At 68.7% G+C, this 113932-nt stretch carries 113 protein-coding genes (1 of these 113 cut by a window edge); 52 read left to right on the plus strand and 61 right to left on the minus strand.

Going from position 1 to position 113932, the window contains the following annotated elements:
- Window positions 1-80 precede the first annotated feature (80 nt).
- Window positions 81-1481: an acyl-CoA synthetase gene (locus BST17_RS16525; RefSeq protein ID WP_083059905.1), complete on the minus strand. Its 1401-nt coding sequence runs from the start codon at window positions 1479-1481 to the stop codon at window positions 81-83.
- A 23-nt stretch (window positions 1482-1504) separates the two neighbouring features.
- Here BST17_RS16525 and BST17_RS16530 point away from each other — a divergent pair, with 23 nt between their 5' ends.
- The 4 genes from BST17_RS16530 to BST17_RS16545 all read left to right on the plus strand — a co-directional run bounded on the left by BST17_RS16530 (window position 1505) and on the right by BST17_RS16545 (window position 4889).
- Complete coding sequence (locus tag BST17_RS16530; RefSeq protein ID WP_083059906.1) at window positions 1505-2044, plus strand: NUDIX domain-containing protein; 540 nt, start codon at window positions 1505-1507, stop codon at window positions 2042-2044.
- A gap of 122 nt (window positions 2045-2166) precedes the next feature.
- Complete coding sequence (locus BST17_RS16535) at window positions 2167-2658, plus strand: Rv2253 family sensor-like surface protein (protein ID WP_083059908.1); 492 nt, start codon at window positions 2167-2169, stop codon at window positions 2656-2658.
- A gap of 64 nt (window positions 2659-2722) precedes the next feature.
- Window positions 2723-4360 (plus strand): nucleobase:cation symporter-2 family protein, encoded by a 1638-nt coding sequence (locus tag BST17_RS16540; protein WP_083059909.1) that lies wholly within the window; start codon window positions 2723-2725, stop codon window positions 4358-4360.
- A 130-nt stretch (window positions 4361-4490) separates the two neighbouring features.
- On the plus strand, window positions 4491-4889 hold the full coding sequence (locus BST17_RS16545; RefSeq protein ID WP_407937751.1) for a YybH family protein: 399 nt from the start codon (window positions 4491-4493) through the stop codon (window positions 4887-4889).
- Window positions 4890-4899: 10 nt separating this feature from the next.
- Here the strand turns inward: BST17_RS16545 and BST17_RS16550 are convergent, their stop codons facing one another.
- Window positions 4900-5847 (minus strand): proline dehydrogenase family protein, encoded by a 948-nt coding sequence (locus tag BST17_RS16550; protein WP_083059912.1) that lies wholly within the window; start codon window positions 5845-5847, stop codon window positions 4900-4902.
- Complete coding sequence (gene pruA, locus BST17_RS16555) at window positions 5844-7478, minus strand: L-glutamate gamma-semialdehyde dehydrogenase (RefSeq protein WP_083060098.1); 1635 nt, start codon at window positions 7476-7478, stop codon at window positions 5844-5846. The genes BST17_RS16550 and pruA overlap by 4 nt, the downstream gene beginning before the upstream one ends.
- 93 nt (window positions 7479-7571) lie before the next feature.
- Here pruA and BST17_RS16560 point away from each other — a divergent pair, with 93 nt between their 5' ends.
- The 5 genes from BST17_RS16560 to BST17_RS16580 all read left to right on the plus strand — a co-directional run bounded on the left by BST17_RS16560 (window position 7572) and on the right by BST17_RS16580 (window position 13275).
- Window positions 7572-9125, plus strand: coding sequence for a PucR family transcriptional regulator (locus BST17_RS16560; protein WP_083059914.1), 1554 nt, complete (start codon window positions 7572-7574; stop codon window positions 9123-9125).
- Between the two features lie 84 nt (window positions 9126-9209).
- Complete coding sequence (locus tag BST17_RS16565; protein WP_083059916.1) at window positions 9210-10670, plus strand: carotenoid oxygenase family protein; 1461 nt, start codon at window positions 9210-9212, stop codon at window positions 10668-10670.
- Window positions 10671-10679: 9 nt separating this feature from the next.
- On the plus strand, window positions 10680-11846 hold the full coding sequence (locus BST17_RS16570; protein WP_083059918.1) for a sensor histidine kinase: 1167 nt from the start codon (window positions 10680-10682) through the stop codon (window positions 11844-11846).
- A gap of 17 nt (window positions 11847-11863) precedes the next feature.
- A complete protein-coding gene (locus tag BST17_RS16575) occupies window positions 11864-12484 on the plus strand; it encodes a response regulator (RefSeq protein WP_083060100.1) in 621 nt (206 codons plus the stop codon).
- Window positions 12481-13275 (plus strand): endo alpha-1,4 polygalactosaminidase, encoded by a 795-nt coding sequence (locus tag BST17_RS16580; protein WP_083059919.1) that lies wholly within the window; start codon window positions 12481-12483, stop codon window positions 13273-13275. The genes BST17_RS16575 and BST17_RS16580 overlap by 4 nt, the downstream gene beginning before the upstream one ends.
- 29 nt (window positions 13276-13304) lie before the next feature.
- Here BST17_RS16580 and dapC read toward each other — a convergent pair whose 3' ends face one another.
- Both dapC and fdxA read right to left on the minus strand, forming a co-directional pair.
- Window positions 13305-14390: a succinyldiaminopimelate transaminase gene (gene dapC, locus BST17_RS16585; RefSeq protein WP_109750181.1), complete on the minus strand. Its 1086-nt coding sequence runs from the start codon at window positions 14388-14390 to the stop codon at window positions 13305-13307.
- Between the two features lie 17 nt (window positions 14391-14407).
- The gene (gene fdxA / locus BST17_RS16590; protein WP_083059922.1) at window positions 14408-14728 is read right to left on the minus strand and encodes a ferredoxin; all 321 of its coding nucleotides are present in this window, start codon (window positions 14726-14728) and stop codon (window positions 14408-14410) included.
- 266 nt (window positions 14729-14994) lie between these two features.
- On the opposite strand from fdxA, the gene BST17_RS16595 reads away from it, so the two are divergent.
- Window positions 14995-15552, plus strand: a complete 558-nt coding sequence (locus tag BST17_RS16595; protein ID WP_083059923.1) for a PadR family transcriptional regulator — start codon at window positions 14995-14997, stop codon at window positions 15550-15552.
- On the plus strand, window positions 15549-17567 hold the full coding sequence (locus BST17_RS16600; RefSeq protein WP_083059925.1) for an NADPH-dependent 2,4-dienoyl-CoA reductase: 2019 nt from the start codon (window positions 15549-15551) through the stop codon (window positions 17565-17567). Before BST17_RS16595 ends, BST17_RS16600 begins: the two co-directional genes overlap by 4 nt.
- Window positions 17568-17648: 81 nt before the next feature.
- Here the strand turns inward: BST17_RS16600 and BST17_RS16605 are convergent, their stop codons facing one another.
- The 4 genes from BST17_RS16605 to BST17_RS16620 form a co-directional block, all read right to left on the minus strand.
- Window positions 17649-18197 (minus strand): YceI family protein, encoded by a 549-nt coding sequence (locus BST17_RS16605; RefSeq protein WP_083059927.1) that lies wholly within the window; start codon window positions 18195-18197, stop codon window positions 17649-17651.
- A 73-nt stretch (window positions 18198-18270) separates the two neighbouring features.
- Window positions 18271-18741, minus strand: a complete 471-nt coding sequence (locus BST17_RS16610; RefSeq protein WP_083059928.1) for a DUF2231 domain-containing protein — start codon at window positions 18739-18741, stop codon at window positions 18271-18273.
- A 119-nt stretch (window positions 18742-18860) separates the two neighbouring features.
- Window positions 18861-21623 carry an AAA family ATPase gene (locus BST17_RS16615; protein ID WP_083059930.1) on the minus strand — a complete coding sequence of 921 codons (2763 nt, stop codon included), beginning with the start codon at window positions 21621-21623 and terminating at the stop codon, window positions 18861-18863.
- 128 nt (window positions 21624-21751) lie between these two features.
- Window positions 21752-24319, minus strand: a complete 2568-nt coding sequence (locus BST17_RS16620; RefSeq protein WP_083059932.1) for a bifunctional FO biosynthesis protein CofGH — start codon at window positions 24317-24319, stop codon at window positions 21752-21754.
- A gap of 213 nt (window positions 24320-24532) precedes the next feature.
- Between BST17_RS16620 and BST17_RS16625 the strand changes: the two genes are divergently transcribed.
- Entirely contained in the window at window positions 24533-25651 is a 1119-nt protein-coding gene (locus BST17_RS16625; protein ID WP_133053550.1) for an ICP22 family protein, read from the plus strand.
- A 5-nt stretch (window positions 25652-25656) separates the two neighbouring features.
- Here the strand turns inward: BST17_RS16625 and BST17_RS16630 are convergent, their stop codons facing one another.
- Both BST17_RS16630 and mshB read right to left on the minus strand, forming a co-directional pair.
- The gene (locus BST17_RS16630; RefSeq protein WP_083059935.1) at window positions 25657-26082 is read right to left on the minus strand and encodes a hypothetical protein; all 426 of its coding nucleotides are present in this window, start codon (window positions 26080-26082) and stop codon (window positions 25657-25659) included.
- Window positions 26083-26170: 88 nt separating this feature from the next.
- Window positions 26171-27022: an N-acetyl-1-D-myo-inositol-2-amino-2-deoxy-alpha-D-glucopyranoside deacetylase gene (gene mshB / locus BST17_RS16635; RefSeq protein ID WP_083059937.1), complete on the minus strand. Its 852-nt coding sequence runs from the start codon at window positions 27020-27022 to the stop codon at window positions 26171-26173.
- A gap of 17 nt (window positions 27023-27039) precedes the next feature.
- On the opposite strand from mshB, the gene BST17_RS16640 reads away from it, so the two are divergent.
- Together BST17_RS16640 and BST17_RS16645 are read left to right on the plus strand one after the other, a co-directional pair.
- Entirely contained in the window at window positions 27040-28269 is a 1230-nt protein-coding gene (locus BST17_RS16640) for a chloride channel protein (RefSeq protein WP_083059938.1), read from the plus strand.
- 44 nt (window positions 28270-28313) lie between these two features.
- On the plus strand, window positions 28314-30005 hold the full coding sequence (locus BST17_RS16645) for a dihydroxyacetone kinase subunit DhaK (RefSeq protein ID WP_165762291.1): 1692 nt from the start codon (window positions 28314-28316) through the stop codon (window positions 30003-30005).
- Between the two features lie 2 nt (window positions 30006-30007).
- On the opposite strand, the gene BST17_RS16650 is transcribed toward BST17_RS16645, so the two are convergent.
- Window positions 30008-31882 (minus strand): ABC transporter family substrate-binding protein, encoded by a 1875-nt coding sequence (locus BST17_RS16650; protein ID WP_083059941.1) that lies wholly within the window; start codon window positions 31880-31882, stop codon window positions 30008-30010.
- 17 nt (window positions 31883-31899) lie between these two features.
- Window positions 31900-33804, minus strand: coding sequence for a translational GTPase TypA (typA, locus tag BST17_RS16655; protein WP_083059943.1), 1905 nt, complete (start codon window positions 33802-33804; stop codon window positions 31900-31902).
- Between the two features lie 79 nt (window positions 33805-33883).
- Here typA and BST17_RS16660 point away from each other — a divergent pair, with 79 nt between their 5' ends.
- Complete coding sequence (locus BST17_RS16660; RefSeq protein ID WP_165762290.1) at window positions 33884-34030, plus strand: hypothetical protein; 147 nt, start codon at window positions 33884-33886, stop codon at window positions 34028-34030.
- Between the two features lie 82 nt (window positions 34031-34112).
- A complete protein-coding gene (locus BST17_RS16665) occupies window positions 34113-34379 on the plus strand; it encodes a hypothetical protein (protein WP_083060101.1) in 267 nt (88 codons plus the stop codon).
- Between the two features lie 15 nt (window positions 34380-34394).
- On the opposite strand, the gene BST17_RS16670 is transcribed toward BST17_RS16665, so the two are convergent.
- Window positions 34395-35471 (minus strand): hypothetical protein, encoded by a 1077-nt coding sequence (locus tag BST17_RS16670; protein WP_083060102.1) that lies wholly within the window; start codon window positions 35469-35471, stop codon window positions 34395-34397.
- A gap of 308 nt (window positions 35472-35779) precedes the next feature.
- On the opposite strand from BST17_RS16670, the gene BST17_RS16675 reads away from it, so the two are divergent.
- Window positions 35780-36154 (plus strand): hypothetical protein, encoded by a 375-nt coding sequence (locus BST17_RS16675; RefSeq protein ID WP_083059946.1) that lies wholly within the window; start codon window positions 35780-35782, stop codon window positions 36152-36154.
- 21 nt (window positions 36155-36175) lie between these two features.
- On the opposite strand, the gene BST17_RS16680 is transcribed toward BST17_RS16675, so the two are convergent.
- Window positions 36176-36562 (minus strand): (deoxy)nucleoside triphosphate pyrophosphohydrolase, encoded by a 387-nt coding sequence (locus BST17_RS16680; RefSeq protein WP_083059947.1) that lies wholly within the window; start codon window positions 36560-36562, stop codon window positions 36176-36178.
- A gap of 27 nt (window positions 36563-36589) precedes the next feature.
- Here BST17_RS16680 and BST17_RS16685 point away from each other — a divergent pair, with 27 nt between their 5' ends.
- Window positions 36590-36874: a 4a-hydroxytetrahydrobiopterin dehydratase gene (locus BST17_RS16685; protein ID WP_083059949.1), complete on the plus strand. Its 285-nt coding sequence runs from the start codon at window positions 36590-36592 to the stop codon at window positions 36872-36874.
- On the opposite strand, the gene BST17_RS16690 is transcribed toward BST17_RS16685, so the two are convergent.
- The gene (locus BST17_RS16690; protein WP_109750184.1) at window positions 36819-38057 is read right to left on the minus strand and encodes a mannosyltransferase; all 1239 of its coding nucleotides are present in this window, start codon (window positions 38055-38057) and stop codon (window positions 36819-36821) included. The genes BST17_RS16685 and BST17_RS16690 overlap by 56 nt on opposite strands.
- A 279-nt stretch (window positions 38058-38336) precedes the next feature.
- Here BST17_RS16690 and BST17_RS16695 point away from each other — a divergent pair, with 279 nt between their 5' ends.
- The gene (locus BST17_RS16695) at window positions 38337-38840 is read left to right on the plus strand and encodes a hypothetical protein (RefSeq protein WP_234807706.1); all 504 of its coding nucleotides are present in this window, start codon (window positions 38337-38339) and stop codon (window positions 38838-38840) included.
- Window positions 38841-38881: 41 nt separating this feature from the next.
- Entirely contained in the window at window positions 38882-39883 is a 1002-nt protein-coding gene (locus tag BST17_RS16700) for an Rv1157c family protein (protein WP_109750174.1), read from the plus strand.
- A gap of 78 nt (window positions 39884-39961) precedes the next feature.
- Here the strand turns inward: BST17_RS16700 and BST17_RS16705 are convergent, their stop codons facing one another.
- Window positions 39962-40111: a DUF1059 domain-containing protein gene (locus tag BST17_RS16705; RefSeq protein WP_083059953.1), complete on the minus strand. Its 150-nt coding sequence runs from the start codon at window positions 40109-40111 to the stop codon at window positions 39962-39964.
- A 35-nt stretch (window positions 40112-40146) separates the two neighbouring features.
- Between BST17_RS16705 and BST17_RS16710 the strand changes: the two genes are divergently transcribed.
- Complete coding sequence (locus tag BST17_RS16710) at window positions 40147-40809, plus strand: nitroreductase family protein (protein WP_083060106.1); 663 nt, start codon at window positions 40147-40149, stop codon at window positions 40807-40809.
- Between the two features lie 286 nt (window positions 40810-41095).
- On the opposite strand, the gene BST17_RS16715 is transcribed toward BST17_RS16710, so the two are convergent.
- Window positions 41096-41677: an HhH-GPD-type base excision DNA repair protein gene (locus BST17_RS16715; RefSeq protein ID WP_083060107.1), complete on the minus strand. Its 582-nt coding sequence runs from the start codon at window positions 41675-41677 to the stop codon at window positions 41096-41098.
- Between the two features lie 93 nt (window positions 41678-41770).
- Between BST17_RS16715 and BST17_RS16720 the strand changes: the two genes are divergently transcribed.
- The 8 genes from BST17_RS16720 (at window position 41771) to BST17_RS16755 (ending at window position 49618) form a co-directional block, all read left to right on the plus strand.
- Window positions 41771-42076 carry a DUF732 domain-containing protein gene (locus tag BST17_RS16720; RefSeq protein WP_083059955.1) on the plus strand — a complete coding sequence of 102 codons (306 nt, stop codon included), beginning with the start codon at window positions 41771-41773 and terminating at the stop codon, window positions 42074-42076.
- 27 nt (window positions 42077-42103) lie between these two features.
- Entirely contained in the window at window positions 42104-43318 is a 1215-nt protein-coding gene (locus tag BST17_RS16725; RefSeq protein ID WP_083059956.1) for a sensor histidine kinase, read from the plus strand.
- On the plus strand, window positions 43315-44100 hold the full coding sequence (locus BST17_RS16730; RefSeq protein WP_083059958.1) for a LytR/AlgR family response regulator transcription factor: 786 nt from the start codon (window positions 43315-43317) through the stop codon (window positions 44098-44100). Before BST17_RS16725 ends, BST17_RS16730 begins: the two co-directional genes overlap by 4 nt.
- Window positions 44093-44452 carry a hypothetical protein gene (locus BST17_RS16735; protein ID WP_083059959.1) on the plus strand — a complete coding sequence of 120 codons (360 nt, stop codon included), beginning with the start codon at window positions 44093-44095 and terminating at the stop codon, window positions 44450-44452. The genes BST17_RS16730 and BST17_RS16735 overlap by 8 nt, the downstream gene beginning before the upstream one ends.
- Window positions 44449-46179: a sodium/solute symporter gene (locus BST17_RS16740; RefSeq protein ID WP_083059961.1), complete on the plus strand. Its 1731-nt coding sequence runs from the start codon at window positions 44449-44451 to the stop codon at window positions 46177-46179. The genes BST17_RS16735 and BST17_RS16740 overlap by 4 nt, the downstream gene beginning before the upstream one ends.
- Before the next feature lie 281 nt (window positions 46180-46460).
- Window positions 46461-46751, plus strand: coding sequence for a DUF485 domain-containing protein (locus tag BST17_RS16745; protein ID WP_276071023.1), 291 nt, complete (start codon window positions 46461-46463; stop codon window positions 46749-46751).
- Window positions 46748-48379: a monocarboxylic acid transporter gene (locus BST17_RS16750; RefSeq protein WP_083059964.1), complete on the plus strand. Its 1632-nt coding sequence runs from the start codon at window positions 46748-46750 to the stop codon at window positions 48377-48379. Before BST17_RS16745 ends, BST17_RS16750 begins: the two co-directional genes overlap by 4 nt.
- 42 nt (window positions 48380-48421) lie before the next feature.
- The gene (locus BST17_RS16755; protein WP_083060108.1) at window positions 48422-49618 is read left to right on the plus strand and encodes an MFS transporter; all 1197 of its coding nucleotides are present in this window, start codon (window positions 48422-48424) and stop codon (window positions 49616-49618) included.
- Between the two features lie 13 nt (window positions 49619-49631).
- Here BST17_RS16755 and BST17_RS28785 read toward each other — a convergent pair whose 3' ends face one another.
- Window positions 49632-49802, minus strand: coding sequence for a DUF5302 domain-containing protein (locus tag BST17_RS28785; RefSeq protein ID WP_109750175.1), 171 nt, complete (start codon window positions 49800-49802; stop codon window positions 49632-49634).
- A gap of 18 nt (window positions 49803-49820) precedes the next feature.
- The gene (locus BST17_RS16760) at window positions 49821-50264 is read right to left on the minus strand and encodes a PPOX class F420-dependent oxidoreductase (RefSeq protein ID WP_083059966.1); all 444 of its coding nucleotides are present in this window, start codon (window positions 50262-50264) and stop codon (window positions 49821-49823) included.
- 31 nt (window positions 50265-50295) lie between these two features.
- On the opposite strand from BST17_RS16760, the gene BST17_RS16765 reads away from it, so the two are divergent.
- On the plus strand, window positions 50296-51138 hold the full coding sequence (locus BST17_RS16765; protein WP_083059967.1) for a class I SAM-dependent methyltransferase: 843 nt from the start codon (window positions 50296-50298) through the stop codon (window positions 51136-51138).
- Complete coding sequence (locus BST17_RS16770; RefSeq protein ID WP_083059969.1) at window positions 51135-51968, plus strand: class I SAM-dependent methyltransferase; 834 nt, start codon at window positions 51135-51137, stop codon at window positions 51966-51968. Before BST17_RS16765 ends, BST17_RS16770 begins: the two co-directional genes overlap by 4 nt.
- On the opposite strand, the gene BST17_RS16775 is transcribed toward BST17_RS16770, so the two are convergent.
- On the minus strand, window positions 51886-53400 hold the full coding sequence (locus BST17_RS16775; protein WP_083059971.1) for a flavin-containing monooxygenase: 1515 nt from the start codon (window positions 53398-53400) through the stop codon (window positions 51886-51888). The genes BST17_RS16770 and BST17_RS16775 overlap by 83 nt on opposite strands.
- Window positions 53401-53500: 100 nt before the next feature.
- Here BST17_RS16775 and BST17_RS16780 point away from each other — a divergent pair, with 100 nt between their 5' ends.
- Window positions 53501-54712, plus strand: coding sequence for a PucR family transcriptional regulator (locus tag BST17_RS16780; RefSeq protein ID WP_083059972.1), 1212 nt, complete (start codon window positions 53501-53503; stop codon window positions 54710-54712).
- Here BST17_RS16780 and BST17_RS16785 read toward each other — a convergent pair.
- A complete protein-coding gene (locus BST17_RS16785) occupies window positions 54688-55053 on the minus strand; it encodes an Rv1152 family transcriptional regulator (protein WP_083059974.1) in 366 nt (121 codons plus the stop codon). The two genes, BST17_RS16780 and BST17_RS16785, sit on opposite strands and share 25 nt — an antisense overlap.
- Before the next feature lie 36 nt (window positions 55054-55089).
- Here BST17_RS16785 and BST17_RS16790 point away from each other — a divergent pair, with 36 nt between their 5' ends.
- On the plus strand, window positions 55090-55800 hold the full coding sequence (locus BST17_RS16790; protein WP_083059975.1) for an NAD-dependent deacylase: 711 nt from the start codon (window positions 55090-55092) through the stop codon (window positions 55798-55800).
- A gap of 54 nt (window positions 55801-55854) precedes the next feature.
- On the opposite strand, the gene BST17_RS16795 is transcribed toward BST17_RS16790, so the two are convergent.
- From BST17_RS16795 to BST17_RS16805, 3 genes are read right to left on the minus strand one after another with little or no spacing between them, the layout of a single operon-like run.
- The gene (locus tag BST17_RS16795) at window positions 55855-56484 is read right to left on the minus strand and encodes a class I SAM-dependent methyltransferase (protein WP_083059977.1); all 630 of its coding nucleotides are present in this window, start codon (window positions 56482-56484) and stop codon (window positions 55855-55857) included.
- Entirely contained in the window at window positions 56481-57161 is a 681-nt protein-coding gene (locus BST17_RS16800) for a TetR/AcrR family transcriptional regulator (protein ID WP_083059979.1), read from the minus strand. Before BST17_RS16800 ends, BST17_RS16795 begins: the two co-directional genes overlap by 4 nt.
- Before the next feature lies 1 nt (window position 57162).
- Window positions 57163-59412 (minus strand): MMPL family transporter, encoded by a 2250-nt coding sequence (locus BST17_RS16805; RefSeq protein WP_083059980.1) that lies wholly within the window; start codon window positions 59410-59412, stop codon window positions 57163-57165.
- Window positions 59413-59948: 536 nt separating this feature from the next.
- On the opposite strand from BST17_RS16805, the gene BST17_RS29875 reads away from it, so the two are divergent.
- Window positions 59949-60071 carry a hypothetical protein gene (locus BST17_RS29875; protein ID WP_019510862.1) on the plus strand — a complete coding sequence of 41 codons (123 nt, stop codon included), beginning with the start codon at window positions 59949-59951 and terminating at the stop codon, window positions 60069-60071.
- A 208-nt stretch (window positions 60072-60279) separates the two neighbouring features.
- Here BST17_RS29875 and BST17_RS16810 read toward each other — a convergent pair whose 3' ends face one another.
- The 3 genes from BST17_RS16810 to BST17_RS16820 are packed head-to-tail and all read right to left on the minus strand — an operon-like array spanning window position 60280 to window position 63180.
- A complete protein-coding gene (locus BST17_RS16810; protein ID WP_083059982.1) occupies window positions 60280-61281 on the minus strand; it encodes an NAD(P)H-dependent flavin oxidoreductase in 1002 nt (333 codons plus the stop codon).
- A 10-nt stretch (window positions 61282-61291) separates the two neighbouring features.
- Complete coding sequence (locus BST17_RS16815) at window positions 61292-62059, minus strand: 3-hydroxyacyl-CoA dehydrogenase (RefSeq protein ID WP_083059011.1); 768 nt, start codon at window positions 62057-62059, stop codon at window positions 61292-61294.
- Window positions 62060-62097: 38 nt separating this feature from the next.
- Complete coding sequence (locus BST17_RS16820; RefSeq protein WP_083059984.1) at window positions 62098-63180, minus strand: CaiB/BaiF CoA transferase family protein; 1083 nt, start codon at window positions 63178-63180, stop codon at window positions 62098-62100.
- A 114-nt stretch (window positions 63181-63294) separates the two neighbouring features.
- On the opposite strand from BST17_RS16820, the gene BST17_RS16825 reads away from it, so the two are divergent.
- Both BST17_RS16825 and tet(V) read left to right on the plus strand, forming a co-directional pair.
- A complete protein-coding gene (locus tag BST17_RS16825) occupies window positions 63295-64089 on the plus strand; it encodes an enoyl-CoA hydratase (protein WP_083059986.1) in 795 nt (264 codons plus the stop codon).
- Window positions 64090-64130: 41 nt separating this feature from the next.
- The gene (gene tet(V), locus BST17_RS16830; protein WP_165762292.1) at window positions 64131-65393 is read left to right on the plus strand and encodes a tetracycline efflux MFS transporter Tet(V); all 1263 of its coding nucleotides are present in this window, start codon (window positions 64131-64133) and stop codon (window positions 65391-65393) included.
- A 57-nt stretch (window positions 65394-65450) separates the two neighbouring features.
- Here the strand turns inward: tet(V) and BST17_RS16835 are convergent, their stop codons facing one another.
- From BST17_RS16835 to BST17_RS16850, 4 genes are read right to left on the minus strand one after another with little or no spacing between them, the layout of a single operon-like run.
- Window positions 65451-66161 carry a CPBP family intramembrane glutamic endopeptidase gene (locus BST17_RS16835; RefSeq protein WP_083059988.1) on the minus strand — a complete coding sequence of 237 codons (711 nt, stop codon included), beginning with the start codon at window positions 66159-66161 and terminating at the stop codon, window positions 65451-65453.
- Between the two features lie 7 nt (window positions 66162-66168).
- The gene (locus tag BST17_RS16840) at window positions 66169-67296 is read right to left on the minus strand and encodes an NAD(P)H-binding protein (RefSeq protein WP_083059989.1); all 1128 of its coding nucleotides are present in this window, start codon (window positions 67294-67296) and stop codon (window positions 66169-66171) included.
- Window positions 67297-67336: 40 nt separating this feature from the next.
- Window positions 67337-67858 carry a gamma carbonic anhydrase family protein gene (locus BST17_RS16845; protein ID WP_207573659.1) on the minus strand — a complete coding sequence of 174 codons (522 nt, stop codon included), beginning with the start codon at window positions 67856-67858 and terminating at the stop codon, window positions 67337-67339.
- A gap of 14 nt (window positions 67859-67872) precedes the next feature.
- On the minus strand, window positions 67873-68829 hold the full coding sequence (locus BST17_RS16850; protein WP_083059991.1) for a GlxA family transcriptional regulator: 957 nt from the start codon (window positions 68827-68829) through the stop codon (window positions 67873-67875).
- A gap of 82 nt (window positions 68830-68911) precedes the next feature.
- Here BST17_RS16850 and BST17_RS16855 point away from each other — a divergent pair, with 82 nt between their 5' ends.
- Window positions 68912-70159, plus strand: a complete 1248-nt coding sequence (locus tag BST17_RS16855) for an MFS transporter (RefSeq protein WP_083059993.1) — start codon at window positions 68912-68914, stop codon at window positions 70157-70159.
- Window positions 70160-70340: 181 nt separating this feature from the next.
- Complete coding sequence (locus tag BST17_RS16860; RefSeq protein WP_083060111.1) at window positions 70341-71102, plus strand: fasciclin domain-containing protein; 762 nt, start codon at window positions 70341-70343, stop codon at window positions 71100-71102.
- Between the two features lie 64 nt (window positions 71103-71166).
- On the opposite strand, the gene BST17_RS16865 is transcribed toward BST17_RS16860, so the two are convergent.
- The 3 genes from BST17_RS16865 to BST17_RS16875 are packed head-to-tail and all read right to left on the minus strand — an operon-like array spanning window position 71167 to window position 74254.
- Window positions 71167-72309, minus strand: a complete 1143-nt coding sequence (locus tag BST17_RS16865) for an acyl-CoA dehydrogenase family protein (RefSeq protein ID WP_083059994.1) — start codon at window positions 72307-72309, stop codon at window positions 71167-71169.
- Window positions 72310-72311: 2 nt separating this feature from the next.
- Complete coding sequence (locus tag BST17_RS16870; protein ID WP_083059996.1) at window positions 72312-73109, minus strand: crotonase/enoyl-CoA hydratase family protein; 798 nt, start codon at window positions 73107-73109, stop codon at window positions 72312-72314.
- On the minus strand, window positions 73106-74254 hold the full coding sequence (locus tag BST17_RS16875; RefSeq protein WP_083059998.1) for a thiolase family protein: 1149 nt from the start codon (window positions 74252-74254) through the stop codon (window positions 73106-73108). Before BST17_RS16875 ends, BST17_RS16870 begins: the two co-directional genes overlap by 4 nt.
- A gap of 226 nt (window positions 74255-74480) precedes the next feature.
- On the opposite strand from BST17_RS16875, the gene BST17_RS16880 reads away from it, so the two are divergent.
- Window positions 74481-75278 carry a FadR/GntR family transcriptional regulator gene (locus BST17_RS16880; protein WP_083060000.1) on the plus strand — a complete coding sequence of 266 codons (798 nt, stop codon included), beginning with the start codon at window positions 74481-74483 and terminating at the stop codon, window positions 75276-75278.
- Window positions 75279-75371: 93 nt separating this feature from the next.
- Here BST17_RS16880 and BST17_RS16885 read toward each other — a convergent pair whose 3' ends face one another.
- The 5 genes from BST17_RS16885 to BST17_RS16905 all read right to left on the minus strand — a co-directional run bounded on the left by BST17_RS16885 (window position 75372) and on the right by BST17_RS16905 (window position 81404).
- Entirely contained in the window at window positions 75372-77135 is a 1764-nt protein-coding gene (locus tag BST17_RS16885) for a DUF3556 domain-containing protein (RefSeq protein WP_083060001.1), read from the minus strand.
- 45 nt (window positions 77136-77180) lie between these two features.
- Window positions 77181-79010, minus strand: a complete 1830-nt coding sequence (locus BST17_RS16890; protein WP_165762293.1) for a VWD domain-containing protein — start codon at window positions 79008-79010, stop codon at window positions 77181-77183.
- 479 nt (window positions 79011-79489) lie between these two features.
- Complete coding sequence (locus tag BST17_RS16895) at window positions 79490-79999, minus strand: hypothetical protein (protein WP_083060005.1); 510 nt, start codon at window positions 79997-79999, stop codon at window positions 79490-79492.
- Window positions 80000-80125: 126 nt separating this feature from the next.
- A complete protein-coding gene (locus BST17_RS16900; RefSeq protein ID WP_083060007.1) occupies window positions 80126-80632 on the minus strand; it encodes a DoxX family protein in 507 nt (168 codons plus the stop codon).
- Between the two features lie 22 nt (window positions 80633-80654).
- Window positions 80655-81404 carry an SDR family NAD(P)-dependent oxidoreductase gene (locus tag BST17_RS16905; RefSeq protein WP_083060009.1) on the minus strand — a complete coding sequence of 250 codons (750 nt, stop codon included), beginning with the start codon at window positions 81402-81404 and terminating at the stop codon, window positions 80655-80657.
- Window positions 81405-81428: 24 nt separating this feature from the next.
- On the opposite strand from BST17_RS16905, the gene BST17_RS16910 reads away from it, so the two are divergent.
- Entirely contained in the window at window positions 81429-82043 is a 615-nt protein-coding gene (locus BST17_RS16910) for a TetR/AcrR family transcriptional regulator (protein WP_083060010.1), read from the plus strand.
- 19 nt (window positions 82044-82062) lie between these two features.
- Here BST17_RS16910 and BST17_RS16915 read toward each other — a convergent pair whose 3' ends face one another.
- The 13 genes from BST17_RS16915 to BST17_RS16975 form a co-directional block, all read right to left on the minus strand.
- On the minus strand, window positions 82063-83307 hold the full coding sequence (locus tag BST17_RS16915; RefSeq protein ID WP_083060012.1) for a WS/DGAT domain-containing protein: 1245 nt from the start codon (window positions 83305-83307) through the stop codon (window positions 82063-82065).
- Window positions 83308-83311: 4 nt separating this feature from the next.
- Entirely contained in the window at window positions 83312-84226 is a 915-nt protein-coding gene (locus BST17_RS16920; protein ID WP_207573660.1) for an alpha/beta fold hydrolase, read from the minus strand.
- The gene (locus BST17_RS16925) at window positions 84226-84855 is read right to left on the minus strand and encodes a hypothetical protein (protein ID WP_083060014.1); all 630 of its coding nucleotides are present in this window, start codon (window positions 84853-84855) and stop codon (window positions 84226-84228) included. The genes BST17_RS16920 and BST17_RS16925 overlap by 1 nt, the downstream gene beginning before the upstream one ends.
- Entirely contained in the window at window positions 84852-85532 is a 681-nt protein-coding gene (locus tag BST17_RS16930) for an Rv1363c family protein (RefSeq protein ID WP_083060015.1), read from the minus strand. The genes BST17_RS16925 and BST17_RS16930 overlap by 4 nt, the downstream gene beginning before the upstream one ends.
- Window positions 85496-86962, minus strand: coding sequence for an MCE family protein (locus BST17_RS16935; protein WP_083060016.1), 1467 nt, complete (start codon window positions 86960-86962; stop codon window positions 85496-85498). Before BST17_RS16935 ends, BST17_RS16930 begins: the two co-directional genes overlap by 37 nt.
- Before the next feature lies 1 nt (window position 86963).
- Complete coding sequence (locus tag BST17_RS16940; protein ID WP_083060017.1) at window positions 86964-88079, minus strand: MCE family protein; 1116 nt, start codon at window positions 88077-88079, stop codon at window positions 86964-86966.
- A complete protein-coding gene (locus BST17_RS16945) occupies window positions 88076-89419 on the minus strand; it encodes an MCE family protein (protein ID WP_083060018.1) in 1344 nt (447 codons plus the stop codon). The genes BST17_RS16940 and BST17_RS16945 overlap by 4 nt, the downstream gene beginning before the upstream one ends.
- Window positions 89416-90780, minus strand: coding sequence for an MCE family protein (locus BST17_RS16950; RefSeq protein WP_083060112.1), 1365 nt, complete (start codon window positions 90778-90780; stop codon window positions 89416-89418). Before BST17_RS16950 ends, BST17_RS16945 begins: the two co-directional genes overlap by 4 nt.
- A complete protein-coding gene (locus BST17_RS16955; protein ID WP_083060019.1) occupies window positions 90777-91808 on the minus strand; it encodes a virulence factor Mce family protein in 1032 nt (343 codons plus the stop codon). Before BST17_RS16955 ends, BST17_RS16950 begins: the two co-directional genes overlap by 4 nt.
- Before the next feature lie 33 nt (window positions 91809-91841).
- Window positions 91842-93314 carry an MCE family protein gene (locus BST17_RS16960; RefSeq protein WP_083060020.1) on the minus strand — a complete coding sequence of 491 codons (1473 nt, stop codon included), beginning with the start codon at window positions 93312-93314 and terminating at the stop codon, window positions 91842-91844.
- Window positions 93315-93316: 2 nt separating this feature from the next.
- On the minus strand, window positions 93317-94159 hold the full coding sequence (locus tag BST17_RS16965; RefSeq protein ID WP_083060021.1) for an MlaE family ABC transporter permease: 843 nt from the start codon (window positions 94157-94159) through the stop codon (window positions 93317-93319).
- The gene (locus BST17_RS16970; protein ID WP_083060113.1) at window positions 94156-94935 is read right to left on the minus strand and encodes an MlaE family ABC transporter permease; all 780 of its coding nucleotides are present in this window, start codon (window positions 94933-94935) and stop codon (window positions 94156-94158) included. Before BST17_RS16970 ends, BST17_RS16965 begins: the two co-directional genes overlap by 4 nt.
- 193 nt (window positions 94936-95128) lie before the next feature.
- Window positions 95129-95752 (minus strand): TetR/AcrR family transcriptional regulator, encoded by a 624-nt coding sequence (locus BST17_RS16975; protein WP_083060022.1) that lies wholly within the window; start codon window positions 95750-95752, stop codon window positions 95129-95131.
- Window positions 95753-95842: 90 nt separating this feature from the next.
- Between BST17_RS16975 and BST17_RS16980 the strand changes: the two genes are divergently transcribed.
- The gene (locus BST17_RS16980; RefSeq protein WP_083060024.1) at window positions 95843-96709 is read left to right on the plus strand and encodes an alpha/beta fold hydrolase; all 867 of its coding nucleotides are present in this window, start codon (window positions 95843-95845) and stop codon (window positions 96707-96709) included.
- A 5-nt stretch (window positions 96710-96714) separates the two neighbouring features.
- Window positions 96715-99591: an aminotransferase gene (locus tag BST17_RS16985; RefSeq protein ID WP_083060114.1), complete on the plus strand. Its 2877-nt coding sequence runs from the start codon at window positions 96715-96717 to the stop codon at window positions 99589-99591.
- Window positions 99592-99672: 81 nt separating this feature from the next.
- Here BST17_RS16985 and BST17_RS28795 read toward each other — a convergent pair whose 3' ends face one another.
- A complete protein-coding gene (locus BST17_RS28795) occupies window positions 99673-99831 on the minus strand; it encodes a hypothetical protein (protein WP_109750177.1) in 159 nt (52 codons plus the stop codon).
- Window positions 99832-99857: 26 nt separating this feature from the next.
- Here BST17_RS28795 and BST17_RS16990 point away from each other — a divergent pair, with 26 nt between their 5' ends.
- Window positions 99858-100553 carry a guanylate cyclase gene (locus BST17_RS16990; RefSeq protein WP_083060025.1) on the plus strand — a complete coding sequence of 232 codons (696 nt, stop codon included), beginning with the start codon at window positions 99858-99860 and terminating at the stop codon, window positions 100551-100553.
- Here BST17_RS16990 and BST17_RS16995 read toward each other — a convergent pair.
- Entirely contained in the window at window positions 100550-101497 is a 948-nt protein-coding gene (locus BST17_RS16995) for a DUF1214 domain-containing protein (protein WP_083060115.1), read from the minus strand. The genes BST17_RS16990 and BST17_RS16995 overlap by 4 nt on opposite strands.
- Before the next feature lie 68 nt (window positions 101498-101565).
- On the opposite strand from BST17_RS16995, the gene BST17_RS17000 reads away from it, so the two are divergent.
- From BST17_RS17000 to BST17_RS17010, 3 genes are read left to right on the plus strand one after another with little or no spacing between them, the layout of a single operon-like run.
- The gene (locus tag BST17_RS17000) at window positions 101566-102219 is read left to right on the plus strand and encodes a UdgX family uracil-DNA binding protein (RefSeq protein ID WP_083060027.1); all 654 of its coding nucleotides are present in this window, start codon (window positions 101566-101568) and stop codon (window positions 102217-102219) included.
- Entirely contained in the window at window positions 102219-102944 is a 726-nt protein-coding gene (locus BST17_RS17005; RefSeq protein ID WP_083060028.1) for a DUF72 domain-containing protein, read from the plus strand. The genes BST17_RS17000 and BST17_RS17005 overlap by 1 nt, the downstream gene beginning before the upstream one ends.
- Before the next feature lie 28 nt (window positions 102945-102972).
- Window positions 102973-103467: a nitroreductase/quinone reductase family protein gene (locus BST17_RS17010; protein WP_083060116.1), complete on the plus strand. Its 495-nt coding sequence runs from the start codon at window positions 102973-102975 to the stop codon at window positions 103465-103467.
- Here the strand turns inward: BST17_RS17010 and BST17_RS17015 are convergent.
- Both BST17_RS17015 and BST17_RS17020 read right to left on the minus strand, forming a co-directional pair.
- Window positions 103454-103894, minus strand: coding sequence for a nuclear transport factor 2 family protein (locus tag BST17_RS17015; protein WP_234807707.1), 441 nt, complete (start codon window positions 103892-103894; stop codon window positions 103454-103456). The two genes, BST17_RS17010 and BST17_RS17015, sit on opposite strands and share 14 nt — an antisense overlap.
- Window positions 103891-105105: a cytochrome P450 gene (locus tag BST17_RS17020; protein WP_083060030.1), complete on the minus strand. Its 1215-nt coding sequence runs from the start codon at window positions 105103-105105 to the stop codon at window positions 103891-103893. Before BST17_RS17020 ends, BST17_RS17015 begins: the two co-directional genes overlap by 4 nt.
- 163 nt (window positions 105106-105268) lie before the next feature.
- Here BST17_RS17020 and BST17_RS17025 point away from each other — a divergent pair, with 163 nt between their 5' ends.
- Entirely contained in the window at window positions 105269-105850 is a 582-nt protein-coding gene (locus tag BST17_RS17025) for a TetR/AcrR family transcriptional regulator (protein ID WP_083060031.1), read from the plus strand.
- Window positions 105851-105960: 110 nt separating this feature from the next.
- Here BST17_RS17025 and BST17_RS17030 read toward each other — a convergent pair whose 3' ends face one another.
- On the minus strand, window positions 105961-106302 hold the full coding sequence (locus BST17_RS17030; protein ID WP_083060033.1) for a DUF1801 domain-containing protein: 342 nt from the start codon (window positions 106300-106302) through the stop codon (window positions 105961-105963).
- A gap of 99 nt (window positions 106303-106401) precedes the next feature.
- Window positions 106402-107475, minus strand: a complete 1074-nt coding sequence (ychF, locus tag BST17_RS17035; protein ID WP_083060035.1) for a redox-regulated ATPase YchF — start codon at window positions 107473-107475, stop codon at window positions 106402-106404.
- 113 nt (window positions 107476-107588) lie between these two features.
- On the opposite strand from ychF, the gene BST17_RS17040 reads away from it, so the two are divergent.
- The gene (locus tag BST17_RS17040; RefSeq protein WP_234807708.1) at window positions 107589-108704 is read left to right on the plus strand and encodes a DUF6542 domain-containing protein; all 1116 of its coding nucleotides are present in this window, start codon (window positions 107589-107591) and stop codon (window positions 108702-108704) included.
- A gap of 70 nt (window positions 108705-108774) precedes the next feature.
- Here the strand turns inward: BST17_RS17040 and BST17_RS17045 are convergent, their stop codons facing one another.
- Window positions 108775-110535, minus strand: a complete 1761-nt coding sequence (locus BST17_RS17045; protein WP_083060038.1) for a penicillin-binding transpeptidase domain-containing protein — start codon at window positions 110533-110535, stop codon at window positions 108775-108777.
- Between the two features lie 20 nt (window positions 110536-110555).
- Entirely contained in the window at window positions 110556-111557 is a 1002-nt protein-coding gene (locus BST17_RS17050) for a 4-hydroxy-3-methylbut-2-enyl diphosphate reductase (protein ID WP_083060040.1), read from the minus strand.
- A gap of 52 nt (window positions 111558-111609) precedes the next feature.
- Between BST17_RS17050 and BST17_RS17055 the strand changes: the two genes are divergently transcribed.
- From BST17_RS17055 to BST17_RS17070, 4 genes are all read left to right on the plus strand, one after another.
- Window positions 111610-112182 carry a lipid droplet-associated protein gene (locus BST17_RS17055; protein WP_083060042.1) on the plus strand — a complete coding sequence of 191 codons (573 nt, stop codon included), beginning with the start codon at window positions 111610-111612 and terminating at the stop codon, window positions 112180-112182.
- Window positions 112179-113408 carry an exodeoxyribonuclease VII large subunit gene (gene xseA / locus BST17_RS17060; RefSeq protein WP_083060043.1) on the plus strand — a complete coding sequence of 410 codons (1230 nt, stop codon included), beginning with the start codon at window positions 112179-112181 and terminating at the stop codon, window positions 113406-113408. The genes BST17_RS17055 and xseA overlap by 4 nt, the downstream gene beginning before the upstream one ends.
- A complete protein-coding gene (locus tag BST17_RS17065; RefSeq protein WP_083060045.1) occupies window positions 113395-113607 on the plus strand; it encodes an exodeoxyribonuclease VII small subunit in 213 nt (70 codons plus the stop codon). Before xseA ends, BST17_RS17065 begins: the two co-directional genes overlap by 14 nt.
- A 73-nt stretch (window positions 113608-113680) precedes the next feature.
- Window positions 113681-113932 carry the 5' end (the start) of a 3-beta-hydroxysteroid dehydrogenase gene (locus BST17_RS17070; protein ID WP_083060046.1) on the plus strand. 861 nt of this gene lie beyond the right edge of the window, so 252 of the gene's 1113 nt are visible here — the first part of the coding sequence; it begins with the start codon at window positions 113681-113683; its stop codon lies off the right edge, out of view.

A 113932-nucleotide genomic window follows, 5' to 3' on the forward strand; every position in this document is an offset into this window, starting at 1 on the left:
GCTCATCGGTCGACTCCCGCGTTCGCTCCGGTCCTCGCTCGTCCCTCGCTGCGATCCTCACTCACGCCCGTCTCCCCCGGTCACTTCGTCAGCTCCTTCTTGAGCACCTTGCCCATCGCATTACGCGGCAGGCTCGCCACGATGCGCACCTCGCGGGGTCGCTTGTGCACCGAAAGCTGTTCGGCGACAAAGTCGATGACCCGCGCAGGCTCGACATCCCCGACGACGAAGGCGACGATGCGCTGCCCCAGATCGGCGTCTGGCACCCCGACGACCGCCACCTCGTCGACGCCCGGGTACCCGAGTAGGACGGTCTCAATCTCACCGGCGCCGATCCGGTACCCACCCGATTTGATCAGGTCCACCGACTCGCGACCGACGATGCGGTGCATCCCGTCGGCGTCGATGACCGCGACATCGCCGGTGCGGAACCAGCCCTCCGGGTCGAAGGCCTCAGCGGTGGCGTCCGGCCGGTTCAGGTAACCGGTGAACACGGTGGGGCCCTTGATCTGCAGCTGACCGATCGTCTCGCCGTCATGCGGCACGAGCGCGCCGTGCTCGTCCACCAGGCGGGTCTGCACGCCGTCCAGGGGTAACCCCACCCAGCCGGGCCGACGCTCACCGTCGGCCCGGGTGCTCAGGGTGATCAGCGACTCGGTGCTGCCGTACCGCTCCACCGGCGCATGCCCGGTCAGACGGACGAGGGCATCGAACACCGGCACGGGCAGCGCCGCGCTGCCCGACACCAGCAGCCGCGCCCCGGCCAGCGCTCGCGCGGCCTCCTCGTCGGCGGCGATGCGCGACCACACCGTCGGCACCCCGAAATACAGCGAACCGCCGGCCTGCGCATACCCGGCCGGCGACGGTTTTCCTGTGTGCACGAACCGGTTTCCGATCCGCAATGAGCCCAGCAGTCCCAGCACCAGCCCGTGCACGTGAAACAGCGGCAAACCGTGCACCAGGGTGTCCGCGGCCGTCCACTGCCAGGCCTGGGCGAGTGCATCGATGTCCGCGGCGATGGCCCGCCGGGTGATCTTCACCCCCTTGGGCAGCCCGGTGGTCCCGGAGGTGTACATGATGATGGCCGTCGAGTCCGGTGCCGGCTCGGCGTAGCGGTGCCAGGAGCGGGCGTGCATCCGCACCGGGATGTGCGGCAGCCCTTCGGTTTCGGCGGGCAGCTCACCCAGCCACGCCTGCGCACCGGAATCGGAAATCAGGTGCGCGCGTTCGGTCGCACCGACATCGGGCGGCACCGGGACGAACGGGACGCCGGCGATCAGACAACCGGTGACCGCCAGCACGGTGGTGGCGCTCGGAGTCGCCAGGATGGCGACGCGCTGCGCCCGGGCCACCCGCTCGGCCACGGAGGTGCCCGCGCCCACCAGGTCGCTGCGGCTCAGCGTCACCCCGTCGATGCGCACGGCGTCGGACAGGTCGTGCCCGGCGGCGACCGCGGCCGGGTCCAGCGAGGTCAGCAACACTCTCGTGAGGCTACTCTTGGCCCATGGCCCGGATCGAACGGCTGTCCAGCCGTGAGGTATACCGCAACAACTGGATGACGGTGCGCGAGGACGCGATCCGCCGACCCGACGGCAGCGAGGGTATCTACGGGGTCATCGACAAACCCACCTACGCCCTGGTGATCGCCCGCGACGGCGACCGGTTCCACCTCGTCGAGCAGTACCGCTACCCGATCGGCTTGCGGCGCTGGGAGTTCCCGCAGGGCACCGCGCCGGATCTCGCCGATCTGGCACCCGAGGAACTCGCCGCCCGCGAGCTTCGTGAGGAGACCGGGCTGCGGGCCGAGTCGTTGGTGCGGCTCGGCCTGCTGGACGTGGCGCCGGGGATGAGCAGCCAGCGCGGCTGGGTGTTCCTGGCGACCGGCCTGGACGAGGGTGCCCACGAGCGGGAGCACGAAGAGCAGGACATGCACAGCGAGTGGTTCACGGCCGCGCAAATCGAGCAGATGATCCGCTCCGGTGAGATCACCGACGCCCAGACCATCGCGGCGTGGGCCATGGTGCTGCTGTCCGAACGGGAGTGAAACGCGCACGTGCGTCACAATGTGGTCTCTAATTGACGCAGCAGATATGACGATCCGCATTTTTGTCAGAACCCGCAGTTACGGTTGGGTACAGCTGATTCCGCGACTGAATAGGGAAAGGGATGTTGGTCCGTCGACTCTGTGCCGCGCTGGCCGCCCTCCTGGTGGCCGGTCTCGTTCCGGCACCCCCAGCCGGCGCCGCCACCCAGTTGAACGGGCGCTATCAGGTCGTCAGCTATGCGTCGCAGAAGAACGGCACCAGCATCGCCGCGCGCCAACCCGAGGGTGACCTGACGGCGCTGTACACGTTCACCACCGCCTGCGGCACCGCATGTGTGGCCACCGTCGTCGACGGTCCGGCACCATCCAATCCGACCATCCCGCAACCGCAGCGTTACACGTGGAGCGGCGGCAAGTGGACGTTCAGCTACAACTGGCAGTGGGAGTGCTTCCGCGGGGACGGCGTGCCCAGGGTGTACAGCCCTGCGCAGTCCTGGGTCACCTACACACCGCAGCCCGACGGCTCGCTACAGGGCAGCTGGTACACCGACATCCTCAGCGGTCCCTGCCGGGGCAACGTGCTGATCCCGGCTGCGGCGTTCCCCGTGCCCTGAGGATGTAATTCGACGGACATCCGCCCGGAAAGCTGTTGAAACGTCGTTCTCCGAAGATGGGCTGATGGCAGTGCAGGCACCCGCGGAGCGACCCGTCGACGAGATCCCACCACTGAAGCGGTTGCTGCCCTTGGGTTTTCAACACGTTCTGGCGATGTATGCCGGCGCGGTGGCGGTTCCCCTGATCGTCGGCGGTGCCATGGTCGGCGCGGGCCGGTTGCAGCAGTCCGACATCGTGCACCTGATCATGGCCGACCTCTTCGTCGCCGGCATAGCGACGGTGATCCAGGCAGTGGGCTTCTGGCGGTTCGGAGTTCGGCTGCCGCTGATGCAAGGCGTCACCTTCGCCGCGGTGGGGCCGATGATCACCATCGGCCTCAACCACGGGGTCACCACGATCTACGGGTCGGTGATCGCGTGCGGACTGTTCATGATGGCACTGGCACCGGTATTCGGGAAGCTGATCAGATTCTTCCCCCCGCTGGTGACCGGGACCATCATCCTCATCATCGGAGTGTCGTTGATGCGGGTGGCTGCCGGCTGGTTCGGCGGCGGCACCGCCACCGGAGTCGACTTCGGCTCGCCGGCCGCGATCGGCATGGGCTTCTTCACCCTGGTTGTGATCATCGCGATCGAGCGATTCGCTCCCGAAGGCCTGCGCCGGGTGTCGATCCTGCTCGGCCTGCTCGTCGGCACCGTCGTCGCCATCCCATTCGGCATGGCCGACTGGTCGCATATGGGCGACTACGACTGGGTCGGCTTCGTGACCCCCTTCCAGTTCGGCATGCCGGCGTTCGAGGTCAGTTCGATCATCGCCCTGCTGATCGTGGCCATCGTGATTATGACCGAGACCACCGGTGACATCGTGGCGGTCGGTGAGATCGTCGACGAGAAGATCACCCCGCAGCGGCTGGCCGACGGCCTGCGCGCGGACGGCCTGGGCACTGTCATCGGCGGCATCTTCAACACGTTCCCGTACACGGCTTTCGCGCAGAACGTGGGATTGGTGGCCATCACGGGGGTGCGCACCCGCCACGTCGCGACCGTCGCCGGTGTCATCCTGGTGCTGCTCGGCCTGCTGCCGAAGATGGCCGCCGTCGTCGAAGGCATACCACTTCCGGTTCTCGGCGGCGCGGGGGTGGCGCTGTTCGGCATGGTCGCCGCCAGCGGTGTCCGCACCCTGTCGAAGGTGGCCTTCACCAACACCAACATCCTGGTGGTGGCAATCTCGATCGGTGTCGCGATGCTGACCGAGGCCAAGTTGTACTACACCGACCGCACGCTCGGCGACGGGCCGGTCAATGTCTCACTGGATCTGTACCACCAGTTCCCGGATTGGTTCCAGACCATCTTCCACTCCGGCATCTCCGCGGGCGCGATCACCGCCATTCTGCTGAATTTGCTGCTCAACACCCGCCCCACCGACGAGTTGGCGGGCGATCTGGCCGGCCACGACGCGCCGCGTGGGGCTCTGCCGGACCCCTTGGACGCGCTGCGCGCCGCCGACCCCGCCACCCCGCCGCAGCGGCTGCGCCAACTGGCCGAGGACCGGCCGGAACTGCGCACCATCATCGTGACCAATCCGGCCACCGATCGTGAGACCTGCACGTGGATCAGGGAACAGGGTGACGAGCAGGTCGCCGCGGTGTGCCGGAAGTGGGATGAAGTGACCGACGGCAGGTTCTCGACCCGCGGCGGCTGAGCCGCCCATCATCCACGGCGGCTGAGCCGCCAGATCCGGCACGGCGGCTGAGCCGCCCACTCATCCACTGCGGCCGGCGATGACTTTCGGCACCGAATCGGGTCGGTACTGGTGACGAGAGGACCGAATGATGACCGCAGAAGCCGATATCCGGGCCCTGATCACCCGGTGGGTCGATGCCATCCGGGCATGTGACCTCGACGGCGTCACCGCCGCGCATGCCCGCGACATCGTGATGTTCGACGTCCCCCCGCCCTACGCGGGTATCCGGGGTCTGCAGCAGTACCGGGACAGCTGGCCGCCGTTCTTCGAATTCGTCCGCGGCGGCGCCAATTTCGAGCTGCTGGAACTCGATGTCGAAGCCGGCGAGGACGTCGCGTTCGCCTACGCGTTGTTGCGCTGCGGTGGCGAGAAGGAGTTCGCCGAGAACCCGGACAACCGGCTGCGGCTGACCATGGGGTTGCGCAAGGATGCGGATGGCTGGCAGATCGCCCACGAGCACCACTCGTTCCCCGACACCTCGCTGTGATCCCACCCGCTCAGTCGACCAGCGCCCGCAGGAAGAATGTGAGGTTGGCAGGTCGTTCGGCCAGCCGGCGGACGAAGTAGCCGTACCACTGGGTACCGAACGGCACGTAGACACGGACGTGGTTGCCCGCCGCGGCCAGCCGGCGCTGCTCGTCGTCCCGAATGCCGTACAGCATCTGGTACTCGAAATCGTCTGCGGACCTGCCGTGTTCGGTGGCCAGGCCGGGCACCTCGGCGATGATCGCCGGGTCGTGTGAGGCGACCATCGGGTATCCACTGCCGGCCATCAGGATGCGCAGGCACCGCAGATAGGCCTCGGTGACCGCCTCGGCGTCCCGGTGCGCCACCGAGCCAGGCTCGTCATAGGCGCCCTTGCACAACCGGATCCGCGCATCGGCGAAGCAGGCGCAATCCGCGGGGGTTCGCTTCAGGTACGCCTGCAGCACGGTGCCGACCCAGGGGTAGTCGATGCGCAGGTCCCGCACGATGGACAGGGTCGAATCGGTGGTGGTGTGGTCCTCGGCGTCGACGGTCACCCAGACCCCGACCGAGGCGGCCCGCTCGCAGATGGCGCGGGCGTTCTCCAGCGCCACCTTCTCGCCGTCCTGCGCGAGGGCCTGGCCCAGCGCCGACAGCTTCAACGACACCTCCAACGGGCGGACAGCGCCGCCGGTTTCGGTGCGGTCGCGCAGCGCGTCGAGGAGGCCGAGGTAGGCCTGCACCGTCGCGTCCGCGGTCTCGGTGTCGGTGACATCCTCGCCGAGGTAGTCGATGGACACCATGCGCCGCGAATCACGCAGGGTGGCAACCGAGGTCATGACGTCGGCAACGGTCTCTCCGGGCACGAAGCGGTGCACCACCTCACGGGTGACCGGCAGCCGTTCCGCGGTGCGGCGTAGCCCGTCCCGTTTGGCGGCCGCCAGGATCGCCGGGCGGGCCACCCTGCTGAACACGCTCATCGCTGCACCTCCATGTGCGGATACTCGTGGCGGGTGGGTGGCGCAAACGTCTCCTTGATCGAGCGTGCCGAGGTCCAACGCTGCAGATTCATCGGGGAACCGGCCTTGTCGTTGGTACCGGAGGCGCGCGCGCCGCCGAAGGGTTGCTGCCCCACCACCGCACCGGTGGGCTTGTCGTTGACGTAGAAGTTGCCGGCCGTGTGCCGCAGGCGGTTCTGGGCCTTGACGATCGCGGCGCGATCGTCGGCGATCACCGCCCCGGTCAACGCGTACGGCGAGGCCTCGTCCACCACGGTCAGGATCCGGTCGAAATCGTCGTCGGGATAGACATGCACCGCCAGGATCGGTCCGAAGTACTCCTGCGAGAACGACTCGTCGTTCGGATCGTCGGACAGCAGCACCGTCGGCCGCACGAAATAGCCCGTACTGTCGTCGCATTCGCCGCCGACGGCAACGGTGACCCCGGGTGCGCTCTTGGCCCGCTCCAGGGCCCGGGCGTTCTTGGCATAGGCGCGGGCGTCGATCACCGCCCCACCGAAGTTGCTCAGGTCGGTGACATCGCCGTAGCGCAGGTCTGCGGTGGCCGACAGCAGATCGTCGCCGATGCGCTGCCATACCGAACGCGGGATGTAGGCCCGTGAGGCCGCCGAGCATTTCTGGCCCTGGTAGTCGAATGCTCCGCGAATCAGGGCGGTGCGCAGCACATCCGGTTGAGCGCTGGTGTGCGCCAGGACGAAATCCTTGCCACCGGTCTCGCCGACCAGACGCGGATAACTGCGGTAGCGCTCGATGTTCATGCCGACCTCGCGCCACAGGTGCTGAAATGTCGCGGTGGATCCGGTGAAATGGATGCCGGCCAACTGCGGGTCGGCGAGGACCACCTCGGACACCTCCCGGCCGTCACCGGTGAGGAGGTTGATGACGCCGGGCGGCAGACCGGCCGCTTCCAGCAGCTGCATGGTCAGGTAGGCCGAGAAGGTCTGGGTAGGTGAGGGTTTCCAGATGACGGTGTTGCCCATCAGAGCCGGTGCGGTGGGTAGGTTCGCCGCGATCGCGGTGAAGTTGAACGGGGTGATCGCGTAGACGAAGCCCTCCAGCGGCCGGTGGTCGGTCCGGTTCCACACCCCCGGACTGCTGGCGGGCTGCTGGGCCAGGATCTCTCCCGCGAATGCCACGTTGAACCGCCAGAAGTCGACCAGTTCACAGGGCGCATCGATCTCGGCCTGATAGGCCGTCTTGGACTGGCCGAGCATGGTGGCCGCGGCGATCTTCTCCCGCCACGGACCGGCCAGCAGGTCGGCCGCCCGCAGGAACACCGCGGCCCGTTCCTCGAAGGGCAGGCCCGCCCAATCGGGCTTGGCGTTCTGCGCCGCGGCGATAGCGGCGCGGGCCTCGGTATGCCCGGCGTTGGTCAAGGTCCCCAGCCGTGCGCTGTGCCGGTGCGGTTGCACGACGTCGACGCGCTCGCCGTCGCCCATCCGGTGCTCGCCCCCGATGACATGCGGGAGATCGATGGCCCCGCCGCCGAGGTCGGCCAAGGCGCTGATCAGTCGGTCGCGCTCGGCAGAACCGGGTGCGTATTCGTGAACGGGTTCGTTGACGGGTGCCGGGACCTTCGAGATTGCGGTGATCGCGTTCATGGCTGTCAGGATCGCGCGCCGCCGACCGCTTTCTGTTGTCCGATGCGCCAACACGTACCTTCCCAACTAGTACGATCCGACAGTATGCGCGGTGTCAGCCTCGGCCAGCTGCTGCTGGCCCTCGATGCCACCCTGGTCAGCCTGGTCGACGCCCCGCGAGGGTTGGATCTCACGGTGTCCTCGGCGGCGCTGCTGGACGCCGACGACATGCGACTCGGCCTGGCCGCGGCGGCCGGGTCCGCCGACATCTTCTTCCTGCTGGGCGCCGACGGCGCCGACACCATCGGGTGGCTCGACCGACACGGCCACTCCCCCGCCGCCATCTTCGTCAAGCACCCCGGCGCCGAGGTGATCCGGCACGCCACCCAGGCCGGCACCGCGGTGGTGGCCGTCGACCCCCGCGCCCGGTGGGAGCGTCTGTACCGGCTCGTCGATCACGTCTTCGACCACCACGGCGACGGTGCCGAGCACGACTCGGGTACCGATCTGTTCGGCCTGGCCCAGTCGATCGCGGAGCGCACGCACGGCATGGTCAGCATCGAAGACGCCGAATCGCATGTCCTGGCCTATTCGGCGTCCAACGACGAGGCCGACGACCTTCGCCGGCTGTCCATCCTCGGCCGCGCCGGGCCGCCGGAGCACCTGGCCTGGATCGCCCGGCGCGGCATTTTCGACGCGTTGCGCGCCCGGCCCGATCCCGTCCGGGTCGCCGAACGCCCCGAACTCGGGCTGCGGCCGCGCCTGGCGATAGGGATCTTCACCGCGACCGTCGATGCCCGGCGCGCACCGGCTTTCATCGGCACGATCTGGGTCCAGCAGGGCGACCGGCCGCTGGCCGGGGACGCCGAGGAGGTGTTGCGTGGCGCGGCGGTGCTCGCCGGTCGCATCATGGCCCGGCTGGCGGCGACACCGTCCAGCGATGCGGTCCGGGTCCGCGAATTGCTCGGGTTCTCCTCGGAGACAGTGGACTTCGAGGTCGTCGCCCGCGAACTCGGCATCGTCGCCGACGGCCGGGCCGCGGTCATCGGATTCGACGGCGCAGTGCCCGGCGGACGCCTGGCCGATGTGCTGGCGTTGAGTGCCGGCGCCTTTCGGGCCGACGCACAGATCGCCTCGTCGGGCGCGCGGGCGTATGTGTTGTTCCCGGCGGCCAATCGGACGCTCACCTCCTGGGTACGCAGCACCGTGGCGTCGCTGCGCACCGAGTTGGGGGTGGATCTGCGGGCGGTGATCGCCGCGCCGGTCCCCGGTCTCGCCGGTGCCGCGGCCGCCCGTCGCGAGGTGGACCGGGTGCTCGACAGCGCGCACCGCCACCCGGGCACATTGGCGGCGGTCACGTCGCTGGCCGAGGCACGCACCACGGTGTTGCTCGATGAGATCATCACGGCGGTCGCCGCCGACGACCGGCTCATCGATCCGCGGGTCAGCGCGTTGCGTGCCGACGAACCGATGCTCGCCCACACGTTGAGTGTGTACCTGGACAGCTTCGGCGATGTCGCGGCGGCGGCCGAGGCGCTGCACGTGCACCCCAACACCGTGCGCTACCGAGTGCGCCGGATCGAACAGGTCCTCGGCTCCTCATTGGCCGACCCCGATGTGCGGCTCCTGTTGACGCTCAGTCTGCGCGCCACCGCGTGAGCATCGAATGTCCACCTTTCGGTTGACTCCTGATTCGACCGTGCGGACGTTCCGAGAACCGCCTGTCCGCTACAGGATCGAACCATGAGCCAGCCCACCCTCACCGCAGCACCGCGCCGGCCGTCGGCCAACCCGTTCCTGGCAGGCAACTACGCGCCCGTCACCGAAGAGATCACCGCCATCGACCTGGACGTCACAGGCACCATCCCCGATCACCTGGACGGCCGGTACCTTCGTACCGGTCCCAATCCACTCGGCGATCTGGATCCCGCGACCTACCACTGGTTCATGGGCGACGGAATGGCGCACGGCCTGCGACTGGCCGATGGGACCGCGCACTGGTATCGCAACCGTTGGGTCCGGTCGGCCGCGGTGTCCCGAGACCTGGGCGAGCGCTGGCCTCGTGGCGCGCGCGGCGCCGGCTTCGATTTCGCAGCCAACACCAACATCATCGGCCACGCCGGACGCACTTTGGTGCTCGCCGAGGCGGGCGCCCGCCCCTATGAACTGACCGAGGAACTCGACACCGTCGGCGGATCGGACTTCTCCGGCACCCTCACCGCAGGGTACAGCGCGCATCCCAAACGCGATCCCGACACCGGTGAGCTGCACGCCGTGTCCTATCACCCGATGCGCGGCAACGCTGTTCGCTACACCGTCACCGGCACCGATGGCCTGGTGCGGTATGCCACCGACATAGCACTGGACCAGCAGACCATGATGCACGACTTCTCGCTGACCGAACACTACGTCGTCCTCTACGACCTGCCGGTCGCGCTGGACTTCGGCGCAGGTACCGCCAGGCAGGCTGTGAGCCGTTTCGTGGCAACACATTCCGTGCCCGATGCGCTGGTCCGCGTGGTGCTGCGTGGCTCGGAACTATCACGACGCGGCCTGGGCACGATGCCGTATCGCTGGGCACCGGAGAAGCAGGCACGTGTCGGGGTGCTGCCGCGGGACGGACACGGCGACATCCGCTGGTTCGAAGTACCGCAGTGCTACGTCTTCCATCCGCTCAACGCCTACGAGGACGGACCGACATTGATCCTCGACGTGGTGTCACATCCATCGGTTTTCACCACGGGCACCAAGCTGTTCGAGCCACCGACCTTGGACCGGTGGACCGTCGATCTGCTCTCCGGCCGGGTCGCCACCGAGCGCCTGGACGACCGGTCCCAGGAGTTTCCGCGCGTCGACGAGCGCAAGGTCGGAAAGAGACACCGATATGGATACAGCGTGGGCAATACCCCGACCGACGACGGATCGGTGCCGTCGGCGCTGCTGCGCCACGACCTGCAGACCGGGCAGACCCGCCGGATCACCTTCGCCTACGACGGCGAGCCCGGCGAATTCGTCTTCGTCCCCACCGCACCGGACGCCGCCGAGGACGACGGCGTGGTCATGGGCTTCGTCTACCACCGCAGCAGCGACCGTAGCGATCTGGTGCTGCTGGACGCCCAGTCGCTGGAGACCACCGCCGTGGTCCACCTGCCGTGCCGGATTCCGCACGGCTTCCACGGCAACTGGGTCCCCCGGACCGGTTAGCATCGGCCAATGGAAGGCGGGCCCGACCACGCGACGTGGCACTGGCTGTGGGATCTCTATGCGGCCGGTATCTGCGCCGTCGCGATCGGTGCGGTACACCTGCTCGACGACCGGGTGCCCGGCCGCTCCCCCAGCGGGGCCACCATCGCATTGACCGCCATGGCCGGCTGGCTGATCGTCGCCGGGCGGCGGGTACCGCGGATGGGCGCGGTCGGCTGGCGCCCGCTGCTTTACATCGCGGTGGCGCTGACGCTGTGGGCCGTGGCCATGGTGTGCGCGCCGGTGGCGGTAGCGGCGATCCCGGCGCTGTTCCCGGTGGTGTTCTCGACCCTGCCGCTCGCGGCCGGCGTGACCGCGTCCATCCTGATCACGCTGCTGCCGCTCGGCTTGGAGCTCGCGCTGTCGGGCCCGGGTTCCCCGCATTTCGCGGTGGCAGTTGCGATGACCTTCATCGGCCTGGTGGCGGGACCGATCATCGGGATCATGGTCGTATCGTCGGTGCGTCAGCGCATGGTTCTGGCCCGGTTGGTCGCCGAGCTGCGCGACAGCCGGGCCGAAACCGCAAGCCTGTCACGGCAAGCCGGTATCGCGGCCGAGCGGGAAAGGCTGGCCCGCGAGATCCATGACACGCTGGCCCAGGGGTTCACCAGCATCGTCGCCCTCACCCAGGCGATCGAGGCGGAGCTGCCCACCGACCGGGAGGCGGCGGCGCGCCACCTGACGCTGATCCAGGCCACTGCACGCGAGAACCTTGCCGAGGCCCGGACCATGGTGGCAGAGCTGACGCCGAAGGCACTCGACGGCGCGACCCTGCCCGCGGCAATCCGGCGGTTGTGCAGGGCATTCGGAGATGAGACGGACATGGCGCTGGACTGCCGGGTCGCCGAGGACACCCCGACGGTCGGGATGGCCGGCGACGTCGTCCTGCTGCGCGCCGCACAGGAGGCACTGTCCAACATCCGCCGGCACTCCGGAGCCGACACCGCACGCGTCGCCCTGGAACGCACCCCGGACGCGGTGCGGTTGGTGGTGTCGGACAACGGGAAAGGCCTTCCCAGCCGCCACATCGACGGTTTCGGTCTGCGCGGTATGCGCTCACGGGTATCGCAGGTCGGCGGCACCATGACGGTCTTGTCGGAAAGTGGGGTCCGCGTGCAGATCGAGGTCCCGCTGTGACCGGCAACCATCGCCACATGTGCACAGTGCTGCTCGTCGATGACCATCCGATGGTCCGAGAAGGTTTGCGCGGCATGATTGATGCCGAGGACGGCCTGACCGTCGTCGGGGAGGCCGCGTCCGGTAACGAGGCACTCACCACGGCCGCGGCACTACGACCGGACGTCATCCTGATGGATCTGCGGATGCCAGACGGGGACGGGGTCACCGCCACCGAACGTATCCTGGCGCAGCTTCCGGATACTCGGATCGTCGTAGTCACCACCTACGAGACCGATGCCGATATCCTGCGTGCTGTGGAGGCCGGCGCGGCGGGGTACCTACTCAAAGATGCGTCGCGCACCGAACTCGCTGCGGCGGTGCGCGATGCCGCGGCCGGCAAGACGGTGCTGGCGCCGTCTGTTGCGGGCCGGTTACTCGGTCTGATGCGCGAACCGGTGCATGCAGGCCTGACCGCGCGGGAAGCGGAGGTGCTGGCGTTGGTATCGCGTGGGCACACCAACGCCGAGATCGGGCGGTCGCTGCACATCAGCGAGGCCACCGTGAAGACGCACTTGCTACGGGTGTTCGCCAAGCTGAATGTCTCGGATCGCACCGCCGCCGTCACGACGGCGATGTCACTGGGGCTGTTGACGTGAAAGGCTTCTCGGCCGTCCTCGCGGCCATACTGATCCTCCCACTGTGCCCGCAGGCCTCGGCCGCCCCGGTGACGCTACCGCCCACCACAGGTGGGTTCGACTACCAGCTCGGAGGCTCGTCGGACACCGAGGGGCTGGCGGTGGTCGTCCGTGACTCTTCGGCGGCGCCACTGCCGGGGGCCTACAACATCTGCTATATCAACGGGTTTCAGACTCAGCCGGGCACCGATTGGGTGACGAGGCACCCCGCTGCGCTGTTGCGTGACGGGTCCGGCGCACCGGTCGTAGATGCCGAGTGGCCCGACGAGTACATCCTGGATCCCTCCACGGCAGAGCAGCGCACCGTGATCCTGGAGGTGCTCACCCCGACCCTGAACCGCTGCGCGGACAACGGGTTCGACGCCGTCGAGATCGACAACCTGGACACCTTCACCCGCTATCCGGGCATCGACCGGTCCGGGGCGCTGGAACTGGCCCGCAGTTTCGCGGCACTGGCGCATGCACGGGGGATGGCGATCGGGCAGAAGAACGCCGCCGAGATCACCGGGATCGGGCGCGGCGAACTGGGCTTCGACTTTGCGGTCGCCGAGGAATGCGCCGCCTACGACGAATGCGATGCCTACACCGCCACGTACGGCGAGCATGTGCTGCAGATCGAGTATGCCGACAATCTGCCGGCGCCGTTCGCCGACGTCTGCGCCTCAGGCGAGCGTGCCCCGCAGACCATCCTCCGGGACCGCGACCTCACCGCCGCAGGCGCTGCGGGCCACGTCTATGAACAGTGCCGCTGAGTCAGTCCGCCGGCCGGGCGACGGCGGCCTCAGCTGATTCGTTGCACCGCAGCGGCGATGCGTTCGTCGGTGGCCGTCAGCGCCACCCGCACGTGCTGCGCGCCGGCCGGGCCGTAGAACTCGCCGGGCGCCACCAGGATTCCGCGCTGCGCCAGCCAGGCCAGGGTGTCCCGGCAGGGTTCCCCGCGGGTGGCCCACAGGTACAGGCCCGCCTCGGAGTGGTCGATGGTGAACCCGGCCTTCTGCAGTGCGGGCAGCAGCAGCACCCGCCGGTGGGCATAGCGTTCGCGCTGCGCGGCGACGTGCTCGTCGTCGGTCAGGCCGGCGACCATGGCGGCCTGCACCGGACCGGGCACCATCATCCCGGCGTGCTTGCGCACCGCCAGCAGTTCGGTCACCACGGCCGGGTCGCCGGCGACGAATCCGCCCCGATACCCGGCCAGTGACGAGGTCTTCGACAGCGAGTGGATGGCCAGCAGACCGGTGTGGTCGCCATCGCATACCGACGGGTGCAGCACCGACAGCGGTGCGGCATCCCAGGCCAGGCCGAGGTAGCACTCGTCGGAGGCGATCAGCACGCCACGTTCACGCGCCCAGCCGACCACTTTGCGCAGATGGTCCACGCCCAGTACCCGGCCGGTCGGGTTGCTCGGCGAGTTCAGGTAGATCAGTGACGGTGTCTGCGGGCCGATCTGGGTCAGCGAGTCGGCCGCCAGGACCTGGGCGCCGGCCAGCCGCGCGCCGACGTCGTAGGTCGGGTAGGCCAGCTCGGGGATCACCACGGTGTCCCCGGCACCCAGCCCGAGCAGGGTCGGCAACCAGGCGATGAGCTCCTTGGTGCCGATCACGGGCAGCACGGCGTCGGCCGCGACGCCGGTGATACCGAACCGGCGCTCCAGCGCATCGTGGATCGCCGCACGAAGCGCCGGCGTGCCCGCGGTCGTCGGGTATCCGGGCGCAGCGCTGGCCTGGGCCAGCGCATCGCGGATCACCGGGGCGACCTCGTCCACCGGCGTGCCGACCGAGAGGTCGACGATGCCGTCAGGATGTGCGCGCGCCGTGGCGGTGACGTCGGCCAGTGTGTCCCAGGGAAACACCGGCAGCTTGGCCGAGATGGCCGAACGTGTCGCGGTCACTCGCCCTTGGGCTCGAGGTCCTTGATGGACTGCGGATCGTTGTCGGTCTGGCCGACCTTCGACGCGCCACCGGGCGAGCCCAGCTCGCTGAAGAAGTCCGCGTTGCTCTGCGCGTAGCTGCTCCACTGGTCGGGCACGTCATCTTCGTAGTAGATGGCCTCGACCGGGCACACCGGCTCGCAGGCGCCGCAGTCGACGCACTCGTCCGGGTGGATGTACAGCATCCGGCCACCCTCGTAGATGCAATCGACAGGGCACTCCTCGATGCATGCCTTGTCCTTGACGTCGACGCAGGGCTCGGCAATGACGTACGTCACTGATGTTTCTCCTGTCCAGTGGGCTGCTGGTCGGGTGTTTCAGTTCTTGGTCGGGACCCGCTGAGCGAGCGCCCGCGGGCCAGTATGAACGGCCCTTAACTGGACGTGCGTCTCAGTGTGTCCTAACTTCACACGCCGCCCGGTCAAGGCGGCGTGTAGTTACTGATACTAGACGTCGCATATACAAAAGGCCTAGTCACCACGCGCAGATTCGCCGACTGTGCAACTTGTTGCATAGGACCGCTGGTACCGCATAGGGTGCCGACATGGCACTGCCGCACGCGATCCTGGTATCGCTCTGCGAACAGGACGGTTCGGGCTACGAGTTGGCCCGCCGGTTCGATCGATCCATCGGGTATTTCTGGTCGGCCACCCATCAGCAGATCTACCGGACCCTGCGCACCATGGAGTCCGATGCCTGGGTGCAGGTCCGCGAGGTCGCCCAGCGCGGCCGGCCGGACAAGAAGGTCTACTCCGTCACCGCGGCCGGCCGGGCGGAACTGGCCCGCTGGATCGCCGAGCCGCTGTCGGGGCGGGGGTCGACCGTCGCGGACAACCGCACGCGGGACCTGGCCGTCAAGGTCCGTGCGTGCGGGTACGGCGACGTCGACGCCGTGCGCGCGCAGACGGCTGCGCTGCGCGCGGAGCGAACGGTGCTCCTGGACACCTACCGCGGTTTCGAGAAGCGCCAGTTCCCCGACCCGGCCCGGCTCAGCGGGCCCGAACTGCATCAATACCTGGTGCTGCGCGGCGGCATCCGCGCCGAAGAAGGCGCCATCGAATGGTTGTCCGAAGTACTCGACGCGTTGGGAGCACCCACATGACGTACCCGAACCTGTTGTCGCCGTTGGATCTCGGCTTCACCACGCTGCGCAACCGGGTGGTCATGGGCTCGATGCACACCGGCCTGGAGGACCGCGCCCGCGATACCGACAAGCTGGCCGCCTATTTCGCCGAGCGGGCCCGCGGCGGCGTCGGGCTGATCATCACCGGCGGGTACGCGCCGAACCGCACCGGGTGGCTACTGCCGTTCGCGGCCGAGATGCTCTCGGAGTCCGACGCCCGCCGGCACCGCCGGATCACCGCCGCCGTCCACGCCGAGGGCGGCAAGATCGCGTTGCAGATCCTGCACGCCGGGCGCTATGCCTACCATCCGCTCTCGGTGAGCGCGTCCTCGATCAAGGCGCCCATCAATCCGTTCCGGCCGCGGGCGTTACGCAACGTCGAGGGCACCATCGACGATTTCGTGCGCGCCGCCCTGCTGGCCCGTTCCGCCGACTACGACGGGGTCGAGATCATGGGCAGCGAGGGGTATCTGATCAACCAGTTCCTCGCCCCACGCACCAACAAGCGCACCGACGCGTGGGGCGGCACCCCGGAGAAGCGGCGCCGCTTCGCGGTCGAGATCGTCCGTCGCGTCCGCGAGGCGGTGGGTCCGGACTTCATCGTCATCTACCGGCTCTCGATGGCCGACTACGTCGACGACGGTCAGACCTGGGATGAGATTGTCGCGCTGGCAACCGAAGTCGAGGCCGCCGGGGCGAGCATCATCAACACGGGTATCGGCTGGCATGAGGCCCGGGTCCCGACGATCGTCACATCGGTGCCCGCCGGGGCGTTCGCCGGCACCAGCAGCGCGCTGGCCGCTCACGTGCGCGTCCCGGTGGTGGCGTCGAACCGGATCAACATGCCCGAGGCCGCCGAACAGATCCTCGCGGACTCCCACGTCCAGTTGATCTCGATGGCCCGCCCGCTGCTCTCGGATCCGGACTGGGTGCGCAAGGCCGCCGAGGACGCCGCCGATCAGATCAACACCTGCATCGCCTGCAACCAGGCCTGCCTGGACCACGCGTTCGTCCACAAGACGGTGTCATGCCTGCTGAATCCCCGTGCCGGACATGAGACGTCACTGGTACTGGGGCCGACGCGGCGGGCCCGCTCCGTCGCGGTCGTCGGCGCCGGGCCGGCCGGGCTGTCGGCCGCGGTCACCGCGGCCCAGCGCGGGCACCGCGTCACCCTGTTCGAGGCGTCGGGCTGCATCGGCGGCCAGTTCGACCTGGCGCGCCGGGTGCCGGGCAAGGAGGAGTTCAACGAGACGGTGCGCTACTACACCCGGATGTTGCAGGTGCACCGCGTCGACGTGCGCCTGGGCGCACGGGCGACGGTGGAGGTGCTGGCCGGATTCGACGATGTGGTGCTCGCCACCGGCGTGACCGCGCGGGTGCCGGCGATCCCGGGGATCGAGCATCCGATGGTGCTGACCTACGCCGAGGCGCTTTCCGGTGCCCCGATCGGGGCGTCGGTGGCGGTGATCGGAGCCGGCGGTATCGGATTCGATGTCAGCGAGTTCCTGGTCACCGACCAGTCCCCCACGCTGAACGTCAAGGAGTGGAAGGCCGAATGGGGTGCGCTCGACCCCTACGAGGCGCCGTCGGTGCGCGGGGCGCTGACCAAACCGGTTCCGCTACCGCCCGCGCGGGAGGTGTTCCTGCTGCAGCGCAGCAAGGGTCCACAGGGCCGGGGCCTGGGAAAGACATCGGGCTGGGTGCATCGGGCATCACTGAAAGCCAAGGGTGTGCAACAACTCTCGGGCGTCAATTACGAGCGTATCGATGACGAGGGGCTGCACATCAGCTTCGGGTCCGATCACTCCCGGCCCCGCCTGCTGGCCGTCGACAACGTGGTGATCTGCGCCGGCCAGGAGTCGGTGCGGGACCTCGAAGACGGATTGCGGGCGCGCGGCATCGACCCGCACGTCATCGGCGGGGCGGCCGTGGCGGCCGAGCTCGACGCCAAACGGGCCATCCGTCAGGGCACCGAACTCGCCGCCCGGCTGTAGCTCCCGTTCCCGGCGAGCGTGCGCGTCTGCACCCCGACACGCCGTGTTCAGTGTCGAGTCCGCGCACGCTCGCGCTGGGCATCAGGCCTGCTTGAGCGCTTCGATCTCCAGGGTGACGGTGACCTTGTCGCCGACGACAGCGCCGCCGGTCTCCAGCGGGGCATCGAAGTCGATGCCGAAGTCCTTGCGATTCAGCACGATCGAGGCCTCGAACCCGGCGACCTCACCGTGGCCCATGCCCGGGTTGACCCCGTTGAATTCCAGTTTCAGCGATACCGGCTTGGTGACGCCCTTGAGGGTGAACTCGCCGTCGAGCACGTAGTCATCACCGTCGGCGCGCACGGCGGTCGAGGTGAACGTGGCGGTGGGGAACTGCTCGGCGTCGAAGAAGTCGGGCGCCTTCAGGTGCGCATCGCGCTGCTCGTTGCGGGTGTTGATCGAGTTGATGTCGATGGTGGCGGTCACCGATGGGGCGCCATCCTCGGCGACCACGATCGCTCCGGTGAACGAGTCGAACGTCCCGCGGACCTTGCTGACCACCAGGTGACGGACCGCGAAGTTGACCGATGAGTGCACCGGGTCGATGGCCCAGGTGCCGGCGGTCAGGTCGGTGGCTGTTGCAGTGGACATGTTGACTCCTCGTGTCGATGGGGCCGGCCGTCCCGGGCACCCTCACCGAAGTCAAACGGACTATGGTCCGATTTCATTCCGCATCGCTGATCACTCCCCACTTCGCCTCCGCACCCGAATGCCCCACCTGCACCACCCCCACGATCGCGGAGATGCCGACCGCCACCGCGAGGACCGCACAGGCCGCACTCAGCGCACGCCGGCGGCCGTCGGCCCGCGATTCCAGCACGTGCAGCACCGCCAGCAGAATCGCCGCCAGGAGCAGCCCGACCGCCAGGTAGATCATCCACTCACCACGTTCGCGGTGAAGCTCGACGATGGGCCGGTGTTGGTCCTCCAGTCCGTACAGCCACTCCCCCGCCGAGGTGGCCAACCAGGTCAGCACCACCACCCCCACGGCCAGCGCGAGTACCAACCACACCAGCCGGCTCCGCGCGGCACGCCAGAATCCGCACAGGATGAGCAACACCGCCGTCAGCGGCGCCAGGGCGACCACACCGTGCACCAGCAGCGCATGGGCGGGAATTCCGGAAATGGTGGTCATGGGCGCGACTCCTCGGATCTGGGCTCCCCACAGATATACGCCGACAATGCCCCGAAATGCCTCAGAAGCGTTGGATTACAGGAGAATTGGACACGCACCGGTTAGGCAAGCCTAGGCTGTCAATCCCATGCCACCGCGCGGAGCTGACGCCGCGACGTGATGCCGAGCTTGACGAACACCTTGCGCAGATGCCATTCCACGGTGTGGGTGCTGATGAACAACTGGGCACCGATCTCGGCGTTGGTCAACCCGTCGCGGGCCAACCCGGCGATCTGCGCTTCCTGCGCGGTCAACCCGTCGCCGGCCCGGGTCGGCTGTTTGCGAACCTTCTCACCGGTGGCCACCAATTCGCGGCGCGCCCGCTCCGCGAAGCCCTGGGCGCCCATCTCGGTGAAAGCCTCGTGCGCGATGCCCAGGTGGTGTCGGGCGTCGTTGCGCCGATTGCACCGGCGCAACCATTCGCCGTAGGACAGCCGGGCACGCGGGAGATGCAGCGTGGTGCCGGCATGCTCGAGCCGACCGATCGCCTCGACGAACCTGGCTTCGGCGTCGGCATTGTCGGCCAGTAGTGCCTGCGCCGCCGCCACCGCACCCAGTCCCCATTCGGTGCCGCTGGCACCTGCACGCTCCTCGAACTGCGCCAGCGCCGCTCTCGCGCCGTCGAGGTCCCCCAGATGCGCTGCCGCCTCGACCAGTTCGTAGAGACACCAACTGAAGAAGCCGAGATCCTCGTACGCACAACAGCTGCGGGCCGCAACCAGTGCCTCCTGATATCGCCCGAGACCGTTGTAGAGCACGGCGGAACAGAAGCCGGCGAGCCCGACCAGTCGCCCCTCGCCACGCGCCGCGCCGTCGGCGGCGGCCGCCTCGATGACGGGCACCGCCTCTTCGGCCACGCCGCGCCACGCCGCCAGATTCAACGAGTGGTACCGGACCGGCGCGTACCCCATGGCGGCGGTGATGGACCGGGACTCCTCGACGAGCCGTTCCGCGGCGGTGAACTCGCCCCGATAGAAGTGCACGCCGGCGCGGTAGCCCAGCGCGGGCGGTAGCGCCGCGAGGGCGCCCGCCGCGCGGGCGCGTTCGAGTATGCCGGTGGCAATGCGTTCGAGCACGTGGTCATCCCACAGCTCGTGGGCAGCCGACTCCTGGGCGATCGGGAACGGCCAGTACAGCCAATGATCCGGATCCCGTTGCGCCGCAGCATCCCACAACTCCAGCGCAGACCGCAGATCCGCCGCGCCGGCACCCGGCCCGTCGACGACGCGCGCCGTCATGCCTTTGAGCAGGTAATCGACCGGCCGCTGCAGATCACGCACGCGGGCCACCGCACGGGCACCGGCCGCCGCCACCTCGGCGAGCAGCCCGGGCGCACCGAGACGGCCGGCGTACATGGCCGCCGTCAGGGCCTCGAGGTAGGTCTCGCGGGCAAGCTCGTCGTCCAGATCATCCAGAGCCCTTGCAGCACTGAGCAACTGAACTCCGGCTTCGCCGACGGTCGGCGCGCCCGACGTGCCCGCGCGGCTACGCACGAAGTCCATCTGGGCCCGCATCCGTGCGACCTGCGCCCGCAGCAGCGGCGTCAGCGGTGCAGAATCCGCGATCGCCAACAGCGCGTACGCCGCATCGGGCGCGGCCGCTTCACGCTTGGCCTGTGCGGCCGCAACGGCGCGCGATCCGCGCAGCGCGGGGTCCATCGTGAGGATCGCCGCGCGTTCCAGAAATGCTGCGGCAGCGGCGATCCCGCCACGGCGTTGCGCCCGGTCGGCCGACACCTCCAGCTCGGCAGCCACCCCGTCATCCGGTCCGGTGGCCGCGTTGGCGGCGTGCCAGGCCCGGCGGTCGGGGTCGGCGTGGGCGTCGGTGGCCGCCGCCAGTGCCCGGTGGACAGTCCGGCGTTCGGACAGGTCGGCGGCGCGGTAGGCGGCCGAGCGCATCAGCGGGTGCAGGAACCGCATCCGGGGGCCGAACTCGATCAGTCCGGCGGTCTCGGCCGGTGCCAGCGCGTCCACCGGCACCCCCAGCTCGCCGGCCGCCCGCAGGAACAGCGCGGCATCGCCGACCGGTTCGGCGGCGGCCACCAGCAGCAGGCTGCGGGTGGCCGGCGGCAGGGCCTTGATCCGCGCGACGAAATCCTGCTCGATCGCCGCGGTCGAGGATCGCCGGCCGGAGATCCAGAATCCCCCGGCCAGCTCGGTGGCCGACACACTGCGCGGGGTGTCCAGAATCGCCAGCGGCAGTCCACGCGTCTCGGCGACGATCCGGTCCCGGACCAGCGGATCGATCCCGCCGATCATCACCGACTCCAACAGTTCCCGCGCCGCGGTGTCGGACAGCCCCGCAACGGTGTGGGCCGGCAGATCCGCCAACACGTCGGGGTGGCCGTCGCGCACCGCGAACACCATCGCCACCGGCTCGGCGAGCAGCCGGCGCGCGACGAAGGCCAGGGTCTGGACCGATACCTCGTCCAGCCACTGCGCGTCGTCGATGATGCACAACACCGGTTGGCCGGCCGCGGCGGCCGCCAGCAGGCTCAGCACCGCCAAGCCCACCAGGAACCGGTCGGGCGGCGGCCCGGACCCGTAGCCGAAGGCCACCTCCAGCGCCGCGCGCTGCGGCGGCGGCACGGCGGTCACCTGCGCCATCAGAGGTGCGCACAGTTGCTGGACGCCGGCGAAGGCGAGCTCCATATCCGCCTGGACGCCGGCGACCCGGGTGACGGTGAATCCGTCGGCGTGCGCGCCGACGTAGTCGAGCAATGCGGTTTTACCGATACCGGCCTCACCACGCAGCACCAGCACCTGGCCGCCGGTGCGCGCCCGGACCGTCAGGTCGTCCAGCACGGCGCGATCGTGCTCGCGGCCGAGCAGCTGGACTGACATGGCGGCATGGTAACGATTCACACCCGGTGTGAGCCATTGTCAAGATCACACTCGGGCGTTCGAGCGTGCGCGGACTTCGGGGTGTCACGGCGCGTCATGCTGCAGACACGCACGCTCGCCGGGGAAGGTCAGGCAGCCAGGGGGGTGTAGTCGGTGGTGCGCTGCCGGGCCGGCCGGCCGATGCCCTCGGCGATGGCCACCAGCTCGGCGACGGTCTTGGCCGAACCGTTCTCCGACCCGGCCATCCGCGAGATGGTCTCTTCCATCAGCGTGCCGCCCAGATCGTTTGCCCCGCCGTTGAGCATCACCTGCGTGCGCTCGATGCCCAGCTTCACCCAGCTGGTCTGGATGCTGGGAATCCGGCCGTGCAACATGATCCTGGCCAGCGCATGCACCGCGCGGTTGTCCCGGTGTGTGGGGCCCGGCCGGGCACCGCCGGCCAGATACAGCGGCGAGGACTGGTGCACGAACGGCAGCGGCACGAACTCGGTGAAACCACCGGTGCGGTCCTGGATGTCGCGCAGCACGTTCAGGTGCCCCACCCAGTGCTTGGGGGTGTCGACGTGCCCGTACATCATCGTCGAACTCGAGCGCAGCCCGACCTCGTGCGCCGTGGTGACCACCTCGATCCATTCCGAGGCGGGCAGCTTGCCCTTGGTCAGCACCCAGCGGACCTCGTCGTCGAGGATCTCGGCCGCCGTGCCCGGGATCGAACCGAGACCGGCCGCCCGCAACTCGGTCAGCCACTCCCGCACCGACATTCCGCTGCGGGTGACTCCGTTGGCGATCTCCATCGGCGAGAAGGCATGCACGTGCATCGAGGGCACCCGGGCCTTCACCGCCCGCACCAGATCGGCGTATCCGGTGACCGGCAGTTCGGGGTCGATACCGCCCTGCATGCAGACCTCGGTGGCACCGGCGACGTGCGCCTCCCACGCCCGGTCGGCGACCTCGTCGGTGGACAGCGAATACGCGTCGGCATCGCCCTTGCGCTGTGCGAACGCGCAGAACCGGCAGCCCGTGTAGCAGATGTTGGTGAAGTTGATGTTGCGGTTGATCACGAAGGTGACGTCGTCACCGATCACATCGCGCCGCAGCGAATCCGCCAGCGCGGCAACGGCGTCCAACGCCGGACCGTCCGCGGTGGCCAGCGCGAGGTACTCGTCGTCGGTGCACCCGCCCGGGTTGCGCTCGGCCGAGCGCAATGCGGCCAGCACATCGGTATCGATACGCTCGGGCGCGCGCGCCGCGAGCTCGGACACCTTCTCCCGGATGGACTCCCAGTCCCCGAACGCGCTGTCGAGGTCGCTGCGCGTCTCGGTACGCCGGCCCTCGGAGTCGATGGCGGTGTGCAAATCGGTGCGGCCCAACGATTCCGAGGCCTCATCGGGTTCCTGCCACGGCCGACCCACCGGGTTCACATCCAGCGCCAGGCCGTCGTCGGAAGCCAGTGCGTCGACATGGCCCCGTACCCGCGGATCGATCCACGCCGCCCCGGCCTGTACGTACTGCGGTTGCGCCGTGAGCCGCTGCACCAGGTCATATCCGGCGTCGGCGGTGACGGCCGCGAGATCGTCGAGGTTGGGCCACGGCCGTTCCGGATTCACGTGATCCGGCGTCAGCGGGGACACCCCGCCCCAGTCGTCGACACCGGCGCCGATCAGCGCCAGGCATTCCGCCGGGGACACCAGGTTCGGCGGTGCCTGGATACGCATCTTCGGTCCCAGCACCAACCGCGTCACCGCGACGGTGGCCAGGAAGTCGTCGATCCCGGCGTCGGGTACCGCGGCCATGGCCGTGTGGTCCTTGGCCCGGAAGTTCTGCACGATCACTTCCTGGACGTGGCCGAACTCCTTGTGCGACTTGCGGATCGCGTGCATCGTCTCGGCGCGTTCGGTCAGCGTCTCACCGATACCGACCAGCAGGCCGGTGGTGAAGGGGATCGAGAGCCGGCCGGCATCGTCGAGGGTGCGCAGCCGGACGGCGGGATCCTTGTCCGGGCTGCCGTAGTGCGCCAACCCCTTGGTCTCGAACAGCCGCCGCGACGTCGTCTCCAGCATCATGCCCATCGACGGTGCGACAGGCTTGAGCCGGGACAGTTCGGTCCAGCTCATCACGCCGGGATTGAGGTGCGGCAGCAGACCGGTCTCCTCCAGCACCCGGATCGCCATCGCCCGGACATAGTCCAGGGTGGAGTCGTAGCCCCGCTCGTCGAGCCACTGCTTGGCCTCGTCCCAGCGGGCCTCCGGGCGGTCGCCCAGGGTGAAAAGCGCTTCTTTGCAGCCGAGCTCGGCGCCCCGGCGGGCGACATCGAGGATCTCGTCGGGCTCCATGAACATGCCCTTGCCTTCGGCGCGCAACTTGCCCGGCACGTTCACGAAGGTGCAGTAGTGGCACTTGTCGCGGCAGAGATGGGTCACCGGGATGAAGACCTTGCGCGAATAGCTGACCGGCAGCCGGCCGGTGGCGCCGCGCCGGCCCGCCGATTCCAGGCCGGCGTCGCGCACCCGGGCGGCGCTGGCACACAGGTCGGCCAGGTCCGCCCCACGCGCGGTCATGGCGATGGCGGCCTCGTCGACGTTGAGTGCGACGCCGTCGCGGGCGCGACGCAGTACTCGCCGCAGCGCGGAAGGGTTGGACTTCGGCGGGACCACCGGGCTGGGCAGATCGGAGCCGTGCTGGGGGTTCAGAGCCACTCCGGTGTAACCCCGCTGTCGGCGCGGATCATCCGCGCGTCTCACTATCTGGAACGGCTGCCGCAGGCATAGGGGCCACGATAGCCTCCGACGAGACACCGCGGCGCGACCCGTCCGCCGAATCCCGCCCAGCCCGCTGACTAGGGCGTAAGTTATCCGGCGTCGGGACTGATCACAGGAGCTGTCATGCGGTTGCGCGTACGTCCTTATCTGATGGCAGGCGTCGCAGTGCTGGCCGCCGGCAGCATCTCCTTGCCGACCTCGGTGACGCCGCCGAGTGCACCGGCCGCCCGGCACGACAGCGTCGCGCTGACCGCGCAGACCCGGTCCTTCGACAAGCTCCCGACAGCCCTGGTCACGGTCCGCCCACCCGCCCCGGACGAGGCGCCCACCGAGATCCCGAAACTGTTGGCCGAGGCCTTCGAGGCGGCACCCGCCGCCGCACCGTCGGCCCAGGCGAGCGCGCTGGCCTTTCCGGGGCTGAGCAACGCGATCATCGACACCTATTACACGGTGATGCCGTGGGTGGACTGGGGCGTCAACCTCGCGGTCTACGCCACCGAGTGGATCCCGATCGTCAACTGGTTCACCCCGCAGTTCGACATCTTCTACTACAGCCTGATCCGGCCGATCATCACCAGCGCGGTGTTCAACATCGCCTACTGGGTCGGCGGCACGGTCAGCTTCGGTGAGGGACTGGCCAACTTCTTCAACGACACCGTCGCCGCCGGCGTCGGATTCGTCGACGCCGAGATCGACTGGTTGCTGAGCTTCCTGCCCCCACTGCCGCCGTTCTTCCCGTTCGCCGCGGCGGCGGAGGCCGTGATGGAGATCCAGGGCGCCCGCACCGCGGTGCAGAGCCCGACACCGGCAGACGCCGAGTCCGCGGCCGGGACGCCGGAGCCCACCGAGTCCGTGACACCGGAGCCCACCGACACCGACACCACCCCGGAACCGACGCAGCCCGTCGAGCCGACGGTTCCGGCCGACCCCGACCCGGCAGCGCAGACCCCGGCCGAGCCCGCAGCGGAGACCGAGGCGCCGGCCGACGGCGACCTCGAGGCTCCCCCGACGGACGCCGAGGATCTCACCGGCAACGAGGATCCGGCCGAGGACGAGAAGGACCCCGAGGACATCGACTCCGAAGACATCAAGGATGCAGAGGACATCAAGGACTCGGCAGACGGCAAGGACTCGGGAGACGGCAAGGACGCCGGGGACGACACCACGTCACGTCCCGACAAGGAGTCCACCGACGACAAGCCGGCGGACAAGACACCCGACACGTCCGAGAAGGACGAGAAGACCGACAAGCCCGGTTCCGACGCCTGATCCCGCTAGCCGTGGCGGCGTAACACCGCCGCCGGCGGCAGCAGCCCGCCGACGATGAGCAGCAGCACCGCGTAGGCCATCACCCCGGCTCCGTCGAACACCACATCGCCACCCGGCCCGCCGAGCGCCAGCCCCAGCACGGTGGCCAGCCAGGCCCACATCGGCAGCGCGGCGACCCGAACCGAGGACGTCCACTGCAACGCGACCCAGACCAGCGCGGCATTGACCGCCCCGCTGACCAACACGGTGATCGGAAAGGGCACGCCGCCCAGCCGCAGGGAAAGGAGAAACGCAGAGATCAGCGCCGTCAGCACGCCGTCGAGGGCGAGCACACCGAGGACGACGGGCGGCAACCAGGCGGGCCCGTCCAGACGTTCGGCTGTCAGGTCGGGATGCTGTCGAGCAACGCGACCAGCGAGCCGATCACCCACTGGAGGTTGTCGGCACGGTCCTGCTGATGCTGCAGGTTGGGATCCAAGTCCGGGTCCATGTCGCAGACCTTACCGCGTCGGCGGCCGGCTAACCGAGATTCAGGCCGGCCAGTAGATCCGTCTCGACACCGTCGGCGCCGCGGGTGCCCGCGGCCAGCACATAGTGCTCGATGCCCCACAGCGGCAGCGCGATCTTGTTCGACAGCGCCATCGAGTGCCCATCCGGGGCGACGGTCACCTGGGTGGCGTGCGCACGCAGCGCGGCGACCTTGGCCGGCAGGTGCTCGCGGGCGTCGATGACGGCGTCGACCTTCTCGTCGGGGAATCCGAAGGTGAAATCCTCGGCGTTGATGACCACCCAATCCGCGGGCGGCTCACCGATGTTGCGGAATCCCTCGACGAACCCGGACACCGCCATCACCGTCCAGTAGAACTTCGGCACCTGCCAACCCGCGTCGGCCGCGGCGGCCACCGCGGCGGTGCTGACCTCGTGCACCCGGATGTGATCGGGATGGCCGTACCCGCCGTTGGGGTCGTATCCGACGACGACGTGCGGGCGGAACTCGGCGATGATCGCGACCAGCTCGGCGACCGGTTCGGCCAGCGGGGCCGCCACGAAGCTCTGCCGGTGCCGGGCCGGGGTGCCGGGCATACCGGAGTCGCGCCAGCGTCCGGCCCCACCGAGATAGTGCGGGGCGCCCACGCCGAGCGCGGCCAGCGCGGCGGTCAGTTCGGTCACCCGGTAGCCGCCGAGCTGATCGGCGGCGTCGACGGCCAGCCCGGCCCACTGCTCGCCGATCACCTCGCCCTCCTCGCCCATGGTGCAGGTGACAACCCGCACGTCGGCGCCCTGGGCGGCGTAACGCGCGATGGTCGCCCCGGTGGTCAGCGATTCGTCGTCGGGATGGGCATGGACAAAGAGAAGCCGCGGTCTTTCCACTCCCCTAGGTTTACCGTGTGCCGCCAGCCGATGCGAGACGCCGGACTCTGGAGTACGGCTGCGCGATCATCGCGATCGGTCTGCTCGCCGGCGCGGCCGGGGCCGCCACCACGCTGTTGTTGCACGGCATCGAACACCTCACCTACCACTACCGATTCGGCGACCTGCTCGACGGTGTGAGCGACAGCCATCCGCTGCGCCGGGCGCTCGGCCCGATGATCGGCGGCGCGCTGGCCGGCTGCGGATGGTGGCTGCTGCGCCGCAGATCGCCCGTCCCGAAGCTGTCGACGACCATCGCCGAGCACCGCCGCCTGCAGCGCGGCCCGCTGGCCGCCGACGCCGGGCTGCAAGTACTGGTCGTCGGGTCCGGAGCCTCGCTGGGTCGCGAAGGTGCGCCCCGCCAGCTGGCCGCCGTGCTGGGTGACGCAGCGACCGCGCGACTGACGCTGACGCCGCGGGACCGGGAGATCCTGTTGGCCTGCGCGGCCGGCGCCGGCCTCGGCGCGGTCTACAGCGTGCCGCTCGGCGGCGCGTTGTTCACCATCACGATCCTGCTGCGCAGCTGGCATCCCCGGGTGGTCGGGACCGCGTTGATCACGTCCAGCCTGGCGGTGGCGGTGGCTGCCCCGGTCACCCATCTGGATCACTCCCTGCACTGGCCGGACTCGACGTTGTCGTATCTGTTCGCCGGATTGGCGGTGCTGATCGCGCCGCTGTCGGTGGGCATCGGGATCGCGTTCAACCGGATCACCGCGATGCCGGGGGCCCAGCTGACCGGCTGGTCGATCATCCCCGGCATCGCCGCCGCCGGATTGCTGACCGGAATCTGCTCGATCTGGTGGCCGCAGCTACCCGGAAACGGCCACAGCATCCTGGTCGTCAGCATCGATACCGAACTGACCATCACCTCGGCGTTCGCGATCCTGCTGCTGAAACCGGTCCTGACGGCGCTGTTCCTGCGGGCCGGCGCGGTCGGTGGACTGCTCACGCCGGCGTTGGCCACCGGCGCGGCGGCGGGATCGCTTGCCGCACTTCTGATCAACCACGTCACCGATGTGCACGTCAACACGTCGGCACTGGCATTGACCTGCGCGGCAGGGGTTCTGGCGATCACCCAGCGGGCTCCGGCGTTCGCCGCCCTGTTCGTCTGGGAGTTGGCTCATCCACCGATATGGCTGCTGGCGGTGTTCGCCCTTGCCGCCTACGGCGCGCACGGGTTGTGGCGCCGGACCGCAGACACGGGTTGATCGGTACGGTCGAAGGCGTCGAGGAACAACCGGAAGGATATCCGTTGCCGACCAACTTCTATTCGCCCACCCCGTCCGCGTCCAAGCACGCGCTGTCCGCGCTCGCGCTGACCGCGGGCGTCCGGGTCGGAGTGCACCGCGACCCGGTGTACGCGTGGGCGCTGGACCCCGCACCCACCCGCAGGGTGGCCCTGGTCAGCGGCGGCGGCGCCGGCCATGAGCCGATGCACGCCGGATTCCTCGGCCGCGGCGGCCTGGACGCGGTGGCTCCCGGCGAGGTGTTCACCTCACCGCACAATCGCCAGATCCACGCTGCCAGTACCGAAGTCGCCCGCGAGGGCGGCGTGCTGCACATCGTGAAGAACTACACCGGCGACGTACTGAACTTTGCCATCGCCGCCGAGCGGCTGCGCGGTGACGGTATCGAGGTGGACCGGGTGCTCGTCGACGATGATCTGGGCTCCGAAGGCCAGGAGGTCGGCAGACGCGGCACCGGCGCCACCGTGGTGGTGGAGAAGATCCTCGGCGCGGCGGCCGATCGCGGCCTGACCCTGGCCGAACTCGTCGACCTCGGGCAGGCGGTGGTGGCATCATCGCGCTCTCTGGCGGTCGCCCAACGCGCGTGCACCACGCCGGGTGCCGACCGCCCGGCCTTCGATGTCGAGCCCGGGACCCTGGAGTACGGCGTCGGCATCCACGGTGAGGCGGCGCGCGAATCCATCCCGCGGCCCGACCTCGACGACCTCGTCACGCGCATGGTCGGTGAACTGCTCGACAGCCTCCCGGCGACCGATGCCGGCGTGCTGGTGCTGGTGAACGGGCTCGGCGGGACAGGTGATCTGGAGCTGCTGCACGTTCTGGCCGAGACCGCGCGAACCCTGTCCGAACGTGGGGTGGCGCTGCGCAGTGCGGTCGCGGGCACCTATGTCTCCGCCCTGGACATGGCAGGCTTCTCCATCACCCTCACCGCCGTCGGCGACGAGCAGTGGCTCGATGACTGGTGCGCCCCGCACGCGACCACATCATTGCCCGCACCGGTGCGCGCCGAGACCACCGTCACCGGTGCGGAGGCTGCCGATGCCGACGGCGAGCCCTCCCCGTGGCTGCGGGGTCTGGCCGATGACATCGCCGAGATCCGGGACGCGCTCAATGATCTCGACCGCCGTGCCGGTGACGGCGACATCGGGACCAACCTGGACAACGCATTACGTGCCGCGGTGCGGCGTGGCACCGGCGCGCAGGCCGACCTGGCCGCGGATCTTCTTTCGCTGGGCACGGCGTTCTCCGAAGATGTCGGCGGCTCCAGCGGCCCGCTGTTCGGACTGGTGCTGACCCGGATCGCGGCGCGGGTCGCCTCCGATGATGCTGCCGCACCCGCGGTTGCGGCGGCCCGCGGCCTGCGCGAGGGTGTCGAGGCCATCACCCGGGCCGGCGGCGCGCGCGTCGGCGACCGCACCATGGTCGATGCGCTGCACCCGGCCGGCTGGGACGGTGAGTCGCCGCGCGACACGCTCGACGACGCGGCGCTGGCGGCCGCCCTGGCCGGCGCGGTCTCGACCGCAGAGATGGTCGGTAAGCGCGGACGGTCCAGCTACGTGGGCGAAAAAGCCGTCGGCACAACCGATCCGGGCGCGCTGGCGGTGGTCGCTGTGCTCATCTCGATCGTCGAGCGCATCGACGGCGGGACCCACCGGGAGGAGTTGCGGACCCGGCTGGCCGGGCACATCCGCGGTTGAGCTCAGGGCTGCTTGACCCATTTGCCGGCATCGCCGACGATCCCGACCGGCACCGCGCCGCTCAGGCTCACCCCGGCGACCCGGGGCCCGGCGGCGACGATCGTGGTGTCCTGCAGGATCGGCAGCACTGTGGCCAGCTCCCACAGCCGCGGTTCGACGGCGTCGATGACCTTGCCGATCTCCTCGGTGCCGCGCAGCGCCGCGTCGATCCTGGGCTGGATGCTGCGATCGCAGATCCCGGTGAGGTTACTCGGCGCCTGCACCAATTCCCCTGTGCCACCGGGCGGTGGCGGCGGTGTCGTACCGCTGGTGGTCGACGTCGGGCGCGGCGTCGGGGACGACGACGTCCTGGGCATCGTGGTGGTGACGGTGACGCTCGGCGTCGGGGTCACGGTGGACACGGCGGTGGCCTCCAGCGCCGGGCAGCCGTACCGCGACGCCAGCGCGGTGGCGAGGTCCCCGCCGGCGTGATGCCAGCCGACGATCGCGTCCACCGAATTGTCCACCAGCGCTTCGCTGTAGAGCTTCACCGGATCCAGTGCGGACACCGAGGCGGTGATCCCGACGCTGCGCAATTGGTCGGCGGCGGTGTTGGCCACCGCGATCGAGGTGGGGTCGTTGGCGGCCACCCCGAGCACCAGGGCCAGCCGTTCGCCGTCCTTGGTCAGCTGCCCGCGCGCCTCATCGGGCGCCGGGGTGCCCGGCGCGGAGGTCGCCGTCGGCGACACCGGGGCGATCTCATAGCCGGCGTCGGCCAGCAGTGCCAGCGCGTCCTCCTGGCTGATCGCCTGCGGCGCGGTGGGCACGTAACCGGGGTCCGATGGTGAGCGCACCTGGGCCTGGGCCAGCGTCACCGTGTTGTCCGAGCCGGCGCCGACCGCTGCCAGCAGATTGACGTCGAGCAGTCCGAGCAGCGCCTTGCGCACCTGCACATCGGTCAGGGCGGGCTGCTGGGCGCGCAGCGTCAGTTGCATGACGCGCGGGGTGACGATGCGTGCGGTCCGCACGTCCGGGATCGCCGACAGCTGCGCGAAGGCCGCCTGCCCGCCGTGCACCTGGGCCACCTGGGTGTCCCCGTTGCGGATCGAGTCGGCAAGGGCCGCAGGCGATCCGCCGCGCCGGAACAGGATCTCGTCGGGGGCGGCGGGCTGACCCCAGTAGCGGTCGTTGCGCGCCAACAGGATCTCGTCGCGCTGCGGGTCGATGCTCTCCACCCGGAACTGGCCGCCGGTCACCGGCAGGGCACGCGCCAGGCCCGCGCCGAAGCTGCCGGGCATGTCCTTGACGATGTGCGCGGGCAGGATGTCGTTGAACAGTTCCCGCCACGCCGGGTAGGGCTGGGAGAAGGTCACGACGGCGGTTTTGCCACCCTCGACCGACTGCACCCCGGTGATCAGGTCGTAGCCGGCCGGGTCGACGACGCCGGGCACGCTGACCATCTGGCGCCACAGATACCAGAAATCGTCGGCGCCGATCGGCGCGTTGTCGGTCCAGGCCGCCTCCGGCCGGATCTTGTAGGTGACGGTGAACGGATCCTCGCCGGTGACCTCCGCGGAGTCCAGCAGCGTGCGGTCCATCTCCCACCGCGACCCGGTCGGCGTCGCCGGGTCCGGGATGGGCCGGAAGGAGCTGGGCAGCACCAGCGCGGCGACCGCCGCGTTGACCGAGGACTGATCCGAGAGCAGGTGTGGGTTGAACCCGGCACCGATGGCATCGATGGCCATGATGATCTGCATGGCCCGCGCCGGTGGCGGCGGCGGGGTCTGCGTGGTCTCGGTGCTCTGCGGAGCCGGCGGCGGGCTGACCGTGCACCCGGCCAGAATCAGTGCCGACAGCACGGCGACAAGCCTGGTGAAGCGGTGTCGGGCTGTCGGCACGAGATTCAGGGTATCGGCTAGCTGTTCTGCTGCTTGGCGCGCGCCTTCGCCCGGGCCCGCAGGCTCGCGGTGAGTTCGACCTTGCGCACCCGGACGATCTCGGGGGTGACCTCGACGCACTCGTCCTCGGCGCAGAACTCCATGGCCTTCTCCAGGTCGAGTTCCAACGGCCGGGCCAGCGTCTCCATCACATCGGCGGTCGAGCTGCGCATGTTGGTCAGCTTCTTCTCGCGGGTGATGTTGATGTCGAGATCCTCGGCGCGCGGGTTGATGCCCACGACCTGGCCCTCGTAGGTCTCCTCACCCGGCTCGACGAAGAACTGGCCGCGGTCGGCGAGCTGGATCATCGCGAACGGGGTGATCTGTCCGCTGCGGTCGGAGACCAGCGATCCGGTGTGGCGCGCCCGGATCTCGCCGGCCCACGGCCGGTAGCCGTCGAACACGGCGTTGGCGATGCCGGTGCCGCGGGTGATGGTCAGGAAGTCGGTGCGGAACCCGATCAGGCCACGGCTGGGGACGATGAAGTCCATCCGCACCCATCCCGCGGCGTGGTTGGTCATCTGCTCCATCCGGCCCTTGCGGGCGGCCATCAACTGCGTGATCGCGCCGAGGTGTTCCTCCGGGCAGTCGATGGTGAGCGCCTCGAACGGCTCGTGCAGCTTGCCGTCGATGGTCTGGGTGACCACCTGCGGCTTGCCCACGGTCAGCTCGAAACCCTCGCGGCGCATCTGCTCGACCAGCACGGCCAGCGCCAGCTCACCGCGGCCCTGCACCTCCCAGGCGTCCGGGCGGCCGATGTCGACGACCTTGATCGACACGTTGCCGACCAGTTCGGAGTCCAACCGGTTCTTGACCATGCGGGCGGTCAGCTTGTGTCCGGACACCTTGCCCGCCAGCGGCGAGGTGTTGGTGCCGACGGTCACCGAGATGGCCGGCTCGTCGACGGTGATGCGGGGCAGTGCGTGGGCGTGGTCCGGGTCGGCCAGGGTGTCGCCGATCATGATGTCCGGCATTCCGGCGACGGCGACGATGTCCCCGGCGACGGCCTCGTCGGTGGGCGTGCGCTCGACACCGACGGTCACCAGCAGTTCGGTGATCTTGGCGTTCGTGACGACGGGGTGCCCGTCGACCTCACGCATCCAGGCGACCTGCTGGCCCTTCTTGATCTTGCCCTTGTAGATGCGGATGAGCGCCAGCCGGCCCAGGAACGCCGACGCGTCCAGGTTGGTCACCAGCGCCTGCAGCGGGGCCTCGGGATCACCCTGCGGCGGCGGGATGTGCTCCATCAGGACGTCGAAGAGCGGGTCGAGATTCTCGCCGTCGGGATTCTGGCCGTTCTCGGGCTGGGTGGTGCTGGCGATGCCGGCGCGGCCCGAGGCGTACAGGGTGGGCAGGTCGAGCGCCTTCTCGGCGGCGGCCTGGGCGTCCTCGTCCAGATCGGAGGCGACGTCGAGCAGCAGATCGTGGCTCTCCTCGACGACCTCGGCGATGCGGGCGTCGGGCCGGTCGGTCTTGTTGACGACGACGATCACCGGCAGGTGCGCCGACAGCGCCTTGCGCAGCACGAAGCGGGTCTGCGGCAGCGGGCCCTCGGACGCGTCCACCAGCAGCACCACGCCGTCGACCATCGACAGACCGCGCTCGACCTCACCGCCGAAGTCGGCGTGGCCGGGGGTGTCGATGACGTTGATCACCGTGACGGTGCCGTCGGCGTTGTGCCGGTGCACCGCGGTGTTCTTGGCCAGGATGGTGATGCCTTTTTCCTTCTCAAGGTCACCGGAGTCCATGATGCGTTCGGTCGAATCGTCGCCGCGGTGCGACAACGCACCGGACTGCCGCAGCATGGCGTCGACCAGCGTTGTCTTACCGTGGTCGACGTGCGCGACGATGGCTACGTTGCGAAAGTTGGGGCGAGAATCCACGTAGGTGATTGTCGCAGTGCGGGTACCCGATCACGAAAACGAGCGGGTTCAGCGGAAGGCGTGCGTGAAGAAGCTGCTTTTGGCCAAGCCAAAGAAGAAGTGCTGTCGCAGTAAACCCCGGTGCAAGAAGTGCCCGCTGGTGCTGCACAAGGTGCAGAAGGCGGCCCACAACGGGATGCGCGGCAAGGAACTGGAGAAGGTGTACAAGCTCGCCAGAAAGGCGTAGTGAGCTGGTCCGATGCCTGTTCAACCGGCGCGGGCGGGCGTACCGTTGAGGTATCCGTCCGGTGTTGTTGGAGGTATCCATCATGACGGTTTACGAGGTACTCACCGTGGCGCTGATCGTGGCGCTGGCCCTGGCCACCACGCTGGCGATCTACATCGGTTTGGCGAACTGGTTCGGCGGCGCCTACGTCGTGCGGTGTGCCGCATGTCACCATCTGACGCTGTCCGCGGTGAACTCGGCGCAGGGTTCCTGCCCGCATTGTCGGCATCCGGCGCTGCTGCACCCGGTCTACACGGCCGCCCATCGCGGGCAGCCGGTCCGGGTGGTGGGCGACCGACTCCGCTACTGACACACGTCGCAGGGTTCAGGGGTACTCCATCAACAGCATGACCCGACCTGCGGCGGGTGGGTCCCCGAAGTCGTCGAGGTCGAAGCCGTAGTAGGTCTGCTGGTTCTCGGTGATCGACTCGATGACCCGTCCGTGCGAACGGAACTCACCGCCGGTCTTCTTCAGGACGCCCACCAGGTCGGGCACCGACAGGGCCTCGGCGAGCAGCAACGCATCCCCGCCGGTGTCGAGGTCGACGAGCACCCCGGCGCCGGCGTAGTTGTTCCCTGCGCGCCCGGTGCCGCGCGGCGCCCAGAAGACCGGGTCGCCGGCCAGCTCGCCGTGCACCCGGAAGAACTCCCCTTCGTGACCAAAGGCGTCGCCGGCGGTGACGATCGGGAGGTTGTCGATGGTGCGCAACTCGTCCCACCACAGATACGCGATCGGGACACCGCCGATGACGTAGATCATCAGCACCAGCATGAGCACCGGTTTCCAGGCGACCTCCCAGGACAAGCGGCCCTCAGACATCTTCATGTCCTGGGCCTGGACCGCGAGTTGCCTTCTGCCGAGCCGGAATACGTACCAGGCCAGTAACCGGGTGAGCGCCATCAGACCCAGCACGCACAGCCCCACCGTCCCCGCGACGCGGAAGTAGAACGAGTTGCCGCCCTGATTCTCGGTGGCCCACAGCATCACCACGGGAATGGGCGCGGTCAGCAGCAGCAACAGCACATAGGACGGGTGACTGGTCAGATGGTTGTACTGCACCGACCACGCCCGGTTGCCAGCGAACGCCGTGACATCACCCAGATCGGCCCGCACCATCGGCGTCCACGTCAAGGTCACCACCCGGGGCCTGACGAGGCTCCTGACGAAGAAGAACCCGAACACCGATCCCACGGCGAGGGCCGCCCAGTCACCGCCGTCGAGGGCCTCCCCCGTGCCCGGCACGCCGACCGCACCGCGCGAATCGATGACGGCGGCGATGAAGAACGTCACCGGCATCATGAAGAACAGTTCGATCAGCCATATCTGAACCAGTTGCGGGATGCGGGATCCGATCCTGTCGAACGCGAGAATTCCGCGCCAGACGTAGCCGAGAACCCCCATGATCACGGCAGGATAGTGTGCGCTGGGCGCCGCCGGAGCAAACTCGTCAATCAAGATCGAATCGGTCCGGGTGGCCGCGACACCGGGGGCGCCGGGCAGCGGATTCGACCCACACTTCGGCCGGGCCAGAATTTCTTGGCGAATTCTCAGTAACCCCCAATTAACTTATCCGTCAATACAACTCGGGGCGTGGGCTAAACAGCCCGAATCGAAACAGCCTTTGCATACGAAATCAGTTGGTAACGTTCGCCCATCCTGCGCGATGAACGAGCGACCAGACGGTCCGATGTGACGAAGGGTTTGTGCCGATGCCTGTGACCACCCGAAGCCTGCGGCGTGTAGCCACGAAGCTGACCGTCGTCGGCATGGGCGCCGCCGCCGTGGCGGCCGCCTTCGTCACCGTCGGCGCGGCCACCGCAAGCGCGGACGTCAAGGAGATCTCGCCACGGCCCAACGTCAGCAGCCGGCAGGCCGTGCTGATCGACAAGAACGCGCTGCGCCGGTCGGGACAGGGCGTGGCCCGCGGGTCCGGCGCGGAGAACCGCCGCGCCGACGGCGGCGGGGTACACGCCCAGGGCGAGGTCCGCGACGGCGTGATCGCGGTTCCGGGCACCACGTCGGCCCCGTTCGGCGTGCGAGCCAACGGCGAGTTCCGCCAGGGCGCACCCATCGGTAGCTGGTAACCACCTCGGGCGCAATACCTTTCAGCCCAGCGCGGCAACCAGTTCGGTTATCCAGGCGCGGTCGGCGGGCACCCATGCCAGGGCGTCCAGATCACCGGCGCGCACCCAGCGCAGCGCACGGTGATCATGCGGGTGCGGACTGCCCGAGGCCAGCGTGACCAGGTAGGCGCGCAGTGTCCTGGTCGGGCTCAGCGTCACCTCGGGCCCGAGGCGGGCGCCGACGGTCACCTCGACCCCGAGTTCCTCGCGCAGTTCGCGCATCAGCGCATCGGCATCGCTCTCCCCCGCGGCGACCTTGCCGCCGGGTAGCTCCCACAGGCCGGCCAGCTCGGGCGGGCGTTCCCGTTGGGCCACCAGCAGCGCACCGCATGCGATGAGGGCACCCGCGACGACGATCTGCTTGCTCATCGCGCTCGACGGTATACCGTCGACTTCATGGCTGTGTTATCGAACGACCAAGTCGACGCCGCACTGCCCGGACTGGACGGCTGGCAGCGGTCCGAGGGCGCGCTGCGCCGCTCGGTGGACTTCCCGGCATTCCTCGACGGCATCGGCGCCGTCAGCCGGATCGCCGAGTTGGCCGAAGCGAAGGATCATCACCCCGATATCGACATTCGTTGGCGCACGGTTACTTTCGCTCTTGTCACGCACTCCGAGGGCGGTATCACCGACAAGGATGTGGAGATGGCGAAGGCGATCGATCAGCTGCTCGCCGACTGATCACGATCCATCCCAGGGTGGCCAGCGTGGCCACCGGGTAGACCAGGCCCGCCCACGCCAGATGCCACGGCCGGCCGATGTCCCAGATGGTGGGCTGGGCGAAGCTCAGCAACCACGGCACCCCGATGAGCGTCAGCGCCAGCCAGCCCCAGCCCAGCACCCGGGCGCCCAGGTGCGCGCGCAACGGACCGTGCAATAGCCAGATCATCAGCGGGATCAGCCACACCCAGTGGTGCGTCCACGAGATGGGCGAGAGCAGCAGGCCGAACAACTGCACCGTGACGATGCCGCCGAGGCGATCGGCGGTGCCGATGGCACGCCACGCCAGCACCGCGAGCACCGCCGTCAGCACCAACGCGATCAGCACGATCGGCCCATAGCCGGCGTCGTGGCCGAGGATGCGTGAGATGGCACCGCGCCAGGACTGGTTGAACGACGTCCCGATCGGCCCGACCCGCCGCGCATCGCCGAGCAGGTCGGTGAAGTAGTAGCGGGCCTGCTCGCCGACGACGAGTGCCGAGACCCCGATGGTCGCGAAGAAGACCACCGCGGAGAACACCGCGACACCCCACCGACGCACACCCACGAAGTACAGACCCGCCACGGCCGGGGTGAGCTTGACGCCGGCGGCCAGGCCGACCAGCAGACCCGACAGCCACCACCTGCTGCTCTGCACCGCCCACAGCACCGCCAGCACCAGCAGCACGTTGATCTGGCCGTAGTCGAACGTGCTGCGCAGCGGTTCGGTCCAGATACCGACGGCGGTCCAGGCCATGGCCGGGCGGGTGTCGGTGCAGCCGAGCAGGTTCAGGCTGATCCGCACCACGCCGTAGAGCGCGGCGAAGATCCCGAGCTGCCAGATCAACGCCACCAGATCGAAGGGCAGCAGGCTCAACGGATAGAAGACCACCGCCGCGAACGGCGGATAGGTGAACGGCAGCGGGAAGTCCGGGGTCTGCTCGGCGTAGACGTAGTCATACAGCGCGCCGGGGGTCTCCAAGGTGTCCGCACCGCCGACATAGACGTGCAGGTCGACGAAGTTGGCACCGTTGGGCACCAGATAGGTCCAGGCGAGCCGGGCGGCCACACTGATCAACAGCAGCAGCGGCGCCCAGCGGTACAGCTGCGCCGTGCGGGAGGTCTCGCGGTGGGTGTCTACCGGCTCGACTCTATCGACCGGCACCCGCACGACAGCGCCGCGCTCCCACCGGTGGGCGTGGGCGCCGTCATCGGCGAGGCCGTGCACCGTCGCGCCGACCAGTCACCGATCGCCGGAACGCGGTTCCGATCACCGTCGGCGCACGCCTCCGTAACGGTTGAATAAACCACACTCCTGTCACTTGAGTAACACCAGTAACTCGCTACCTTCGGTTTCAGACGTGCCGCCAACGAAACGGGGAGAACCGTGTCATCTATCAGAAAACTCTTTGCCACCAGCATGATTGCCGGTGCAGGCGCGGCCGTGGCCGCTCTGACACTGAGCCCCGCCGCCGCGGCCGAGCCCGCGCCGCCGGCGCCCAACCCGCCGGCCCTGCCCGGCGCGCCCAATGTGCCGTTCGCCCCGCAACTGGCCAGCATCCAGACCGTCGCCCCGCAGATCATCCAGGGTGTCGCGTCGGTGCTGACCGGTGGTGGTCAGGCCAGCACGCTGCCGGTGGATCCGATCACCCCGGCCGGCGCACCGCTGGCCACCCCGGCCGCCGCCGCGCTGCCGGCCGCCACGGGTCCCGCCGCGGCGGCCGCACCCGCCGCCGCGATGGCCGGTGTCCAGAACCTGGTGCCCGGACTGGCCGGGCTGATGCCGGCCGGCACCCCGCTGGCGGGTCTGCTGCCATCGGCCGGGGCCGCGACGCCGGCCGCCGCGCCCGCCGCAGCGGCCACGCCGGGCGCACCCGCGCTGCCGAACCCGTCGGATGCCGCGCAGTCGATCGTGCCGATGTTCGTGCCGCTGTCGGGTCTGCCCTGACCCTGCGCCCACCGTCCGCAACCACCCAACCAGGGGGAGTCATGCCATCGATCCGGACCACACTGACCAGCACCACGGCCGCCGCGCTGGTGGTGCTGGGCGGGGGCTCGGTGATTCCTGCCCACGCCGACCCGGCCGCGCCCATGCCGCTGCCGATCAACGGCCTGCAGGCGCCGGGGCTGCCGGCGATGGAGACTCTCGGACCCGCCATCCAGCAGGCTGCCGCCAATCCCGGCGACGCAGCGTCGATGCTCATGGCGGCCGCCGCCGCGTTCGCAGGAAACGCGGCGGCTCCGGCTGATTCGCAGAATCTGGCCACCGCGGTCAACGAGTTCGTGTCCGCGCCGCAGGCCCACACGCCTGCGGCCGGCGCGGGCGGCCAGGCCCACCTGCCCGCGGGCGTCAACCCCGCCTACTCGGTCGGCCCGGTACCCGGTGCCGCGGTCGACGCCCCGGCACCCGATGCGTTGCCGGCGGCGCCCCAGGCCGCGGTCGACGCACCCGTCGTCCCCGCCCCCGAGGCCTTCCCGCCGGCACCCGTCCCGCCGCCGGCCGATCCGCTGGCCGCTACCGCGCTCGCTCCCGGCCCGGTGCCCGCCCCGGCGCCCGGTGCGATGCCCGACTTCGGTCCGGATGCACCCACCACGCAGGACTTCATGTACCCGTCGATCAGCAACGGCTGCCTCAAGGACGGCGGTAACGTCCTGGCCGCCGCAATCTCGGTCGCCGGGCCCGCCAAGATACCCGCGCCCGGCCCGGGACCCGGCCAGACCGCCTACATCTTCACCGCGATGGGCACGCCAGGCCCGGCCGCCGAGCAGAAGTTGCCGCTCAACGTCACTTGGGTGAACCTGACGACCGGCAAGTCCGGCACCGCGACGCTCAAGCCGCAGGCCGATATCAACCCCCAGGGACCGACCACGCTGACCGCGATCGCCGACACCGGCTCGGGCAGCATCATGTCGACCATCTTCGGTCAGGTCACCACCACCGAGAAGCAGTGCCAGTTCATGCCCACCATCGGTTCGACGGTGGTGCCCTGACGCCGGGAGCGCGTCAGCGCGAGCGTGCGCTCAGATCGACCGTCCGGGCTGGATCGCGATCTGAGCGCACCGTCGGCGTCAGTACGCCATGAACAGGATCATCTCCCGGTCGTACTCACGTCCGGGATGCGCTTCCGAGAGGTGTGCCTGCGCCTTGGTGACGAGGTCGTCCTCGTCGGTGCCCTGGATGGCTTCCCCGCACGGGCAGTTCAGATGTGTCTTGGCCATATGTCCACAATCGCATACGCGCCAGGATGGTGAGCATGGATACCTATGACGTCATGCGCACGACCGGCGCGGTCCGCCAGTTCACCGGTGAACCGCTGTCCGATGCGACGCTGACCCGCATCCTGGACAACGCCCGGTTCGCGCCCAGCGGCGGCAACCGGCAGGGCACGCACATCATCGTGGTCCGCGACGACGCCACCAAGGCGGCACTGGCCGATCTGAGCGTGACCGGCGCGCGCCGCTACATCGCCCAGAAGCGCAATGGCGAAAGCCCATGGAACCCCCTGCATCCCATGGGCGTATCCGACGAGGACCTCGCTGCGGTGCAGGTACCGAGGGCCACCCACCTGTTCGACGCCGAGGTGCTGCTGGTGGTCTGCGTGGACCTCGGCGTGGTCGCGGCCTTCGACCAGGACCTCGATCGCATCGGGGTGGTGGCGGGCGCCTCGGTGTACCCGCTGGTGTGGAACATCCTGTTGGCCGCCCGCAACGAGGGCTTCGGCGGTGTGCTGACGACGATGGCCGTCGCCGAGGAACCCCGCGTCAAGGAACTGCTCGCGATCCCCGACGAGTACGCGCTCGCCGCGGTGCTGCCGCTGGGCAAACCGGTCACCCAGGTCCGCAGGTTGACCCGTAAACCGGTGGCCGAGTTCGTCACGCAGGAGCGCTTCGACGGGCCCGCGTTCACTCTGCGGTGAGGGCGCGCGCCACTCGCACTTTCCCGCCCTGAGCGCAGAGTCAACGAAACTCTTCGCGACGGTGCACTCAGACCGGGAAATCAGCCGAAAGTTCGATCTGTATGCACCGTCGGTTCCCGACACGCATTGACTCTGCGGTGAGTGCGCGCGCCACTCGCACTTTCGCGCCGTCAGCGCAGAGTCAGCTGGGAGATTTCGCAGCCTTCGGGGTCGACGGCTCAGGCCTGCTTCGCAGCCTTCGGGGTCGACGGCTCAGGCCTGCTTCGCAGCCTTCGGGGTCGACGGCTCAGGCCTGCTTCGCAGCCTTCGCGGCGGCCTTCATCTTCTTCTTGTACGCCCGAACCTCTTGCAACGAGCCGGGGTCGACGACATCGGCTACCGACATGTGCGTGCCGGCCTTGCCGTAGTCACCCGCGGCGGCCCGCCAGCCCTTCGGCGTCACCCCGTACTGCTTGCCCAACAGCGCCAGGAAGATCCGCGCCTTCTGATCACCGAAACCGGGCAGCCGCTTCAACCGGCGCAGCACCTCTTTGCCGTCCGGGTCTCCCCCGGTCCACAACGCGCTGACATCACCGTCGTAGTCGTCGACGATCGCCTGGGCAAGCGCCTGCACCCGCTTGGACATCGAGCCCGGGAACCGGTGGATCGCCGGGGTTTCCGAGCACAGCGCGGTGAACTCGTCGGGGTCGTACTCCGCGATCACCCGTGCGTCCACCGAACCGATGCGGTCGGCGATCTTCTTCGGTCCGGCGAACGCGACCTCCATCGGGATCTGCTGATCGAGCATCATCCCGAGCAGCAACGCGAACGGGTTGGCCTCGAGCAGGGCGTCAGCATCGGGATCTTGGACCAGCTGCAGGGTGGGCACCCGCACAGTCTAGAACCGCGAATCCCGACACGGTGCCGGTGCGGTATGCGACCGTGATCCCCTGACCAGCGCACAACGCAGAGGGAGACGGCCATGAGACGAGTGATCACACCGCTGCTGACGGCCACCGCGGCCGTCGCCGCCTCGATTGCCTTCGCCGGCGCCGCGCTCGCCATCCCCGACCAGGGCACCCCGGAGTTCGACGAGTATCTGGCCGGCCTGCAGCGCAACGGCTACAACCTCAATCCCGACACCGCCTGGCGCGCGATGCACCAGGCCTGCGTCGGGGGCCTGCCCGGTTACATCGGGCTGGAGCTGGCCGCGCAGGGCGCCATCGGGCCGGGCGCGCAGGAGCGCGTGTTCGACGTGGCCAGGAAGTACGCCTGCCCGGTCCAGTAGCCGCATCGGCATAGGGTTGGCCGCACCATGTCCGGTCAGTTCGCGGTCACCCTGGCGGCGGCACTGCTCTTGGCGGTGCTGGCGGCCGTCCTCGTGGTGCGCACCCGCCGCGTCGTGGCCACCCCGACCGAGCGTGCCGTGCACGCGGCCCTGCACACCGCCTCGCTGGCGGCGCGCGCCCTGCGCCAGGGCCTGGACACCGGATCCGCCGCCACCGCCGCACCCTTCCTGCGCGACCTCACCGGCACCGACGGTGTCGCCCTGTTCGACGGTGACGGTCAGCTGCTCTCCCGCGATCCCGCCGACAAGTTCATCTGGCAGCCCGCGGTCATCTCCACCTGCACGACGGCCGCGGCGGCCTCCATCGCCGGTGAACGCCGGGTGCTCGACAGCGTGCGCACCTTCACCGTCGTCGCGCAGCCGCTGCTGGCCGAGACCGGTGACGTCCTGGGCGTACTGGTGGTCGTCACCACCGGCACGCCGGGCCCCGGCATGCTCGGCGCCGTCGGCGAGGTCGCGCGCTACGCCGCCAGTCAGGTCGAACTCGCCGAACTCGACGCCTCGCGCGCCCGCCTCGCCAAGGCCGAGGTGCTGGCCCTGCGCGCCCAGATCAGCCCGCACTTCATCTACAACGCACTCAACACCATCGCCTCGTTCGTGCGCACCGATCCCGCCCGCGCGCGCGAATTGATCCTGGAGTTCGCCGATTTCACCCGCTACTCGTTCCGGGCCGCCGGGCAGTACACCACCCTGGCCGAGGAACTGCGCAACATCGATCGCTACCTGACACTGGAGCGAGCCCGCTTCGGTGCGGCCCTGACGGTGCGCCTGCAGGTCGCCCCCGAGGTGCTCAACGTGGTGGTGCCGTTCCTGGCACTGCAACCGTTGGTGGAGAACGCGGTGCGCCACGGCCTGGCCGGACAGGGCGGCGGGTCGGTGGAGATCGTCGCCGACGACGCCGGCTCGGACTGCGTCATCACCGTCGAAGACGACGGCGCCGGAATGGATCCCGACACCCTGCGGGCCGGGCACGGTGACGCGCTGGCCGAGCGGACCCCGGCCGCCGGACACGATCAGTCCGCGCACGTCGGGCTGACCAATGTCGACCATCGGCTGCGCGCAGCGTTCGGCAACGATTACGGTCTGGTGGTCGAAACGGCTATCGGAGCGGGGACCAAGGTCATCATGCGGGTACCGAAATTCCGGTCCGGCGTGCGGGCCGACGGAGGCGGGTTCGCGTGAGCGCCGGCCTGACCGTGCTCGCCGTCGACGACGAGGCGCCCGCCCTCGACGAACTGGCCTACCTGCTCGGCGAACATCCCGACATCGCCACGGTGCACACCGCCGGCGACGCGACCTCGGCGCTGCGCGAACTCAACCGGCACACCATCGACGCGGTGTTCCTCGACATCAACATGCCGGGGCTGTCCGGGATCGAACTGGCCGGCGTGCTCACCAACTTCGCGCACCGGCCCGCCGTGGTGTTCGTGACCGCCCACGAGGACCGGGCCGTCGCGGCCTTCGATGTCGGCGCGCTGGACTACCTGCTCAAGCCGATCCGGCAGAACCGGCTCGACGAAGCGGTACGCCGGGTGGCGAGCGCCCGCACCAGCGAGCCGCCCGCCGAGGAACCCGATACCACCGATTCCGATGTCATCCCCGCCGAATTGGGCGGTATCACCCACCTGGTGCCGCGGGAGAGCATCGGCTGGGTGGAGGCCGAGGGCGACTATGCCCGGCTGCACTCGGCCACCGGCGCACACCTGGTGCGGATCCCGTTGAGCACGTTGGAGACCCGCTGGCGCGATCACGGCTTCCAACGCATCCACCGCTCCTATCTGGTGTCGCTGCGACTGGTCACCGGGCTGCGCACCGCCGACGGCGCGGTGCTGGTGCGGTTGCGCGCCAACGGCGCCTCCCCCGCCGTCGAACTACCGGTGAGCCGTCGCCAGGCCCGCGAACTGCGCGACCGGCTGGTCCGCGACCCGATGCGCAACCTGAAGCCGGCGGGCGCCGATGAATGAGCGGCCACCGCGGCAGCGGGTCATCCTTGCGCACCGCCGCGGTGCCCGGATGGTGCGCACCCGCGTGGAGGTGCAGGAGCAGACCGAGGTCGGCGACACCCTGGTGCGCGGCCTGGTGCGGGCCCAACTCGGGTTGGCGCTGCGGCTGACGCTGGTCGTGGTCACCGCGGTCGCCGGCATCCTGGTGCTCACCGCGACGATGCCCGATCTGACGGTGCTCGGGATGCGGCTGAACTGGTTGCTGCTGGCGGTGCTGGCCTTCCCGCTGCTGTACGCCGTGGGCAGGCTGTACGTCCGGCTGGCCGAGCAGGCCGAGCGCGATTTCGTCCGCGTCGTCGACAGCGAACCGTGACCGGTTCACCGCTGACCGCAGCCGCGCTGCTGGCCGCCGCCATCGCCACGGTGCTGATCGGCAGCTGGGGTGTGCGGCTGTCGCGCACCACGTCGGACTTCCTGGTCGCCTCACGCAGCGTCGGGCCGCGCTGGAACGCCGCCGCCATATCCGGTGAATACCTCTCCGCGGCATCGTTTCTCGGCGTCGCCGGTCTGATCGCCAAATACGGCGCTGACGCGTTGTGGTATCCGGTCGGCTTCACCGCGGGCTATCTGGGACTGTTGCTGTTCGTCGCCGCCCCGCTACGCCGCTCCGGCGCCTACACCGTGCCCGACTTCGCCGAATTCCGGCTCGGCTCGGCCCGGTTGCGTAAGGTCGCCATGCTCGTGGTGGTCATGGTCTGCCTGTTCTACCTGGCCCCGCAATACCAGGGCGCCGGACTGGCGCTGAAAACCCTTCTCGGCATGCCCGTTTGGACCGGGCCGGTGCTGGTCGGTGCCATCGTCATCACCAACGTGGTGGGTGGCGGCATGCGGTCGATCACCTTCGTGCAGGCCTTCCAGTATTGGCTCAAGCTCACCGCGGTCGCCATTCCCGCCCTGGCGCTGCTGGGGTTGTTCCTGCAGGACCGCGGCGATCTGGGCGGCCCGCTACCGCCCAGCGTCGAGCACATGACGACGGTGCAGATCGAGACCGATGTGGTGGTCCGCGTCGTCGACCCGGCCGGTATCACCGTCACCGGTGTGCTGGACGGTAACGCGGTGCGCGACAGCGGTTTCGGCACCCCGGGCGAGCACACGCTGGGCGCCGACACCAGCCTCACACTGGCCGCCGGTGCGGCCACGCCGGTGGTGGCCGGGACCCCGGGCACCGGCAGCGAGTGGATAGCCTCGGGCACCGGGCTCGGCGGCGGGCATCCGTTGTATCAGGTGCTGTCCATCATCATCGCGACGTTCCTGGGCACCATGGGACTGCCGCATCTGCTGGTCCGCTTCTACACCAATCCCGACGGACGCGCGGCGCGGCGCACCGCGCTCGCGGTGATCGCCCTGCTGTCGCTGTTCTACCTGTTCCCCATCCTGCTCGGGGTCTTCTCCCGGCTCTACGTGCCGCAGCTGCTGATCACCGGAACCGCCGATGCCGCAGTGCTGTTGGCACCCGGCGCCGCGATCGGCGGAGTCTTCGGCCAACTGCTCGCCGCGCTGGTCGCCGCCGGCGCCATCGCCGCCTTCCTGGCCACCTCCTCGGGCCTGCTGGTCAGCATCGCCGGCGCGCTGGCCACCGACGTGTTGCGCGGCCGGGTGCGCGACTTCCGGGTGGCCGCGGTGATCGGCGGTCTGATCCCGATCCCATTGTCGCTGTTGGTCTCCGACCTCGAACTCTCCCGCACCGTGGGTCTGGCCTTCGCGGTGGCCGCCTCCACGTTGTGCCCGCTGCTGGTGCTCGGCATCTGGTGGCGCGGGCTGACCGCCACCGGCGCGGCCTGCGGACTGGTGGTCGGCGGGATGGTGTGCGGCGGCGCCGTGCTGGTGGCCATCACCGGCGGGGTCGACGAGAGCGTGCTCGGCGGATGGCCGGCGGTGATGGTCGGATATCCCGCCGCGGTCAGCGTGCCGGTGGCGTTCGCGACGATGATCGCGGTCAGCCGGTTCACCCGGCCCACCCCCGGCGTCGCGCAGATCTTCGCCCGCATGCACGTGCCCGAACGCCTCGGTATGGGCCTGGAACGGTTGCCCGAGGACTGACGCCGGCGTGAGCAGACAGCCACACCCCTGACAGGTGACCGAAACAGGGGTGCCCGCGTCTGCTCGGCCGGTGCGACACCGGCAACCGCTTGTCGTCGCCGACGGACCGTTCACCGCAGGCGACCCTCGTTTCAGCGGGTTGACCTCGGGTAACACTTCGATTGTGACCTGAGTCTCAATACGCTCTGTCCACGATCCGGAACACAATCGACCAGTCAGGAGCACCCGCGGTGTCCACCACGGAAAGCAGGCCGGCCCCCACCGGCCAAGAGTTCATCGCCATGCAGGCGAGCCCCGAGTTCCAGGAACTGCGAAGCAGGTTGCGCCGGTTCGTCTTCCCGATGACGGCGTTCTTCCTCGTCTGGTACGGGCTGTACGTGCTGCTGGGCGCGTTCGCCCACGACTTCATGGCCACCAAGGTGTTCGGCGACGTCAACGTCGGACTGATCATCGGCCTCGGCCAGTTCCTGACGACCTTCGTCATCACCGGCCTCTACGTCCGGTTCGCCAACCGCGAACTCGACCCGCGCGCCGCCGCGATCCGCGAAGAGCTGGAAGGACCCGCGCTGTGAACACCTACCTGGCTGCAACCGAGGCGGTCGGCAACCCCGTCGCCAACATGGCCATCTTCGGCCTCTTCGTCGTGGTGACGATGGTCGTGGTGATCCGGGCCAGCAAGAAGAACGCCACCGCCGCCGAGTTCTTCACCGGCGGCCGCGGCTTCTCCGGTCCGCAGAACGGCGTCGCCATCGCCGGCGACTACCTGTCGGCGGCCAGCTTCCTGGGCATCGCCGGCGCCATCGCCGTATACGGCTACGACGGCTTCCTGTACTCGATCGGCTTCCTGGTCGCCTGGCTGGTGGCCCTGCTGCTGGTGGCCGAATTGCTGCGCAACACCGGCAAATTCACCATGGCCGACGTACTGAGCTTCCGGCTCAAGCAGCGCCCGGTCCGGGTGGCCGCGGCCACCTCGACGCTGACGGTGTCGCTGTTCTATCTACTGGCCCAGATGGCCGGCGCCGGTGGCCTGGTCGCGCTGCTGATGAACATCAACAGCAAGAGCGGACAGGCCGTCGTGATCGCCGTCGTCGGTCTGTTGATGATCGTCTACGTCCTGGTCGGCGGCATGAAGGGCACCACCTGGGTGCAGATCATCAAGGCCGTACTGCTGATCGCCGGCGCCGGGTTCATGACCGTGATGGTGCTGGCCAAGTTCGGGCTGAACTTCTCCGAGATCCTGGGCTCCGCGCAGACCGCGATCTCCGGGGCCACCACCGAGGGGGTGGCCAGCCGCGACGTGCTCGCGCCCGGTGCGCAGTACGGCGGATCGCTGACCAGCCAGATCAACTTCATCTCGCTGGCGCTGGCGCTGGTGTTGGGCACCGCGGGCCTGCCGCACGTGCTGATGCGCTTCTACACCGTGCCCACCGCCAAGGAAGCCCGGCGCAGCGTGGTCTGGGCCATCGCGCTCATCGGCGCCTTCTACCTGTTCACCCTGGTGCTCGGCTACGGCGCGGCGGCCCTGGTCGGGCCGGACCGCATTCTCGGCGCCGCGGGCGGGGTGAACTCCGCGGCCCCGCTGCTGGCTCTGGAACTCGGCGGCGTGGTGCTGCTCGGCATCATTTCCGCGGTCGCCTTCGCCACCATCCTCGCGGTGGTCGCCGGTCTGACCATCACCGCGTCGGCCTCGTTCGCCCACGACATCTACGCCTCGGTGCTGAAGTCCCACAAGGTGACCGAGGACGAGCAGGTGAAGGTCTCCCGTATCACCGCGGTGGTGCTGGGCATCCTGGCCATCGGCCTGGGCATCCTGGCCAACGGACAGAACGTCGCGTTCCTGGTGGCGCTGGCCTTCGCGATCGCCGCGGCAGCCAACCTGCCGACCATCGTGTACTCGCTGTACTGGAAGCGGTTCAACACCCGCGGCGCGCTGTGGAGCATGTACGGCGGGCTGATCTCCACGCTGATACTGATCGTGTTCTCCCCCGCCGTGTCGGGTGCCAAGACGTCGATGATCCCCGGTGCGGACTTCGCCTGGTTCCCGCTGGCCAATCCGGGCATCGTGTCGATCCCGCTGGCCTTCGCGCTCGGCATCATCGGCACGCTGACCTCCAAGGACACCGGCGACCCGGCCATCAACGCCGAGATGGAGGTGCGCTCGCTGACCGGGGTGGGCGCCGAGAAGGCGGTCGCGCACTAGCGACCCGGAACTACCGGACCGGCGGCGGCGTTGTTCACACTCGTGAACACCCGCCGCCGGTTCGCGTTCGTCGCCCTCGCCTATGCCTTCGCCGTGACGATGCTCGGCACCACCGTGCCGACGCCGATGTATGCGCTCTACGGCGAGCAGATGCACTTCGCCGTGTTCACCACGACCGTGGTGTTCGCGGTCTACGCATTGGGGGTGCTCGCCGCGCTACTGGTCGCGGGAAGCTGGTCGGATGTGCTGGGTCGGCGTCCGGTGCTGCTGGCCGGGCTGGGCTTCGCCCTGGCCAGTTCGGTGGTGTTCCTGTTCGCCGACAACCTCGCGCTGCTGCTGGTGGGCCGGCTGCTGTCCGGGTTGTCGGCCGGCCTGTTCACCGGCACCGCGACCGCCGCCGTCGTGGAGTCGGTGCCCGCCGAACGGCGCGACCGCGCGGCCACCGTGGCGACGATGGTCAACATCGGCGGTCTGGGCAGCGGCCCGGTGCTGGCCGGTCTGCTGGTGCAGTACGCGCCGCATCCGCTGCTGCTGTCCTTCCTGGTGCACATCGCGCTGCTGGCGCTGGCCGTCCCCGCGGTGCTGCTGGCGCCCGAGACCTCGGGTGGGACCGGCCGGATCGGCCTGCAACGCCTGGCGATACCCGCCGAGGTGCGCGCCGTCTTCGTCACCGCGGCGACCGCCGCCTTCGCCGGGTTCGCCGTGACCGGGCTGTTCGCGGCGGTCGCGCCGGCCTTCCTGGCCGAGGTCATCGGCGTGGACAACCATGCCGTGGGCGGGGCCGTGTCGGGTTCGATCTTCCTGTCCTCGGCTGTGGCCCAACTCGTCGGGCGCCGCATCCCGGCCACCCGGGCCGTGGCGCTGGGTTGCGCCATCCTCGTCGCCGGCATGGTGATCCTGGCTGTCGCACTGTCGCTTTCATCGCTGCCGGGCATCGTCGCCGCAGCGGTCGTGGCCGGTATCGGACAGGGCATCAGCTTCAGCCGCGGCCTGGCCGCCGTCGTCGAACAGGTCCCCGACCGCCGTCGCGGCGAGGTCAGCTCGACCTACTTCGTGGTGGGCTACGTGGCCATCGCGCTACCGGTGGTCGGCGTCGGACTGGCCGCACAGGCCTGGGGACTGCGCCCCGCGGGTGAGACCTTCGCCGCGGCCATCGGGGTACTGGCGCTCATCTGCCTGGTCTCGATCGTCGTGCAGAAACGCCGCGCCGCCCGGGACAGCTCGTCCACTCCGGCCTGACCCGGCCGCGCCGCTAGCCGCTCTTGCGGCGGAACTCGCGGCGGTTCTCCACCGCGCCGTGCGCCTTCGACTGCTTGCGGCCGCCGTCGGTATGCGATGCGCCACCGCTCGCCTGGGCCTTCTTCCGCTCCAGCGCCTCGCGGAACTTGCGCTTGGTGTCGTCCTCGGGAGTCTCGTCGGCCATGGGGTCAGCCTAGCCCGGTCACCGGATACCGGGCGGCATCCCGTACAGATGGGCGATCGGCAGGGTCAGCAGCACCCGGCGGTCGTCGACCATCGCGCGGCGGTAGTCATCCCAGTCCGGATGCTCCCCGGCGATGTTGCGGTACAACGCAATCAGGCCCTCGACGGTGTCGTCGTGCGGGTTGGCCGCGGGCGGGGTCAGCACCGCGTCCCCCTCGGCGACCGCGTAGGACCAGCCGTCGTCGGCGGACACATGCACCGACGCGCGGGGGTCGCGGCGCAGATTCCGGGTCTTGGCCCGCGGCTCGGTGACCGACACCTGCAATGCGGTGTTGCGCGCATCGAACCAGTACGACACGTTCGACAGCTGCGGCCGACCGTCGCGCTTGATCGTCGCCAGCACACCCAGCGAGTTCCCGCTGATCAGTGCGAGCAGCTTGTCATCGAATACGAGGCGGCCCATACGTCGAGCGTACGACTCTACGATCGTCCACATGAGTCGGATCGATGGAACCAGTCTGGAAGGAGTGTCCGCGACGACGTTGTGGACCCTGCACAACCGCGGCACCGAGGCCAAGCGCTCCGACGGGGTGATCCGCGACCCCTGGGCGGTCAGCCTGTTCGACTCGATCGACTACGACTATCGCAAGTTCGGCAAACCCAACCAGTCGCATGCGTTGCGCGCCGTCGCCTTCGACACCGCGGCCACCGACTACCTCAGAGCGCACCCCCGGGCTTCGGTGGTGGCGCTGGCCGAGGGTTTGCAGACCAGCTTCTGGCGGTTGGCCCGGAGCGGGGTAGCCGACGAGTTGAGCTGGTATTCCATCGATCTGGAGCCGGTGATGGAGTTACGCCGCCAGTTGCTGCCGCGTGACGACCGGATCACCGAGTTGGCCCAGTCGGCACTGGATCGCAGTTGGATGGACCGCATCGACCCGACCGAGGGAACCTTCATCACCGCCGAGGGACTGCTGATGTACCTCGAACCGGAGGACGCGCTGGGCCTGATCGCCGACTGCGCGGCCCGCTTTCCCGGCGGGCAGTTCATGTTCGACTCGATCCCACACTGGTTCAGCCGCAAGACCCTGACCGGCCTGCGACTGTCGGACCGCTACCTGACCCCGGCCATGCCGTTCGCGCTGTCCGCCGACGAGGCGCTGGCACTGGCCGGCACCATCCACGGCGTGCGCTCGGCGCGTGATGTGCACTACCCCACCGGGCGCGGGCTGTGGCGGCTGGCCAACCTGTCCGCGTTCGATGCGGTCGGCGCCCTGCGGCGCAACCGGCCCAGCATCACGCTGCTGGAGTTCGGCGCTTCCGTACCCTCGGAGAGGTGAGCACCCCGAGAGCCGATGCCAGCACCCTGACCGGGGTGTCCGAGACCGCACTGCTGACATTGAAGGTGCGTGCCACCGAGGCCGCCCGCGCCGACCGCATCATCGACGACCCGGTTGCCGTCGAGCTGGTCGAGGCCATCGATTTCGACTTCGCGAAGTTCGGTTCCGTCGGCCGCCAGGACATGGCGTTGCGGTCGTTGGCGTTCGACAGGGAGACCAAGCGGTACCTGCGCGATCACCCGAAGGCCACCGTCGTCGCGCTGGCCGAGGGTCTGCAGACCAGCTTCTACCGCCTCGACGCCGGCGCGGTGGGCCACGAGTTCCGCTGGCACACGGTCGATCTCCCACCCATCGTGGCGCTGCGCGACAAACTGCTGCCACCCTCGGAGCGGGTCTCGGTCAGCGCCCAGTCCGCGCTGGACTACAGCTGGATGGACGCCGTCGACAGCTCCAACGGCGTGTTCATCACCGCCGAGGGACTGCTGATGTACCTGCAGCCCACCGAGGCACTGGGCCTGATCACCGAGTGCGCCAAGCGTTTTCCCGGCGCAGCGCTGATGTTCGACCTGCCGCCCTACTGGTTCGCCGCCATCGCCCGCAAAGGCCTGCTGCGCCCGTCGCTGCGCTACACGGTGCCACCGATGCCGTTCAGCCTGACGGTTTCCGAGGCCGCCGCGCTGGCCGACACGGTGCCCGGCGTGCGTGCCGTGCACGATGTGCCGATGCCGACCGGGCGCGGCACCGTACTCAACGCGCTGCTGTGGGCTGCACACCGGCTTCCGCTGCTGGATCCGGTGCGTCCGGTGCTGACCAGGTTGGAGTTCGGCTGAACCGCAGGCATGCGTCGGTGACCGGGCCGTTGCGCAGCACCTCGGCGTCGATGGTGTAGTTCATCGTCATCAACCACGGTCCGTCGACGCCCTGGCGGGGCAGCTGGTCGATCACGCGCTGCACGTAGCCGGCGCCGAAGTCCAGCAGCGGACGGGTCGGCATGCCGGGGTCGGCCGGCTCGGGCCGCACCTGGTCGTAGCCGTGGTCGTCCATGTGCGCCAGCAGCCGGCAGAAGTGCTCGCACAGCAGCCCGACCTTCAGCGTCCACGACGAGTTGGTGTAGCCGAACGAGAAGGCGAAGTTGGGCACCCCGGAGAGCATGATGCCCTTGTAGGCCACGGTCTGGGCCAGGTCGACCGGTGCGCCGTCCACCGTGAGCGTCATCCCGCCGAAGAGTTGGATGTTCAGTCCGGTGGCGGTGACGATGATGTCGGCATCCAACTCGCGTCCGGACTCCAGTCGGATCCCGGTCTCGGTGAAGGTGTCGATCCGGTCGGTGACCACCGCGGCACTGCCACTGCTGATGGCGGCGAACAGATCACCGTCGGGCACCGCGCACAGCCGCTGGTCCCAGGGGTTGTAGGCCGGGTTGAAGTGCTCGTCGACCGGATATCCGGCCGGCAACTTGCTCGCGTTGATCCGGCGGATCAGGCGCCGCGCCAGCGTCGGGTACCTCTGGCAGAACGTGTACACCGCGCGCCCCTTGACGATGTTCTTGCGCCGGGCCAGCGCGTAGCCGCGGTCATCGCCGAGCCAGCGGCGGGCGGTGTTGGCGAAGGAGTCCCGCGACGGCACCGGCATGACGTAGGTCGGCGACCGCTGCAGCATCGTAACGTGCGCGGCGGTCGCGGCCATGGACGGGACGAGCGTCACCGCCGTCGCGCCGCTGCCGATGACCACCACCTTCTTGCCGGTGTAATCCAGCTCTGCTGGCCAGTGCTGCGGGTGGATGATCTGCCCACCGAACCGGTCGCGACCGGTGAACTCGGGGGTGAATCCCTGGTCGTAGCGGTAGTAGCCGCCGGCGCAGAACAGCCAGCGCGCGCCGATCTGGATCAGCTCACCATCGTGTTCGACGTCGACGGTCCAGCATGCCCGCGCACTGTCCCAGTCGGCGCCGAGCACCTTGTGCCGGAACCGGATCCGCTGCCCGATACCGTTCTCCTCGACCGTCTCCCGCAGGTAGGACAGGATCTTGTCGGCGGTGGCGATGGCGTGCTCGTCGCGCCAGGGTTTGAACTCGTAGCCGAACGTGTGCAGATCGGAGTCGGATCGAATCCCGGGATAGCGGAACAGATCCCAGGTGCCGCCGGTGGCCTCGCGGGCCTCCAGGATGGCGTAGTCGCGGCCGGGGTGCTCGCGCTGCAGGTAGTAGGCGGCGCCGATGCCGGAGATACCCGCGCCGATGATCAACACGTCCACAGATTCCATGCATCGATGGTGACGAGCCGGGCCGCCCCAGCGATAGGGCAGATCAACCCAGATCCGTCGAATGTCGGTGCGATGTGCACCTGACCTTTAGGCTGCGGCCATGAGTGTGACACCGTCACCGCGGGTCCGGGACCTCATCCGGCAATGCGCCCAGATCGTCGTCAACGCCCGCCCCGAATGGCTCGACGAACTGGACGCCGCCGTGCTGGAGGCCAGCCCCGCGATCGCCGCGGACCCGGAGCTGGCCGCCGCGGTGAGCCGCAGCAACCGGGCCAACCTGTTCTTCTGGGCGACCGCCAACATCCGCGACCCCGGCGCCCCGGTGCCGCCGAACACCGGCCCCGAGCCGGTGAGCATCGCCCGTGAACTGGTGCGCCGCGGGGTCAGCGGGTCACCGCTGGAGGCCTACCGGGTCGGCGAGGGGGTGGCCTGGCGGCGACTGATGGACATCGCCTTCGAGCTCACCTCCGACGCGGCCGAGCTCCGCGAGCTGCTGCAGACCTGTTCCCGGTCGATCAGTGCATTCGTCGACGCCACGCTGGCCGGTATCGCGGCGCTGATCGAGATGGAGCGCGATGACCTCACTCACGGCACCCACGCCGAGCGCCGGGAGACCGTCGCGTTGCTGCTGGACGGGGCGCCCATCCCCCGCGCCCGCGCCGAGAGCAGGCTCGGCTACGCGCTGACCGGCAGCCACACCGCCGCGGTGCTCTGGTTGGACGGTCCCGATGGTGATCTGACCGGGCTGGACCGCGCCGCCGAGGCAATCGGGCGGGCGGCCGGCGGGCGGCCGCTGAGCGTGCTGCCCAGCAGCGCGACCCGGTGGGTGTGGGTGCCGGGGCCGGTCGACGCCGGCGCGCTTCCCGACGCGGTGGGCGCGGTGCGGGTGGCGCTGGGTACCACCGGAGACGGTGTCGACGGTTTCCGGCGCAGCCACTTCGAGGCGATCACCACTCAGCAGATGGTGGCGCGGCTGCGTTCCCGCCAGCAGGTTGCCCGGTTCACCGATGTCGAGCTGGTCGCGCTGATCACCGCCGATCCGGACCGCGCGGCCGAGTACGTGGACCGGGTGCTCGGCGATTTCGCCGGGGCGTCCACCGAATTGCAGGATGCGGTCCGGGTTTTCATCGCCGCGCAGTGCAATGCGGCGCGTGCGGCCGGGCTGTTGTTCAGCCACCGCAACACGTTGCTGCGCCGACTGGCCCGGGCCGAGGAACTGCTGCCCGCACCGCTGGCCGACAGCAGCATCGATGTGGCCGTCGCCCTCGACGTGCTGCGCTGGACCGGTCAGTCGAAGGCCACGTCCAGATAACGCAGCGCCTCGTCCTTGCCCAGGCCCTGCGCACGTGCCACCTCGGCGAAGGCATGCGCGGCTGCGGCCATGGCATTGTCGGCCGGATCGACGGCGGCGACGAAAGTACCGAAGCGTCCCCGGGTTTCGAGCACCCCGGCCGATTCCAGCTCACGGTAGGCGCGGGCCACGGTGTTGACGGCCAGGCCGAGCTGGCCGGCCAGATCACGCACCGTCGGCAACCGCGTACCTGCGGCCAGCCTGCCGTCGCGTACACCGGCGATGATCTGGGTGCGCAGCTGGTCGAACAACGGCGCGGCAGCGTCAGCCTCCAGGTGCACCCAGTCCCGCAGACCTCCCACCGGTTCAGTATTCCGCACACGCGCTAGTTTGGTGAGGTGCGAGTGACGTTGCTGAGTGGAGCGGGCATGTCCGCCGAGAGCGGAGTGCCGACGTTTCGCGACGTCGAGACCGGTTTGTGGGCGCACGTCGATCCCTACGAGATCTCCAGCAGCGACGGCTGGCAGCGCCATCCCGAACGGGTCTGGGCCTGGTATCTGTGGCGGCACTACATGATGGGTGCCGTCGACCCGAATGCCGGGCACCTGGCGGTGGCGGCCTGGGAGGACTACGCCGAGGTCCACGTCGTCACCCAGAACGTGGACAACCTGCACGAGCGGGCGGGCAGCACCCGGGTGCACCACCTGCACGGCAGCCTCTTCGAATTCCGTTGCGACCGTTGCGGTTCACCGTTCGTCGGCGAGCTGCCCGCGATGCCCGAACCGGTCGAGGTCGTCGAACCGCCGCGCTGTTCGTGCGGCGGGCTGATCCGTCCGAACGTGGTGTGGTTCGGCGAGGGCCTGCCCGACGACGCCTGGGACAGCTCGGTGGAGGCGGTCGCCAAGGCCGATGTGGTGATCGTGGTGGGCACATCCTCGGTGGTCTACCCGGCCGCCGGGCTGCCCGAGGCCGCGGTCGCCAACGGGATACCGGTCATCGAGGTCAATCCGCAGCCCACCCCGCTGTCGGCGGCGTGCACCGCGGTGGTGCGGGAGACGTCGGCGACGGCGTTGCCCACCCTGCTCCAGCGGTTGCCCGAACTCATCTGAGCTCTCGGGTGTCACGTCCCGGCATGCGGTGCCGCCGGTGACCGGCACCGCCCGCTAGGAGCGCACGGCCCGTCCGATCGCGATCTCCGAGACCGGGGCCGGCACCCACGCCGGGAAGGTCTGTTCGCGCCGGGATTCGGCGACGGTGAAGCCGGCGCCGGCAATCGCGGTCTCGGTGTGGCGGTGGGTGTGGCAGTTGCCGAGCAGCCGTGGCCAGAGCGTGGCATCGGCGACCCGCTGCAGCGCGGCCCGGCCACCGGTGCCGGCCACGTGTTCCAGGTAGCGCAGTTCGCCGCCCGGCTTCAGTGATGAATGTAGTTGCCGCAGCACGCCGTCCGGTTGATCCACCGAGCAGAGCACCAGCGAGCACACCACCGCGTCGAACTCGGCACCGGCGTCGAACTCCTCGATGGCGGCGGTGCTGACCACCACCGGTACCGGCGCCGTCGCCGCGGCCGCGCGAGCCACTTCGGCCAGCCGGCGCTCCGGTTCCAGGGCGACGACCTCGGTGACGCCGCCCGGATAGTGCGCGAAGTTGGTACCGGTGCCCGCGCCGACCTCCAGCACCCGACCGGTCAGGCCGGCCAGGTTCTCGGCGCGCAACCGCCGCAACGATTCGGGCTCGTGCCCACTGAGCACCGTCCAGAGCCGGGCGAAGAACGGATTGTCGACCAGATCGGTCATGACCTCAGCGTCTCCAGCTTCGCGATGGTTTCTTCGGGAGTGGCGTCGGCGCCCACGATGCCATAGACGATGCGCCCGCAACAGACCGCGCTGAGCACCCGGTCGGCGAACTCCTCGACATCACCCCACGGCAGGTACGGCTTGGCGATCAGCAGCGCGGCGACACCGTGTACCGCCGTCCACAACTCCAGCGCCGCGGTCGTCGAATCCCCCTGCGGGTACACCCCTTCGGCCATCAGCGCCTCCACCGAGGTGCGCATGTGTACGAATGCCGAGCTGGCCAGCGTGACATCGACATCGCTGCCCGGGCTGCCCTCGGCCATGGTCGCGATCCGGTACAGCTCGGGGGTCCGGCAGGCGAACCGCACGTAGGCCAGCCCCTGGGCGCGCAGCACCTCGATGGTGGAGGTCTTGCCCGCCGCGACGCGCTGCATCTCCTCGTCGAGCTTCTCGAAGTACCGCGCGCAGACGGCGTCGAGCAGGGCGTCCTTGTCGGCGAAGTGCAGGTAGATCGACGGCGAGGTCACCCCGACGCGCTGGGCGACGGCACGGATGGACACCGCCTTGGCATGCCCGGTCTCCAGCAGCAGTTCGGTGGTGGCGTCCAGGATCTCCTCGCGCAGCTGATCACCGGACCCGCGGGCGGCGCGGCGTCGTCTCAGTCGGGGGGCGGACACGCTAACCAGTGTCCGCCACCGACGCCGGGACCGTCCGTAGAGGCTCGGGCTCGCCGGTTTCACTGATGCCGATCCGCTCGTGCAGGCGGGCCAGCGGCCGGGGCGCCCACCAGTTCCAGCCGCCCAGCACATGCATGAAGGCCGGCACCAGGACCATTCGCACCAGGGTCGCGTCCACCAGCACCGCCAGGGTGAGTCCGACACCGAACATCCGCATGAAGGACACCTCGGCGGCGATCAGTGCGGCGAACGAGATCGACATGACCAGCGCAGCCGCGGTGATGACGCGCCCCGTGCGGGCCAGGCCGAGCGCGACGGCCTCGTCGTTCTGGTGCCGGGCCGGGCCCTGCCCGCGCAGCGCGAGCCAGTTCTCCCGGATCCGGGCCAGCAGGAACACCTCGTAGTCCATCGACAACCCGAAGGCGATGCAGAACAACAGCACCGGCATGTTGGCGACCAGGGTGCCGGTGGGTGTCGTCCCCAGCGCCGAGAGATGACCGTCCTGGAAGATCCAGACCAGCGCTCCGAACGCCGCCGTGAGCGAAAGGATGTTCAGCACAATCGCTTTGAGCGGAAGCACGACACTGCCGGTCATCAGGAACAGCAGGCCGAAGGTGATCACCGCGATCAGGCCCAGCACCCAGGGCAGTCGGTCGGTGATCGCGGTGACGCTGTCGCGGTTGATCTGCGCGATACCCGCCAGCTGCACCGGGCGGTCGCCCGGCCCGGCGACGGCGTGCAGGGCGTCGAGTTGCCGCTCGGAGGCATCGGAGAACAGCGGCGCCGTGCTGGCGACGGTGAGGAAGGCGCTGCCCTCGGCGCTGCCGGTGGCCGCCACCGGTGGCCCGGTCCTGCGGCCGTCGACGAAGGCGCCGGTGGGGCCGGAGACCGCAGACACATCCGGCACCCGGGACAGATCGGCGGCATAGCGCTCGATCTCGGCGGGGGTCAGCCCGTCGGCGTCGGGGATGACGGCGGTGACCGCGGTGGCCGAGTTGTCGACGAAGTCCTCGCGCAGTTGATCGCCGACCTGATGAGCCGATGCCGAGGCCGGCAGCACCCGGTCGTCCGGGAACCCCCATCTGACACCGAGGAACGGGGCGCCGAGCACCAGCAGCAGGAGCACCACGGCCAGTCCGAGCGGCAGCGCGCGGCGCATCACGGCGTGTGTCCAGCGGTACCAGAACTGTTGCGCGACGGGCTTGGGCGCGCGGTGACGGCGGAACACGTTGAGGGCGTCCAGTCGCTCGCCGAGCAGCCAGATGGCCGCCGGCGTCACGATGATGGCCGCGACGGCGGCGAACGCGACGGTGGCCACCCCGGCGTAGGCGAAGGATTTCAGGAAGTACATCGGGAACAGCAGCATCGCGGCCATGGACAGCGCGACGGTCGTCGCCGAGAACACCACGGTGCGCCCGGCGGTGGCCATGGTGCGGGTCAACGCGCGGTCCCGGGGCACGCCGTCGGCGAGCTCGTCGCGGTACCGGCTGATGATCAGCAGGGTGTAGTCGATGGCCAGCGCCAACCCCATCGCGATGGACAGGTTCAGCGCGAAGATCGACACATCGGTGGCGAAGGTGATGAGCCGCAGCACCGACATCGAGCCGACGATGGCGAAAACCCCGACCAGCATGGGCAGCGCGGCGGCCACCAGGCCGCCGAAGACCCACACCAGCACCAGGAAGCTCAGCGGGATCGCGATGGCCTCCATACGCAGCAGGTCGCGCTCGGTCTGCGCGTTGATCTGGGCGTAGACCATCGCGGTGCCGCCGGACCGCACCGTCACCCCGGGCCGGTCGTGGGCGAGTTCGTCGGAGAGTTCCGCGGCATACTTCTGCGCATCGTTCTCGCCGCCGGTGATGCCGGCGATGATCAGTCCGGCGCTGCGGTCCTTGCTGAGCAGTTCGGTCGCCGCCCCCGGGGGCGCCGTCCATGCCGAGGTGACCTGGGCGACGTGTGGTGACCGGTTCAGCCGGTCGGCGATCTCGGTGGCGGCGGCGGTGGCGGCCGGACCCATGGCGCCGTCGGGCGAACTGAGCGTGAAGAGCAGCTGCATATCGCCCTGGTCGAACTTCTCGGTAAGCAGTGCGGTCGCCGCCGAGGATTCCGACGTCGGGTCCTGGAAACCGCCGGCCGAGAGCGTCGTGGCGACGGGCACGCCGAAGATGGCGGCGGCCGCCAGCACCAGACTTGCCAGGGCCAGTACCCGCCGGGGTGCGGCCATCGAGAGCTGGGCGACTCGGTTCAGCATCGGGATCCCCTCCAGGTGTCGTATCGGCGTTAAGTTAACACCGATAAGTCAGGTCGGCAAGACCCGTCCGTCCCCGACATACGGCGTGAGCGGCCGCGACGTTCACCGGCCGGCATCGGCCGTCTCGACCGTGCACATAGATCGCTGGTGGAGCCGAATCCTCGGTCTGGATGCACCGTCGGCGGCGCTCCGCCGCCCATCCGGCGCGGACGCTCACCGGCGACCGATCTTTGGCCACACAAGTCCCATCAGTCACACATGTAACCTGCGTCACAGCCTCACACACGCTCCGACCTACTCGTGAGTAAGAATTTGCTGAGACAGGCAATCGAACCGGCGGTCCCGGCAAACTTCGGAATCCGGTCCATCGGCCTTCAGAACACCTCGAATTCGCAGTTCAGCGCCTATTTCCTGAACACGGAAAATGGATGTTTGAAACCTGCCAGCAGCGGCAACCTACCCGCCGGTAAGAATTGCCACGAAATTGCGAGCCGCGCCTCAAGGAACCCTTAATGAGCGGCCATACGCTCAGTGTCATGTGGATCGACGACACCAGTGCCGATGTCATCAAGGTTGATTTCGACGCCCTCTACCACGGGGACGTCCTGGTCGAGGGTGACACCTCCGAGCAGTTCCCAGATCTCGCTGAAGCTGTCTGACGACAGCTGTGTGACAGCGAGGCCCTGACGTGGCCCATCCGGAGGCGTCAGGCTCTCCAGGTTTTCCGATACACCGCACCGCCCGATCAGCCCTCCACGGGGCAGTCCGGGCGGTGTCGTGTCTCTGGACCAGGTGAAAAGACAAGACCGCCCGGTCGAACCCGCTATGGGGCTCGGCCGGGCGGTCTCGTTCGTCGGCGGCTGAACGCTAGGCCGTGACCTGCTCGGGCTCGTCCAGCTTGATCATGTCCCCCAACCGCGCCGTGATGATGTCCTCGGCCTCGTCGACGATGCGGCTGATCAGCTCGTCGCAGGTCGGGATGTCGTCGATCAGACCCATCACGGTGCCGACGGTCCAGATGCCGGCATCGATATCGCCGTCGTCGAACACCTTGCGGCCCCGCACACCGGCCACCAGATCCTTGACGTCCTCGAACTGGCCGCCATCTTTGAGGATCTGCACGACCTCACGGGAGACCTTGTTGGAGGCAACCCGCGCGGTGTTGTGCAGGCTGCGGAAGATCAGCTCGGTGCCGCGCTCGTTGCCGTCGACGATCGCCTGCTTGACGTTGTCGTGGATGCACGACTCCACGGTGCACATGAAGCGGGTGCCCATGTTGATGCCATCGGCGCCCAGCGCCAGCGCCGCCACCAGACCACGCGCATCACCGAAACCACCCGAGGCGATCATCGGGATCTCGATCTCCTTGGCTGCGGCCGGGATCAGCACCAGGCCCGGCACATCGTCCTCACCGGGATGGCCCGCGCACTCGAAACCGTCGATGCTGATGCCGTCCACGCCGAGGGTCTGCGCCTTGACCGCGTGGCGCACCGAGGTGCACTTGTGCAGCACCTTGATGCCGTTGTCGTGGAACATCGGCAGGTGCGGGCCGGGGTTGGAACCCGCGGTCTCCACGATCTTGATGCCGGAATCGACGATCACCTGGCGGTATTCGTCATACGGCGGCGGGTTGATCGACGGCAGGATCGTCAGGTTGACCCCGAACGGCTTGTCGGTCAGATCCCGGGTGCGGGCGATCTCGTTGGCCAGATCCGCCGGCGTCGGCTGGGTCAGCGCGGTGATGAAACCCAAGCCACCCGCATTGGCAACGGCGGCAACGAGTTCGGCGCGGCCGACCCACTGCATACCACCCTGCGCGATCGGGTGCTCCACACCGAAGGCCTCGGTGAACTTGGTAACCAGTGCCATAACAGTTCCTTTACCTGGGAGCCATACGGATCGCGCCGTCGAGGCGGATCGTCTCACCGTTGAGCATCGGGTTCTCCACGATATGCACGGCCAGCGCGCCGTATTCGTCCGGGTCGCCCAGACGCGACGGGTGCGGCACCTGCGCGCCGAGTGACTTCTGCGCTTCCTCGGGCAGCGAGCCCAGCAGCGGGGTCTTGAACAGGCCCGGCGCGATGGTGTTGACCCGGATCAGAGTGCGCGACAGATCCCGCGCGATCGGGATGGTCATACCGACCACGCCACCCTTGGACGCGGAGTAGGCGGCCTGACCGATCTGGCCTTCGAAAGCCGCGACCGAAGCGGTGTTGATGATGACGCCGCGCTCGGCCGAGCCCTTACCGTCCTCGAGCGGTTCCTGCTTGGCGATCCGCTCGGCGGCCAGTCGCAGCACGTTGAAGGTGCCGATCAGATTGACCTCGACGACCTTACGGAAACCGTCCAGCGGGAACGGGCCCTCCTTGCCGAGGGTCTTGATGGCATTGCCGATGCCCGCGCAGTTGACGTTGATGCGCACCGGGCCCAGCGACTCGGCGACATCGAGGGCCTTGCTGACGGCGTCCTCGTCGGTGACGTTGGCGGCGACGAACGTGGCCCGCTCGCCCAGCTCGGCGACGACCTCTTCACCCTTGAGGTCGATCACGACGACGGAGGCGCCGGCGTCGAGCAGCCGCTTGGTGGTGGCCAGGCCGAGGCCCGAGGCCCCGCCGGTGACTACCGCGACCGAATCCTTGATTTCCACAGGTGGTGCTCCTTAGTTGTTGTTGGGGTCTGGAGGGATTAGGCCCAGTCCTTGAGGATGGCGTCGTTGTCGGCGCCCACCAGGGGCGGCGGCGTCGGCACGGCGGGCTCGCTGCGCGAGAACCGCGGGGCCGGCATCGGCTGCAGGCCGTGCTGGGTCTCGTAGAACGTGCCGCGGGCGGTGATGTGGTCTTCGTCGAGCACCTCGCCGAACGCCAATACCGGTGTCGCACAGGCATCCGAACCGGCGAACACGGCCGTCCACTCGTCACGGGTCTTGGTCTTGAACACGTCGGTGAAGACGGTGCGCAGCTCCTCCCAGCGGCCGATGTCGTTCTGCCCGGGCAGGTTCGCCGGATCCAGACCCAGCTTGGAGAGGAGCTCGGCGTAGAACTGCGGTTCGATCGCGCCGATCGCGAAGTACTTGCCGTCGGCGGTCTCATAGGTGTCGTAGTACGGGGCGCCGGTATCGAGCATGTTGGTGCCGCGCTCGTCCGACCAGACACCCTGGGCACGAAACGCCCACATCATCTGGATCAGCACCGAGGATCCGTCGATCATGGCGGCGTCGACGACCTGCCCCTTACCCGAGGTCTGACGCTCCCACAGTGCCGACAGGATGCCGAGCAGCAGGAACATCGAGCCGCCCCCGAAATCTCCGGCCAGGTTCAGCGGCGGCACCGGCCGCTCCCCCTTGCGGCCGATCGCGTGCAGCACACCGTTGAGCGAGATGTAGTTGATGTCGTGGCCGGCCTGCAGGGCACGCGGCCCGTCCTGACCCCACCCGGTCATCCGGGCGTAGACCAACTTCTCGTTGACCGCGGCGCAGTCCTGCGGGCCCAGCCCGAGGCGTTCGGTGACACCGGGCCGGAAGCCTTCGATCAGGACGTCGGCCTTGGCGACCAGGTCGAGCACGAACTGGCGTCCCTCCTCGGATTTCAGATCGGCGGTGACCGAGCGCCGGTTGCGCAGCATCGCGTCCTTGATGGCCCCGTTGGTGGCCGTCGGGCGGTCGACGCGCACGACGTCGGCCCCCAGATCGCCCAGAATCATCGCCGCGTGCGGGCCGGGGCCGATACCGGCCAGTTCGACGACGCGCAATCCCTGCAGTGGTCCCGCCATGCCTACCGTCCTTCGTCGTTGAGTACTGAGTAGTTGACCGCCGACATAGCTTACTTGTATAACCAAGTCGACCGGCCGCGGGCAACCCACCCCGCCAGACCTGAGGGCGTACCCATGACGTATCGCAGCATCGATCAGTTGACCGTGGAGCTCGCAGACGGCGTGCTGTCGGTGACACTGAACCGCCCCGACACGCTGAACTCGCTGTCGGAGGCCATGCTGACCGGTATCGCCGAGGCCCTCGAGCAGGCCGCCACAGATCCCGCGGTCCGCGTCGTGAAGTTGTCCGGCGCGGGCCGCGGTTTCAGCTCCGGCGCGGGCATCAGCGCCGAGGATGTCTCCGCCAAATCGGTCAACGGCCCCGAGGTCGTGCTCGACGCCGCCAACCGCGCCGTGCGCGCCATCGTCGCCCTGCCCAAGCCCGTGGTCTCGGTGGTGCAGGGCCCGGCCGCCGGCGTCGGGGTGTCACTGGCCATCGCCGCCGATGTCGTACTCGCCTCGGAGAAGGCGTTTTTCATGCTGGCGTTCACCAAGATCGGACTGATGCCCGACGGCGGCGCCTCGGCACTGGGCGCCGCCGCCGTCGGCCGGATCCGGGCCCAGCGGATGGCGCTACTGGCCGAACGGATCACCGCCGCCGAGGCCTACGACTGGGGGCTGGTGACCTCGGTGCACAAGCCCGAGGACCTCGACGCCGCGGTGGACACGGTGCTCGCCACGCTGGCCGGCGGCCCGGCCGTCGCGCTGCGCAAGACCAAGCAGGCCATCAACGACGCGACGCTGACCGAACTCGAAGCGGCGATCGGACGGGAACGCGAGGGGCAGCTGATCCTGCTGACGTCCCAGGATTTCGCCGAGGGCACCAAGGCTTTCCAGGACGGCCGGCGGCCCGCCTTCAGCGACACCTAAATTCAGTGGACTGACCGCCACCGGTCAGCGACCATCATTGTGTGAGTACGCAACTGGAGGGTGGTGGCTGGCGCGTTCTCGCACCCTTCAAGGTGCGTGACTACCGCCTGCTGATCGCCGCGGTCGCGTGCTCGATCTTCGCCACGGGCATGTGGACGGTGGTGATGGCCCTGCAGGTCATCGCCCTCAGCAACGATCCGGCGGCGCTGTCGCTGGTCGCCACCTGCCTGGCCGCCGGCTTGGTCGCCTTCGTGTTGGTCGGCGGTATCGCCGCCGACCGGTTCCCGCAGCGCCGCATCATTCTGCTGGTCGAGTCGGTCAACACCGTCGCGGTGACCGCGGTTGCGGTGCTCGGCGTGCTCGACGCGCTGCGACTGTGGCATATGGCCGTCGCGTCGGCGGCCCTCGGTATCGCCGCGGCGTTCTTCTTTCCCGCCTACAGCGCCATCCTTCCCCGTCTGCTTCCGCCGGAACAACTGTTGGCGGCCAACGGGATCGAGGGTGTCATGCGCCCGACACTGCAGCAGGCCGTCGGTCCCGCAGTGGCCGGTCTGCTGATCGGAGCGACCTTCCCCACCGTCGGTGCCGTGCTGTGTGCGGCGCTTTACGGTGTCGGGCTGGCGCTGCTGATCGCCACCCGGCCGGTGGCATCTCCGGTCGCCGAATCCCACGAGAAGACGCACGTGCTGGCGGATCTGCGAGACGGGTTCCTGTTCATGGTCCGCACCCCTTGGCTGCTGGCCACCCTGCTGTTCGCCAGCGGATTCGTCATGCTCATCATGGGCCCGATCGAAGTCCTGCTGCCGTTCATCACCAACGCCCGCTTCGACCATGGCGAACGTATCTTCGGGTTCGTGCTGGCCGCGTTCGGCCTCGGCAGCGCGGTCGGCGCGCTGGCCGTGTCCTCGCTGCGGCTGCCGCGGCGTTATCTGACGGTGATGATGGTGTGCTGGACGGTGGGCAATCTGCCGCTCATCGCGATCGGCTACACCACGTCGTTTCTGGTCATGGCCGTCGCGTCGTTCGTCGTCGGTATGACCAGCGGTGCCGCGATGGTCATCTGGGGCACGCTGTTGCAACGTCGGGTACCGCCGGAGATGCTCGGCCGGGTGTCGAGCCTGGACTTTTTCGTATCCCTGGTCTTCATGCCGATATCGATGGCGGTGGTGGGGCCGTTGTCGAAGGTGATCTCCATCGAGACCATCTATCTGGCCGCCGGATTGGGCCCCGTCCTACTCGGCGCGGCGGCCTACCTGCTCGCGCGGATGGACCGCGACGAGATCGCGCACCCACTCGACCAGTAGGCGGTTTCGGTGAGGATACGTGCGGTGAGCGCACGTATCCTCACCGAAATCGCAGTGTCAGACCCCGAACATCGGCGGTAGCGCGAGCACCATCACCAGACCCCAGAAGAAGTGCACCAGCATCGGTGCGAGCACCCCGCCCGTCGCGCGACGCAGAACCGCGCAGACGGTGCCCAGGATGATCGCCGCGACGCCGAGCATCGGGTTGCCGGTGGTGGCTGCGGTGGCGATCACGTACAGCACGGTGGAGGTCAATACCGGCCGGTGCCGCAGCAGCGCGGTGTACAACGACCCGCGGAAGAACATCTCCTCGGCCAGTCCGTTGATCACCGTGATGAATACGATCAGGTAGAGCGGCCCGGACTTCGAATACTCCAGCACCTGCCGGATGTAGTCGTTGACGCCGGGGATCTCGCGCGCGACCAAGCCGCCGACCACGAACACCGCGCTCAGGCCCAGCCCGATCGCCGTTCCGGTGATGACGGGACGGCGCATCCGCCCGCGGAAGTCGACCCGGCCCATGTGCAGCGGTCCGGACAGGTACGCGCCGATGGCCCACACCCCGGCCAGCGCCAGGGTGAGCCAGATGAAAGTGTCGTCGCCGGGGGGCCTGCTCAGTGAATAGCCGAGCAGCGCGGCACCGACCAGCAGCACCGCACCGACCACGAACTTCCGTCGGCCGACCACTGCGGCCGATTCGTCCGACGGCGGCGCCTTGCGTCCGGCGATCCGCCGAAGTTCACCGGTCCAATTCGTCGGGTGGGTCACGGCGGCATCACCTCGGGTCCACCTTGGCCGCGATATCGGCCAACACGTCCAGTCCGGTCCGCACGGTGGCCCGCGCCGGGCCCGGCAGCGGTGCCAGCATGCCCAGCGCCGGCCGGGCGATCGACGGAGTCAGATCCCGGATGCGGGCGAAGTCGCCGCCGGCCCAGTCCGGGTCGGTGTCGGCCAGGTGGTGCGGGTCGGCCAGATCATTGACCGGGCGGCGCCGGTGCTTCGTCAATGAGCGGCGGATGGATTCGTCGATGCCGAGCAGACCGCCGTCGGGGTCCGGCACCCGGTCGCGCAGACCGGTGTCGCTGGCCACCATCGGATAGTCAAGGGAGGCAGTCAGATCCGCGGTCAGACTGCCGGGCACCGGAAGCGCCAGCGCGGAGACCTTGGAGGCAAGCACCGTCGGCACCGGTCCGACGGGAACCTCGACGCGCACCTTTCCGGCCAACCGGGCATAGCTGCCGAGCAGATCACGGTAGGTGGTGGTCTCGGGTCCGTAGATGTCATAGGAGCCGGCCGGCACCCGCTTCGGATCGGCGGCGGCCACCAGGTAGTGCAGAACATCGCGGATGGAGATCGGGTCGATCGGATTGTGCATCCAGCTCGGGATGGGTAGCACGGGGAAGCGGTCACCGACATAGCGCAGGATCTCGAAGGAGGTGGACCCGGCCCCGAAGATGAGCGCCGCACCCAGCCAGACGAGTTCCGGGCCGCCGGGCACGGTCAGCGCCTCGGCCACCTCCGCGCGGCCGGCCAGGTGATCGGACAGTTCCCCATCACCCGGGACGAACCCGCCCAGGTAGACGATCCGTCCGACACCGGCGTCCTTGGCGGCCTCTGCCACGTTGGCGGCAGCCCGGTTGTCGATCTCCCGGAATCCGGGATCGCCGATGCCGTGTACCAGGTAATAGACCGTGTCGATCTGCCCGGCGTCGGCGAAAGCCTTTGTGGCCGAATTCTTCTCGCGCGCATCCAGCTCGACGACGGAGACGTCGTCGAACCAGCCGTACGCGCGTAGGCGCTCCGGCTTCCGGCTGGTCACCACCACCTGGTGGCCCGCGTCGAGCAGTTCACCGACCAGCCGGGAACCGATGTAACCGGTCGCACCGGTCATCAAGATCCGCATACGCCCCAACGTACCCAGGCCGCGTCGAACTTAAGCTCCGCTAGCGATGCAGTTCGATCAGACCCTGGTAGACCTGCGCGTTCAGCTGGTTACCGGCCTTCTCCTCGGCGCTCAGGTCACGGCGCACCTTGCCGGGCACCCCGGCCACCAGCGATCCCGGTGGTACCACCATTCCCTGCGGCACCACCGCGCCGGCACCGACCAGCGAACCCGCACCGATCACGGCGCCGTTCAGCACGATCGCCCCCATCCCGATCAGGCAGTCGTCCTCGATGGTGCAGCCGTGCAGTACCGCATTGTGGCCGACGCTGACACCGGAGCCGACCCGCAGCGGGAAACCCGGGTCGACGTGTGCGGTGACCCCGTCCTGCAGGTTGGAGCCGAAACCGATCTCGATCGGCTCGAATTCGGCACGCAACGTGGCGCCGTACCAGACGCTGGCCTTGGCGGCCAGGGTGACCTGTCCGATCACGCTGGCATTGGGCGCCACCCAGGATTCGGCGTGCAACTGCGGGGCGCGGCCCTGGATGGGGATGATCAGCGGTTCTGGCATGGCCGTCATGGTAAACGCGTCACCTACGTCCCCTGGTACACCTTGCGGTAACTCGACGGCGACATCCCGACTCCGCGGCGCAGATGGTGGCGCAGGTTGCCCCCGGTGCCCAGCCCCGCCCGGCGGGCCACCTCGTCGATGGGCAGATCCTGGGATTCGAGCAGTTCCCGGGCATGGTCCAGCCGGCGGCTGCGGAGCCAACTCGCCGGTGCCTCACCGGTTTCCGCGCGGAAGCGACGATTGAAGGTACGGGGGCTCATGTGCGCGTGCCGCGCCAGCCGCTGCACGGTCAGCTCCTCGTCCAGATGATCGAGGGCCCACTGCCGGGTGGCTGCGGTGGAGGCGTGATCGGACACCGGCACCTGCCGGTCGATGAACTGCGCCTGACCGCCCTCGCGCCACGGCGGCACCACGCAGTAGCGGGCCACGTCGTTGGCCACCTGGACTCCATGATCGGACCGAATGATGTGCAGGCACAGGTCGATCCCGGCGGCCAGCCCGGCCGAGGTCAGCACATCCCCGTCGTCGACGAACAACACGTTCTCGTCTATTCGCACCGCCGGGTACAGCGCCCGCAGCGCGTCGGCGTGGCGCCAGTGCGTGGTGGCCGGCCGGCCGTCCAGCGCGCCGGCGGCGGCGAGGACGAACGCGCCGGTGCAGATCGACACCAGTCTGGCGCCCGGCCGGATGGTGTCCAACGCCGCGCGCACCGCGGGTTCCAGGGTGCCGTCACGACGGGCCGGCGCGTAGCGGGTGCCGGGGATGACGACGGTATCGGCGTCCGCCAACGCCTCCGACCCGGCACCGGGAAGCAGGGCGAACCCGTTGGTGGAGGGCACCGGGCCCGGCCCGACGGCGCAGGTGACCACCTCATAGAGCGGACCGCCCGCGGCGTCGGTGGCACCACCGAACAGGGTGGGGGCGATGGTGGCGTCGAAGCCCACCACCGGTGGCAGCAGCAACACGGCGACACGGTGCATGCCTTTCAGTTTGGCATGTTTTTGATGAGTGCTGTCATTTATGCCACTGGTCTGCCGGCCCGCCGACCGCGAGAGTCGACGCATGACAGTTCTGCGGGCGCCCGGTCGGGTGCACTGGGCCTGGGTCGTGGCCGGCGTCAGCTTCGTCGCGCTCCTGGGCGCCGCGGCGTTCCGGTCGGTGCCCGGGGTGTTCATGGTGCCGCTGCACGAGGAGTTCGGCTGGAGCCACGGCACCGTCGGGCTGGCCATGTCGGTCAACATGACCCTGTTCGGTGTCACCGCCCCGTTCGCGGCCGCGCTGATGGACCGGCTCGGCGTCCGTCCGGTGCTCTCGGGCGCGCTGGCCCTGATCGCGGCGGGATCGGCGCTGAGCATCGTGATGACCGCCGGCTGGCAGCTGGTGTTGCTGTGGGGCGTGCTGGTCGGTATCGGAACGGGTGCCATCTCGATGGGTTTCGTGGCGACCGTCGCCACCCGGTGGTTCGAGGCGCGGCGCGGACTGGTCACCGGGGTGTTGACCGCGGCCAGCGCCACCGGGCAGCTGATCTTCCTGCCGGTCGTGGCCCAGGTGACCACGACGCACGGCTGGCGGTGGGCGTCGCTGATCGTGGCCGCCGCGGCGCTGGCGGTGGTCCCGCTGGTGGCGGTGTTCATGCGCAACAGCCCGCAGGACATCGGCCTGACCGCCTACGGCGCGACGAGCGACGCCCCCGCCACGGTGCCCACCGGCTCCTTCGGCGCGGCCTTCGAAGGTCTGCGGATCGGCTTGCGTTCGCGGGCGTTCTGGCTGCTGGCCGGCAGCTTCGCGATCTGTGGGATGACCACCAACGGGCTGATCGGCACACACTTCATCCCGGCCGCGCATGACCACGGGATGCCGACGACGCTGGCCGCCGGGCTGCTGGCCACCATCGGCGTGCTCGACGTCGTCGGAACCATCTTCTCCGGATGGCTCACCGACCGTGTCGACCCGCGGATCCTGCTGTGCGTCTATTACGCCGGTCGCGGACTGTCGCTGGTGCTGTTGCCCGCGCTGCTGTCGCCGCATGCCGAGCCGAGCACCTGGGTGTTCGTCATCTTCTACGGACTGGACTGGGTGGCCACCGTGCCGCCGACGATTGTGCTGTGCCGGGACTTCTTCGGCACCCGCGCCCCGATCGTCTTCGGCTGGGTGTTCGCCGCCCATCAACTGGGCGCAGCCGTGGCGGCGGCCGGGGCCGGCTGGATCCGTGATCTGCACGGCGAGTATGACCTCGCCTTTTACCTGGCTGCCGGGCTGTGCTTCATTGCCACGCTGCTGTGCGCCGGCGTGCGCCGTCCCGCCCGGTGACCGCCGCGCATTTGGCCTGACCGGCGGCGCCGCATACCATTGCCCCGGCGCTGCGGGGACGCCGTGGCTCGTCAACATCAGTTAGCTGACGGTGAGCAACGCCGGAGAACACTTCCGTTCCCGCTGCTGCGCGCCGACATCCAGGGCATCAGACACCCTGTCTTGAGTGGAGGAAAATCACGTGCTTGCTCGCACCGGCAAACTCTTCGGCGTCGCGGCCGCATCGGCGGCCATCGTCTTCGCGGGGACCGCAGTCACCGCGCAGGCCGAGGAGCCGACCACCCCGAACATGGTGATCCCGGAACCGAAGGGACCGGCGTGCGACGCCGTCAAGTCCGTGCCGTCCGGCGCCGGATCGCTGGCCGTGCTGTCCAAGGCGCAGTCCTCGGCCGCGCTGGCGAGCATTCCGGAGATCTCCACCTTCAGCCAGCTGGTCTCCGGACAGCTCAACCCGGCCGTGAATGTGGCTTCGGTGCTCGACAACGGCCCCTACATCGTGTTCGCGCCCAGCAACGAGGCCTTCGCCAAGCTCACCCCCGAGCAGCTCGAGACGCTCAAGACCGATCCGGTCGCCGGGACCGCCGCGGTGTACTACCACATGGCGCTCGGCATCCTGGGCCCCAAGGACATCGAGGGCATCATCTACACCCAGCAGGGCAAGCCCGTCGTCGTCAAGGGCGATGAGAACAACCTGACCGTCAACGATCAGGCCAAGGTCACCTGCGGCGGCATCGGCGCCGACCACATGCGCGTGTACATCATCGACACCGTGCTGGACCCGGCCACCGCCCCGTCCGGCGTGACCCCGACCGGCACGTCGGCCACCGAGACGACCACGTCGACCACTGAGACCAGCACGTCGGCCGCCGAGACCACCCCGGCCGCTCCGGGCGCGGCCGAGACCCCGGTGACCGTGACGGTCACCGAGACCGCCACCGGCTAGGTTTTTCCACGAGAAACGGCGCCCACTCCCCCGAGCTGGGCGCCGTTCTCGTTGTGCCGCAGACCTAGAGACCCAGATCCCGGCCGATGATCTCCTTCATGATCTCGGTGGTGCCACCGTAGATCGTCTGGATGCGCACATCGACGTAGTCCTTGGCGACGCGGTACTCGTTCATGTAGCCGTAGCCGCCGTGCAGCTGCAGGCACTGATCGATGACCTTCTTGCCGAGTTCGGTGCACCACCACTTGGCCTTGGAGGCCTCCACGGCGGTGAGCTCCCCGTCGACGACGGCGCGCAGGCAGCGGTCGACGTACTGCTCGGCGATGTCGAGCTCGGTGTCCAGCTCGGCCATCACGAAGCGGCTGTTCTGGAAGCTGCCGATCGGCTGCCCGAATGCCTTGCGGTCCTTGACGTACTGCAGGGTGTCGTTGAACGTGGCGCGGGCCCCGGCGACGCCGGCGATGGCGATCGACAGCCGCTCCGAGGGCAGGTTCTCCATCAGGTGGTAGAAGCCCTTGCCTTCGGTGCCGAGCAGGTTGGCGTTCGGGACGCGGACGTCCTCGAAGTTCAGCTCGGCGGTGTCGGCGGCGTGCTGCCCCATCTTGTCCAGCTTGCGACCCCGGGTGAAACCGGGGGTGTCACGCTCGACGACCAGCAGCGAGAAGCCCTTGTGGCCGGCCTCCGGGTCGGTGCGGGCCACCACGACCACCAGGTCGGAGTTGATACCGGCCGAGATGAAGGTCTTGGCGCCGTTGATGATCCAGTCGTCCCCGTCGCGCACGGCGGTGGTGCGGATACCGGCCAGGTCACTGCCGGCGCCCGGCTCGCTCATCGCGATGGCGCCGATCAGTTCACCGCTGGCGAAGCCCGGCATCCAGCGCTCGAGCTGTTCCTTGGTGGCCAGATTCTTGAAGTACGGGCCGACGATGTCGTTCTGCAGGCTCACACCCGGGCAGGCCAGGCCGAACTTCGAGAACTCCTCCACGATCACGGCGTTGAAGCGGAAATCGTCGACGCCGCCGCCGCCGTACTCCTCGGGCATGTTGAACCCGATCAGGCCGTAATTGCCCGCCGCCACATAGGCTTCGCGGTCGACGAGGCGGTTGGCCTCCCACTTCTCGACGTTCGGCAGGCACTCCTTCTCCAGGAACTGCCGCGCGGTATCCCGCAGCTGCTCGTGCTCGGTTTCGAAAACCAGTCTCTTCACTGCTACTTCGCTTTCCAGACCGGCTCACGCTTCTGCGCGAAAGCCAACGGTCCCTCTTGTGCGTCTTCGGTCTTGAGAAGGGTGGCGAACTCGCCGAATGTCTGCTTCCAGAACGGTTCGTCGGCGGCGACGACGCCGTCGATGGCACCGTAGGACACCCGCTTGCTCGCCCGGACGGCCAACGGGGCGTTGACCGCAATGCGTTCGGCCAGTTCCAGCGCCGCGTCGACGACGGTGCCGTCCGGCACGACCTTGTTGATCAGGCCCCACTTGAGCGCATCCGCCGAGGACAGCGGCTCACCGGTGTACACCAGTTCCAGGGCCAGCTTCTGCGGCAGCTGCTGGACGATGCGGAACACCCCGCCGGCACCGGCGATCAGGCCGCGCTTCACTTCGGGCAGACCGAATTTCGCGCGCTCCTCGGCGACCACGAGGTCGCTGGCCAGGGCCAGTTCGGTACCGCCGCCGAGCGCGGTGCCGTTGACCGCGGCGATGGTCGGCTTGTCCACGAAATGCCGCACGTAGCCGGCGAATCCCCATTCCGGATGCTCGGGGTGGAACAGGTTCTCCCCGCGCGAGATGGCCTTCAGATCGGCGCCGGCACAGAAGGACTTGTCCCCGGAACCGGTCAGCACGATCGCCCGCACCTCTGGATCGTCCTGCGCCGCCTGCAGCGCGTCGCCGACGCCGATGGACACCGACGCGTTGACGGCGTTGCGCGCCTCGGGCCGGTTGATCGTGATGATCAGGACGTTGCCACGCTTCTCGGTGAGCGCTCCGGGCGCCGCTTCGTCGCTCACAGCAGTTCCAGGATGGTCGCGTTGGCCTGGCCGCCGCCTTCACACATGGTCTGCAGGCCGTACTGAATGTTGTTGTCCCGCATGTGGTAGAGCAGCGTGGTCAGGATGCGCGCGCCCGAGCCGCCAAGCGGGTGACCCAGCGCGATGGCGCCACCGTTGGGGTTGAGCTTGCTCTCGTCGGCGCCGATGTCCTTCAGCCACGCCATCGGCACCGGGGCGAAGGCTTCGTTGACCTCGAACACACCGATCTGGTCGACGCTCAGGCCGGACTTGGCCAGCGCCTTCTGGGTGGCCGGAATCGGCGCGGTCAGCATGATGACCGGGTCGGCACCGGCGAGCACCGCGGTGTGCACCTTGGCGATCGGCGTGAGGCCCAGGTCCTTGGCCTTCTCGGCCGAGGTGATCAGCAGCGCGGCCGAGCCGTCGGAGATCTGGCTGGAGTTACCGGCGTGGATCACACCGTCCTCCCGGAAGGCGGGCTTGATGCCGGCCATGGATTCCACGGTGCCGCCGCGGCGGATGCCACCGTCCTCCAGGACGACGTTGCCATCCTGGTCCTTGATACCGACGATCTGGTCCTTGAACGCACCGGAATCCTGTGCGGCGGCGGCCTTCTCGTGTGAACGCAGGGAGAACTCGTCGAGCTCGGTGCGCGAGAGACCCCACTGCTCGGCGATCATCTCGGCGCCGATGCCCTGGTTGGGGATCTTGTGGTCGTAGCGGCCCAGGAAGGCCTCCGGGTACGGGTGCCCGCCGTTGGCCAGCGAGGAGCCCATCGGGGTACGCGACATCGATTCGACGCCACCGGCGACGACGACGTCGTAGTGCCCGGCCACCACACCGGCGACGGCGAAGTGCAGCGACTGCTGGCTGGAACCGCACTGGCGGTCGACGGTCACACCGGGGACGGTCTCGGGCCAGCCGGCGGTCAGCACGGCGGTGCGGGCGATGTCGAGTGCCTGCTCACCGGCCTGCATGACGGTGCCCCAGATGACATCGTCGACCAGACCCGGATCGATGCCGGCGCGCTGCACCAGCCCGTTGAGCACCTGGGCCGACAGCTCGGCGGGGTGCACACCGGACAGGGCGCCGTTGCGCTTGCCGACTGGTGAGCGAACTGCTTCGACGATGACCGCTTCAGCCATGAACTTCTCCTTCGAAGGTGGTAGGCGCGCTCGTATCTGGACGAACTTAAAATCGAACCTAGAACAGAAGGTTTACTAGGTCAACCTACTGGTTGGTAGAGCGTCCGCGAGACCCGCGTACCGCCCAGGTACGCAGGTCTTGCCACGCAGATGAACATCAGGTGTCCGACAACATGGTTTACTGAGTTGAATACCTGTTCGCACGTTAGTCCAGAGGAGCCGCACCGTGGCCGGCAGTACCCCGCTCTCTCCGATGATCGGCCCGAATGCCGTGCCGTCGGTGGCCGGGGCGCCCATCCGCTCGCCGAAGACGGCCGAACTGGTCGCCGGGACGTTGCGCCGGATGGTGGTCGACGGTCAGCTCAAGGAGGGCGACTTCTTGCCCAACGAGGCAGAGCTGATGGCCCACTTCGGCGTCAGCCGGCCCACGCTGCGAGAAGCGGTGCGGGTCCTGGAATCCGAACGGCTGGTCGAGGTGCGCCGCGGCTCGCGCACCGGCGCCCGGGTGCGGGTGCCCGGCCCCGAGATCGTCGCGCGCCCGGCCGGTCTGCTGCTGGAACTCTCCGGCGCGACCATCGCCGATGTGATGACCGCGCGGGCGGGCATCGAGCCGATGGCCGTGCGGTTGCTCACCGAATCCGGCAACACCGCCGCATTCGACGAACTGGACACGATGCTCGCCGAATACGTCCCCTCCGGCCGCGAGACGGGCCGGATGGCGGAGACCTCGGGCGATTTTCATCAGCGTGTGGTGGAGCTGTCCGGCAACGCGACGCTGACCATCATGGCCGGCATGCTGCACGAGATCACGGTGCGCCACACCGCGCTCGCGATGAAGGAGAACCGGCCGCTGTCCAAGTCGGACTACGACCTGCTGATGCGCTCCTACAAGCGGCTGATGACGCTGATGCGCTCCGGTGACGGTGAGGCCGCCGAAGCGCACTGGCGCAAGCATCTGGACACCGCACGCGAGCTGCTGCTGAAGGGCATCGAGACCGTCAAGGTCCGCGACGTGATGGGGTGAGGAGCTTGCGGATCACCCCCGACGTGATGGGGTGAGGAGCTTGCGGATCACCCCCGACGTGATGGGCCGGCCGCTGACTCTGCACTCAGGGCGCTAGCCACTCGCACTTTCACGCCCTGGACGCAGAGTCGGCGAGGTGACGACGTCGTACACCGGCACCGTGTCATCCCACGGCTGGCGGGTCACCATATCGGCAACCTTGACGTACCCGCGCTCGAACTCCCCGGTCGCGGCGTCGACGAGGCGGTACTGCTGGGTCTGCCGGTGAATCGGTTGGGCGTCGAGCATGACGATGCGCACCTCGCCGGGCTCGAAGTGACACCGCGACTGCAACGCCGCGACCAACTGCTCGTTGCTCATGTGCCCGTCCCCGAAATTCCAGCCGATGGCGGTCGACACGATCCGCTCACCGTCGGTCAGCGTGTAGTCGTCCTCGTTCTGCCCGGCCATCGCGCGGTGGGCGAGGGTGAACAGCGCACGGCCGTGGGTGTTGAACGACCGGAACGCATATCCCATGTACATCGGGATCTGCGCGGCTTCCTTGCTGCCGTAGAACTTCTCCAACTGGGCCGCGGGCATGCTGGCGATCGCGACGATGCCCGCGGCGATCTTGGCGTCGGCCGACGGCTTGATGCACCACAGCGAGGTGTCCCAGTTACCGGCGTAGTACCGCATACCGGGCAGGAAGGACACCTTGCGCGGGAACAGGTTTCCCAGCACCACGGTGCCGGCGACGACGGCGAACAGCAGGACGGGCCATGGGCTGTTCAGGTCACCCAGCCCGATCGGTGCCTGCCCGACGAACAGGGTCAGCACGCTGAACATCATGAAGACGTTCCACTCCAGCGGCACCCCCATCGGGATGGAGCTCAGGATGCCGAAATGGAAGATGAGCATGATGACCGCGGCCACTGCGCCGGCCACCCCGCCGTGGCTGAAGAACAGCACCAGCGGGACCAGGCCCTCGACGGCGGTGGAGAAATGCCCGATGAACCGCGAGCGCCATCCGGGCCGCAGGTCGTCGGGGAAGTGCTCGAAGAACTTCCGTTTGATCGCCGGCGACCGGAAGATGGGGTTGTTGCTCATCATCGTCGAGATGACGAACGGGAAGTGCTTGTTCAGCTTCGACGTCGCCGCGCCCAGCCAGATGACCAGGCAGACCAGCTTGGCCGCGATGATGATGTCGGCGCCGCTGAACAGGAAGCAGAAGGCCAGCGACCCGTACACCTCGCCGCGGGCGGCCAGGAAGATCACCTTGTCGCGCAGCCCGGCCAGCGCCAGCAGTCCCAGGATCGTGGCGGTCTGCCAGACCGGCAGCACGCCGACGTCGGTGCCCAGTTCCGGGATGGGCCCGGTGCCCTGGGACAACAGGGCGACGACGAGCATGACCAGCAGTGCGCCGTAGAGCAGGACGTCGACGGGACCGCGGCCGTCCCCCTTGGTCAGCGGGATGCGGTTGGGCCACGGCGGCAGCCGGATGGTGCCGGGCCGCAACCAGTACAGGATGGATCCCATCGGCGGGAAGAAGCGGTTGTTCAGTGGCCCGAAGCCACAGCCGAAGCCGACGACCTCGAACAGCATCGTGTAGAAGACGACCTTCTGGTACAGGATCGGCTCGGCGTACCAGGAGGTGACGTCGGTGAATCCGCCGAGGATGTCGGTCGTCGACAGCACCAGCACCCAGGCCACCAGGATGTAGGCGAGGATCTTGAGGACGTAGAACAGGTGCAGGGCGACCGGCGTGCCGAAGCCGACCTCGGCCCAGTGTCGTGCCATCGGGACGATCCGCTCGGCGCGGCTGCCCTTGCTCCACTCCTCGAAATCGATCACCGGGGTGTTCTGCTTCAGGAATCCCATGCCGGTCAGATTAGAACGTGTTCTAGTATCGCGGGAAGTGTTTAGCTAGCCGCGGATCACCACCCTCAATTCCCCGACAGCGGCCTCGGCCGGATCCACGACCAGGGTGTAGCGGCCATCGCCCGGCAGGGCCAGCGTGTCGATGCCGCCGCTGCCGCCCAGTACGCAGCCGCGTTCCACCACGCCGCCGGCGGGATCGCGGAGCTCCAACAGTCCGCACTGGCCCGGCAGCGTGGAACCCGACGCATCGATTGAGATCCACTGCCCGACAGAGCCGTCGAAGGTGATCCGGCTGACCGCGCCTGGACCGTCGATGGTGGCGGTCACTGCGCCGGCGCCCACCCTGGTCTGCAGCGCCTGATCGGCGACGGCCAGCAGCCTCACCTCAGCGGTGCCGAGATCGCGACCGGCAGGGTCGACGATGATCCGGTACCGGCCGTCGGTGGGCAGGACCAGGCCGTCGATGTACCCGCGACCGCCGATGAGACACCCGGTGTCGAGGCGGGCGTCATTGGGGCCGAGTAGCTGCAGCGCACCACACTGATCCGGCACCGACGACGTCGGCACGTCGACGAACACCTTCTCCCCAGCCCGACCGTCGAAGCTGCTGCTGCTCACGGCGCCGGGCGTACCGATCGTCGCGGTGACGGTGGCGCCGTCGGCGGTGATGCGCTGAATCTCGTCGGTGCTCAGGTGCATCTGCAGGACGGTCTGACCGGTATCGGGACCGGCGGGGTCGACGGCCACCGTATAGACCGCCGAGGTCGGCAGGACGGTGCCGTCGATATAACCGGTGCCACCGGACAGGCATCCCGTGGCCAGCCGCGTCCCATCGGCGTCGAGCAACTGCAGCACCGCACACTGGTCGGGCAGGGCACTGCGCACCGCGTCGACGAAAAGGCGCTGCCCGGCAGTCGCCGTGACCGCCGTGCGGTCCACCGCACCGTCGAGGGTGGTATCACCGGTAGCGGTATGCCGTTGTGCGCGTGCGGCATCGGTGGCGAAAACCGACTGGCCGGTCAGGGCGACGTCGAGCACACAGCCCTGCAGAAGCACGGGATCGGTGACCCCGGCGCGCCGACAGATCAGCTCGGCGGTTTCGCGGTGCGGCAGGCTGGCCGCGTCGACCGGGTTGTCCGGCAGACTGCGATCGGTGAAGGTTGCGGTGCTCTGCCCCGGCCGGTAGTGAAACAGCGACTCCTGATCGGTGATCCGCCAGCTGTCGGCGTAGCGGGGGTACAGGTCACCGAAATCGTTTCCGGCGAGTGGCTTTCCGTCGCGGATCACGAGGTCGTCGCGATCATCGCCGTTGTAGTTGCCCAGCAGACCGGCGACCTTGCCGCGATGTTGCTCGGCCAGCCGCAGGGTGAAGCTCAGACCCCACACCCCGATCGGCCGGACCTCCAACGTCGACTCGTCGGGCCAGCCGATGCGCACCGCGCCGTCGTCACCGGATCCGACGGTGCCGCCACCGGGCAACCCGACTCCGCCGACAGCGAGTTCGACAGGCTGCGAGCCGATCCGGACCACGACGGCGCCGTCCTCCTGATAAACCCCCACGCGGTCACCAGCGACATCGGCTGCCACGGCGGTGTTCAGCGTGACATCACGCGATCCAGGAAAGGCGGTCTGGCGCGCCTGCACGCGCACCGGGCCGTCGACCACGTCGAACTCTCCGGCGGCCATCAGGTCATAGTGCACGCCGTCAAAGGTCAGCAGGTGCGGATCACCGTTGCTGCCCGCACAATTCGCGCCGACCGGCCCGACCGAGCAACTGAAGATGCCGCCCTTGGGCTCCTCCTTCTTCTTTTCGCATGCCGCTTCCCCCGGCGGGATCTTCTTGCCGAGGTATGACTTTCGCTCTGTCAGGCCCACAGCCTTTCGATAGCGGTTCTCAGCGTAGGTCGCGTAGACCTCGGTGACCGGGAGACCAGTGTTAATTTGTACGCCGCTGGCGTCGCTGTAGATGCAGTCGGAAGTATCGGTCGTGCCGCGGTTGTACTCCCGAACGTGATTTGCCTCGTGGACCAGGGACGCGCACCTTTCGGCCGGCACATTTGGTTCAAGCAGGCCGGTTTCAGCCGGGTTCCACAACAGGACCGCCTCGGTACCCAGACCCAGGATGACGTCTGCCATCGCAGGGGCGTAAGCACCGCTCGAGCCGAGCAGAATCTTATTGTCGTACTTTGCGCTCTGGATATCCGATATGACGCGGTTACCGGTGGCCGCGATCTTGGTCGCACACTGGGCGAACTCACCCGACAATTCTGGTGGGACAGCAAGTTTGGCCACTGCCGGACCGGCGGTCACTCCGGCACAGGCAAGGGCAAGCACCAGCGCGGTCCGGACCGCCTTCACGGCTGCCCGACCGTGAAAGTCGCGGTGGCCGTCGTCCCGCTGGCCTGACACGGATCCGCCGGCACCCCCGGCAGCGGCGGACGCAGATAGCCGACCGTCAGTTCGTAACGGCCGCGCGCCGCGACCGGCCACCGGCTGACCTCGGCGCCGCCGGTCGCATCCGCGGCGAACGAATCCAGCGTGCCGTCTGGGCCCGAGTATTCGAAGCGCACCGACGCCCCTGGCGCCACCTCGACGAGCGAGTCCTTGACGGCGTTCTGGAATCCGTTCAAGAAGGTGGCCGTGGTCAGTTGCGGCGCCAGCGGCGTCCCGTCACGCGTCAATCCCAACACGGTCAGCGCGCCCATTGGAGCGGAGGTCAGCAGGCAACGCTGGTTCCAGGTGTTTCTGATCTCGACGGTCAGCGCGACCGGTCGGCCCGCGGCGAAGGCGGGATCGGCCGGGCGCAGCGTGATCGTCGGGGTCTGCCCTCCGCCCGCCTCATCGGCGTCCCGAGTGCACCCCAATACGGCGAGTCCTGTAAGTCCGACGATGCCGGCCGTCCTGCAGCACACCCCCAGCATCGTCTCCCCCACGGCTGTCGTTGATGCGGGTAGTCAACCATCCGGGCGCCCGCTCAACGACTCGAATCGTCAGGACGTCTTGGCCGGCGGGCGGAAGAAGATGGCCAGCTGCCCGATACCGCCGGCCAGGCCCAGCCCGACCGCGATGGCCAACCCGCTCCATCCCGATAGCCAGGTCACATCCGGGAACAGCAGGTGATCCAGGCTGTAGCGGCCCGGCCCCGTCCCGGCGATGGCCACCGCGGTGACCGCGAGGATCAGGTTGTACTCCCAGCCCTCCTTGACGATGAAGAAGCCGTTGTGCCGGTGCACCGTCCACGCGGCGACCAGCATCAGGGCGACGAACCCGGCCGCCGGGATCGGGGTCAGCAGGCCGAGCGCCAGCCCGACGCCCGCGGCGATCTCGGTGCCGGCCGCCACCCGGGCGTGGAACAGGCCCGGCTTCATGCCGATGCTGTCGAACCACCCGGCGGTCCCCGGTATCCGGCCACCGCCGAAGAACTTGTTGTAGCCGTGGGCGGCCATGGTCAGGCCGAGGACGACCCGCAGGACGAGGAGCGCTGTATCGGAAGCCACGTGACAGAATCTAGGCCATCTGTCACGTCGCTGCCCACCCCCCGTCCACGCTGAGCACCGCACCGTGGATGTTGGCGGCCTCCTCGGAGGCCAGGAACAGCACCGCCGCGGCGACCTCTTCGGGTGTGCTCATCCGCCGTGACGGGATGCGGGCCAGGACCGGAGCGACATGGTCGGCGGACTCGGCGGCGCGTTCGGTGGCGATCGGTCCGGGCGCGACGGCGTTGACGCGCACCCCGGCGGGCCCGTACTCGGCGGCCCAGGATTTGGTGAGCGAGTGCACCGCGGCCTTGGTCGAGTTGTACAGCGCCGATTTGTCGCCGCCGATCAGACCGGTGATGGATCCGATGTTGACGACCGCGCCGTGGCCACGTTGCGCCATCCCGGGCGCCAGCTCCCCGGTGAGCAGGAACGGGCCGATGACGTTGGCGTGATAGGACGCCAGCAGGGTCGCCTCCGAGATCTGCTCGGTGGGCTCCGGGGTCGACCAGATACCGGCGTTGTTGACCAGAATGTCGACCGGCCCGGCCGCGGACGCCAGGGCGCGTACGGCACTTTCGCCCGCGCCGAGGTCGGCGGCGATGAAACTCGCGCTGCCGCCCGCGGCGCCGATGTCGGCCACGACGGCCGCACCCCGCTCGGTGTTGCGGCCGGTGACGATGACGTGCGCTCCTTCGGCGGCCAGGGCGTGCGCGATGGTGACGCCGAGACCTCCGGTGGAGCCGGTGACCAGTGCTGTTTTGCCTGCGAACCGCGTAATGTTTGGACTCATGAGTCCATATGTAGGCCGATAAAAATGGACCTGCAAGTCCAGAAACTGACCCGCAAGGGTGCGGCCACCCGGCAACGCATCGTCGAGGGAGCCGCGGCCCTGATCCGCGAGCGCGGCATCGCGGCGACCACCCTCGATGACATCCGGGCGCGCACCGCCACGTCCAAGAGCCAGCTGTTCCACTACTTCCCCGACGGCAAGGAGCAGCTGCTGCTGGAGGTGGCCCACTACGAGGCCGAACAGGTCCTGTCCGACCAACAGCCACACCTGGGGGCGCTGAACTCCTGGGCCGCCTGGGGACGCTGGCGCGACGCCGTCGTCGACCGCTATCGCCGGCAGGGGCAGAGCTGCCCGCTGAGCACACTGATGTCCGAGATCGGCCGGAGCACACCGGGAGCGCAGGCCGTCACCGAATCGTTGATGCGCCGCTGGCACGACGAGATCACCGCGGGCGTGCAGGCCATGCAGGACCAGGACAAGGTCGACGGGCGCGTCGACGCCGACCGGGTCGCCGCGGCACTGCTGGCCGGCGTGCAGGGCGGTGTGGGAATCCTGATCGCCACTGGCGACATCAGCTACCTGGAGGCCGCGCTCGATATGGGCATCCACCACCTCCGATTTGTGGCACCGCACCCGTAACCATTGCGGGTAGGACTCCTCACATCGACGAGAAGGCGGACTCCAACCGGGCCACGTACCCGTCGATGTCGCCGATCGCCGACTCCGCGGCGAACACGCTGACCGACACCGCATCGCCGACGCCGGTGACACAGTGCGTCAGCCCGACCATCGGCGACAGTCCGGGGAATGCCGCGGCCATCCGGACCGGCCTGCCGCCGAACGCGAAATCGGCGGCACCGCAGTTGACGCTGGAGACCACGGTGTTCCCGGTGACCGCCGCCGGGCGCACGGTCGGATCGAACTGGCGTGTCCCCCATCGCAACAACGGGGCGGGCGTGGCCGCGAAGGCACGTTCGGAGGCCCGCATCGACGGGTGTGCGGCGCGGGTGCGCCGGTCGGCGAGCTCGCCGGCGATCGCCGCCCGCCGCTGCGGTGTCGCCAGATCGGGGCGCAGATCGATGCCGACGGTACCGAAATGGTTGTAGGCGCGACGGGGTCCGGCCTTGGCCATGGTGACCTCGGCGCCCAGGGTGGCGATGTCCTCGCCCAGGGCGGCCAGGTGATCGCCCAGCGCCGCCGAGATCGCCGCCAGTGCGCTCACCGTCACCGTCGCCCCGGCCAGCTGTGATCTGGGCAGCACGAGGGCCCGCATGCTGCGCACCCCGCGCGGTTCGGCGTTGGTGCGCAGCGCCGGGCGCGGCGCTGCCGCCGCCGGTACCCGCCCGGCCTCGGTGTCGTGCACCAGTTGCCGGTGCGCGCGGGCGGCTTGCACACCGCGCCAGATCAGCATCGCCGGGTTGCCGTACATCGGTTCGATCGGCTCCACCGTCGCGGCGCGGCCGAACATCACCGCGGCCGGACCGCAGGTGCGTCCGCCGCCGCCGAGGGCGTGGGTGATCTGCAGGACCGCGACCGTGGCCGCGCCGGCCACCCCAGGGACACCGCGCACGCCCGGGAAGAGGTGCACGCGCCACGGCATCTCACGGGCATCGAGCTGATGGTCGACCAGTCCCACCACCGCGGCGAGGCAGTCGATCCACCCGGAGGATGGATACGTGCGGAACCGGTCGGCGCCCACCATGGCGGGCACCCAGTGCGGATAGTCCCACCGGGAATCGTCGCGGACGCGCAAGCACAGATCCGGGCTGCGGCGCGCGTTCGTGATCAGTTCGGCCACCGCGGCGTCCAGATCGTGCGGTACCCCGTCGAAGGCGTACAGCAGAAAGGTGTCGTTGGGCATCGTGGCCGACATCCAGAACATCTGGGCGTCAGCCGCGGTCATCCGGTTAGCGACCACTTCCGATGAAATCCAGGATGTGCCGCGACGTGGCGTCGGGCCTGTCGAGTTGCAGGAAGTGTCCGCCGCCGGCCACCGTGTACGCGACGCTGCCGGTCGGCAACACATTGCGCACCCAGTCGGTGTAGTCCGCCGACGCACAACCGTCGTCGGTGCCGTGCAGGTACAGCGTCGGCAGTACCGGCGGATTCAGCCAGTGCCGGTGCAGTTCGGCATAGCGAGCCGGCGGACGGCTGTTGCGCACCGTGGCCCGGTAATAGCCCAGCGCGGCCCGCCAATGCTCCGGTGCGCCGATCGCATCCAGCACCAGGCGCACATCTTCGGCCCCGTCGTATCCCGGCGACCAGTCCCGCCACAGTTTGGGCACCACCCGCTCAGCGGCCTGCTCGGGCAGCCACGGCAACTGGAAGAACAGGATGTACCAGCTGCGGCGCAACTGGCGCGGCAGCTGTGCGGCGAGCCTGCCGGCACCGGCCAGACCACCCGGTGCGCGGAACGCCGCCGAGGGCGGGACCGACATGATGGTGGCCTTGGCGAACGGACTCTCCGGCATGGCGGCCAATCCGGTGGCGGCGATCGCGCCCCAGTCGTGCCCGATCACCACGTCACGGCCGGTGGGGCCGGCCGCATCGAGCACGCGCAACGCATCGTCCATCAGCGCGCCGACGTGATAGCTGCCCTCGGCCGACAGCGACGAGGGCGCGTAACCGCGCATGAACGGCGCCACCACCCGCCATCCGGCGTCGGCGAGTTTCGGCGCGACGTGGCGCCAGCCGTGCGCGGTGTCGGGAAATCCATGCAGGCACAACGCAACCGGTGCATCCGTATTCTCCCAGTCACCCCAGGTCAACGTGCGCAGCGTGACATCGTCGGTGACGACGTCGAGGGTGCGGGCCGCCATCATCAGACCGGGTCGAAGCCGGAGATGAGCCAGCGGTCGGCCTGCTTCTCCAAGGTGACCCGCACGCTGGAGGCGGTGTCGGTCGGTGCGTCGGCACCGACGACGACGGTCTGGTTGACGAACACCAGCACCACCGCCCGGCTGGGATCCGCCGATACCGATGCGGCCGCCGGAACCGTTGCCACCGCGGAGATCTGCTTCTCCTTGGCGCCGGGGATGACGACATTGGTGGTCAGTTCGGTGTAGGCGTCGGCGAAGTCACCGGTGAGCAGCGCGCGTGCGTCGGTGAGTTGCTGCTCGACGGTATCGGGTTTGTAGGACAGCAGCGCGATGGTGCTCGCGGTGGCGGCCTGCACCGATTCGGTGCGCGCGGCGTCCTCGTTGCGCACCGAGTTGTCCTGCCACTTCAGGAATCCGGCGACCAGGCCCAGGGTCAGCGCCAGGCCCGGCAGGATGCCGTAGGCCAGTACCCGCGCCCACTGGACGCCGCGTTTAGCGGGCTCCTCGACAGGGCCGGCGGGCTCGGTCGCCTCGGTGGACTCGGCCGCCTCGGTGGCCGTGGCCGTCTCGTCGAGTTCGATGGCCGTCGATTCGGCGTCCGCCGCCTCGGTGTCGGGCTTGTTCTCGGTCACGGGACGAACTCCACGTTGGCCACCTTCACCTGATCTGCACCGACGTCCTGCACGGTGACCCGCATCCGCCACAGTCGCGGTTGTTGTTCGGCGGCACCGGCATTGGAGGTCTGCACGGTCACCGCGACGAGTACCCGCGCCTCGGTGTCGGTGTCGGATTCCAGCCCGGCCTCGGTCACCGAGCCGACCGACTTGGACTGGGCCTGTTTCACGACATCGATGAACGGGGCGGCACGCTGCTGGAAATCGTCGTAGAAGGTGCCGGTGGCCGAATCCAGGATGCGCTGTACGTCGGCCTCGGCGTGTTCCCAGTCGATGGTGGTCAGGTTGATCGCGCCCTGCCTGCCGACCTGAAGGAAAAGCTCCCGCTTGGCGTCGAGCTGCTGGGATTCGTACGTGCGGAAGCCCAGCCACCCGACCAGACCCGCCAACGCCACGACCACCACGAGACCGAGGATGGTCGCCAACCGCAGATGCGAGTCACCGTCGGCGGCGGCAGCCTGCTCGGCTTCGTCGATGTCCTCCGCATCGTCGTCCGGCTCCTCGGCAGTGCCATCCGTCGCGGACTCCGCGACGGCGGCCGTCTCGTCGAGCTCGGTGCTCTCGGTCGCCGGTGAGGTCTGCTCTGCTGCGGACTCGCTCACTTCCCCGGTGGGGGTAGCAGCATCGTCTGCCATGTCTGCTCCTCGTTCGCGGTGCGGCCCAGATTGGACTGGGTATACACCTTGCCGTCCGGTCCAACGTACGTGCCGCTTGCCGGATCGTATTCGGCGGCCGCGACCGCCGGCGGCTCCGGCGCCGGTGCCGGCACCGTTTCCGCTGGTTGTTGGCCCGGGCGCAGCTGCGGGACGGACTGTCCCGACAGGGTGGCGTTCGGGTCGCCCTTCCAGTTGTTGCCGTCGTTGAGCGGGACGTAGGTCTGGTCACTCTCACACATCGCCGCGCTCGGGGCGCGCTTGCCCGGCACGGTGATGCACGGCAGGTTACGGGCGCCACGCACGTTGTTCGGTGAATCCTGCGGGATGCGGCAGTACAGGTCGCCGGCCGGCCGGTCCGGGTAGTCCTCCAGCGCCGCGGCCCGCCGCTGCTGGGCAGGCAGGAAGCCGGTGGTACACGCGGGCGGCAGGTTCAGATTCAGGTTGAAGTTCAGGTAGGCGCCCTTGTAGTCCTGCTTGGTGTGCCGGTTGGCGGTACCGGTGGCCTGAGTGGTGGCGGTGCCCTGCGGCAGCAGCACCAGCAACTGCTCCAGCGCGGGCTGGTAGGCGATGGCCACCTCGTTGACGTTCACCAGGTTGGCCAGCACGATCGGCAGCGTCGGCTGCAGCCGGTCCAACAGTGCCCGCACCTCCTCGGCGGCGCCGGGACCGCGTTCCAGGATCCCGCGTACCGCGCCGTCGTGGTCACGTAGTTCGGCGGTGATCGTCGCCAGGTTCGACGCCCATGCCTGGATGGAGCCGGCGGTGTCGGTCTGGCTGTCCAGCACCGGCTTCGACTGATCGATCAGCGCGGTCAGCGGATCCAGGTTGGCGCGCGCGTCGATGGCCAGCTGTGTCGACCCCTTCACCAGCCGGTTCAGGTCCGGCCCCAGCCCGCCGACGGCCAGGTAGGCCTCGTCGACCGCGGTGCGCAGGTTGTCACCCGGAATCGCCTGCAGGCCACGGTTGGTCGCGTCGAGCAGGGTGTTGACGTCCATCGGCACCGTGGTCCGGTCCAGCGGGATGACGTCGCCGTCGCGCAGTTCGGGGCCACCGGCGCTGCGCGGCAACAGTTCGACGAACAGCTCGCCGACCGCGGTCTGGCTGTGCACGGCCGCGTCGAGATCGGCGGGGATGGGCACGCCGGACTCCAAGGACAGCAGCGCCTCCACCGTGCCGCGCTCGGTCAGTCCGACCTTCTCGACCCGGCCCACCTGCGATCCGCGGTAGGTGACATTGCTGCGCTCGTAGAGGCCGCCGGTCTCGGGCAGTTCCAGGGTCACCCGGTAGTGCCCGGCCCCGAACAGCAGATTGGGCAACCGCATATAGCTGAACGCCATGATGCCGATCGCGATGATCGAGATGGCGATGAACACGGCCATCTGGATCAGGATTCGTCTGGTCAGTACCATCTCAACGCCCCTGATCCCAGCGGTACGGCGCCACAAGCGGATTCACCGCGGTGTACGGGCTGGGCAGCTGCCCGATGGTGCGGCCCCATTGCATCTCCAACTCGGTGAGGTCGCCTTCCCACCGGGTACCGGTGAACAGGCCCTGATCCATCCGGCTCAGCGTCAGGTCGACGACCAGCGTGAGGTTGGCGTAGTCACCACGCATCCAGTTGGTGATCGTCTCCTTCGGGAACGGGTACGTCGTCAGGAAGCTGAGGCCGCGGGTCAACGCCGGCCCGGCGTTGGCCAGCGACTCCAGCGTCGGCCCAAGGGCTTTCAGCTCGGCGACCAGCGCATCCTTGGTCTGGTTGGCGGAGTCCGCGGCCAGCGCGCTGAAGCGGCCCAGTTGCACCAGCGCCTCGGCCAGGATCTCGCGCTGGTCCTTGAGCACCTCGAGGGCGTCCGGGAGGGTCTGCAACGCCTTGTCCACCACCGGCTTCTGCTCGGCGACCTGACCGACCAGAGAGTTCAGGCTCTCGGCCGCGGCGATGATGTCGTCCTTCTGGTCGTTGTTGTAGGTGATGAAGCGGTCGAGCTGTTCGATCAGGCTGCGCAGATCGGCCTCGCGTCCGGTGAACGCCTGGCTGAAGGCCGTGGTGATGTCCTGCACGTTGCCCAGTCCGCCGCCGTTGAGCAGCAGCGAGATCGCGGCCAGCGTCTGCTCGGTGGTCGGGTAGGCCCCACTGGATGCCAGCGGGATCACCGAGCCGGCCTGCAACCGGCCCTGCGGGTCGGCGGGCGCGGCGAGCTCGATGTGCTGGGAGCCCAGCAGGCTGGTCTGGCCCAGGGTGGCGGTCGCGTTGGCGGGCAGCACGACGTCACCGTTGAGGCTCATCGTGACCAGCGCATGCCAGTCCTGCCGCTCGATGTCGGTGACGTTGCCGACCGTCACATCCCCGACCCGGACCCGCGAGTTCGGGGAGAGATGATCGATATCGGGCATCTGCGCCTGAATGGTGTACGAGCCGGGACCGCGCCCCTCGACACCAGGCAGGGCCACCGAATTCAGGCCCTTCCACTGGCATCCGGTGGCGGCGGCCGCGACGATCAGCAGCGAGCCGACGATCCGCGTTCTCACGAGCCACCTCCGGCCGGCACCATCAGGCCGGGCAGGCCGGCGGCCGGGTTGGTCGCGGTGGCGAGTTCGGCGGCCAGCGGCGGACCCGGCAGCGGCGCCGCCGGACTGTTCGGGTCCACCGGTGCGGGCGGCGGAGGCGGGCCGGCCGGCGGGATGTAGTCCGGTCGCAGCCAATCCTCGCTCCAGGTCAGCTCGTTCGGCCGTGCCGAGGCGGTGACGCCGAGGTTCTGACCGATCGGCAGAAAGTTGTACTGCCGGTTCTTCACGATCGGCGCCAGGTACTGCACGCACAGTTTCGAGGACTGTTCGGCGTTCAGGCGGGAGGCGGCCTGCACGGCACCGCACAGGAAGGTGATCGGGTCGGCGAAGTTGTTGATCACCGGGACGCTGGACACCGCGCCCTGGGCGGGTTGGTAGATGTTGATGTAGTTCTGGAAGCTGGTCGGTGCGACGTGCAGGAACTGCTTCAGGTCGGCCAGGCTCTCGTTGAGTGCGGTCGTGACACCGGCCAGCTTGTCCGATGTGGTGCCCAGCGTCTCGCGGTTGTCGGCGACGAAGTTCTGCACCAGGCCGACGGTGTCGGACAGATCCTGGATCGCGGTGCCGACCTCGTCGGGGTTGTCGGCCAGTGTGCCCGTGACCGAGGCCAGGTTCTGGTTCAGCGCCCGCATCACATCGGTGCTGTCCTGCAGCGCCGACACCAGGATCGACAGATTCTTGACGGTGGCGAACACATCGGTGCTGTGATCGCCGACCGCCGAGATCGCCTGGGAGAGCTTGACCAGCGTCGCGCGGATGTCCGCGCCCTGGCCGCGCAGGTTGTCCGCGGCGGTGTTGATGAAGGCCCCGAGTTCGCTCACCCCGCCGGGCTCGGTGGGTTGCAGTGTCTCGGTGATGCGATGCAACTGCTCGCGCACGTCGTCGTATTCGACCGGTACCACCGTACGGTCCTGGCCGATGACCGCGTTGTCCTCCAACACCGGACCCTCGGAATAGGTGGGGGTCAGCTGGATGGCTCGCGAGGTCACCAGCATCGGCGACAGGATGGCGGCGTTGACGTCCGCGGGTACCTTGTGGCTGCCGTCGTACCAGAACGAGATCTTCACCCGTTCCGGCTCGGGCTCGATCTTCTCGATACGGCCGACCGGTACGCCGAGGATCACGACATCGTCGCCGACGAAGATGCCGTTGCTGCTGTCGAAGTACGCCACCACGTTGACCCGGTTGAGCGTCTCGGTGGTGCGCACCACCAGGTAGATGCCGGCGGCCAGGATGACCACCAGAACCAGGGCCAGCGTCAGCCGACCCGCCTTGTGCCGCGAGGGAGCTGATGAGGTCACTGCGGGCCTCCCGGTTGTGCTCCGGTCCCGTGCACGACGGGCTCTCCGGGTGCGGGCACGAACACCGGGCCCGGCGGGGTCGGTGTGGACGCGATTCCCGGCGGCGCGACCGCCGGCGGTCCCGGCGGCGGACCGCCCGGCGCCGGCGCGGGCGGCGGCTCGCGGTACGGGTAGCAGCCGGTCGGGCCGGGCAGCGGGATTCCCGGTGGGCCGCAACCCAGATCGCCCGGATTACCGGTGATGGCGTCGGGCAGGGTCAACCGCGGTTCGCCGCCCTGGCCGGTGCGCGGGTACGGGATGGGCATGGCCGGGGTGCCCGGCTGGCCCACCTGCGGGTCGGTGCGCTCCGAGGGCAGCAGGACATTGGGGTCCAGGCCCAGATCGGAGAACGCGGCATCGATGAAGGGCTGCACGAACTGGCCCGGCAGCAGATTGGCCACATAGGATTTGAAGAACGGCCCGCCCGAGACGGATTCACCCAGCGACATCGCATAATCGCCGATCAGCTTCAGCGACCGCTGCAACCGTTGCTTGCGGTTGTCCAAAATGGTCAGCACACCGTTGAGCTTCTCGATGGCCGGCTTCATGGTCTCGTCGTTCTCGGCGATGAAGCCCTGCAGCTGACGGCTCAGCGCGGAGATGTTGCCCGAGATGGCGTCCAGGGCAGCGGTCTGGGTCTGCAGCTCGGCCAGCAGCGCGTTGCTGCTGCGGACCAGGGTGACGATCTGGTCGCTGCGCTCGGCCAGCACGGTGGTCGCCTTATTGGCATTGCCCAGCAGGTCGCGCAGTTCGGCATCGCGTTCGTTGAGCGTCTCGGAGAACCGGGACACTCCCTCGATCGCGATCCGCAGTTCCGGCGGGGTGTCGGCGAAGGTCTCCGAGAGCACCCGCAGCGAATCGGAGAGCTGGGTGGTGTTCAGACCGCTGATGGTCGACGCGAGATCGCCGAGGGCATCCGGCAATTGGTAGGCCGGCGTGGTGCGGTCCAGCGGGATGGTGCCGTCCTGCCAGCCGTCCCCGCGCGGGGTGACCTCCAGATACTTGGTGCCCAGCAGGCTCTTGGTCTTGACCGCGGCCTCACTGCGGTCACCGATGCGCACGCCGTTGTCGATCTTGAATGAGACCAGCACCCGCTGCCCGTCCAGTTCGACGCCCGAGACATGGCCGACCCGCATACCGGACACCTGCACCGCGGCCCCGTCGCGGATACCGCCCGCCTCGGCGAAATAGGCCGAGTAGTCCCGGCCACGGTCCAGGAACGGCAGCTTGTCATAGTTCAGGGCGCCCAGGATGATCGCGGCGATGACGGTCAGACCGATTGCGCCGACCACCAATTGGTTGCGTTCTGCGAAGGACTTCATCGCGGGGTGCACCTCCCGGTGCTCTGTCCGGCCGCCTTCACATACACCGGCTGCCCGCCCTTGCCGTTGAGCTTGAGGACGATGTCGCAGAGGTAGAAGCTGAAGAAGTCACCGTAGATGCCCTGGCGCGCCAATGCCTGGTAGGCGTCGGGCAGCGTGTTGATCAGGTTGTCGAAGTAGTCGGCATCGGCGACCACGATGCCTGCGGCACGGTCGGTTTCGGTGATGGTCTTGGCCAGCGGCGGGCGGGCCTGCGCCAGCAGATCGGCGATGCTGCCGGCCGCCTCGCTGACGTAGGCCACGCCGTTGGCGATATCGGTGCGCCGTTCGGCCAGCCCGTCGACCAACTGGCTGAGCCCGTCGACGCCCTTGGCGAACTGCTCGTTCTGGTCACCGAGCGAGCCCAGCACGGTGTTGAGGTTGACGATCACCTCTCCGATCAGCTGGTCGCGGTCGGCCAGCGTATTGGTCAGTGCGGCAGTCTGGTTCAGAAACGATCCGATGGTCGCGCCCTGACCCTGCAGCGCGCTGATCAGGGTGCCCGACAGCGCGTTGATCTGGTCGGGTTCCAGCGCCTTGAACAGCGGCCGGAAGCCGCCGATCAAGGCGTCCAGATCCAGCGCGGGCGCGGTGCGGGCCAGTGGGATGGTCGATCCGGGTTGCAGCCGGCCGGTATCCCCGGCGCCCTCCTGCAGGCCGAGATACCGCCCGCCGATCAGATCGTCGTAGCGGATGACCGCCCGGGTGCCCTGGGTCAGCACCACCGAGGAGTCGGCACTGAAGTTGACCAGCACGGTGCCGTCGTCGCGGATCTCCATGTCGCCGACCTTGCCGACCTCGACCCCCGCGATGCGGACGAAGTCGCCGGGTTCCATGCCGCTGACGTTGCTGAATTCGGCCTTGTAGCCCTGTTCGGTCTCACCGAAGCGCAGCTGCGAGAAGATCGCGAACAGCCCGAAGACACCTAGCAGACACACTGCCAGGAAGATGGTGAGCCGCCAGATGGCGCCTCCCAAGTTGTCTTTCATGGCTTGCTCTATCTCCTGAGTTCTCGTCGTCGGTCAGGACGGTGGGCCGGGTGCGGCGGGCACCGGCAGCGGTCGCGGCGGCAGTGGTGTCGGCTGCACACCCGGGTGGGTCACGATGAACGGCTCGGACCCGGGCGTCGGGCCGGGCTCGCGCGGCGCGCCCGGTGGCGGGGCCGGCGGCAGACCCGGCCACAGCGGGGTGCCGTCGGGGGCGTACAGCTGTGCGCCGTAGGCCGGCGCACCGGGATACGGGATCGGTCCGATTGCCGGGCCGCCGAAGGTGTTCCGAATGCTCGGCGGTTCGGGTACGGCGCGGGTGACGGGCAGCCAGTTGCCGTATGCCGGGAAGGAGATGCCCGGATTGGGCCGCCAATCCAGACCACTGCCGAAGCCGGTGTTGGTCACCAGCTGGCGCACCGGCCAGTTCTCGTCGACGTTGGGCAGCGAACCGCAGCTGGGCTTGCCGCCCGGGCCGCCCTTGGCGCCGACGATCGGCAGGTGCCGCGGGTAGGCGTACGGATCGTCGCCGAGCATCAGTGCGGTGTCCAGGATGAACGACTTGCCGTTGCCGCCGGTGGCGTCGTAACCGCCGTGATCCAGCAGGTATTTCGCACCGGTCAGCAGGCAGGTGTAGGACGGGCTGTACTTGAGCAACAGGTCCGTCGTCGGCTGCAACGTGTTGATGGCCTTGATCAGATTCTGCTGATTCGGGGCCAGCAGCTCGATTCCCTTGTTGGACAGGCCCGTGGTGGCCAACAGCAGGGCGTCGAGTTGGCGGGCGTTGCTGCTGATGGTGGTCGCGGTGGTGCTCGCGGCGTCCAGGGTGGCCAGGATGTCCTGCGCCGCAGCGCTGTAGGCATCGCTGAAGCCCTGCACGGCCTGCCAGTCCTCACGGATGGTGTCACTGCGGTCATTAAGCGCCATCAGCACCTGGTTGGCATCGGTGGTGGCCCGGCCGATGATCTCTCCGCGGCCGCGCACCCCCTCGGCGAGCGCGGACAGCGTGCTGTTCAGCTTGGCGGTGTCGACCTGGTCGAGTACCCCGACGAGGTTTTCGAAGACGGTGTTGACCTCGACCGTGACGTTCTGCGACTCCAGCACCTGACCCGAGCGCAGCCGTTCGGCGCTCGGGTTGTCCGGGTAGACGAGGTCGACGAACTTGGCGCCGAAGATGGTGGTGGATCGGATCCGGGCCTCGACATTGGCCGGGATGAAGCGGATCTGGTCGGGATCGATGTCCAGGCGCAGTTTGACCGGGTTCGCGGTCTCGGTGTCGCCGCCGCTGATGGCGGCGACCTTGCCGACCTGCACGCCGCGCAACTTCACCTTGGCGTTGGTCTCCATCACCAGACCCGAGCGGTCCGAGGTCAGCGTGACCGGGACCGTGCTGCGCAGGCTGCCGGTGAACAGCGAATAGGACAGCCAGATCGCGGCGATGACGAACACCACCAGCAGCAGCGTCCACCAACCGGGGGCGATTCCTGAGTTTCGTTTTGTGGCTGCCATGTCTAACCGGCCAGGTTGAAGTTGCCGGATTGTCCATACACCGCAAGCGAAATCATCACGACGACGAACGCGGAGATCACCAGGGAGGTGCGCACCGCTCGGCCGACCGCCTCGCCCACACCGGCCGGGCCGCCGCTGGCGGTGAACCCGTAATAGGTGTGCACCAGCATGATCACGATGGCCATGGCGATCGACTGGACGAACGACCAGATGAGGTCGATCGGGTTCAGGAAGGTGTCGAAGTAGTGGTCGTAGACACCGCTGGACTGGCCGTAGATCACCGTGGTGCCGATCTTGGCCGCGTAGAACGACATCAGCACACCGACGCAGTACAGCGGGATCACCACGATGACACCGGCGATCACCCGACTGGACGCCAGGTAGGCGATGCTGCGGATGCCGATCACCTCGAGGGCGTCGATCTCCTCGTTGATGCGCATGGCGCCCAACTGTGCGGTGGCACCGGCGCCGATGGTGGCCGACAGCGCGATCGCGGTGGTGGCCGGCGCGATGAGGCGGACATTGAAGAAGGCGGACGCGAATCCGGTGAGCGCCTCGACGCCGATCTCGGAGAACTGGTTGTAGCCCTGCACGGCGACCAGGGCGCCGGTGCTGACGGTCAGGAAGCCGACGATGGCGACGGTGCCGCCGATGATGGCCAAAGCGCCGGTACCGAGGCCCATCTGGGCGATCAACCGGACCAGTTCCTTCGGATAACGGATGAACACGTCGCCGATGGACACCAGGGTTCGTCCGAAGAACTGGGTCTGCTCACCGACCTGGTTCCAGCTGTCGACGACGCTGCTGACCCCTCGTCTGACCCGCAGGCCCACCCCGGTCGTCACATCGTCGCCTTCACGCCGACCGCGGTGGCGACCACGTTGATGGCGAACAGCGCCATGAAGGTGAAGACCACGGTCTCGTTGACGGCGTTGCCGACACCGGCCGGACCACCGCCCACCGAAATGCCCTTGTAGCAGGCGATCAGGCCGGCGGTGAGGCCGAACAGCGCGGCCTTGACCAACGCGATCAGCACGTCCGACGGACCGGTGATGAGCGTCAGACCTGCGATGAAGGCCCCCGGTGACACGTGCTGGACGTACACACAGAACAGATAGGCGCCGGTGAGTCCGACCAGCACCACGGTCGCCGACAACGCCAGCGACACGGTGGTGGCGGCCATCACCCGCGGAATGACCAACGCCTGAATCGGATTCACGCCCATCACGCGCAGGGCGTCGAGCTCCTCGCGGATGGTGCGGGCGCCCAGGTCGGCGCACATCGCCGTGGCGCCCGCGCCGGCGATCACCAAAACGGTGACGATCGGCCCGATCTGGGTGACGGTGCCCAGGGCGGCGCCGGTTCCGGAGAAGTCCGCGGCCCCGAATTCGGTGAGCAGGATGTTGAACGTGAAGGTCAGCAGCACCGTGTAGGGCACGGTGAGCATCAGCGTCGGGAGCAACGAAACCCGTGCCACGAACCAGGACTGGAGGATGTACTCACGCCAGGCGAACGGCGGCCGGAACATCAGGGTGAAGACGTCCAGCGTCATCGAGAAGAATCCACCGAAGGAACGCACAGGCTTGGCGACGACGTTCGGGATGGCATCCTGCGCAGCCATCAGCGGGAATCCCCCGCGCTGCACAACCTCCGCATTGCCATGCAATCCCTTCGACGGTGCCCGCTGCCTGCGGGGCCGGCGTCACCCGGCCGGTGCGAACACGATATGACCACAGGCGCCGCTATGGATGCGGAAGAACGTACATAAGGAATTTCACAGTCACAACCGGCGCCCGCTCTTGCCTGCCCCGCCGTCATGCGGAACCACCGCCGGATCGTTCCCCGACAACCCCCAGCGCGCGCAGGGTGAAACTTTCGACGCGGGCCCGTGACGCGGGGATCTGGGCGGGATCGAAGATTCTGGCCGAGGTCAGTTCGCGGCTCACCAGTGCCGCGATGGCGATGGCGTCGGACTCCGGGTCGGCGACCGGGAACGAGCCGTCGGCCTGCCCGGCGGCCAGGATGCCGGTCAGGGAGGCCTCGCGGCGGGCTCGAGATAGCTCGCGCGCCTCCTTGTAGCCCTTTGCCGAGCGCATCTCGTCGCAGTCGAGCACCGCGAGGTAGCGGTGCAGGCTGGTATCGGTGGCCAGCGTGAACATCTGGTCCAGCCAGGTGCGCAGTTGCCCGGTCGGATCGGCGCCGTTGTTGCCTGCGATCTCGTCGAGTCGGGCCGCCAGGCGCTCGGTGACCTGGTGCAGCATCGCCAGGAACAGCTCGTCCTTGGACTGATAGTGCCGGTAGAAGGCGCGGCTGGACACCCCGGCGCGGGCCAGGATCGCCGATACCGGGATCGGGCCGTCATGCGGTTCGGCCAGGCAGGCGAAGGTGGCCTCGACAATGCTGTCGCGCTCGTCGGCTCCAGGATCGTCAGACGGCACGGATGGCAGTCTAGAGACCCGCTTCCGGACCCGACCGACCGGTCAGTAACGTGAGTCACAAGCCCCCGCAGGGACGGCGAGAGGAAGCCCGTGAGCACTGTCGACAGCACCCCGCAGACCGTGACGTTCCGTGGCGTCGACGGCCTCAACCTGGTCGCCGACGAGTGGAACGGCACCGGCAGCGATCCGGCTGATTCGGGGCCCACCATCCTGCTGCTGCACGGCGGCGGGCAGAACCGGCACTCGTGGAAGAACACCGGCCAGATCCTGGCCGCGCGCGGTAAGCACGTCATCGCCCTGGACAGCCGCGGCCACGGCGACAGCGACTACTCCCCCGCCGCCGATTACTCGGTCGAGACGCTGAGCGCCGACACCCAGCAGGTGCTGTACCAGATCGGCAGGCCGGTCGTGCTGATCGGCGCCAGCATGGGCGGGCTGACCGGCATCTTGGCCGCGCATGAAGCCGGTCCGGAGATTGTCACCAAGCTCGTGCTCGTCGACGTGGTGCCGCGGTTCGAGAAGGACGGCAGCGCCCGTATCCGCGATTTCATGTTCAACCACATTCACGGCTTCGACTCGCTCGAGCAGGCCGCCGACGCGGTGGCCGCCTACCTGCCGCACCGGCCCAAGCCGCGCAGCGTCGAGGGGCTGAAGAAGAATCTGCGTCTGCGGGACGGCCGGTGGTACTGGCACTGGGATCCGGCGTTTCTCACCAAGCCCGGTGACGATCCGTTCGCGCGGGTGGACATGCTGGAGTCGGCAGCCCAGAATCTGACCGTGCCGATCCTGCTGATCCGCGGAAAATTGTCTGACGTGGTGTCCGTCGAAGGCGTGCAGGGCTTCCTGGAACAGGTGCCCACTGCCGAATTCGTCGAACTGTCCGATGCCGGGCACACCGCCGCCGGTGACGACAACGACGCCTTCACCGACGCCGTCGTCGCCTTCGTCGACAAGTGAGCGACATGACGACCGGTTGCTCAGGATTCAATTTCCTGCGCCAGCCCGCCCTGCCCGCACCGCAGATCACCGAGGCGCAGGCCACCGAACTGCTGGCCACCCACTACGCGCTGAGCAAGGCGGTGAGATCGCTTGGCAGTCAGCAGGACTGCAATTTCACCGTGGTCGAGGAGGGCGTCCCGGTCGCGGTGCTCAAGATCGCCAACCCGGCCTTCACCGAACCCGAACTGGCCGCCCAGGACGCCGCCGCCGCGCTGATCGCGCGCGCCGAGCCCGACCTGCGGGTCGCGGTCCCGATCGACACCGCCGACGGCCAGAAGTTCGCGGTCGCCGCACCGGATTCCGGCGCGGGCCAGATCCGGCTGCTGCCCTACCTGTCCGGGGGCACGCTGAACGAACGCGGGTATCTGGCACCGCCGGTGGTGGCCGCCTTGGGCGATATCGCCGGACGGGTCAGTCGCGCGCTGGCCGACTTCGCCCATCCGGGCCTGGACCGCATCCTGCAGTGGGATCTGCGCTACGGCAACCGGGTGGTCGACGAGTTGATCGCGCATGTCCCGGACCGGCAGGCCGAGATCGCCGCGGCCGCACAGGAGGCCGGGCAACGGATCTCGGCCGTCGCCGACGAACTGCCGCAGCAGGCGGTGCATCTGGACCTCACCGATGCCAACGTGATCGTCGGGCCGTCCGGTCGCCCGGACGGTGTCATCGACTTCGGGGACCTCTCCCGCAGCTGGGCGGTGTCCGAGATCGCGATCACGCTGTCCTCGGTACTCGGCCACCCGGGCGCCGATCCGACGTCGATCCTGCCCGGCATCAAGGCGTTTCATGCCGTGCGCCCCTTGCAGGTCGCCGAGGCCCGGGCATTGTGGCCGCTGCTGGTGTTGCGGACCGCGGTGCTGATCGTCAGCGGTGCCCAGCAGGCCGCGCTGGACCCGGACAACAGCTACATCACCGAGCAGGCCGACGACGAATGGCGGATGTTCGACGCGGCGACGTCGGTGCCGCAGGACGTGATGACGGCGCTGATCCTGGCCGAATTGGGGCTCGCCGATGCACCGCGGCAACCCGAGATCGAGAACCGGCTGATCGCCGATCTGGATCCCGCCGCCGTGGTGACACTGGATCTCTCCGACACCCGCGATGATGCCGACGAACTCGCCGCCGAGGCGGTGCGGGCCGGGGCCGCGCTGGTGGTGAGCTGCTTCGGGAAGCCGCGGCTGGGCCGTGCCCCACTGCTGTCGGCCGACAGTCCGGAGGTCGTCGAGACCGGCATCGCGGTGTGGCCGGCTGCCGGCACCCGGGTGCTGGCCCCCTGGGACGGCGAGGTCGTCGACCGCGCCGATGACACGATCACCCTGCGCGGACTGGACTTCGAGCTGACCCTGAGCGGTGCCGAATCGACCACCGCGCCGGGGCATGTGCGCGCCGGTGAACACCTCGGTGTGCTCGGGGCCGGCCGGGCCACCCGGCTGGCGGTCCGTCCGCTCGGGGCGCCGACCGCTCCGGCCTACACGACCGCCGAACTGGCCCCGGGCTGGTTGGCGTTGTCGCGAGATCCTCGAACGGTTCTGGGCCTGGACCCGCTCGACGATGCGCGGCCGCGCGACCTGCTGGACCGCCGTGACGACAGCTTCGCCTCGGTGCAGGAGCGCTACTACCGCAATCCGCCGCAGATCGAGCGCGGGCACCGGCACTACCTGATGTCCACGGCCGGGCGGGTGTACCTGGACATGGTCAACAACGTCACCGTGCTCGGCCATGCCCACCCCCGGGTCGCCGACGCCGCGTCCCGCCAGCTGCGCCGGCTCAACACCAACTCCCGGTTCAACTACGAGGCCGTGGTGGAGTTCAGCGAGCGGATCGCCGCCACCCTGCCCGAACAGCTCGACACCGTGTTCCTGGTCAATTCCGGTTCGGAGGCCAGCGATCTGGCGATCCGGCTGGCGATGGCGGTGACCGGACGCCGCGATGTGGTCGCGGTCCGCGAGGCCTACCACGGGTGGACCTACGCCACCGATGCGGTGTCGACCTCGACGGCGGACAACCCGAACGCGCTGTCCACCCGTCCGGACTGGGTGCACACCGTGGAATCACCGAACAGCTTCCGCGGCAAGTACCGTGGCGCGGAAGCCCATCGGTACGCCGGCGAGGCGGTGGCGCAGATCCAGGAGATGACGGCGGCGGGCCGCCCGCCCGCAGCCTTCATCTGCGAACCGGTGTACGGCAATGCCGGCGGGATGGCCCTGCCCGACGGTTATCTGCGGCAGGTGTACGACGCGGTGCGCGGCGCCGGCGGGGTGGCCATCGCCGACGAGGTGCAGGTCGGTTACGGCCGTCTGGGACAGTGGTTCTGGGGTTTCCCGCAGCAGCAGGTGGTGCCCGACATCATCTCGGTGGCCAAGGCGACCGGTAACGGGTATCCGCTGGGTGCGGTGATCACCACCCGCGCGATCGCCGAGGGTTTCCGGTCACAGGGATACTTCTTCTCCTCCACCGGAGGCAGCCCGCTGTCCTGTGCGATCGGGTTGGCGGTGCTCGACGTGCTGCGCGATGAAGGGTTGCAGGAGAACGCGTCCCGGGTGGGCGGACATCTGAAATCGCGGCTGGAGGCACTGGCCGGTAGGCATCCGATCATCGGCACGGTGCACGGGATGGGGCTGTATCTGGGGGTGGAGATGATCCGCGACCCGGCCACCCTGGAGCCCGCCACCGAGGAGACCATGGCGATCTGCGAGCGGATGCTGGAACTCGGCGTGGTGATCCAGCCGACCGGCGACCACCAGAACATCCTGAAGACCAAGCCCCCGCTGTGCATCGACATCGCCGGTGCCGACTTCTACGTCGACATGCTCGACCGCACCCTCACCGAACTCTTCTGATCCCTTCCCGGCGACCGTGCGTGTCTGCACCCCGACACGCCGTCGCAAGCCGGGAGTTCACGCACGCTCGCGTCGATCAGATCAGGCCTTCTCGGCCTCGGCGAGGCGCTGGTGCAGCCGGGCTCGGATGTCCTCGGGCGTGTAGGACCGGCGGATGCGCTGATCCCGCGCGACCAGCACGCCGCCGGCCACCACACCGGCGACACCGGCCAATCCGACCCACTTCCAGATGCTTCGCATGCAGCGATTGTGCCTAAGCTGCCCGGGTGGACGCACACACGGTGGGACTGGCCAAGGCGCTGCAGGAGACCCGCACCGGGGACATCTGGCTGTTCCGGGGCGGGTCGGGCCCCGACCGCGCCATCCAGACGTTGACCAACGCACCGGTCAATCACGTGGGCATGACGGTGGCCATCGATGATCTGCCGCCGCTGATCTGGCACGCCGAGCTCGGCCAGAAGTTGCTGGACCTGTGGACGGGGACCCATCACCGCGGGGTGCAGCTCAACGATGCCCGCGAGGTTGTCGAACGCTGGGTGCACGAGTACGGGCAGAAGGCCTGGCTGCGTCAGCTCACGCCGCCGGCGAACCGCGAGCAGGAGGACCACATGCTCAAGGTGATCGCCCGGATGAACGGCACCGCGTTCCCGTCGACGGCCCGGCTGACCGGGCGGTGGCTGCGCGGCCGGCTGCCGATCGTCAGCGATTTCACCCGCGGCCTGCCGATCATCCACCGCAAGGTGCGCGAGTCGGCAGAACGCGACAAGGTCCGGCGCCGGTCGACCGGGTTGGAGACGGCCTACTGCGCGGAGACCGTGGCCATCACCTACGAGGAGATGGGGTTGATGACGACCGAGAAGCGGGAGAACTACTTCGATCCGGGCAAGTTCTGGAGCGGGGACACCCTGACGTTGGCGCCGGGCTACGCGCTCGGCGACGAAATCGCGGTGACGGTGGACTAGCTCGACGTCAGTTCCGGCGGCGCCCAGCTGCCGTCGAGGATCTGCCGGCGCGGCCGGTACAGGCGGATGACGTAGTTCCAATCCTGCGGCGTGACAATGGTGTTCGGTGCCAACTCGGCATCCGGCTCGGTCACGAACCGGACCGTGACCGAGCCGTCGGCGTTGGGTACGCCCGTCACGCTGTTGACCGAGTACAGATTGCGCGCGTTGGGTTCGAAGAAACCCCGCTTGTTGTAGACCGATACCGACCAGAACGCGTCCACCGGGACATCGCGGAAGACCATCACGTAGTCGCCGGCGGTCACCCGGGGTTCGGCGCCGACGTAGGTGGCCTCCGACGTCGGCAGCCCGCCCCAGCCGGCAGCGCAGCCGATGAGGTGGCGCACCGGGTCGACGTCCTCGCGAGTGCCGAACATCCGGTCGTAATTGCCCAGCCCCGCGGCGAGTTGCAGCAGCGCGGTGCGGGTTTCGTCCATGCTCGCGATGTCGTAGTCGGGCATGACGAACTCGCCTTGCGTGCCGCCCGCCAGGCCGAGCGAGTCCTGCAGTTCGGCGACGGCCGCGACATCGTCGGCATCGGTCGGGTCGACCAGGATGCGAATTCCGATCGCGGCGTACCGCGAGCCGAACTCCTGCGCGGTCAGCACATGCTCGCCGGGCTGGTGCAGCACGCGGTTGATGTAGTGGTCCTCGTTGACGATCATCGCCGACAGGTACCGCCCGCCGGCGTCCGGCAGGGTCAGGCGGATCGGCTCGGCGAGGTCGACCAGCGCGAAGCTGTACAGCGTGTCGCGGTTGAGCCGGATGACGGTCTGCTCCTCGATCCGGGCCGGTGTCCGGTTGTGCCGGAACCGCCCGATACCGCCGGCGACCGCCTGGTTGTCGCGGAACATCCGGTGGGTCTCGGCGCGGACGAAGTTGTCGGCGTTGACGTGGATCGGCATGCGCGAATTGTCCACCATACGCACGGCCGTTGGCGCTTGAAGGCCGATTCCGTGGGTAACCGATTCGGATGGCAGCCACCACGACCCGCACCAGCGCCGCGGACTTCCTGCCGGCATCCCGGGACCTCGAGGTCCTGGCCGAGGCCGCGCGCAGCTGCCGGGGGTGCGAACTCTATCGCGACGCCGAGCAGACCGTGTTCGGAGCCGGGCCCGACAGGGCCCGGATGCTGCTGGTGGGCGAGCAGCCCGGTGACCGCGAGGACCGCGCCGGTGCGCCTTTCGTCGGTCCGGCGGGCCGGCTGCTCGACGAGGCATTGGTGGCGGCGCAGATCGACCGCGAGCACGTCTACCTGACCAATGTGGTCAAACATTTCAAGTTCACCCGCGCCGAGGGCAGCGCACGCCGTATCCACAAGACGCCCAGCCGCACCGAGGTTGTTTCCTGCCGGCCCTGGTTGTTCGCCGAACTGCAGGCCATCGAACCCGATGTGGTGGTACTGCTCGGCGCCACCGCGGCCAAGGCGCTGCTGGGCAACGACTTTCGGCTCACCCAGCAGCGCGGCGAGGTGTTGCGGGCACCCGATGTGGACGTCGACATCGTCGCCACCATCCATCCGTCGGCGATCCTGCGGGGGTCACCCGATCAGCGCGAGAGCGCCCTGGCCGACCTGGCCGCCGATCTGCGCACCGCGGCGGGTCTGCTGTCGGACGGCGATCGCTGATGGTGGTGCGGATCGGCACGTCGGGCTGGTCCTACGACCACTGGGCCGGAGTGCTGTATCCGCCGAAGCTGCCGGCCGCGCGGAGGCTGGCGGTCTACGTGGACGAGTTCGACACCGTGGAGCTCAACGCCAGTTTCTACCGCTGGCCCAAGCCGACGACGTTCGCGCAGTGGCGCAACCGCCTGCCGGACGGGTTCGCGATGACGGTGAAGGCGCCGCGCGGGCTCACCCACGCCCGCCGCCTGCGGTCGCCGGAAGAGTGGATCGAGCGCATCGCGGCCGGCTGGGCCGAACTCGGCTCCCGGCGTGCCGCGCTGCTGGTCCAGTTGCATCCGGCCCAGCAGCGCGACGATGAACGCCTCGACCGTTTCCTGACCGCCATGCCGGATTCGATCCCGGTGGCGATGGAACTGCGCCACCCATCCTGGGACGATCCGGCGGTCTACGACCTGCTGCGCGGCCATGGTGCGGCCTACGTCGTGATGAGCGGTCCGGGATTGCCGTGTGTGGTGGCGGCGACGGCTCAGCTGGCCTATCTGCGTCTGCACGGCCCCGGCGGCGAGGCGATGTACACCGGCTCCTACGACACCGCGGACCTGCGCCGTTGGGCAGAAGAGCTCCGCAGATGGGATGCCGAAGGCCGAGATGTACTGGTGTACTTCAACAATGACCTCGGCGGTCACGCGGTGCGCAACGCGCAGGAATTACGTGCCATGCTCAGCTGACCGGACACCTGCGCGTACGGTGCAGTACATGCCGTTGCGTCATGTGGATCCCGAGCGACCCCGCGGTTCCAAATACCACGCCAGCGTGCGGTTCGGGCGCTCACCCATCGGGCAGTTCGTCGCCCGGCACATCGCCCGTCGCACCGATCCGTATCTGTTCCGGCTGACCGGCGGCCGGATCAACATGGGCCCCATCATCAACGCCCCGCTGGTCACGACCGGGGCGAAATCCGGCAAACGCCGCCAGGTGCAGCTGACCTATTTCCACGACGGCGCCGACGTCATCCTGCTCGCGTCCAACTACGGCGGCGCCAAACACCCACAGTGGTATCACAACCTGAAGGCCAACCCGGACTGCGAGTTCGGGATGGAACACTTCACCGCGGCCGAGGTCACCGATGCCGGCGACTACGAACGATTGTTCGGCCTGGCCGAGCGGGTGTACGCGGGATACGACGATTACCGGGACAAGACGGCCCCGGCCGGCCGCACGATCCCGATCTTCCGGCTCACCCCGCGCTGAGGGGTGACTGGTGCACGTCGGTGATCAGGTGCCGCAGCCGCAACGAGGCCAGCAGCCACCGATCCCCTCGGCGCAGCCACCGTTCGACGTAGTGGCCGTAGCCGGTCACCGACACCCCATTGTCGAAGACGGCGCGGTCCTGCACCGCCCACACCACCCGCGCCTCGGCACCGTCGAGGTCGATCTCGGGGGTGTGCACCTGATGCACCGTCCGTGACCCGGCGACCAGACTCTGCAGTAGTGAGAGCGTCGCATCACGTCCCACGGTGACCTCGGGTTCGGATTCCCCGTCCTCCATGCCGAACTCGATATCCGCCGTCATCAGTGCGGCCAGGGTTTCCCAGTCACGGGTGTCCAGCGCGCGGCAGTATGCGGCCTTGGCGCGGGTCAGCTCGTGGGCGGCGACCAGTTCGGCCAGGCCGGTCACCTGACCGCCAGCGTCAGGCTGTCGAGCCGGCGGACCAGGATGCTGGGCAGCCACCGCCCGGCGTCGTGGGCGTCGATCCAGTCGGTCTGGTCCAGCAGCATCTGCAAGACCACCCTGGCCTCCAGCCGGGCCAGCGCCGCCCCGACGCAGAAGTGCACGCCCTTACCGAACGCGATGTGTCCCTTTGATTCCCGGCGATCCAGCCGGAATTCTTCTGGACTGTCGAAGTGTTGTGGGTCGCGGTTGGCCGCGCCCCACATCAGCAACAGCCGCGATCCGGCAGGCACCTGCACCCCGGACAGCGTGGTGTCCCTCATGACGTGCCGGTAGTGCCCGCGGAACGGTGCCTCGTAGCGCAGGACCTCCTCGATGAAGGCGCCGAGCAGCTCGGGACGGTCGCGGAGTTGGCGCTGAACATCGCTGTGCTTCACCAGGATCCAGGCCGCGCTGCCCAGAAGTGAGGCCGTGGATTCGCCGGCCGCGCTGAACAGCGTGAGCATGATGGCCAGTGCCGGTAGTTGTTCCAGTTCACCGGAGGCGTAGCGGGCCGCGAGATCGCCGATGAGTCCGGGCGCGGAACCGTCGCCTGCCTTGGCGAAATGGTCCATCACGTACCCGGAAAGCTCCATGGCCGCCATACCGGCAGCTTCCAACTGATCGGCGCTGACGATCCCGTCCAGCAGGGTCGTGGTGGCATAGCCCAACCGGATGAGCGTGTCGACGTCGTCGTCGGGCAGCCCGAGCAGTCGGGCGACGACCATCATCGGTAGCCGGTTGGCCACCGCACTCATCCATTCGATCCGACCGTCGGTGCGTCCACGCGAGAAGAGGTCGACGGCGGTGGCTTCGGCGAACTCCTCGATGACGCGGATCCGCCGGGCCGACAGATGCGGTAGGAGCAGTTTGCGGTGCACATCGTGCACCGGGTCGTCGGCGGTCGCCAGAGCGTGCATCGGGCCGCCGGGGGCACCCATGTCGAACGGGGTGACGCGGCCGTCGTCGTGGTAGACCATCGTCGCGGTCAGGTTGGAGGAGAAGTCGTCCACCCGGCCGACGGCCTCGGTCACCGCGTCCCATCCGCATACCGCGTAGAACACCGAATCGCCGATCTGCTGCACCGGAGCGCGGTCGCGCATGCGGGCGTAGTGCGGGTACGGATCCTGCAGGGCGTCGGCGCCGAAGATGTCCGTGACATCCGCTGACAAGGTCATAGGGACAGCGTGGATGCCGGCGAAGTCGCCGGTCAACGGTGGACGACGAATACGAGAAGCCGCCCGGCGCAGGTCCGGCCACGTGGTTCTCATTGCACCCCGCAGACCTGCGTGTTCGGTGAGAAAAACCACGGCGTTTCTCTCACGGTGATAAAAATGCACCATGGCCTCGCGGGACGCGAACACCCGGACGACACCGTCGGGTGACTGGTTGCTCGGCCGGGACCGGCACGACGAGGCGGCCGAACGGATCTACGCCGCCGCAGCCGATCTGTTGTCGCGGCACGGGTACGAGCGTTTCAGCATCGACGCCCTGGCGGCGGCGGTGCACTGTTCACCGGCGACGGTCTACCGGCACACCGGCGGTAAGGCGGCCATCCGCGACGTCGTGCTCACCCGGCACGCCGAACGCATCCTGGACTCCGTGCGCGCGGCGATCACCGACCTGACCGGACCCGACCGGGTCATCACCGCCACGGTGGTCGCCCTGCGCCGGATGCGCGCCGACCCGTTGGCCAAGATCATGCGGTCGATGGTCACGCCGGCCGGCGACGAATGGATCACCGACTCCCCCGTGGTCTCCGACTTCGCGGCCGAGATGGTCGGGCTGAGCACATCGGATCCGCTTGCCGCACACTGGTTGATCCGCACATTCCTCGCGCTGTGGTACTGGCCGCTGGGCGATCCGGACGCCGAGGAGCAGATGGTGCGCCGGTTCCTCGGACCCGCGTATGCGCACGGCTGATGCGGGCTACACGTTGAAGCGGAACTCCACCACGGCACCGTCGGCATTGACGTCACGAACTGCCGCTGCGCTTCGTCGGTGGACGACGACGATCCCGGCGAGCGATCGCGTTAGCTGCGGTTGGCTTTCACAGCCTCGTGAACCAAGGCGGTGAAGTCGTCTGCGTCCAGTTGATCGCCTTCGCGCAAGTCAATGGCACGCCGAACCCCCGCGTCGAGACTGGCGTTGAATACCTGACCCGGGTCGTTCAGAGACGCGCCTTTGGCGAAGGTCACCTTCACCTTGTCCTTGTACGTCTCGACCGTGCAGATCAAGCCGTCCAGTGAGAACGTCGGCACGCCATCAGGGTTGGTCGGCTTGCGCCACTTGGACTCCTCGACGACATCGGGTTCGGCTTGCCTGATCAACACCCGGAGCTCGTCGACTCGATCGATGCGCCAATCACCACTCACGTCCGTCAATCTACGCACAATGTCAGCCTGAGAGCGTCGCCATGCGTTGTGCCGCCATCAGCGGAACATTGCGAACGCAGATCGCTTCGCTGGCCAGGCTCACACGTTGAACCGGAACTCCACGACGTCCCCGTCGGCCATCACGTAGTCCTTGCCCTCCATCCGGACCTTGCCCGCGGCCTTGGCCGCCGCCATCGACCCCGCCTCGACCAGGTCGTCGAAGGACACGATCTCGGCCTTGATGAAACCCTTCTCGAAATCGGTGTGGATGACCCCGGCCGCCTTGGGCGCGGTGTCGCCGCGGTGAATTGTCCACGCCCGGGCCTCTTTCGGCCCGGCCGTCAGGTAGGTCTGCAGGTTCAGGGTGTGGAAACCGGCGCGCGCCAACGCGTCCAGGCCACGCTCGGTCTGCCCGATGGACTCCAGCAGCTCAGCGGCCGACTCGTCGTCCAGCTCGATCAGCTCGGACTCGATCTTGGCGTCCAGGAACACCGCATCGGCCGGGGCGACGAGCTCGCGCAACTCGGCTTGGCGAGCCGCGTCGGTGAGCACCGACTCGTCGGCATTGAACACATAGAGGAACGGCTTGGTGGTCATCAGGTTCAGCTCGCGCAGCAGCGACACATCTGTTCCGGCCGAGAAGAGGGTCTTGCCCGAATCGAGGACCGCCTGGGCGGCGACCGCGGCGTCGAGCACCGGCTTGCGGTCCTTGTTGTTGCGGGCTTCCTTCTCCAGCCGGGGGACGGCCTTCTCCAGGGTCTGCATATCGGCCAGGATCAGCTCGGTCTCGATGACCTCGATGTCCGAGCGGGGATCCACCCGGCCGTCGACATGCACGACATCGTCGTCGGCGAAGGCCCGGACCACCTGACAGATGGCGTCGCACTCGCGGATGTTGGCCAGGAACTTGTTGCCCAGGCCCGCGCCCTCGGACGCGCCTTTGACGATGCCGGCGATGTCCACGAACGTGACCGGGGCCGGCACGATCTTCTCCGAGCCGAAGATCTCGGCGAGCTTGTCCAGCCGCGGGTCGGGCAAGGCCACCACACCCTCGTTGGGCTCGATGGTCGCGAACGGGTAGTTCGCGGCCAGCACGTCGTTCCGGGTCAGCGCGTTGAAAAGGGTCGACTTGCCGACATTGGGGAGTCCGACGATTCCGAGGTTCAAGCTCACGGACTCCAGAGTCTAGATGGTGTGACAGGCTCGCCAGCGCGTGCTGGCAGCGCCCACCCAGCGTCAGCCGGTACGGTCAACATGTGTCAGGTCAGTCCGAGCCGACGGAGTCGGTGTCCCACCGAACCGCGCTCCCCCGTATCCCGGGCTGGCCATCGGGTCTGTTGCCCTGGTGGGGCGCGACCCTGGTGGCCGTCACCGCCACGCTGATCGGCTTCGCCTATCACGCTGGGGCCGGCACCCAGGAGCTCGGCGCGGTGTTCGCCACGTTCTATGTGCTGGGCTGCCTGGCCGGTGTCCTGCTGGTCCGCCGCTCGGGCATCTTCGCCGCCGTCATCGGGCCGCCTCTGATCCTCTTCGTCGCGGTGCCCACCTCGTATTTCCTGATGCACAGCAGCCAGATCAACGGCCTCAAGGACATCCTGATCAACTGCGGCTATCCGCTCATCGAGCGGTTCCCGCTGATGTTCTTCACCTCGGCGGCGGTGCTGCTGATCGGGCTGGCGCGCTGGTACCTGGACAAGCAGAGCGCGGCCTCGGCGGCCGAGCCGCAGGGCGGCACCGCATCGGATCTCGCCGAGAAGGTCGCCCGCCGCTTCACCCGCTCCTCGCCGACCGAACCGGAGACCGAGGACCGGCCGCGTCCGGCTCGCCGGGCCCGTAAACCCCGCGACACCGCGGCACGGGAGCCGCGTGATCCTCGTCGCACCCGTACCGGTGAGCCGTCCCGCTCCCGGCACAACCGTCCGCCGGAATCGGATATCGCCGCCTCGGCCGCTGCCGCCGACCGCCGGGAACGGGCCGCCGCGCGGGAGCGCTATGGCCGGCCCCGCCGCGATGACGACCGCCCGCTGCGCGACGATCTGCCCCGACAGCCGCGCCGACCCCGCGATTCGCGTGATGTTCGTGAGCCCCGTGAGCCCCGTGAGCCCCGGGAGCCGCGCCAGCCGCGCCGCACCCCGCCACCGAGCCGCGGCCGCGCCGACACCCCCGATCCCTATGAACGTCCGCGACGTCGGCGGGAGTACGACAGCCCGTATCCCGATTATGAGCCCGGCTATCGATCCCGCCCCGACGACCGGTACCCCGAACCCCCGCGGCGCGGCGGCGCGACCGACAGCGGGCATCACCCGGTGTCGCGGGTCCGGTACCGCAGCACCGACGACGAGCGGCGCACCGAACACCGCAGCCGCCCCCGGACCAGCCACCGCCGCGACGACTGGGACTAGCGCCGAGCCGACGGGTGCTGGCGCGAAAACCCGCTCCCCACGCCAAAAGGCGTCGTGTCGGCGCGCTCGGTCAGGGCACGGCCCGCAGGAAGTTGCCCGCCGCGTCGACCGCGGGCGTCGAGCTGCCCGCATCACTGACGAATACCGCCAACGCCAGGTCACCCCGGATGCCGACGAACCAACCGTGCGCATGTGTGTCGTCGATGTATTCGGCGGTGCCGGTCTTGCCCAGCAGGTCCGGGATGTCGGCCAGCTGGGTCGCCGTGCCGCCGGTGATGGTCTCGCGCATCATCGCCCGCACCTGCTCGTCGACCGAGGCCGGCAACGGCTCCGGGGTGCGGTCGGCGGCGCCCGGCGAGCCCTGCACGATGGTCGGTGCGGGCACCGATCCGTTGGCCAGGGTCGCGGCCACCAGCGCCATCCCGAACGGCGACGCGGTGACCTTGCCCTGTCCGATACCCTCCTCGACCCGCAGCGCGGAGGTGTCGGCGAGCGGCACCGAACCGGTGACCGTCGTCATCCCCGGTGACACGAAATCCAGGCCCAGGCCCAGCTGCGCGGCCGCGGTGGTCAGACCGTCCGGCGGCAGGTCCACCGCGAGCCGCCCCATCGTGGTGTTGCAGGACCGCGCGAAGGCGGTGTGCAGCGGGACGTCACCGAGGTCGAAATTGTCGTCGTTGGGGATCTGCCGGCCCTCGATGTTCTCGGTGCCCGGACAGGCCACGATGCTGTCCGGGGTGACCTGGCCGTTCTGCAGCGCCGCGGACACGGTGACGGTCTTGAAGGTCGACCCCGGCGGGTACAGGCCGGTCAGCGCGATCGGCCCCTGGGCATCGGCGGGCGCGTTCTGCGCGACGGCGAGCAGGTTGCCGGTGGACGGCTGCATCGCCACGATGACGGCCGGTGTCGTGAGTGGGGCCAGCGCCGCTTCCCCCGCGAGCTGCATGCCGATGTCGATCGTGCTGGAGATGTCGCCGACGGCGTCGGCGTCCTGCCCGCCGACCCGCTCGGGGCCGGTGGCGGTCGCCGCGGACACCGCCCAGCCGGCGGCCTCGTCGTTGCGCTGTTGCCACAGCTCGGCCAAGCCCGCCAGCGTCGGCGAGGTGAGCGCACGGTCGGTGGCCAACAGCCGGGTCTGGGGCCGCAGCGTCACGTCCGGCAGCGCGGCCAGCCGGCCCTGGATCGGCGCCAGATCCTCGTCGCGCAGGGTGACCGCGGTGAGCGGCTGTCCCTTGGCCAGTTCGGTTCTCAGCCACTCCGGCGTCACGGTGGGAGCGATCGGATTCACCAGTGCGGCAACGGTATCGACATCAGCGCCCGGCGCGACGTCGACCAGGGTGACGATGTGCTGGGTCAGCAGGTCGGCGCCGGTGCGGTCGAGCACCCGGGCGGCGGGCTGGGGGGCCAGCGTGCTGTAGGACAGCGGCCCCTTGTCGAGGCCCGGCGCGACCGTGGCCGCGTCCCAGGTGATCTTCCAGTCGTCACCCTCGGCGGTGGCCGCGCCCTGTGTCGTGTAGGTCCATTCGGTGGCCTTCTCGGGGCCGAACTTCCAGGTGGCGGTCAGGGTGAACGTCGCGGCGTTCTCCTGGCGCGCCACATCGGACACCGCGAACCGGACGTCGGTGCCCAGGCTGGTGTACAGCGCCCCCAGCGTGCCGGAGGCGGCGGTGTCATCGGTGGTGAACGCCGCGGCCGCGGGCGCGTCACCGCGGCTGAGGGCCTCGGCGAAACCCAGGGTGGTGGAGTTCAGCCGGTCCTCGGCGTCACCGCAGCCGGCCAGCAGCAGCACGATTGCCAAGAACCCCGGGAAGACACGTCGCAGAGCGGCCACAGGGCACGAACGTACCCGCGTCAGGCGCGCGGCGGACGGATCTCCCGCGGCAAGGCGAACACCAACGTCTCATTGGCCGTGGTCACGGGCTGCACAGTGGCATAACCGTATTCGGCGAGTCGGTCCAGCACGCCGCGCACCAGGATCTCGGGCACCGATGCGCCGGAGGTGACACCCACCGTCGTCACCCCGGAGAACCAGGCCGGGTCGACGTCATCGGCGTAGTCCACCAGGTATGCGGCCTTGGCGCCGGCCAGCAGCGCCACCTCGACGAGGCGGACCGAGTTCGAGGAGTTCTTCGAGCCCACCACGATGACGAGCTCGCATTCGGGGGCCATCGCCTTGACCGCGACCTGACGGTTCTGGGTGGCGTAGCAGATGTCGTCACTGGGCGGGTCCTGCAGCGTGGGGAACTTCTCGCGCAGCCGGCGCACGGTCTCCATGGTCTCGTCGACGCTGAGCGTGGTCTGCGACAGCCAGATGACCTTGTTCGGGTCACGCACGGTCACCTTGTCCACGGCGTCGGGGTTGTCGACCACCTGGACGTGGTCGGGCGCCTCACCGGCGGTGCCGACGACCTCTTCATGGCCCTCGTGTCCGACCAGCAGGATGTCGTAGTCGTCGCGGGCGAAGCGCTTGGCCTCGTTGTGCACCTTGGTCACCAGCGGGCAGGTGGCGTCGATGGTCTGCAGGTTGCGGGCGGCCGCCTCCTCGTGCACCCACGGCGCGACACCGTGGGCGGAGAACACCACGATCGCGCCCTCGGGTACCTCGTCGGTCTGCTCGACGAACACCGCACCGGCCTTGGCGAGGGTGTCCACCACATACCGGTTGTGCACGATCTCGTGCCGGACGTAGACGGGGGCGCCGTGCTTCTCCAGCGCGCGTTCGACGGTCTCGACGGCCCGATCGACCCCGGCGCAGTAGCCGCGCGGTTCGGCCAGCAGCACGCGCTTGCCGTCCACCCGCGTCGCCACCGAGCTGGTGGCACCGGGAATTCCCATGTTGACGGTTGGAGGCATACATCCAGGGTACTTACCCGCACCCGTCACGGGCCAGCCGTAGGCTGGCCCCATGGCAACAGCACCATACGGAGTTCGACTGCTGGTGGGCGCCGCGGTGACCGCCCTGGATGAGACGCGCAAGCTCCCCCAGACCATCCTCACCTACCCGATGACGGTGGCCAGCCAGCTGGCCCATCTGGTGATGAAGGTGCAGCAGGACGTCGCCGACCTGGTCAATCGCGGTGACGAGGCCCTCGGGGAGCTGTTCCCACCGAGGGACGAACAGCCGGAATGGGCGACGTTCGACGAGGACGATTCGCGCGATCCGTCCGCCGGCACCGCCGACGCGGACGACGACGGGGACCTCGCGCCGGTGACACGTCTCACCGAGGGCCGCTTCGCGTTGTTCAGCGAAGGCGAGTCGGCGCCGGAGGTGGTCGCACCGACCACCAACGGGGACGCGCCGGACATCGTGGACAAGATCGGCTACGAGACGCTGACCCTGGCGCAGCTGCGCGCCCGGCTGACGTCGCTGAAGCTGGCCGACCTGGAGGCGCTGCTGGCCTTCGAGGAGGCCAACAAGGCCCGCGCCCCGTTCCAGACGCTGATCGCCAACAGGATCACCCGCGCGTCGGCCAAGTGAGCGAACCCGGCCAGTCCCCGGAGAACCCGTGGCCGGTCCGTGCCGTGGCGACCCGGGTGGCCAAGTGGATCGACCGGCTGGGCACCGTATGGGTCGAGGGTCAGATCGCCCAGCTGACCATGCGGCCGGGCTCCAACACCGCGTGGCTGGTACTACGGGATCCGGCGGCCGATATGTCGCTGTCCATCACCTGCCCCCGTGACCTGGTCGCCAACGCGCCGGTCAAACTCGCCGAGGGCGTGCAGGTCATCGTCTTCGGCAAGCCGCAGTTCTACACCGGTCGCGGCACATTCTCGCTGCGGGTGACCGATATCCGCGCCGTCGGTATCGGCGAACTACTGGCACGCATCGAGCGGCTGCGTCGACTGCTCGACGCCGAGGGCCTCTTCGATGTCCGGCTCAAGCGTCCGATCCCGTTCCTGCCCGACACCATCGGGCTGATCACCGGCCGGGCCTCGGCCGCCGAACACGATGTGATGGCCATCGCGTCGGCACGCTGGCCCGCGGTGCACTTCGAGGTGCGCAACACCGCGGTGCAGGGACCCAACGCCGTGGCCCAGATCGTCGAGGCGCTGCAAGCCCTGGACGCCGATCCACACGTGGACGTCATCATCCTGGCGCGCGGCGGCGGCAGCGTGGAGGATCTGCTGCCGTTCTCCGACGAGACCCTGTGCCGCGCCATCGCCGCCTGCACCACCCCGGTGATCAGTGCCGTCGGCCACGAACCGGACAACCCGGTCTGCGATCTGGTGGCCGATCTGCGGGCCGCCACCCCCACCGATGCCGCCAAGCGCGTCGTCCCCGATGCCGCGGCCGAGCAGGCCGGGGTGAACGACATGCGCCGGCGCAGCGCGCAGGCGTTACGCAACTGGGTGCGCCGCGAGGCGCACATCATCGAGGGGTTGCGCTCCCGCCCGGTGCTGGCGCAACCCCTGCAGGCACTGGAGGCGCGCGCCGAGGAGATCCACCGGGCGCGAGCGACCGCACGCCGCGACATCAACCGGATGATCGCGGTCGAGACCGACCGGCTCGAACACCTGTCCGCCCGGTTGAGCACGCTCGGGCCGGCGGCGACACTGGCCCGGGGTTACGCCGTGGTGCAGACTCTCGGCACCGGGCAGGTGCTGCGTTCGGTCGCCGACGCGCCGGCCGGTACACAACTTCGGGTGCGCGTCGCCGACGGCGCCCTCACCGCAGTCAGCGAGGGACCAGATGAAGCCCATTAGTAAGTTGGGGTACGAAGAGGCGCGCGACGAGCTGATCGAGGTGGTACGTCAGCTCGAGCAGGGCGGACTCGACCTCGACGCGTCCCTCAAGCTCTGGGAAAGAGGTGAGGAGCTGGCCAAACGGTGCGAGGAGCACCTGGCCGGCGCCCGTCGGAAGGTGGCCGACACGCTGGCCGCCGGCACCGCCGAGGAAGATTGAGGACGCAACGACCACGTGACGCAAACCCGACTGGGACTACAGAACTGGAACACGTTTCAGTTATCCTCGTCACATGGGTGACCCAACTTTGCGTACCGACCTGGGCCGAGTCCTGGTGACCGGGGGCTCCGGCTTCGTCGGCGCCAACCTGGTGACCACACTGCTGGAGCGCGGCCACCAGGTCCGCTCCTTCGACCGGGTGCCCTCGCCGCTACCCGCGCATCCCAAGCTGTCGACCGTCGTCGGCGACATCACCAGTGCCGAGGACGTCACCACCGCCGTCGCGGACATCGACACGATCATCCACACCGCGGCCATCATCGAC

Source organism: Mycolicibacterium bacteremicum (assembly GCF_002086115.1).
Classification (GTDB): domain Bacteria; phylum Actinomycetota; class Actinomycetes; order Mycobacteriales; family Mycobacteriaceae; genus Mycobacterium; species Mycobacterium bacteremicum.

What these genes read in the sequence shown, in the direction of transcription:
- BST17_RS16530 (WP_083059906.1), top strand. Translation starts at nt 1,505, where the DNA reads ATGGCCCGGATCGAACGGCTGTCCAGCCGTGAGGTATACCGCAACAAC.
- BST17_RS16535 (WP_083059908.1), top strand. Translation starts at nt 2,167, where the DNA reads ATGTTGGTCCGTCGACTCTGTGCCGCGCTGGCCGCCCTCCTGGTGGCC.
- BST17_RS16540 (WP_083059909.1), top strand. Translation starts at nt 2,723, where the DNA reads ATGGCAGTGCAGGCACCCGCGGAGCGACCCGTCGACGAGATCCCACCA.
- BST17_RS16545 (WP_407937751.1), top strand. Translation starts at nt 4,491, where the DNA reads ATGACCGCAGAAGCCGATATCCGGGCCCTGATCACCCGGTGGGTCGAT.
- BST17_RS16550 (WP_083059912.1), bottom strand. Translation starts at nt 5,847, where the DNA reads ATGAGCGTGTTCAGCAGGGTGGCCCGCCCGGCGATCCTGGCGGCCGCC.
- BST17_RS16560 (WP_083059914.1), top strand. Translation starts at nt 7,572, where the DNA reads ATGCGCGGTGTCAGCCTCGGCCAGCTGCTGCTGGCCCTCGATGCCACC.
- BST17_RS16565 (WP_083059916.1), top strand. Translation starts at nt 9,210, where the DNA reads ATGAGCCAGCCCACCCTCACCGCAGCACCGCGCCGGCCGTCGGCCAAC.
- BST17_RS16570 (WP_083059918.1), top strand. Translation starts at nt 10,680, where the DNA reads ATGGAAGGCGGGCCCGACCACGCGACGTGGCACTGGCTGTGGGATCTC.
- BST17_RS16575 (WP_083060100.1), top strand. Translation starts at nt 11,864, where the DNA reads ATGTGCACAGTGCTGCTCGTCGATGACCATCCGATGGTCCGAGAAGGT.
- BST17_RS16595 (WP_083059923.1), top strand. Translation starts at nt 14,995, where the DNA reads ATGGCACTGCCGCACGCGATCCTGGTATCGCTCTGCGAACAGGACGGT.
- BST17_RS16600 (WP_083059925.1), top strand. Translation starts at nt 15,549, where the DNA reads ATGACGTACCCGAACCTGTTGTCGCCGTTGGATCTCGGCTTCACCACG.
- BST17_RS16605 (WP_083059927.1), bottom strand. Translation starts at nt 18,197, where the DNA reads ATGTCCACTGCAACAGCCACCGACCTGACCGCCGGCACCTGGGCCATC.
- BST17_RS16610 (WP_083059928.1), bottom strand. Translation starts at nt 18,741, where the DNA reads ATGACCACCATTTCCGGAATTCCCGCCCATGCGCTGCTGGTGCACGGT.
- BST17_RS16615 (WP_083059930.1), bottom strand. Translation starts at nt 21,623, where the DNA reads ATGTCAGTCCAGCTGCTCGGCCGCGAGCACGATCGCGCCGTGCTGGAC.
- BST17_RS16625 (WP_133053550.1), top strand. Translation starts at nt 24,533, where the DNA reads ATGGCAGGCGTCGCAGTGCTGGCCGCCGGCAGCATCTCCTTGCCGACC.
- BST17_RS16665 (WP_083060101.1), top strand. Translation starts at nt 34,113, where the DNA reads ATGACGGTTTACGAGGTACTCACCGTGGCGCTGATCGTGGCGCTGGCC.
- BST17_RS16670 (WP_083060102.1), bottom strand. Translation starts at nt 35,471, where the DNA reads ATGGGGGTTCTCGGCTACGTCTGGCGCGGAATTCTCGCGTTCGACAGG.
- BST17_RS16675 (WP_083059946.1), top strand. Translation starts at nt 35,780, where the DNA reads ATGCCTGTGACCACCCGAAGCCTGCGGCGTGTAGCCACGAAGCTGACC.
- BST17_RS16680 (WP_083059947.1), bottom strand. Translation starts at nt 36,562, where the DNA reads ATGAGCAAGCAGATCGTCGTCGCGGGTGCCCTCATCGCATGCGGTGCG.
- BST17_RS16685 (WP_083059949.1), top strand. Translation starts at nt 36,590, where the DNA reads ATGGCTGTGTTATCGAACGACCAAGTCGACGCCGCACTGCCCGGACTG.
- BST17_RS16700 (WP_109750174.1), top strand. Translation starts at nt 38,882, where the DNA reads ATGCCATCGATCCGGACCACACTGACCAGCACCACGGCCGCCGCGCTG.
- BST17_RS16705 (WP_083059953.1), bottom strand. Translation starts at nt 40,111, where the DNA reads ATGGCCAAGACACATCTGAACTGCCCGTGCGGGGAAGCCATCCAGGGC.
- BST17_RS16710 (WP_083060106.1), top strand. Translation starts at nt 40,147, where the DNA reads ATGGATACCTATGACGTCATGCGCACGACCGGCGCGGTCCGCCAGTTC.
- BST17_RS16720 (WP_083059955.1), top strand. Translation starts at nt 41,771, where the DNA reads ATGAGACGAGTGATCACACCGCTGCTGACGGCCACCGCGGCCGTCGCC.
- BST17_RS16725 (WP_083059956.1), top strand. Translation starts at nt 42,104, where the DNA reads ATGTCCGGTCAGTTCGCGGTCACCCTGGCGGCGGCACTGCTCTTGGCG.
- BST17_RS16735 (WP_083059959.1), top strand. Translation starts at nt 44,093, where the DNA reads ATGAATGAGCGGCCACCGCGGCAGCGGGTCATCCTTGCGCACCGCCGC.
- BST17_RS16745 (WP_276071023.1), top strand. Translation starts at nt 46,461, where the DNA reads ATGCAGGCGAGCCCCGAGTTCCAGGAACTGCGAAGCAGGTTGCGCCGG.
- BST17_RS28785 (WP_109750175.1), bottom strand. Translation starts at nt 49,802, where the DNA reads ATGGCCGACGAGACTCCCGAGGACGACACCAAGCGCAAGTTCCGCGAG.
- BST17_RS16760 (WP_083059966.1), bottom strand. Translation starts at nt 50,264, where the DNA reads ATGGGCCGCCTCGTATTCGATGACAAGCTGCTCGCACTGATCAGCGGG.
- BST17_RS16765 (WP_083059967.1), top strand. Translation starts at nt 50,296, where the DNA reads ATGAGTCGGATCGATGGAACCAGTCTGGAAGGAGTGTCCGCGACGACG.
- BST17_RS16775 (WP_083059971.1), bottom strand. Translation starts at nt 53,400, where the DNA reads ATGGAATCTGTGGACGTGTTGATCATCGGCGCGGGTATCTCCGGCATC.
- BST17_RS16780 (WP_083059972.1), top strand. Translation starts at nt 53,501, where the DNA reads ATGAGTGTGACACCGTCACCGCGGGTCCGGGACCTCATCCGGCAATGC.
- BST17_RS16795 (WP_083059977.1), bottom strand. Translation starts at nt 56,484, where the DNA reads ATGACCGATCTGGTCGACAATCCGTTCTTCGCCCGGCTCTGGACGGTG.
- BST17_RS16805 (WP_083059980.1), bottom strand. Translation starts at nt 59,412, where the DNA reads ATGCTGAACCGAGTCGCCCAGCTCTCGATGGCCGCACCCCGGCGGGTA.
- BST17_RS29875 (WP_019510862.1), top strand. Translation starts at nt 59,949, where the DNA reads ATGTGGATCGACGACACCAGTGCCGATGTCATCAAGGTTGATTTCGAC.
- BST17_RS16810 (WP_083059982.1), bottom strand. Translation starts at nt 61,281, where the DNA reads ATGGCACTGGTTACCAAGTTCACCGAGGCCTTCGGTGTGGAGCACCCG.
- BST17_RS16820 (WP_083059984.1), bottom strand. Translation starts at nt 63,180, where the DNA reads ATGGCGGGACCACTGCAGGGATTGCGCGTCGTCGAACTGGCCGGTATC.
- BST17_RS16825 (WP_083059986.1), top strand. Translation starts at nt 63,295, where the DNA reads ATGACGTATCGCAGCATCGATCAGTTGACCGTGGAGCTCGCAGACGGC.
- BST17_RS16840 (WP_083059989.1), bottom strand. Translation starts at nt 67,296, where the DNA reads ATGCGGATCTTGATGACCGGTGCGACCGGTTACATCGGTTCCCGGCTG.
- BST17_RS16845 (WP_207573659.1), bottom strand. Translation starts at nt 67,858, where the DNA reads ATGACGGCCATGCCAGAACCGCTGATCATCCCCATCCAGGGCCGCGCC.
- BST17_RS16850 (WP_083059991.1), bottom strand. Translation starts at nt 68,829, where the DNA reads ATGCACCGTGTCGCCGTGTTGCTGCTGCCACCGGTGGTGGGCTTCGAC.
- BST17_RS16855 (WP_083059993.1), top strand. Translation starts at nt 68,912, where the DNA reads ATGACAGTTCTGCGGGCGCCCGGTCGGGTGCACTGGGCCTGGGTCGTG.
- BST17_RS16875 (WP_083059998.1), bottom strand. Translation starts at nt 74,254, where the DNA reads ATGGCTGAAGCGGTCATCGTCGAAGCAGTTCGCTCACCAGTCGGCAAG.
- BST17_RS16885 (WP_083060001.1), bottom strand. Translation starts at nt 77,135, where the DNA reads ATGGGATTCCTGAAGCAGAACACCCCGGTGATCGATTTCGAGGAGTGG.
- BST17_RS16905 (WP_083060009.1), bottom strand. Translation starts at nt 81,404, where the DNA reads ATGAGTCCAAACATTACGCGGTTCGCAGGCAAAACAGCACTGGTCACC.
- BST17_RS16910 (WP_083060010.1), top strand. Translation starts at nt 81,429, where the DNA reads ATGGACCTGCAAGTCCAGAAACTGACCCGCAAGGGTGCGGCCACCCGG.
- BST17_RS16915 (WP_083060012.1), bottom strand. Translation starts at nt 83,307, where the DNA reads ATGACCGCGGCTGACGCCCAGATGTTCTGGATGTCGGCCACGATGCCC.
- BST17_RS16920 (WP_207573660.1), bottom strand. Translation starts at nt 84,226, where the DNA reads ATGATGGCGGCCCGCACCCTCGACGTCGTCACCGACGATGTCACGCTG.
- BST17_RS16930 (WP_083060015.1), bottom strand. Translation starts at nt 85,532, where the DNA reads ATGGCAGACGATGCTGCTACCCCCACCGGGGAAGTGAGCGAGTCCGCA.
- BST17_RS16935 (WP_083060016.1), bottom strand. Translation starts at nt 86,962, where the DNA reads ATGGTACTGACCAGACGAATCCTGATCCAGATGGCCGTGTTCATCGCC.
- BST17_RS16950 (WP_083060112.1), bottom strand. Translation starts at nt 90,780, where the DNA reads ATGAAGTCCTTCGCAGAACGCAACCAATTGGTGGTCGGCGCAATCGGT.
- BST17_RS16955 (WP_083060019.1), bottom strand. Translation starts at nt 91,808, where the DNA reads ATGAAAGACAACTTGGGAGGCGCCATCTGGCGGCTCACCATCTTCCTG.
- BST17_RS16960 (WP_083060020.1), bottom strand. Translation starts at nt 93,314, where the DNA reads ATGGCAGCCACAAAACGAAACTCAGGAATCGCCCCCGGTTGGTGGACG.
- BST17_RS16970 (WP_083060113.1), bottom strand. Translation starts at nt 94,935, where the DNA reads ATGGCTGCGCAGGATGCCATCCCGAACGTCGTCGCCAAGCCTGTGCGT.
- BST17_RS16985 (WP_083060114.1), top strand. Translation starts at nt 96,715, where the DNA reads ATGACGACCGGTTGCTCAGGATTCAATTTCCTGCGCCAGCCCGCCCTG.
- BST17_RS28795 (WP_109750177.1), bottom strand. Translation starts at nt 99,831, where the DNA reads ATGCGAAGCATCTGGAAGTGGGTCGGATTGGCCGGTGTCGCCGGTGTG.
- BST17_RS16995 (WP_083060115.1), bottom strand. Translation starts at nt 101,497, where the DNA reads ATGCCGATCCACGTCAACGCCGACAACTTCGTCCGCGCCGAGACCCAC.
- BST17_RS17000 (WP_083060027.1), top strand. Translation starts at nt 101,566, where the DNA reads ATGGCAGCCACCACGACCCGCACCAGCGCCGCGGACTTCCTGCCGGCA.
- BST17_RS17005 (WP_083060028.1), top strand. Translation starts at nt 102,219, where the DNA reads ATGGTGGTGCGGATCGGCACGTCGGGCTGGTCCTACGACCACTGGGCC.
- BST17_RS17010 (WP_083060116.1), top strand. Translation starts at nt 102,973, where the DNA reads ATGCCGTTGCGTCATGTGGATCCCGAGCGACCCCGCGGTTCCAAATAC.
- BST17_RS17020 (WP_083060030.1), bottom strand. Translation starts at nt 105,105, where the DNA reads ATGACCTTGTCAGCGGATGTCACGGACATCTTCGGCGCCGACGCCCTG.
- BST17_RS17025 (WP_083060031.1), top strand. Translation starts at nt 105,269, where the DNA reads ATGGCCTCGCGGGACGCGAACACCCGGACGACACCGTCGGGTGACTGG.
- BST17_RS17050 (WP_083060040.1), bottom strand. Translation starts at nt 111,557, where the DNA reads ATGCCTCCAACCGTCAACATGGGAATTCCCGGTGCCACCAGCTCGGTG.
- BST17_RS17055 (WP_083060042.1), top strand. Translation starts at nt 111,610, where the DNA reads ATGGCAACAGCACCATACGGAGTTCGACTGCTGGTGGGCGCCGCGGTG.
- BST17_RS17065 (WP_083060045.1), top strand. Translation starts at nt 113,395, where the DNA reads ATGAAGCCCATTAGTAAGTTGGGGTACGAAGAGGCGCGCGACGAGCTG.